Here is a 98,456-nt window from a genome sequence, read left to right as displayed (position 1 = left end):
AGCCTTGCCAGTTGATCACCAGGTCTCACAGGATGTGGGATCTATGTCGCTCTATGGAGAGGCCTTCCATGACCCTGCCCCCACCCAACTGCGAGTTGATGTTCCGGCCAGGGATGAGGTACGGCTGGCCGAACCGGGACCCGGTCGACATCTTCGTGGCGGACGTGGGTGCGGTGAACCTGGCCACCGGCCGACTGGTCGTACGGGACAACGACTGGTGGGTTCCGGACTCCGGACATGACGTGGAGGCGTTCACTGAGGAGATCCCGGCCGGGCGATACCGGATGGTGCTGTCATTGGTCGGCTTCGATGAACGAGGTGTCGGGCTGAGGGGGGCCGCCGCCAAGGTCGTGATCAGGGAAGAACCGGCGGTTTCCTGGGAGATGGCGCTGCGTCCTGGACAGGACCCGTCGAAACTCGGCGAAGGGGAGTTCTTCGGATTTGGCGTCGACAGCGGGCAAGGGCGCTTCCTGGATGTGACAGCTCTGCCTCTGCTGCGCCGGTTCCAAGACGACGCTCGTGACGAGTGGGAAGGCGTCCGCGACGACGTGATGCGGGACGGCTGGGCCGAGGTCACCGATGCCGAGTCCGGGCTGAACGTCATCTTGTTCGACTGCGGGATGGGGGATGGGGCGTACCCGACCTGGATAGGGCGCTCGGCCGACGGTGAAGTCGTGTGCTTCATCAGTGACTTGGAGCTCTTGAGCCACAGCCTGGGCCCCATCGGATAGCGCGCCTCGCGCCCCTCCTTTGCTTGCATGACGCTCCCATCTCAACTGGGCCGATGCTCATAGCCTGCTGACCGTGACCATGGAGTACCTGCAGGAGGATGGAAACTCTACGAATGCTTCGGCATCGGCCGCAGACGAGCTACGGCACCTGTTGCCGCGGCGTCAGGAACTTCGACCTCGGGTCGTACCCCTCCGCGGGCATGACGGGGCCCAGGGCGGCCTTGTCGGGCCTGAGGCGGTTCATGGAGATCGCCAGCGACGCTCCGTACATCATGTGGCCCAGCGCGAGGAGGGCCTGGCGGCCGGGGACCTCGCGGTATGAGGCGGGCAGGCCGCCCATGCGCGGCACCAAGCGCCGGCGACCCGCGTACCAGACGGCAAGGCCGTAGGCCGCGCCCATCACGAGGGGGACGCGCCTGCCGCCGCCGAGCATGCCGAGGGCGGCGCCCGCGGCGCTGCCGTACAGGAACTGGCCGATCGTGGTCAGCACGCTCTCGCCCGATCGGCTCGTACGGCCGGCCGGCGTGATCCGCGTGAACCACCTCGGCGCGACCTCCCGACTGGGGTCGCCCACCAGGCCGGCCCGGTCTCCCGCCATCAGCACGGCGCTGTAGACGGCGGTCGCGAGCGCACCGCCGACGGCGCCGTTCACCAGGTTGCGCGTCATGGATGGGTGTGTTCCCGCACGCATCAGGACTGTTCCCCGTGATCCGTTCCGCTTCGGGTAAACACCTCGCCTCCATGCCCGCCGCCCGGTTTGTGCGATGGGGCGGCGGGGGCACGGACGGGCCATGATGATGTTCGCCGTCCTGGCGGGTCCGGCGAGCCCGGGTGACCTGGTGGCGGCGCGGACCCAGATGGCGCTGTCCCTGGGCTGGCACATCATCCTGGCCTGTTTGGGCGTCGGCATGCCCGCGCTGCTGCTTTTCGCCGAATGGCGGGGACTGCGCACCGGCGATCCGGACTACCTGCGCCTGGCCCGGCGGTGGGCCACCGCGGTGGGTGTGCTGTTCGCGGTGGGCGCGGTCTCCGGCACCATCCTGAGCTTCGAGATGGGCCTGCTGTGGCCCGGACTGATGGGCGTCTACGGCGAGGTGATCGGGCTGCCGTTCGCCCTGGAGGGCATCGCGTTCTTCCTCGAAGCGATCTTCCTCGGCGTCTACCTCTACGCCTGGGACCGGCTGCCGCCGCGCGTCCACCTGCTCAGCGGCGTTCCCGTGATGGTGGCGGGCGTGGCCTCGGCGGTGTTCGTCGTGTCGGCCAACGCGTGGATGAACCAGCCGCGCGGCTTCGACCTCGACCACGGGCGCATCACCCGGGTGGCCCCCTGGCAGGCGATGTTCAACCCGGCGACGGCTCCCCAGGTCGTGCACATGGTCATCGCCGCCTTCATGGTGTCCGGGTTCGTGACCGCCGGGGTGTACGCGGCGGCGCTGCTGCGCGGGCGCCGCGACCGCTACCACCGGCTCGGTTTCCTGGTTCCGTTCACGCTCGCTGCCGTCCTCGCTCCCGTGCAGATCGTCGCGGGCGACTACGCGGCCCGCTTCCTCGCCGGCTACCAGCCCACCAAGCTCGCCGCCGCCGAGGCGGTGTTCCCGACCGGGCCGAACGCGCCCCTGCACATCGGCGGGCTGGTGATCGGCGACGAGATCCACTACGCGCTGGAGATCCCCAGCGGGCTGTCGCTGCTGGTCGGCTTCAACCCCGGCACCGTCGTCCAGGGGCTCGACCGTACGGCTCCCGCCGACCGGCCGCCGGTCGCGCCCGTGCATCTGGCGTTCGACACGATGGTGGGGATCGGCGTGCTGTTGCTGCTGCTGGGCGCGTGGCTCGCCCTGAGCTGGTGGCGCAGGCGCGACATGCCCTCCTCGCCGTGGTTCCTGCGCCTCGCGGCGATCTCCGGCGTGCTCGCCGTGATCGCGGTCGAGATGGGCTGGATCGTGACGGAGGTGGGCAGGCAGCCGTGGATCGTGTACGGCAGGATGCGCACCTTCCAGGCGGTCAACCCCGCGCCCGGCCTGTGGGTCAGCCTGGCCGTCGTGTCGGCCGTCTACGTGGTGCTCACGATCTCCACCCTCTACGTGCTGCGGCACATCTCCCGGACGGGCCGGGTGGCGCCGCAGGAAGCGCCGGCGACGTGATGGACGACTGCTGATGGACAGCGCGCAGGCTCTGCTGGCGGTGATGTGGGTCGCGCTCACCGCCTACGCGCTGCTGGGCGGGGCCGACTTCGGCGCCGGCGTCCTCGACCTGCTCGCCGGGCGCAGCCGTACGGGCATGCCGCAGCGGCGGCTCATCGAGCATGCGATCGGTCCGGTCTGGGAGGCCAACCACGTCTGGCTGATCTTCGTGCTCGTGCTGCTGTGGACCGGCTTCCCCGTGGTGTTCGCCTCGGTGATGTCGACCCTCTACATTCCGCTGACGCTCGCCGCGCTCGGCGTCATCGCCCGCGGAGCCGCCTTCGCCTTCCGCAAGGCCAGCACCGAGCTGTGGCAGCAGCGCCTGTTCGGCGGGGCGTTCGCCCTGTCGTCGGTCTTCACGCCCTTCTTCCTCGGCGTCGTCGCGGGTGGCATCGCCTCGGGTCGCGTGCCGCCGGGCCTGGCCGCGGGTGACCTGGTGACCGGCTGGGTCAACCCGACCTCGCTGCTCGGCGGCGTGCTCGCCGTCGGCGTCTGCGCCTATCTGGCCGCCGCCTTCCTGTGCGACGACGCCGTGCGGGCCGGGCGGGCGGAGCTGGCAGAAGCGTTCCGCCGCAAGGCCCTGGTCGCGGCCGTGGCCGTCGGCGTCGTCGCGCTCGCCGGAATCGCGGTGCTCCACTTGGACGCCCCGAGACTGTTCTCCGGCCTGACCGGGCGGGCGTTTCCGCTCGTCGTGGCCAGTGCCGTACTCGGGGTGGCCTCGATCGCGCTGCTCTGGCTGCGCCGCTACCTGCTCGTGCGGGGCGCCGCCGTGCTCGCCGTCGCCGCCGTCATGTGGGGATGGCCGGTCGCCCAATATCCGCTGATGTTGCCGCCCCGGCTGACCGTCTCCGCGGCGGCCGCGCGGCCCGAGGTCACCACGACGGTGCTGGTCGTGGCCTTGGTGGGCGCGCTGCTCGTGGTGCCGTCGCTGATCTGGCTCTTCCGCCTCCAGCACCGCATGCCGTACGACTCCTCCGGCTGATGTTTCGCGGCTCACGCCTGCGTCCGTGAGGCCATCCCTTGACGGGCGCAGGCTCCGGGCTGTTCTATTGTCCTATTGTCATAGGACAATAGAAGGGAGGTTTTCCCTGTGATCGAGTTCCTACTCGACGGCTACTCCCAGGCGGCGCCGTACATGCAGCTCGTTCAGCAGGTCAAACAAGGCCTGCGGACCGGGTTGATCGAGCCCGGAGACCAGCTGCCCAAAGTGCGCGACGTGGCCGAGTCGCTGGCGATCAACCCCAACACGGTGTTGAAGGCCTACCGCCACCTGGAGGCGGAAGGGCTGGTCGAGGGGCGGCCGGGCGTGGGCACATTCGTCCGGCGCACCCTGGCGGGTCCCACGCTGGCCGGTCAGGCCGAGCTGCGCCGCGAACTGGTCGCCTGGCTGCGTAGGGCCCATAAGGCGGGTCTGGAAGAGGAGGACGTGGTCGCGCTGATCCAGACCACGATGCGCGCCACCTTTCGAAACGACGAGACGAGGGAGGAAATAGCGTGAGCATGGCCTTGGAGGCCCACGGCCTCGGCAAGCGGTACCGGCGGAACTGGGCGCTGCGAGACTGCTCGCTGCATCTGCCCGCCGGGCGGATCGCCGCCCTTGTCGGCCCCAACGGCGCGGGCAAGTCCACCCTGCTGAACATGGCCGTCGGACTGCTGCGCCCGACCGAGGGCACCCTGCGGGTGCTGGGTCAAAGCCCCGGCGGCAACCGCGACCTGATGGACCGCATCGGCTTCGTCGCCCAGGACACTCCGCTCTACCCGGACTTCACCGCTACCGAGCTGATCACCATGGGCGCGAAGCTCAACCGCCGCTGGGACACCTCGCTGGCCCGGGAGCGGGTGGAGCGGCTCGGCATCCCGCTGGACCGCCGGACCGGCGAGTTGTCAGGCGGCCAGCGCGCTCAGGTCGCCCTGGCGCTGGCCCTCGCCAAGCGGCCCGAGTTGCTCCTGCTCGACGAACCGGTGGCGAGCCTGGACCCGCTGGCCCGCCGCGAGTTCATGCAGGTGCTGATGGGCAGCGTGGCGGATGGCGAGACCACCGTGTTGCTCTCCTCCCACCTGCTCGGCGACCTGGAACGGGTCTGCGACTACCTGATCGTGCTGCAGGCCGCGCATGTGCAACTGCTCGGCGGCGTGGACGAGTTGGTGAGCGAGCACAAGACGCTGGTCGGTCCGCGCCGGGAACGAGCGAGCATCGCCGGCGTGTCCGAGATCGTCCGGGAGAGCCACACCGACAAGCAGACCACGTTGCTGGTCCGCACCGACGGGCCGATCCTCGATCCGGCTTGGTCGGTGCACGACGTCACCTTGGAAGACCTCGTCCTGGCCTACCTCGCGTACCCGGCCCCCGGCCGCGCCATATTAGGAGTCGCGCAATGATCTGGCTGGCCTGGCGGCAACACCGCAAGCAGGGGCTGTTCGCCGTGGTAGGGCTCGCGGTGCTCGCCGCCCTGCTGGTCCCGACCGGGATCTCCATGCACCACACCTTCACCGACAGCGGTCTCGCCGAATGCCTGCGCAAGCTCGGCACCGCGGAGTTCCTGAAGCCCGGCGCCGACTGCGACTCGCTGTCGAGCGTGTTCACCAACCAATACGGCACGATGGCCACCCTCGGCATGCTGTCCGTCTTCCTCCCGCTGCTGGTGGGGCTGTTCTGGGGAGCCCCGCTGGTCGCCCGCGAACTGGAGCAGGGCACCCACCGGCTGGTCTGGACCCAGGGAGTGAGCCGGCTGCGCTGGGCGCTGGTCAAATTCGGGCTTGTCCTCGCCGGCACGCTGATCGTCTCCGTCTGCTACGCGCTGCTGCTCTCCTGGTGGCTCGAACCGCTCAGCCAGGCAGGGCAGGGGCGCCTGGCCGAACTCAACTTCGACGTGCAGGGCGTCGCGCCCGTGGCGTACACGCTCTACGCGGTGGCGCTCGGAATCTTCGCCGGCACGGTATGGCGACGGGTGCTGCCGGCCATGGCGGCGGCGCTCATCGGATTCCTGGCGCTGCGCTTCGTCCTGCTCCTCGGAGTGAGGGCGCATTTCCTGCCGATCAGCGAGCGCACCTACCCCGTGATCGGCCAGATCCGGCCCAATTCGACCCTCGGGGACTGGATCTACTCGGTCGGGATCAAGGACGCGTCGGGCAAGGTGGTGGCGGCCAACCAGCAGATCCAGTGCGCCCCCGCCGTGGCCGGCAATCCGAATGGACCGTGCGCGGCCTTCGGCCCCGGCGCCTACAACTTCCAGCTCTACCAGCCGGGTGGCAACTTCTGGCCGATCCAGTTCATCGAGGCCGGCCTGTTCACGGCCCTGGCCGCCGTGCTGCTCTACCTGGCGATCCGGCAGATCCGCACCCGTATCGCGTAGCTGGAGCGCTGATCTCCCCGGCCCGCCAGAGGGGCAGGCCGGGGCGCCTCCATCGCTCCACCGAAACAGTGAGATCAGCCGATTCAGTCGCCGAGGTCACGGGCCATGTTGTCGAAGCACCACGCCAGAGACTCGATCCGCTCCTCGGTCACCGGCCGGCCCGCGCGTATGTCCGGGATGTCCGCCCGGCGGACGATCACCATCGTCCTGCACCTGTCCTCGATCTGGTCGATGGGCAGGATCACGCAACTGCCTCGCTTGAACACCAGGGCGACATTCGGGTCGGCCGACTCGAGGAGCCGCCGGACGCATTCCCGATCGACGAGCACCATCGGACCCTCCCCTCAGTACTGCACGTTGTTCGCGTTCCCCGACGAATGACCAGCAAACAGTCCGCGGTACGGCTCAGCCGGCCCGGTCGAGGGAGACGATGCGTGACGCCCTGTCCACGATCGCCTTCAGGCGGTTCCCGTGCGCTCCGCGCCAGTAGACGTGGCCGCAGGCGAGGCAGCGGGCGAATGCGTCGTAGCTGCGCCTGGTCCCCGGCGGCAGGGCATGTTCGATCTCGGCCTTGCCGACGGGCGACAGGTGGCCGTTGCACGCCGTGCACCTCGTCCAGGGGGCGAGCGGCGGAGCGAAACGAGCGAGCACGTCGCCGAGCTGATCGTCCGGTCGGGAGCCGCGGACGTAGGCGCCGAGCCACAGGCCCCTGCGGCACAGCAGCCGGCGGTCCTTGGTGAGCAGCACCCTCGATTCGTCGTTCGCCTGCCTGATCAGCGCGTCGTCGTCAAGGTCGTTCCGGTAGGCGGTGTCGACGCCGACCAGGCGCAACCGCCGGGCGAGTGTGCCGAGGTGGACGTCGAGGACGAACAGGGGAGCCGGAACCCGCTGCGGACGCGGCATTCCGAGGACGTCGACGACGTCGGCCGGGTCCGGGCAGTACGACGGCGTGACCGGCCTGCCGCAGGCGAGCAGCGAACCGATCTCCGGGAGCGGGACGCCGGCCGACTCGACCACGTGCCCGAGCGACGACGTGCCGTCGTAGGGGAGGCGCAGTTCGGCGCGCCGCAGGCTGGGCGGGAGGAACAACCACAGCTCCTCCGCGACGCGCAGGTCGAGTTCCCGCCGTTCCATGTCTCCATCATGCCGAGTTCAGGCGGGAGACTCGACCGGGGGCTGCCGATGACGCGTAGGAGATTGCCTACGATTGACACGTAGGATATTCCCTACGTATATTTGGCCCCATGACACAGGACGTGGGCACATGACGGCGGAGACCGACGTGTTCGCCGCGCTCGCCAGTCCGGTGCGCCGAGAGCTGACGGCGCTCCTGCTGGGCGGGCCGCGGTCGGTGAACGACCTGGCCTCCCACTTCGCGATGAGCCGCCCGAGCGTCTCGGAGCACCTGAAGGTGCTGCGGGAGGCAGGGCTGGTGAGCGAGCAGCGCAGCGGCAGGCAGAGGCTTTACCGGCTGGAGGCGGAACCACTGATGGAAGTGTCGCGCTGGCTCACGCCGTACGAGAGGTTCTGGCGGGACAGGCTCGCCGGCCTGCGTGAGCTGCTGGACGAGGAGGATGACAGTGACCATGGCACCCGACCGTGAGTCGATCGAGGTCGACGAGTTCCTGCCGCACCCGCCCGCGAAGGTGTGGCGTGCGCTGACCGATCCGGATCTGCTTGCTCGATGGCTGATGCCGAACGACTTCAAGCCCGTCGTCGGGCACCGGTTCACCTTCACCACCCGGCCGATCCCGGAGGTCGGCTTCGACGGCGTCGTCGGCTGCGAGGTGCTGGAGATCGACCAGGAGCGGCTGCTGCGCATCAGCTGGGGCGGCGGAGCGCTCGACACCACGGTCACCTGGAGGCTGGTCGCCGAGGGCCAGGGCACCCGGCTGTTCGTCGAGCACGCGGGCTTCGACCTCGGCGACCCGGCTCAGGAGTTCGCGTTCACGAACATGGGCAAGGGCTGGCGCTCCGACGTCATGCGGTCGCTCCGCAACACGCTCACCGAGATGTGACCGGCCCATCCGGGAGGTACTCGACGGCCGCGTCGAGCAGCCAGGCGGCGAGGTATCCCGCGAACGAGGAGCGCACGAACACGCGGAACTCGTCGCTCTCCCGGGCGGTCAGCACCACCTGGGCGCGGGCGAGCATGGTCTGCGCGCAGCGCCCCGGGCCGAAGACCCGGGGATGCAGATCGAGCGCGCAGCCGTGCGCCAGCAGGTCGCGCGAGCGGCGGCCGTCCACGGCGACGACCGTACGCTGAGCCGACACGTCGGTGACGCCGACGTGCGCGTCCCCGGCCGCCGCCCTGATCACGCCTTCGACGTCGTGGCCCTGCGCCCCGACGACCAGCCACTCGTCGGGGCCCAGCCACAGCACGTCGTAGCCTGTCGCGCTCGCATAGGTGCCCGGCCCGGTCGGCAGCGGCGCCCCAAGGGCGAGCCCGATGTCGGCCGCCGCCCCGCTCTTGGGGTCGACCCGCAGGTTGACCTGCGTGAGGAAGGGCACCTCGGCGATCCGCAGGTCGTCGGTCGTCACCGGCGTGAACCGGGCCAGCGGGCTCAGTCGCTCAGCCATCGCGTCGGGCTCCCTCGGGGTCGTAGAGGACGTGACTCGTGACGGTGACGGGCACCCGCTCGTCGCCCAGCGGGACGTACAGCACCTCGCCGATCCTGTCCCGCCCGCCGCTGACCAGGGCGAGCGCGAAGGTGCTGCCCAGGGCGGCGCTGCGGTAGCTGGAGGTCACGTGGCCGAGCGTGGGCACCGGCGGCTCGGGCAGCGTCGGCGTCTCCACCAGGTGGGCGCCCTCCGGCAGTAGCCGGGCCCCGTCCTGCGGCAACAGGCCCACCAGGTGCTTACGGTCGGGCCTGCTCGTGTCGGCCCGGAGATGCGACCGCCTGCCGATGAAGTCGGCCTTCTTCTTCGACACCACCCAGTCCATGCCGAGGTCGGCCGGGGTGACCGTGCCGTCGGTGTCCTGGCCGACGATCGGGTAGCCCTTCTCGGCGCGCAGCACGTGCATGGTCTCGGTCCCGTACGGTGTGACCACCCCGGTGGCCATGACCGCCTCCCAGAGAGCCAGGCCGTCCCACGCGTTCACGTTGATCTCGTAGGCGAGCTCGCCGGAGAAGCTGATCCGGCATACGCGGGCGGCGAGCCCGGCCACCTCGGCGTCGCGCCATGTCATGAAGGGGAAGCTCGCCGCGTCCACCGCGAGATCCGGGGCGAGGCCGGCGAGCACCTCGCGAGAACGCGGCCCGGCGAGGGCGACCGTCGCCCAGTGCTCGGTGACCGAGGTGCAGAAGACCCGCAGCTCCGGCCACTCGGTCTGCAGCCACTCCTCCATCCAGTCGAGCACCGCCGCCGCGTTGCCCGTGGTCGTGGTCACCAGGAACCGGTCCTCGGCCACCCGGATGACCGTGCCGTCGTCGAAGACCATGCCGTCGGCCCGGCACATCACGCCGTAGCGGATCGCCCCGACCTTGAGGGTGCTCATCATGTTCGTGTAGACGCGGTCCAGGAACACCCCGGCGTCCGGGCCCTGCACGTCGATCTTGCCGAGCGTGGAGGCGTCCATCGCGCCCACAGCCTCCCGTACGGCACGGCACTCGCGCAGGACGGCGGCCTCCATGTCCTCGCCCTCACGCGGGTAGTACCAGGGCCGCTTCCACTGGCCGACGTTCTCGAACGGAGCGTCGTAGGCCGCGTGCCACTCGTGCAGAGAGGTCGTGCGCACCGGGTCGTGCAGCGCGCCCCTGTCCCGCCCGGCCAGTGTGGAGAAGGCGATCGGTGCGTACGGCGCGCGGAACGTGGTGGTGCCGAGCTCCTCGATCGGCACGCCGAGGGCGTGGGCGACGACCGCGCCGGTGAGGAGACCCGACAGTTTTCCCTGGTCGTGGGCGGTCCCCGCGGTGGTGTACCGCTTGACGTGCTCGACCGAGCGCAGGCCCGCCCCGGTCGCCTTCATCACGTCGGCGACCGTGACGTCGCGCTGGAGGTCCACGAAGTGGGTGCCGTAGTCGGCGGCCTCCACGAGCCACAGGTGCTCGGCCGGCGTGACCGGGCCCTCCTCGGGCGTGCGCGGCGTCTGAGGAGATCCCTCGACGTGGAATCCGGCCGCGCGCGCCGCCCGCGCCCCGGCCTGCGCCCCGTCTTCCAGGCAACCGGCGAGCGTGAACACCCCGCGGGCCGCGCCCGCCACCTCGACGGCCTGCCGTACAGGCCCGGGGACGAACGATCCGACGGCCGCGTCGTAGCGCAGCTCCCCGCCCGCCTGGCTGAACAGGTTGACCAGTGGGTTCCAGCCGCCGGAGACCAGCAGCAGGTCGGCCTCGATCTCGCGCCCGCCGGAGAGGATCACCGAGGCGACCTCCCGCTCGCCGCCGACGCCGGTCACGACCTGCCCTGTGATGACCTCGCCTGGGACGACCTCGTGGTCCCAGGCGGCGCCGCCGGCCTGCCGTACGTCGACGATCGCGGCGATCTCGACCCCGGCGGCGGACAGGTCCGCGGCGGCGGCGTAGGCGCCGTCGTTGGTGGTGAACACCACGGCCCGGCTGCCGGGCAGCACGCCGTAGCGGTTGGCGTAGGCGCGGGCGGACCCGGCGAGCATCACACCCGGCCGGTCGTTGCCCGCGAAGGCGATGGGCCGCTCGACGGCTCCGGTGGCCAGCACCACGTGCCTGGCCCGGATGCGCCACACCCGCTCGCGCGACGCGGCCCCCTCGCCCCTGCGCTCGACGGCCATCACGTAGTTGTCGTCGTAGTGGCCGAACACGCTGGTCCGGGTGAGCACCCGCACGTCGGGGCGGCTCTCCAGGGCGGCCAGGGTCTCCGCCGCCCACCGCGCGCCCGGCAGTCCGCCGACGGTCTCGGCGGTGTCGGGGAGGCTGCCGCCCGCGACCGGCCGGTCGTCGGCGACGATCACCCGCGCGCCGGTGGAGGCGGCGGCAGTCGCCGCCGCGAGCCCGGCCGGGCCCGCGCCGACGACCAGCACGTCACAGTGCGCGTGCACGGCGTCGTAGCGGCCCGTGTCGGGCTCGTCGCTCAGGCGCCCCCGGCCCGTCAGGCTCGTCGCGTCCAGCCCGTCGGCGAGTTCGACGACGGTGGCCTGCACCATCGGCTCGACGCCGGTCCGCACCAGGGCGTTGGGCTCCTCCGTCCAGGCCGCGTAGATCCCCCGGGGGCGGTCCAGCGACGGGCTCTGCGCCACCGTGCGCACGCCGCCCGCGAGCAGCGCGGAGGCGAGGGTGTCGCCGCGCAGCCCCTCGTACTCGTGGCCGTCGAAGCGGAACCGCAGCGGCTCGCCCTGCCATCCGGGAATCCTGCGGGCCGTCACGCGGTCACCTCACGGGCCTGGATCTCGTTGGTCGCGGTGTCGCGCACGGCGTTGAACCAGCGGCGGCAGCCCGCCGTGTGGTTCCACCGTTCGGCGAAGCGGCCCTTGGGGTTGTCGCGGAAGAAGAGGTAACGCGCCCATTCCTCGTCGGACAACGCGGAAGGGTCGGCGGGGTAGGCGACGTGCGCCTGCCCGCCGTAATGGAACTCCGACTCGTCGCGCGGCCCGCACCACGGACAGGGGATCAGCAGCATCGGTCTCCTTGAGTGGGCCCTCAGTGTTCCCGTCAGTGGGCCACGGCCGCGGCGCCGTGCTCGTCGACGAGCGCGCCCGTGGTGAACCGTTCGAGCGAGAAGGGGGCGTTGAGCGGGTGCGGCCCGCCGTGCGCGATCGTGTGGGCGTAGCACCACCCGACCCCGGGGGTCGCCTTGAATCCGCCGGTGCCCCAGCCGCAGTTGACGAGCAGCCCGTCGACCGGGGTCAGGCCGACCACGGGAGAGGCGTCAGGGGTGACGTCGACGATCCCCGCCCAGGTGCGCAGCACCCGCGCCCGCGCGAAGATCGGGAAGAGCTCCAGGGCGGCCGACATCTGCCGCTCGATGATGTGGAAGGCCCCGCGCTGCCGGTAGGAGTTGTATGCGTCGATGCCCGCGCCCATGACCAGCTCTCCCTTGTGGGCCTGGCTGACGTAGACGTGCACGGCGTTGGACATGACGACCGTCGGGTGCACCGGCTCCAGCAGCTCCGACACCAGGGCCTGGAGGGGATGGGTCTGCACGGGCAGTCGCACTCCGGCGGTGGCCGCGACCACGGAGGAGTGGCCGGCGGCCGACAGGGCGACCGTGCCGGCCGCGATGCGGCCCCTCGTCGTCTGGACGGCCTGGACCCTGCCGCCCGACACCTCGACCCCGGTGACCTCGCAGTTCTCGATCAGGTGCACGCCCATCGCCGCCGCGGCCCTGGCGAAGCCCCAGGCCACGTAGTCGTGCTTGGCGATGCCCGCGCGCGGCTGGTAGGTCGCGCCCAGCACCGGATAGCGCACGTCGGGGGAGACGTTGACGATCGGGCAGATCTCCTTGACCTGCTCGGGCGTCAGCCATTCGGCGTCGACGCCGTTGAGGCGGTTGGCGTGCACGCGGCGCACGCTGTCCCGCACGTCCTGCAGGCTGTGCGCCAGGTTGAGCACGCCGCGCTGGCTGAACAGGATCGGGTACCCGAGGTCGTCCTCGAGCCCCTCCCACAGCTTGAGGGCGTGCTCGTAGATCCCGGCGCTCTCGTCCCACAGGTAGTTGGAGCGGATGATCGTGGTGTTGCGGGCCATGTTGCCGCCCGCCAGCCAGCCGCGCTCCAGGACCGCGACGTCAGTGATCCCGTGGTTCTTGGCCAGGTAGTAGGCCGTCGCCAGGCCGTGGCCGCCCCCGCCGACGATCACCACGTCGTACGAGCTCTTCGGCTCGGGGCTGTTCCACAACCGGTCGGGTTGCTCCGGGACGTCCTTCATCATGATCCGTTCTCGGCGGCGTAGAGCGGGTGCTTGGCGGCGAGGGCCTCGACGCGTCCGCGCAGGTGGGCGATGGAGGCGTCGCTCCCGTCGCCGGTCAGCGCGGCCGCGATCACGTCGGAGACCTCCGCGAAGTCGGCCGCCTGGAAACCCCGCGTCGCCAGCGCCGGCGTACCGATCCGCAGGCCGGACGTGACCATCGGAGGCCGCGGGTCGAACGGCACCGCGTTGCGGTTGACGGTGATGCCGGCCGCGTGCAGCCGGTCTTCGGCCTGCCTGCCGTCCAGTTCGGACTCCCGGAGGTCGACGAGCACGAGGTGGACGTCCGTACCGCCGGACAGCACCCGCACGCCCGCGGCGGCGGTGTCCGGCTCCAGCAGGCGGTCGGCCAGGATGCGCGCCCCTTCGAGGGTGCGCCGCTGCCGGTCGGCGAACCAGTCGCTCGCTGCGATCTTGAAGGCCACGGCCTTGGCGGCGATGACGTGTTCGAGCGGGCCGCCCTGCTGGCCGGGGAAGACCGAGGAGTTGATCTTCTTGGCGAGGTCGCCGGTGGACAGGATCACCCCGCCGCGCGGCCCGCCGAGCGTCTTGTGGGTGGTCGTGGTCACGATGTGCGCGTGCGGCACCGGGGAGGGGTGCAGGCCCGCCGCGACCAGCCCGGCGAAGTGGGCCATGTCGACCATCAGGTAGGCCCCCACCTCGTCGGCGATGCGCCGGAAGGCCGCGAAGTCGAGGTGGCGGGGATAGGCCGACCAGCCCGCGATGATCATCTTGGGTCGGTGCTCCCTGGCCAGGCGCTCCACCTCGTCCATGTCGACGAGGTTGTCGCTCTCGCGCACGTGGTAGGCGACCACCTTGTAGAGCCGGCCGGAGAAGTTGATCCGCATGCCGTGGGTGAGGTGACCGCCGTGCGCCAGGTCGAGCCCGAGGATCGTGTCGCCCGGCTCCAGCAGCGCCGCCATCGCCGCCGCGTTCGCCTGCGCGCCCGAGTGCGGCTGCACGTTGGCCGCCTCCGCGCCGAACAGCGCCTTCACCCGCTCGATCGCCAGCGTCTCGATGACGTCGACGTTCTCGCAGCCGCCGTAGTAGCGCCTGCCCGGGTAGCCCTCGGCGTACTTGTTGGTCAGGACCGACCCCTGCGCCCGCATGACCGACACCGGGGCGAAGTTCTCCGAGGCGATCATCTCGAGCGTGGACTGCTGGCGGTGCAACTCGGCGCCGATCGCGGCCGCGACCTCCGGGTCGGCCTCGACGAGCGGAACATCGGCCAGGGATTCGGGTGGGTTCAAGGCGGGATCCTCCAGTGTTCTCAGCCCCGGAGCCGTTCCATGGCGGGGTCGAAGAGGGGCTCCTCGGCGACGACCGCAGCGATCTTGCGGTCGAAGTATCCGATGTGCACCGTCTGGCCGGGGGTGGACAGCTCGGCGGGAAGCCAGGCGTAGGCGATGCCCTTGCCGATCGTGTAGCCGTAGGCCGCGCTCGTGACGTACCCGACGCTGGCCTCGCCGTCGTAGACCGGCTCCTTGCCCATGACCACGGCCTGCGGGCCGTCGATCGTCAGGCAGGTCAGGCGCCGCCGTACGGCCTGGCGGCGTTCGAGCAGGGCCTCGCGGCCGACGAAGTCGCCCTTGTCGAGCTTGACGGCGAAGCCGAGGCCGGCCTCGTAGGGGTCGTGCTCGTAGGTCATGTCGGTGCCGAAGGACCGGTAGCCCTTCTCCAGCCGGAGGCTGTTGAAGGCGCCCCGGCCACCTGCGATGACGCCGTGCTCCTGGCCGGCCTCCCACAGGGTGTCCCAGAGCTTGGCGCCCATGTCGGCGGTCGTGTACAGCTCCCAGCCGAGTTCCCCGACGTACGACAGGCGCAGCGCGGTGGCCGGCACGGAGCCGACGTGGGCCCGCTTGCCGCGGAAGTAGCGGAAGCCGCCCGCGGCGAAGTCGGAGCCGGCGAGCGGCGCCACGACCTCACGGGCCTTGGGGCCCCAGATGCCGATGCAGCAGGTGCCCGCCGTGACGTCGCGGACGACCACGCCCGGGTCGGCGTGGCGGTGGAACCAGTCGAGGTCGAGGTTGCCGTTGGCGCCCACCTGGTAGTGGTCGCGGCCCAGCCGGGCGATGGTGACGTCGCTGCGGATGCCGCCGTCCTCGTCGAGCAGCAGGCAGTACGTCACCGAGCCGACCGACTTGTCGACGTCGCCGGTCGAGAGGCGCTGGAGGAACGCCGTCGCTCCCGGCCCGCCGACCTCGATGCGCTTGAGCGCCGACATGTCGTACACGGCGACCGACTCGCGGGTCGCCTGGGCCTCCGCGCCGACGACCGGCGACCAGTGGCGGGCCGCCCAGTCGCCCGGGTGTGGAATGTCCCTGCCGTCGAGGAGGGGGGCGTTCGCCTCGTACCACTGCGGCCGCTCCCAGCCGGTCGCCTCGAGGAAGTAGGCGCCGAGCTCTCTTTGGCGCGTGTAGAAGGGGCTGGTGCGCAGCGGCCGGAGGTTCGCCGGGGGCTCCAGCGGATGGATGATGTCGTAGACCTCGACGTAGTTCTGGCAGTCGCGCGCCAGGACGTATTCAGGGGCGAGCTGGTGGGGCTCGAACCGGTTGACGTCGCACTCGTGCAGGTCGAACGACGAGCAGTGGCCGTCGGCCAGCCACTCGGCCATGGCCCTGCCGACGCCCGCCGAATGCGTCACCCAGACGGCCTCGGCCACCCAGAAGCCCTTGACCTCGGGAGACTCGCCGAGCAGCGGCATGTTGTCGGTCGTGAAGGAGAACAGCCCGTTGATGCCCTCCTCGACCTCGGTCTCCCGGGTGTCCGGCAGCAGCGACCGCGTCTCGGCCAGGGCGGGGGCGAAGTCGTCCTCGGTGAAGGTCAGCACCGAGGGCATGACCTCCGCCTCGCCGAAGGGGAGGATCTCGTCGGAGGTGATCGGCAGCGGGCGGTGGCCGTAGTAGCCGATGCCGAGCCGGTCGAACCGTTCCCGGTAATAGAGGTCGGCGTCCTGGTGGCGCAGGATCGGGCGCACGGCCTCCTGCGTCTCGTCGAGCCCCTTGACGGGCCCCGTCCAGGCGAGCTGGTGGGCCAGCGGCGTGAGGGGGAGATTCATGCCCGCCATGCGGGCCACCTTGGGCCCCCAGATGCCGGCGCAGCAGACCACGATGTCGGCCGGGACCTCACCCTGGTCGGTCAGGACGCCGGTGACCTGGCCGTTCTCGCTCAGGATGTCGAGCACCTCGTGCCGGTCGAGGACGCGGGCGCCGCGCTCGCGCGCCTTCTCCAGTTGCACATCCACCGCGCGGACCGCCTTGGCCAGGCCGTCGGTCGGGACGAAAAGGCCGCCGAGCACCCGGTCCTTCGACAGGAGCGAGTGGCGCTCAATGCACTCCTCGGGGGTCAGCAGGCGGGCGTCCAGGCCCCAGGCCGTCGCCCAGCCGTGGCGGCGGTGCAGTTCGGCCAGCCGTTCGGGGGTGGTCGCCACCTCCAGCCCGCCGACTTGGAGGAAGCAGCCGAGCGCGCTCAGCTTCTCGACCGTGTAGCGCGCCATCTGGGTCATCGTCTTGGACGAGTTCGTCTGGAAAACCAGCCCCGGGGCGTGGGACGAGGATCCGCCCGTCGCGGGTACGAGGCCCTGGTCGACGACCGTGATGTCCGTCCATCCCTTGGCGGTGAGCTCTTCGGCGAGGGCCGCCCCGACGACTCCGGCTCCGATGATGACGACGCGCGGGCCAGCCATACACACCTCCGTCGTTGCGCATTCCGAAACGTCATGCGCGTCCCGCAACAGCGTCCTATTCACCCCATATGCCTGTCAAGAACACGTCCACCCCATTAGGTGGCCCCCGTGGTGGTGATCATGCAGAAGTTCGGTGATGGGCGCGCGACCTGCGCAAACATTGCCCGTGATCATGCAGAAGTTCGAGATCAACCGCTGTGACCTGCACATATGCCGAGCGTGATCATGCACAAGTTCGGAAGGGATCGGCTCTGCCTGTGATATCGCGATTCGTGATCATGCAGTTGTCGCCGATGCCGGCATCCGTCATGTACGGCACCGGCCGTCTCGGGCGTCCCCGGCCGTGCCGTACTGCATGATCACGATTCGGTTCTGCGCAGGTCAGAGGGCCTTAGAGCGAACTTCTGCATGATCACGAAATGAGTTCGCGCAGTTCGGCGGGGCCGTACACGAACTTCTGCATGATCACGGCAAGGCTTTGGGCACGTCAGGCGGGCCGTACGCGAACTTCTGCATGATCACGCACAGGGTTGGGCCAGGTCGGTGGCCGTGATCCCGAACTTCTGCATGATCACGCGGAAGGAGGGATCACGCGGAAGGAGGGGTCACGCGGAAGGGGGGGTGAACCAGTGTTGGGGGGTGGGGGTGATGTTCTGCCAGATGTGCTTGGGCTCGCGGTACTCGTTCAAACCGGTAGGGCCCAGCTCACGCCCGACGCCGGACTGCTTGAACCCGCCCCACTCGGCCTGCGGCACGTACGGGTGGTAGTCGTTGATCCACACAGTGCCGTGGCGCAGCCGGGCGGCCACCCGCTGGGCCTTGCCGGCGTCCCTGGTCCACACGGCGCCCGCCAGGCCGTAGTCGGTGTCGTTGCCCAGCCTGACGGCCTCGTCCTCGTCCCTGAAGCGCTCCACCGTCAGCACCGGCCCGAACGACTCCTCACGCACCACCCGCATGCCCGCGTGGCATTCGTCGAGCACGGTCGGCGGGTAGAAGTTGCCCTTTCCGGCCAACCTTTCGCCTCCGCACCGCAGTACCGCGCCTTCGGCGATCCCGGCGGCGACGTACGCCTCGACCTTGGCCAGATGGGCGGCCGAGATCAGAGGCCCGGTCTCGGCGTCGGCGTCGAACGGCCCGCCCAGCTTGATCCGCGAGGCCCGCCGCACGACCTCGTCGACGAAGGCGTCGTGCAGCGAGTCCTCCACGAGGAGCCGCGCGCCCGCGGAGCACACCTGGCCGGAGTGGAGGAAGACGGCGGTGAGCGCGAAGTCGACGGCGGCCTCGAAGTCGGCGTCGGCGAAGACGATGTTGGGGTTCTTGCCGCCGAGTTCGAGGGCGACCTTCTTCACCGTTGCGGCGGCGGACGCCATGATCGAACGGCCCGTCGCGAGCCCGCCGGTGAACGACACCATGTCGACGTCCCGGTGCTCGGCCAGGAGCGCGCCCGCCGAGGGGCCCGCGCCCAGCACGAGGTTGGCCACGCCCTGCGGCAGCCCGGCCTCCTCCAGCAGCCGCATGAGCATGATCGCCGTGGACGGCGTGAGCTCGCTGGGCTTGAGCACGAACGTGTTGCCGGTCACGAGGGCCGGGGCGACCTTCCACGAGGTCTGCAGCAGCGGATAGTTCCACGGCGTGATGAGGCCGCACACGCCGACAGGCTCGTAGACCACGCGGCTGATCACGTCGTCGCGGCCGGTGTCGATCACGCGCCCGGCGTCGGTCCCGGCGAGGCCGCCGAAGTAGCGGAAGCACTTCACCACGTCGTCGACGTCGTATTCGCTCTCCACCAGCCGCTTGCCCGTGTCACGGGACTCGGCCGTGGCGATGTCCTTGCGGTCGCGCTCCAGCAGGTCGGCGACCCGCAGGAGCAGCGCCCCGCGTTCCCGCTCGGGGGTCCTGGGCCAGGGCCCCTCGTCGAAGGCGGTCCTGGCCGCCGCGATCGCCAGTTCCGTGTCGGCCGCGGTCGCCTCGGAGACGGTCGCCACGACCTCGCCGTCGGCCGGGGAGACGATCTGGCGCGTGCCGCCCTTGACCGGGTCGCGCCACGTTCCGCCGATGTACAGATCCCTCATGTCACTTGACCTTCTGGTGCCGGTAGAACTCGACCGGTTCGGCGGGCAGGGGAGTGTTGCCGAGGATCAGGTCGGCGGACTTCTCCGCCAGCATCATCACCGGGGCGTAGATGTTGCCGTTCGTCACGTACGGCATGGCCGAGGCGTCCACCACGCGCAGGCCGTCCAGGCCGTGGACCCGCATGGTCAGCGGGTCGATCACGGACATGTCGTCGGTGCCCATGCGGGCCGTGCACGAGGGGTGCAGCGCGGTCTCCGCGTCCCTGGCGACCCAGTCGAGGATCTCCTGGTCGGTCTCCACCGAGGGCCCGGGCGAGATCTCCCCGGCGTTGTACGGATCCATCGCGGGCTGGTTGAGGATGTCGCGGGCGACCCGTACGGCCTCGACCCATTCGCGCCGGTCCTGGGCGGTGGACAGATAGTTGAACCGCAGCGCGGGGTGCTCGCGCGGATCGGTGCTCTTGATCTTCACCGAGCCGCGGGCGTCGGAGTACATGGGCCCGATGTGCACCTGGTATCCGTGGCCGCCGGCGGGTGAGCTGCCGTCGTAGCGCACGGCGACGGGCAGGAAGTGGAACATCAGGTTGGGGTAGTCGACGTCCTCGTTGCTCCGGGTGAAGCCGCCGGCCTCGAAGTGGTTGCTCGCCCCCGGCCCCTTGCGCAGGAACAGCCACTGGGCGCCGATCCACGGCCGGTGGCTCAGCTTCATGGCGGGCTGCAGCGAGACGGGCAGCTTGCAGCCGTACTGGATGTAGACCTCCAGATGGTCCTGCAGGTTCTCGCCGACGCCGGGCAGGTCCTGCACGACGTCGACGCCGAGGGCCTTCAGCTCGGAGGCGTTGCCGACGCCGGACAGCTGCAGAAGCTGGGGGGAGTTGATCGAGCCGCCGCAGAGGATGACCTCGCCGGCCTTGACCGTCTTGCCGTTGTACTCGACGCCGACCGCCCGCTTGCCCTCGAACAGGATCTTGGTGACGAACGCCCGGGTCTTGATCTCCAGGTTGGGCCGGTGCTTCACGGGGTGGAGGTAGGCGCGCGCGGCCGACAGGCGGCGGCCTCGCCGCAGGTTCCGGTCGAAGCGGGCGAAACCCTCCTGCCGGTAGCCGTTCACGTCGTCGGTCAGCGGATAGCCCGCCTCCTGCACGGCCCCGAAGAACGCCGAGAACAGCGGGTTGGCGACGGGGCCGCGCTCCAGCACCAGCGGCCCGTCGTGACCGCGCATCGGATCGTCCGCGTCCGCGGCGAGGCAGTTCTCCATGCGCTTGAAGTACGGCAGGCAGTGCGCGAAGTCCCACGTCTCCATGCCGGGGTCGGCGCCCCAGCGCTCGTAGTCCAGGGGGTTACCGCGCTGGAAGATCATCCCGTTGATGCTGCTCGAGCCGCCGAGCACCTTGCCCCGGGCGTGGTAGATCCTGCGCCCGTTCATGTACGGCTCGGGCTCGGATTCGTACTTCCAGTCGTAGAAGCGGCTGCCGATGGGGAAGGTCAGCGCCGCAGGCATGTGGATGAAGACGTCCCAGGGGTAGTCGGGCCTGCCGGCCTCGAGCACGAGCACCCGGTTGGACGGATCCGCCGACAGCCGGTTCGCTAAGGCGCTTCCGGCCGATCCGCCGCCGACGATGACGAAGTCGTACATGTCTGCCTCCCGGGCAGGATGATATTGGTCTGCGCAATGCGGTGCGTAATTCGCAACAGGTGGACCGTGGCGTCCAGGTCGCGCGCTACAGTCCGGCTATGGACGAAGACTCCTCCAGCGCTCGAACCGACGGCGGCGGCGTCCAGTCCGTCGATCGGGCCATCAGCATCCTGGAGATCCTCTCGCGGCGGCGCGAAGCCGGGGTGAGCGAGATCGCCGTGGAGCTCGCCGTGCACAAGTCGACGGCATTCCGGCTGCTGGGCGCGCTGGAGAGCAGGGGATTGGTCGAGCAGGCGGAGGACCGCGGCAAATACCGGCTCAGCTTCGGCATCGTCCGCCTCGCCGGGGGCGTCGCGGGCAGGCTCGACCTCACCCAGCAGAGCCGCCTGGTGTGCCGCCGTCTCGCCGAGGAGATCGGCGAGACGGTCAACCTGGCCGTCGTGCGCTCCCACTACGCGGTCAACCTCGACCAGGTGCGCGGGCCGTCCGCCGTCACCACCCACAACTGGGTCGGGCAGCTCACGCCGCTGCACGCGACGTCGAGCGGCAAGGTGCTGCTCGCCCACCTGGACGAACGGCACCGCGACCGGCTGATCGAGACCGCGGGCCTGGAGAGCTTCACCTCCGGCACCGTCACCTCGCCCGACGTGCTGAGGGCGCAGCTCGGCGAGGCCCGCGAGCGGGGGTACGCCGTGACGGTCGAGGAATACGAGATCGGGCTGAACGCGATCGCGGCGCCCATCCGCTCCCACGACGGCGAGGTGATCGCCGCCGTGAGCGCGTCGGGCCCCGCCTACCGTTTCAGCGAGCAGCGCATGCACGAGCTCGCTCCGGTCCTCATCGCCGGGGCCGACGACATCAGCCACCGCATGGGATACGGCGGCTGAGCCGTACGGGCGCTCCGGTCTGACCCCCCGCACCACGGGGGTGCTACGCGAGGGAGGTGCCGAGGCGGTCGAGCACCCACTCGTGGAACCCGCCGATGTGGTGCTCGCTCGGCACGAGCACGCCGCCCTTGGCGTACGCGCGCGAGCCCATCCCGAGCTGGGTCCGCTCGCAGGCCTCGAAGTCCTGCACGTTGACCCGGTGGAACAGCTCGATGGACGACTCCAGGTCGCGGCCGCTGTCGACCACGTCCTTGCGGAACAGCCAGTCGCACTCGACCACCGTGTGGTCGGCGGCCAGCGGGAAGATCCGGTGCAGGATGACGTGGTCGGGCACGAGGTTGACGAACATCAGCGGCTTGACGGTCAGCCCGTAGTAGCGGCGGTCCTGGTCCTCGCTCACGCCGGGGATGCGCTCGGCGCCGGCCGAGCCGTCCACGGTGAAGCCCTCCACGCCGTCGCCGAACTCCGCGCCGTGGCCCACATACAGCTGGGTGGCCAGGCCCTCGGCGAACTCCGGCAGCACGTCGACGAGCTCCGGGTGGATCGTCGCGCAGTGGTAGCACTCCATGAAGTTCTCGATGATGAGCTTCCAGTTCGCCTTCACGTCGTAGACGGTCCGGCGGGCCAGCCCGAGATCCTCGATGCCGTAGTTGTGGATGGAGTCGAGGTCGCCGAGCCGGCCCACGACCTGGCCCTGCACCTCCTCCTCGAACGGAACGGGCTCGTCGGCCAGGTTGACCCACACGTATCCGAGCCACTCGTGCACGTGCACGTTGATCAGGCCGTACTCGACCCGGTCGATGTCCGGCATCTTGGTGAGGTTGGGCGCGGCGATCAGCTTGCCCTCGAGGTCGTAGGTCCAGGCGTGGTAGGGGCACTGGAAGGCCCGCTTGACCTCGCCGCACTCCTCGGTCTTGATTCGCGCGCCGCGGTGGCGGCACACGTTGAGGAACGCCCGGATGGAGTTGTCGCGCGCCCGGGTCACGAGCACGCTCTCCCGGCCCACCTGCACGGTCTTGAACGCGCCCGGCTTGGCGAGGTCGGCGGACCGCACGACGCACGTCCACATGGACTCGAAGACGCGGGTCTGCTCCAGGGCGAAGACGCTCTCGTCGGTGTAATAGCCGCCCGGCAGGGTGGCGATCAGGCTCTGGGGAAGGCTGCTCGTGGTCACGCCGCCTCCTTCGCGGGCCGCGTTCCGGCAGACGTGGTGGCCGATGGCTGGTTCACTTGCACTCCCTATCCCTCAACCGGTGCTGACGGTGCTCAACGTGCGGCGCCACCGGGTGAACTGGCGGACCTGGTCCACCCCGAGCACCGCCACGGGCCGGTCCTCCCGCCGGTAGACGGCGAGGAAGCTGCGCTCGGCCACGTCCCCCTGCTCGACGGTGACCGTGTCACCCGGGCGGGTGTGTCCCGCGAACTGGATGCGCATGCCGTACTGGTCGGACCACAGGTACGGCGGGGCGGGCGGGGGCGTGGCCGCGGTCCCGCCGGACAGCAGCGTCGCCGCGGCGGCCGTGGGACGCTGCACGGCCCCGGTCCAGTGCTCGACGCGGTGGTGGCGTCCTAGGGACGGGTCGAACCATGCGGCGCAGTCGCCGACCGCGACGACGCCGGGCACATTGGTGGCGCCTCCCGCGTCGCAGAGGACGCCGTCTGCCGGCACCCCGTCGCGGGCCGGCCCTTCGCCGAGCGCGACGCCGCTGCCCTCCAGCCAGCCGACCGCGGGGCGGGCGCCGATGCCGACGAGCACCACGTCCGCGGGCAGGCGCCGCCCGTCACCGAGCAGCACGCCGTCCACCCGGCCACCGTCCGGGCCCGTCCCGATGAGCGCCTGTACGGCGGAGCCGCACAGGACGCGCACGCCGCGGTCCTCGTGCATGGAGCCGAGGACGGCGCCCATCTCCGGGCCGAGAGCGCGCGCGAAGGGCGCGGGGGCCGTCTCGACGATCGTCACGTCCAGGCCCAGCTCACGGGCCGTCGAGGCGACCTCGGCCCCGATGAACCCGGCGCCGATGACGACGAGGCGGCGACCCGGCAGGAGTTCGGCGCGCAGGGCCAGGGCGTCGTCGACCGAGCGCAGCGTGTGGACCCCGGCCGTCCCGCCGGAGGCCGCGTTTCCTGGCAGCGTGGCGGCCGCGGCCCCGGTCGCGATGACGACCCCGTCGGCGGAGACCCGCGTTCCGTCCGCGAGCAGGACGCTGTGCTTGTCCCGGTGCCCGTCCCGGCCGGTGTCGAGGCCGGTCGCGGGCACCCCGAGCAGCCATTCGGCGTCGAGGTCCTCCCCTTCGGGCTCGAGGGCGAGGTCGTCCTGGCCGATCCGGCCGGCGAGGAACTCCTTCGACAGGGGAGGGCGGTCGTAGGGCCGGTGAGGCTCCGCCCCGATGATCGTCAGCGTGCCGCCGAACCCCTGGTCGCGTAGTGCCCTGGCGGCGTGGAGCCCCGCCAGGGACGCCCCGACGACGGCGATCGAGCGCATGCTCACGCCGTCTTCGCGCGGGCGCCAGGAGGCAGGTTGGGCGGCAGGTCGGAGGGCACCACGTAGATCGTGTCGTCCTCCACCACGACGCCGTGGGTCCTGACCGGAAGCTTGGCCGGGAGCGCGTCCACCTTGCCGGTCCGCAGGTCGAAGCGGGAGGCGTGCAGCGGGCACTCCACCTCACATCCCTCCAGCCAGCCGTCGGCGAGGGAGGCGTCCTGGTGGGTGCAGGTGTCGTCGATGGCGTAGAGCTCGCCGTCGTCGGTGTGGAAGATCGCGATCGGCGGCTCGACGGTGTCGAGCCGGAACGCCTCGCCCCGGGGAAGGGCCGCGAGGGGGCACGCAGGGATCATGCGGACAACCCCAGTTTCGTCTGGCGGAACGTGCAGCACTATGCGCAACAGCGTGACCGGGCGTGCCTTCGATGTCAAGGGGCGACATATCAGGCTAAATCGTGATAGCAGCCGCCGATCGAAACGGCATGGCGAACCGCGGAAAGCGCGGCCTGCCGTACGCCGACTTGCCGACTTTATGGCTATATGGGTCTTTCATTACTTTATGACCGTTACCTTCGGAGAAGGGTTGCAGCGGGCTTTTTGCGAGGGGAATACGGTGCGTTGACACGGAGGTCGTTTCTTCCAGGGTCGCTTCGTGTGCGCACCACGCTCTGTCTCGGAGGGCTGGCCCTGCTCTTCCTCGCGGCGGTCGGGGCGAGCATCGACTTCCTGGTACTCGACCGGGTCCAGGCCCAGGTGTTCCGCGAGACGCAGCGGGTCGCCGCCAACTGGCTCGGCTCCCTGGAGCCCGGCAAGGTGCCGCCTCCGGTTGCGAAGTCCGGTGTCTACCTCATCCAGCTCGTCGACTCACGCGGCCGGGTCGTGACGGCCAGCACCGCCGCGGCCGGACGACCGGCCCTGAGCGGCCTGCGGCCTCCGCTCGACGACCGCATGCAGGACCGCAAGGAGTGCCCGGCGCGGGGCTCGTGCCTCATGCTCGCCGCCATCCGGGTGGGCCCGTTGGAGACCCGCGAGATCTGGCACGGGGAGCCGCACTTCGTCTACGCGGGCAGGCCCGAGCCGCCCATCCTCGCCACGCACCGCCTCGAGGTCGTCACCGCCGCCGGGGTCGTGCTGGCCGCCGCCCTCTTCGCGTGGGCGAACTGGTCGGTGGCCGGGCGCAGTCTGAGCCGGGTGGAGGCGATCCGCGCGACCATGGCCGAGATCACCGGGAGCGACCTCAGTCTGCGGGTGCAGGAACCGCCCGGCCATAGCGAATACACACTGCTCGCGCGCACCGCCAACAGGACGCTGGCCCGGCTGGAGGAGGCGGTGAACCAGCAGCGCCGGTTCGCCTCCACCACCTCGCACGAGCTCAGGACGCCGCTCACCGGTCTGCGCACCCGGCTGGAGGAGGCGATGCTCTATCCCGAAGACGTCGATCCCCGCGAGACGATCCGGGACGCCCTGTCGGTCACTCACCGGCTGGAGACGATCGTCGATGACCTGCTGGTGCTGGCCCGCCTACGCGACGGCGACCCGGCCGCGCACGAGCTGATCGACATCGGTGCGCTGGTACGCGAGGAGGGGGCGGCCCTGGGGGGTGCCGTGCCGGTGCACGTGCTCGCCTGCCGCGACGTGTACGTCCTGGGCAACCGCATTCAGTTGATCAGGGTCGTCGACAACCTCCTCGCGAACGCCCGGCGGCACGCCCGCCGCTCGGTGGAGATCACCGCGGCGCGGACGGCGGACCTCGCCGTCGTCACGGTGAGCGACGACGGCGACGGCGTCGCGCCCGAGGACCGCGAGCGGGTCTTCGAGCGGTTCGTGCGCCTGGACGAGGGCCGGCACAAGGAGCCGGGAGGCACCGGGCTCGGTCTGGCCATCTCCCGGGACATCGCCCTCGCCCACAACGGGACCCTGGAGATCGAGGACTCGCCTCGGGGTGCGCGGTTCGTGCTGCGGCTTCCGCTGACGGAGACGAACAAGCGGCCCTCCGGCCCCGGAACACCTCAGCCCGCAACCCGGACACCATCGATCGAGGAGCCCTCATGACGAGTGATGACGAAGAGTTCGCCGACGGCCTGGTCGGCGCGCTCAACGCGCACGACCCCGAGGCCGTGGCCGACCACTTCGCGCCACGCGCCACTTACGTATGCCCCGGCGGGATCGCCGAGGGCCGCGAGGAGATCGCCTCCTATTTCGCGCTGTATTTCGAGGGTTTCCCCGACATCCGGATCACTCCGCACGGCAGGTCGCGGATGGACGACCTCGTGGTGATGGAGTGGACGCTCACCAGCACGCACACGGGCCCGTTCCTGCTGCCCAACGGGCAGATCGCAAAGCCGAGCGGGCGGCGCGTCGCCGTACGGGGCTGCGATTTCCGCACCATGGACGACGGGCGGATCTCCAGCCTGCGCGCCTATTACGACCAGCTTGAGATGCTCTCGCAGATCGGCGTCCCCCTCCTGTGACGCGTACGGCCCCGCCGCGTGAGGCGGCGAGGCCGTGGTCGGCGGTTCACGAGTCGCGGGGCCGGAAGGGCGCCGGCCGGGCGGCTCCGGTCAGGTGCGCGCGGGAGCCGCGCTGCGTGCCTGGAGCGTGGTCAGCAGGCCGATGACGACGGTGACGGCGCCGGCGATCCACGCCGTCCACGCCGCGGCCGAGTCGCCGTCGAAGCCGAACGCCCAGGGCGAGACGAACAGCAGTGCCCCGAAGGCGGCGACGACCCAGGAGCTCGCGCCCCCCGCGCCGAGGACGGCCCACAGGGCCGAGACCACCAGGAGCGTTCCGAGGATGAGCAGTGGCGTGGTCGCTGCGGCGGCGTCGACCCAGAAGAACGGCGCGAGGACCGCTACCAGGCCGGCGAGCAGGGCGACGATGTCGGACAACGATCTCGTGAGATCCATCCGTGCCTCCGAACATGGGAGAGATGACCCTTTGCCTCGACCATGTTCTTGATTGACCGACCGGTCAATGTTCGGATTCGTCAGGATTTCCTCACCATGCGTAGTGATAAGTAGTGAGATGGGTGACGTTTCGGCGCTACCTCACGAGATGCCAGGGCCGCATCATGTCGTTGTCCTCGTGCTCGAGGATGTGGCAGTGGTGGATGTATCCGGCGGGGAAGACGGTCGAGGTCCCGCCGACCTGGGGAACCTCCGGCGCGGGGTCGAACGTGGCGACGATCCTGTTGACCATCCCCGGATAGGCGATGAAGGTGTCCCGCCAGCCCTGCTGGTCGGGCTCGGGCGGGATCGGCGCCCCCACGAGATAGCGGGACAGATCGGGCTTGTCCCCTGAGAGGCGGCCCGACCTCGTCCAGCGGGCGAAGTCCTTCGCGTAGTCACGCGCATTGAACCGCTGCCGGTTGTGGATCAGGAACTGCACGAGGTGGACGTGCATGGGATGGGCGTCCTCCGTCGTGTTGACGTACTCCCAGATCTCCGTCGTGCCCGACGTGACGAAGTCGTCGACCGGTTCGAAGAAGTAACGCTCGTTGATCGTCATGTGCACCGGCTGGCCGCGCCTGTCGAGCCGCTCGGTGAGGACGAACTCGCGGCGCGGCGCCGCCGGGCCTGGCTGGATCGGCTTCAGCGGGGGCAGAGCCAGCTTCTCCGGCGGTGTCGACTTGTCCCTGCCGGTCAGCGGGTCGGACACGTGGAAGCGCATGATCTCGGGGATGGGCTGGCCGCCCCCTCCTCCCGGGTACGGCACTGCCGCGTCGTTCATGAGCGTCACGGCCGCTCCCATCGGCAGGCGCCCGAAGTCGACGATGATGTCGGCCCGCTCCGACGGCGCCAGCAGCATCCGGTCGACGCGCAGGGGGAAGTCGCGCAGGGCGCCGGACGAGCCGATGAGCCAGAAGGGCAGCCGGGTCTCGTCGCGGGCCAGCCACAGGTGGTAGAAGCGCGCGTTCGACGCGTTGAGCACGCGGAGCCGGTAGCGCCGGGGCTCCACCGCGAGGAACGGGTACGCCTTGCCGTTCACCACGGGGACCTCGCCGAAGAACTCCGGCATCCAGATCGGGTGGTAGGGGGTCACCCCCTTGCCGGGATAGAAGAGCGAGCCGTCCCGCTCGAACGTGCGGTCCTGGATGATCAGCGGCACCTCGAAACGCCCCCGCGGCAGCCCGAGCGCGTCCTCGACGACGTCGCGGATGATGTACAGGCCGGACAGGCCCGCGTAGTTGTTGAGCCGCGTGAGCTCCATCGCGTGGTCGTGGTACCACAACATGGCCGCCCGCTGCGCGTTGCCGTAGGCGTAGATCGCCTCGTCGGGGGCGGCCCCGGGCAGCGAGCCATACATCGGGCCGTGCGCGCCGCGCGGGGTGAACCAGGCCGCCGGGTTGCCGTCGGACTGTGTCGGGTTCCACCCGCCGTGCAGGTGGACGACGTTCCACACGGTGACGTCCGCCGGCATGTCCATGTGCCGCCCGCCGGGCGGGTCCGCAGGCACGTCGGGCAGGTTCCGCCACAAGGTGGAGTCGATGCGGTCGCTGAACAGGTGGCTGGTGGGCAGCCCGTTGCGATACCTGACGATGACGGGCCGGTTCCTGCGCGCCACCAGCGTCGGCCCGAGGCAACCGAGGCCGAGCGGGCGGGCCGGATCGCCGGGGTCGGCCGCCCAGTAGCCCCACGCCTGCGCCACGCCGAGGTCGCGGTGGAAACGCCACGTGCTCTGCCGCATGGTCAGCTCGTAGTAGTCGATGCCCGGATGAGACGAGGTGTCCGGGACGGCGACCGGCGGGATCGGCAGGGGATCGGTGAACTTGCGCATGCCTCCGCGCCGCCTGGCTCCCCAGGCCACGCCGATTCCCGTCACCGCCGCGACGCGCGCGAATTCCCGTCTCGTGAGCCGCATCGCCGTGCCTCCGCTCGCCGTTCAGGCAGAGTTCGTGCAGGTCACGCGGGCGGCCGCCGGGCGCCCCCGTGGCGTACAGCCGCTGGTCTCTTTCGATCGAGGTTAGCCGTCAACTCGTCAACAACGCCTCAAACCGCCTCGAACTGCGCGTTTGCACTTTCCGGCAAGGGCTCGCCGCGGAGTCACGTCATGTGGTAGTCATGTAACGCACAGTGATCGCAAAAGCTGAGGCGCCTATGGCGCGACTCGTCTACGGGGTGGTCAATGCTGATCTGCGCTCTCGCCGTGGCGTCGGCGATCGGCCTGGTGGCCCTGGCCGCCTTCCTCTTCCGGAAGCTGACCCGCGGAAAGAGCGACGGAGACGAGACGTCCTCCGGGCATGCGGGCTCGATGGTGTCCTCACTCTTCCTGCTGGTCTTCGCGATCGCGATCGTCGTGCCGTGGACGACGGTCGACTCGGCGCGGCAGAACACCTACGCCGAGAGCCAGGCGGCGGTGGAGGCCTACTGGTCGGCCGCCGCGCTTCCCGCCCCGGCCGGCTCCGAGGTGCAGGCGGGGTTGCGTGAATACGTGGGGTTCGTGGTCGACCGCGAATGGCCGCTCATGGCGTCCGGCCGGCTAAGCCCCGAGGGCTCCTGGCGCCTCGACTCCCTGCGCACCCAACTCTCCGCGGTGAACGTGGCCGACGAGGACGCCAGGACGGCCAAGGGCACGGCGCTGGAACGGCTGTCGGATCTGTCGGCCGCCCGCAGGCAACGGGCCGCGGACGCCAAAGCCGCGCCTCCTGCCGCCGTCATGGTGCTGACCGTCGTGACCGGCATCATCGTGGTGATCTTCCCGTTCCTCGCGGGGGCCAAGCCGCGCGGCTTCGCGCTCGTGCCGCTCCTGACGATGGCCGTGCTCCTCGGCGTCGGCGTCTACATGGCGTGGGACATCTCCCGCGTCTTCACGGGTGGGCTGGCGGTCACGCCCGACGCCTTCGCCAGCGCCCTCCTCGAGTTCCAGCGAATCCCCGAGAGCCGGTGACGCATGATGTTCCCCCGCATGCTCGTGGTCGCGAGCGGTGCCGTCGTCGGCATCACGCTCGTGGCCGCGGGAATCGCCATGCCTGCCGCGGCCGACCCGCCCGATCCGTCCTCGGGCGCGTCGTCGCGGAGTCCCCTGGTGGTCGTCGGGGCCGAGGCGCGGGCGGGCCTGACCGGCGACGATCCGGGCATCGGGGTCGCGGTCTGCGTCGACCTCGACACGCTGGTGGGGCTCAAGGCGGGGGTCGGCCTCGGCACCTACCCGTGCGCCTCGCCTGAGGTCAGCCCGTCGCCCGATCCGCCGCCTGCTCCCACTCCCAAGCCCGCTCCCACCCGGCGGGCCAAGCCCCGCCCCGCCCCCACCCGGCCGCAACCGGTGCGGCTCGTGCCGCCGGCACCTGCCGTACGGGCCCCGTCTCCATCCCCGTCGCCGGCGCCTTCGTCACGCCGGCCGAAACCCCCGACGCTGACCGCCGATCTCCCGCTGCGTGCACCGATGGCCGCACCCGTACGGCGGCGGGAGAACCCGCTCGGCTCGATCATGGTGCTGGTCATCTTCTCCACGATGATCGCGACCGCCGCCGGGGTGGCGTTCAAAGCATTCCGCTAGATGATTCGTTCGAAGTTGATTCGCGCCAAGGCGGACGAGTGGCGGGGAGATCGTGGCGCTTGAGGTGATGCCCGACCACGTGCACGTGTTCGTCAAGCCGCACCCGAACAACTCACCGTCGTACATGGCCAACCAGTTCAAGGGTTTCACCTCCCACCACCTGCGCGGCGAGTTCGGCCACCTGCGTTTCCAGCTCCCCACGTTGTGGTCGCGGTCGTACTTCGTGGCCATGGTTGGCGCGGTGTCCGCCGAAACAGTGCGGCGTTACCTCGACACGCAGGACGAGCGGCCGTCCAAGGGGAGCGGGCGTGCGTAGGTCTTACAAGTTCCTGCTGCGCCCGACTCGCCGCCAGCAGATCGCGCTGGCCGCGTGCCTGGAGGATCACCGGGAGCTGTACAACGCGGCGTTGGAGCACCGTCGCACGGCTTACCGCAAGGCGGGCGTGAGTGTCCGGTACGGCGACCAGTCGGGGGAGTTGAAGCACATCCGCTCCGACGACCCAGACGGACAGGGCCGGTGGTCGTTCTCCTCCCAGCAGGCCACCTTGCGCCGCCTGGACAAGGCGTTCGCGGCGTTCTTCGCCCGAGTGAAGGCTGGCCGTACCCCGGGGTTCCCTCGTTTCAAGGGTCGCGGCTGGTTCGACACGGTGGAGTGGCCGAAGGACGGCGATGGCTGCCGGTGGGACTCCCAGCCCGAGCATCCGACCGCGACGTATATGCGGTTGCAGGGGATCGGGCACGTCCGGGTTCACCGGCATCGGCCGGTGCTGGGCCGGGTGAAGACGATCAGCGTAAAGCGGGAAGGCACCCGCTGGTATGTGATCTTGTCCTGCGACGAGGTTCCCGCCCGGCCGCTTCCTGAGACGGGTGCGGTCATCGGCCTGGACATGGGTGTGGCCTCGCTGGTCACAACCAGCGACGGTGAGCACTTGGCCAACCCGCGTCACCTCGCTGGCTCGGCTGGGCGTCTTGCGGTGGCTCAGCAGGCGCTGGCCCGCAAGAAACGCGGGTCGAAGCGGAGGCGTAAGGCTGTGGCCCGGGTGGCCGCCCTGCACAGCAAGGTGCGGCGTCAGCGCCTGGACGGTGCGCACAAGGCCGCCCTCACGCTGGTCGCCGCGTATGACGTGATCGTGCACGAGGACCTGCGAATCGCGAACATGACGCGCAGCGCGTCCGGCACCCTCGAAGCATACGGGCGGAACGTCGCGCAGAAGTCTGGGCTCAACCGAAGCATCTTGGACGCGGGTTGGGGGGTGTTCCTGACGGTCCTCGCGCACAAGGCTGAAAGCGCCGGTCGAGAGCTGATCGCAGTGAACCCTGCCAACACCTCCCGAACCTGCTCGCGTTGCGGGCACGTCGCGAAGGAGAACCGCCTTACCCAAGCCGAGTTCCGATGCCAGGCGTGCGGGCACGAGGCACATGCGGATGTGAACGCGGCTGTCAACATTCTCAGGGCAGGGCTTGCCCTTCGTGACGCTGCGGAAGCGGCGTAGCGAGAAGCCGCTCCCTTCAGGGGGCGGAGGAGTCACGCCGTTCTTCGACCCGCTCGGCTGGGACCCGCACATCGGGATCGACGTCGCACTCGGCCTGCTCGGCTGGACCTGTGAGAAGGCCGCCGGAGGCACCGCCGCCGAGGCGCTCGCCCGTCTGGAAGCCGCCTCCGTGACGGGCCCGGTCGTCGTCGGCCCCGTCGAGATGGGCCTGCTCCTCCACCAGCCCGGCTCGGGAAAGGCCATGGACGCCGACCACTGGGTCGTGGTCAACGGCGTCTCCGACGGTGTCGTACGGTTCCACGACCCCCACGGGCATCCGTTCGCCACGCTGCCCGCCCACGACTTCCTGGCGGCCTGGAACTGGCAGTCACCGACCTATCCGGCCGAGCCGTACGTCATGCGGTGGAACTTCACCCGGGCCGGGGACGTGGACCCGGTCACCGCCGTGCGCGGCTCGCTGCCTGCCGCCGCCCGATGGCTCGGCGGGCCACAGGACGACGGACAGGCTTCCTTGAGTGAGGCAGGGGCGTCCTTGGGCGGGGCCGCGGCGGCGGAACGGCTGGCCGACGTGACCGAGGCCGGCCTGGCTCGCTGGCAGGTCGACCACCTGGTGTGGTTCGCGATCCGCGTGGGAGCGCGCAGGTTGTCCGACGCGTCGGCCTGGCTTGGCACGATCGGCCTGCCCGCCGCGGCCGCGATCGCGTGGGAGCAGGCGGAGTTGGTGGGCGGGCTGCAGCACTCCTTCGTGTCGGGTGACAATGCCGCGGCCGCGGCGTCGCTCCGCCGGCTCGCCCCCACCTATGAACGACTGCGCGAGGAGATCGCCGCCCATCTGTGAGTCCATGGCGGGGCCTCCTCCATGGCTGGGGAGGCCCCGGCCGGGGTTCCGTCAGCGGCGGGCCCCCGGCTGACGTTTGGCGCGAGCGCGCATGATCGCCCTCAGGGTGAGCAACGCGACGATCGCGATCGCCTGCCCCCCGATGACGAGGCGGTTGACGTCCAGCGCCGGCTCCCATCGGACGTCGCCTCCCTTGACCACGAATGCACCCACCGGGGTGGCGGACAGCCCGAAGCCTCCGCCGGACCCTTCACTGCCGCCCTTGCCGGCGTCGCCGGTCTCCTCTGCGGGGTGCGCGGTGCCTTGTCCACCACCCCCACCTCCCGCGATCCGGACGACCGGGATGATCGTGACGTCGTCCACTGTGATCGGTTCGCCGAAGACCCGCCGCACCGTCACGTCGTCGGGGATCCGTGAGATCAGCTTCATGACGTTCATGCGTGGCCCCTTCCGCTCGGCTGGTCTCCATCGATGGTCGTTCCTGGCGCCTCGACGGGAAAGGCCCACGCGGGTTTGTCGGTGCCGCCGTGCAGGATCGGACACCGGTTTCACATCGAGAAACGGGAGATCGCGGTGGCGCTCACCAACCAGCAGACAGCCGGCCACACGTTCCTCGCGGGCATGTACGCGGACGGATACTTCCCCGATAACGTCGTCGACAAGGGGGCGGCGATCCTGCTGTGGTTGTGCGAGCGGATCGAGGCCGAGCGGCCGTCGGATCTGGCGGCGCTGTATGCGCTCACGCAGTCCGCGACGGAGGAGTTCAACGCCCTGGAGGCGGATTTCGAGGCGGCCGGCAGTGAGATCGAGACCGTCGCCCGAGAAGTGATAGCCGAGGATTTCCAATTCGTGGCCTTGGCGTATGGATTCGCGGAGGCGGATGTGGAACAGCTGATCGCCGTCCGGGATTGGTGAGCCCGGCCGTTCCCGTCATCCTGGCCGGCGAAATTCGCGGCTCGGCGCATCGGCCGTCGAATTCATGGCCGGTCGTGCTACATCGCTGCGACACGACTGCATTGACAACCGTCGTCATCTATACCAAGATCTTTTCCGTTCGGAAAGCTCCGGGTAGAGGCCTATGGAGGGTGTTTTTGCCCGGCATAAGGTCATGACGGTGTGCTCGTCTCCGGTGCTTTCGTGGCTCACGGGCGGCAAGGACCGGATCGATTTCCTCGCATTTCTCCTGCTCATGAATCCTGCCGCGAAAGCTCAAAGGCGATCGTCGTGATGCCCGCCGAGCCGAGTTGTTTGCGCGAAATCAGGATCTCGGGAGAGCGGGCCGCACATGCTGGAAACGAAGGCGATGGCGGCTGGGCCGGCCGGTCGCACGCCAGGGGCGTCTCATCGATCGCGTCTCGACATCGAGGGCCTCCGTGCGATCGCCGTCACCTCAGTAGTCCTGTGCCACAGCGGAGTCACCTTGGCCGCAGGCGGCTACGTCGGTGTTGACGTCTTCTTCGTCATCTCCGGCTTCTTGATCACCTCTGTGATGCGACGCGAGATGGTCAGCACGGGCACGATCTCCGTCCGGGGCTTCTACGCGCGACGTGCGTTGCGGCTTCTTCCGGCCTCGTCCCTGGTGGGAGTGGCGACGCTCATCGGCGCGTGGTTCTTCCTTTCCAAGATCAGGTTCACGGAGTACGCCGGCGACGCCATCGCGAGCTTCCTCTACGCGGTGAACTTCCGACTGGCCGCAGCCGGTACCGACTATCTTGCGCAGACCGCTCCCCCCTCACCGTTCCAGCACTTCTGGTCGCTGGCCGTGGAAGAGCAGTTCTATCTCGTCTGGCCGCTCGTACTCCTCCTGAGTTGGAAGGCGCTCTCGTCGCGGAGGCTGGTCTGGCTTCCTTTGGCCGTGCTGTCCGGATGCTCGCTGGCTCTCAGTGTCGTGGTGACGGGAACCTCCGCGCCGTGGGCCTATTTCGGGCCGCACACCCGGATGTGGGAGTTGGGAATCGGCGCGCTGGTCGCGCTGGGAGCTGCCCGGCTCAAAGATCTGCCGTCGGCGGTCGCGTCGGCCATGACATGGGCGGGACTCTGCGCCATCGGGCTGGCGGTGGTCTCCTTCGACGAGAACACCGCCTTCCCCGGCTACCACGCATTGCTTCCGGTTCTGGGCACGGCGCTGGTGATCGCCGGCGGGTGCGCGCCGGCCAGGTACGATGCCCGGCTGCTGCTCGCGCGCCGCCCCATGACCTGGTTGGGTGGAATCTCGTACGGCTGGTATCTGTGGCACTGGCCGATCCTGAACATTGTTCCGAAGGCGATCGGCCGACCCGCGACGACGTCACTCCACCTGGCGTTGAGCGCAGTGGCCCTCGTCGTTGCGTGGATGACTCTGCGTACGATCGAGAACCCGGTCCGGTTCCACAGCTTCTTCCGCGGTCGTCCCCTGCGAGGGCTCGCGCTCGGACTGGCCCTTTCCCTCGTCTCCACCTGCATTGCGCTCGCGGCGGCGGCACGGCCGCCCGCGATCGACTCCGGTACGCCTGCGGTGGATCTGGCGAATGCGCTGGCCAAGTCTCCCCAGCCGGAGCATCGGCTGGTCGAATTGCTCGCCTCGGCGGACACGCGTCTCCCGAGCAACCTCACGCCCGGGCTTCAGGACGTCCCGTCGGTCCGATCGAAGATCTACCAGCAGAACTGCCATGTCGGCGCCGCTGAGACCCGAGCCGTTTCGTGTGAGTTCGGGGACCCCACGTCGAAAACGGTCGTCGTGTTGTTCGGTGATTCCCACGCCGCGCAGTGGTTCCCCGCGCTCGATCGGATCGCCGTGAAGCACCGGTGGAAGCTGGTCACGATCACCAAGGCCTCTTGCAAGATCGCAGACGTCACGATCACCAAGGACGGCAAGCCGTACACCGCCTGCGACCGCTGGCGTGAGAACGCCCTGGCCAAGATCCAGAAGTTGCGGCCGGCCATGGTGATCGCGTCGTCGTCGGATGCGGGAAGCCCCGCCCGTCCGATGGCGAATCCCCTCGACGATTGGACGTCGGGTTTTCGGAGAACGCTGGATTCGCTTACGGCCTCCACCACCAGAGTGTCCGTCATCCTCGACACACCGTGGCCGAGGGGCGACGCCGTGGACTGCGCAAGCTCCTACCCGTTGCAGTTGGGCCGATGCGCGGGCCGGCTTCCGGAAGCCATCCAGGACCCGATGAAGAGCAAGGCGATCGCCGCCGCCGCCCGCGGGACGCGGGTCGACGTGGTGGATCCCGTTCGCTGGTTCTGCTCGGAGTCTGGCGCTTGTCCACTGGTGGTCGGCAACGTCATCGTCTATCGCGACGAAAGCCACATCGCCGACGCCTACGCGGAGGCCCTGGTGCCGGTGCTCGAGGGGCGGCTGCGGCTGAATAAGAAGCCGCGCACCAAGCACTAGCCGAACGCGCGTACTCAAGATCTGACGGCTCGGCCGGGCATACGGCCGAACGGGGGTGTGGTCAGGGAACGATGCGCAGGGCGGGCCGCTGGTCGGGTAGGCCGAGCAGCTCGCGCACCCGGCCGACCTGCCAGGCGAGCTGCGCCGCCAGTTCCGCCATGGTGAGGCCCGTTTCCGCGACCGCGAGGTCGAAGGCCTGGCGCACGAGCGTCGGCTGCTCCCCGGGGTAGCCGCTGATCGGCTCGGCGGCGAAGCCGGGCTGGTCGCGCAGCTCCCTGAGCCGCTGGTAGGCGCGGCCGGCCGCCGAGTCTGACAGCAGGCCGACCTCGCGGCACCGGTACAGCAGCGAGTCGACCGAGACCCCCCAGGTGTTCCTGAGCTGCGACAGCCGCCGCAGGTCGAGCCTTCGGGGCAGCTCGGGAAGGATGCTGTCGCGTGGCGTCAGCAGCTCGGCGGCGAAGGCGTCCGCCTCACGCTCCTGCTGCGTGTCCCCGGAGGCGATGTCCCCGTGGAGGACGAGGTGCCCCAGCTCGTGTGCCGCGGTGAAGCGGTAGCGGTGGATGTCGTCGAACCGGTTGGCCGTGAGAACCACGATCGGCCGGGGCAACTGCGAGGTGGAGAAGGCGTCCACCGTCGCGGCGTCCTCGTAGGGCGGGGGGAACACGACGACGATGCCGTGCGCCTCCATGTGCCGCACGATGTGCGACAGCGGCCCGGTGCCCAGCCCCCAGAGCCGGCGCAGCGCGCGGGCGGCCTGGGCGGGGTCGCGCGGCAGGTCCACCCCCGAATGCACCTCCCCACCGGAGAAGCCCGGCAGGTCGACGTGCGGGAGCCGTACCCGCTTCTCCAGGGCGTGGGTGAGCTCCCACACCTGCTCGACGAACGCCACGGCCTTGGCCCGCTGGTGTGCGCGGGTGGAGCGCAGGCTGCGGAAATGCGCCATCGACCCGTCGAGCTTGCCGTGCGGGCGGCCGGTGAGGAAGAACGCGGGCGGCACGCCGAGCACGCCGGCCAGATGGGGGATGAGCGGCGGGCGCGGCCGGGTCATGCCCGTCTCGTACTGGCCGACCGCCGCGGGGGTGACCCGGATGCGTTCTGCCAGGTCCTTCTTCGTCATGCCGGCCAGGTGCCTGGCCTGGGTGAGCCTGCTGGAGTCGAAGGCGTCGGCGACGGCCTGCGGACTCGGGTCGTTCTGGTTAGGCATCGCTTGCGCTGACCTGGTCTTCCTGTGGCGCGGTCTCGCTCTGGACGGGGAACAGTGCCGCGTTCGCCCGCTCGATCGCCGGTCGTGCGCTGATGCCGAGTCCGGGGAGCACGCCCTGGCCGAAGGGAGCCTCGGCGTGGACGGCGCCGCCTTCCGCCAGGGGCTGCGCGCCGGTGAGCGGGATCTGCTCGTGGTGCAGCCAGCGGAGCCTGCCGTAGTCGTCGACGAGTTCGGCCTCTCCCCAATACAGGCGCAGCAGCCCCGCGTGGGCGTTGCCCGCGTAGGCGATCGGGACCAGGCGGGTGTCGTCGGGCAGGTGGTCGAGCACCAGCCGGTGAGCGTCCGCGGCGGGCTCGGCGGCGCCGGGCTCGCCGAGGGACAGGTCGAGCTCTTCCTGGCGGTAGGAGGAGGCGGGGCCGAACCTTTCGAACAATTCGCGGACGAGCACGGAGATGCGGCCGTCGCTGATCCGCGATTCCAGGATCGACGTGGTGTCGTCCTCCGCGTAGCGGAAGGGCAGCAGCAGGTTGCCGTCGAGCACCACCAGCTGATGCGGCGACCGGTGCGGCTTGACGATCTGAACACCGGGTTCGTCGCGGAACTCCTCGACGATGGCCTCGTACCTTCTGGTCATCAGGGCCTGGCCGTAGGGGAATCGTTTGTCGCTGCGCGACCACCGCTGGGCGTCCTGGGCGTTGGCGACGGCCTCGATGAGCGACGCCACGACCTTCTGCCGTACGGCGTGCGCGCGGTCGCCGAAGCGCGCGACGGTCCATCCGGAGGCGGGCGCGGCGGCCTCGTGGCCGTTGTGATGAACCGACGGCTGGCCGAGGCGGGGCGAACCTGTGTGCACGCGCTACCTCCGATCCGGCTCCGCCTGTCAGGACGGCACCGCTGGCACTTCATTTCCGCGCATCCTACTCCCTGCGGGGGCTCTAGTTGATGTTGTATTTCATCGTCTCTGCCTGATCGGGAGAGCTGCCCTGAATGTTTGACCGGACATTGATCGTCTGGTCATAGATCACCTGTTCTGTGGTGCTTAGCGTTGATCTAGTTGATTTCGTATGTCTCGGGGGAGCACATGTTCATCTGCACAGCCATCGTCACCGGTGTCATGCTTGCCGCGGGGGCGGCCATGACCGCCGACCCGGCCCCCACGGCGCTCGTGCCCGCGCCCCCGCAGGGTGCGCTCGCGCAACTCTCCTGGATCGACGATCCCTTGGCCCTCCCCCCGGGAGCCATGGCGTTTCAGCGGCCGGCGCCGCGTGACGTCGTGATCGTGTGGCCTCCGGCGGACGGCTCGGTGCCGGGCAGTCAGACCTACATCCTTCCTGACCTGCGAGGGCACCAGCACGCGGAGTCGTGGTCGTCCGGCGAGGAGTGGTCCGGGCGTGGGGACGGCGGCGCGGGCGGTGGCAACGAGGGGTCCTGGCCGTAGGCCGTCCCGCCCAAAACCAAGCGACGGGGCGCCAGTGATCGATTTTGTCCCGTGTCATCGACGTGGTGGCGTTCCGCTGTGTAGTGTTATGAACGTACGTTCATGAACACTCGTTCATAACCTGGAGAGGTGTCATGCGGGGCATCGTCAACGTCGAGCAGGCCGAGGCCTGGAACGGGTACGAGGGCAACCACTGGGCCGGCAACCACGACCGCTATGACGCGGTCAACAGCGGATTCAACGACCACCTCCTCAGCGCCGCCGCCGTGGGCGACGGCGACCGCGTCCTCGACATCGGGTGCGGAAACGGCCAGGTGACGCGCCTGGCCGCGCGGCAGGCAGGCCGCGGGCACGCCACCGGGCTCGACCTGTCGGCGCCGATGTTGCGCCGGGCCCGCGAGCTCGCGGCCGCGGAAGGCGTCGCCAACGCGACCTTCATCGAGGGGGACGCCCAGGTCCACCCGTTGCCCGCAGCCGGCTTCGACGTGGCGGTCAGCCGGTTCGGAATCATGTTCTTCTCCGATCCGGTCGCGGCGTTCGCCAACATCGCTCGCGCACTGCGTCCGGGCGGACGTGTGGCCCTTCTCAGCCTGCGGGCAGGCGACGGCAGCGAGCTCGAACCCGTCTTCGCCGCGGTGCGCCGAGACCTGCCCGGCCTGGTGGGCGGCGCCCGCGAATCCGGCGCCCGCGAACCCGTAGCCCGCGAACCCGTAGCCCCAGGCCCCGACTCGATGTCCGACCCGGATCGCGTCCGCCAGGTGCTCACCGGCGCGGGTTTCACCGACGTCGGCACGAGCCCTGTCGACGCGCCTCAGGTCTGGGGCCGGGACGCCGAGGACGCCGCCGCCTTCCTCGGTGCCTGGGGGCCGGTTCAGCACATCATGCGGCAGGTGGAACCGGACGCCGCCGCACGGGCCCGCCACACGCTGACCGAGGCGCTGCGCCCCTTCGAGCAACCGGACGCCGTGCGGTTGCGCGGCACCGCCTGGTTGATCACCGCCATCCGCCCCTGACCGCCGAAGGCGGCCGGCCGGGCGACGGCGGGCGTCTCACTAGCATGTGACGTGATGTCTCCGAGAAAAGCGGCGGTTCTGCAGGCCGACGGTGGCGATCGGACCCTGCGCGAGCATCTGATCGCCACCGCAGAACGCCTCATCGCCGAGCACGGCACCGCCGGGCTGACGGTGCGCGCGATCGCCCGCGAGGCGCGGGTGGCCGACGGCGTGCTCTACAACCACTTCGCCGACAAGGAAGAACTGCTGGCGCTCGCGCTGCACGCGCACGTGCGAAGCGTCGAGCGCTCGCTGGCCGAGCCGCCCCGGCGGGCCGGGGAGGGCGACCTCGACGCGAACCTGCGGGCCTACATCGCCTACGGCGTCGCGCTGCATCTGGCGATCCTGCCTGCCTTCGCGGGCCTGCTCCATCAGCCCACGGTGCTCGCCAGGTTCGCCGGCCTGCCGAACCCCATGGCAGGCGGGCGCGGCCTGCTCGACGAGCTGGCGGAGTACCTGCGGGCGGAGCGGCGGCTCGGCCGGCTGGCGCCGGACGCCGGCGTGGAGGCCGCCGCCACGCTGATCGTCGGGGCGTGTCACCAGCTCGTGCTGCCGCGCCTGCTCACCGGTGCCCCGGCGAGCTTCGAACCGATCCCGGACGACGTCATCGACGACCTGACGCAGACGGTGCTCAACGGCATCGCCCTGCCGCCCGGCTCGGACACTTCAGGCGCAGGACCTGCTCAGCCCCACGCCAGCGAGCTGCGGCGTGACCAATAAGGCTCGGGATCCTCGGCCAGGCCGGCCAGCTCGTCTTCCAGTGCGTCGTCCCAGGTGACGGCCGCCGCCTCCAGGTTGTCGCGCAGCTGACCCGTGGTGGCGGCGCCGCTCAGCACGACGGTGACCCACGGCCGGGCGAGCGCGGCGGCCAGCGCGAGCGCGTCCGGGCCGACGCCCCGCTCGCGCGCGGCGGCCGCGAGCGGCTCGGGCGCGGCCCTGCTCGCCAGCAGGCCGTTCGCGACGCCCTCCTTGACGATCACCCCGAGACCGGCGTCGTGTGCCCGCGCCAGGGCGGGGCCCGCCGAGCGCTCCAGGAGGTTCCAGGTCGACTGCACCGTGTCGAAGACGCCGGTGGCGACCGCCTTGTCGATCGTGGCGGCCTGCCGTGGCCCGGTGGTCGACAACCCGACGGCCACGCCGTCCGCGCGCAGCGCCCGCAACTCGCCGAGCACGTCGTCGTCGTCCAGCACCCCGCTCTCCACGGTCGCGGAGTGGATCTGGTATAGCGACAGGTGGTCGCCGAGCAACGCACGCGTCTCGCCGAGCTGGCGGCGCAGCCGTTCGGCCGACAGGTCCTTGACCTCATGCCGCTCCGCGTCCATCCGCCAGCCGCCGACGTATTCGTATCCCCATTTCGAGCCGATCGTGGCCGCGCCGGGGGAGACCTCCCGGTCGCGCAGCCAGCCGGCCAGGAACTCCTCGGCCCTGCCGTAGGAGCGGGCGGCGTCGAAGTAGCGCACGCCGGCCTCCCAGGCGGCGTCGAGCACGTCCCAGCTGCGCGCCCGCATCGCCTCGATGCCGCGGTCGTCGCCGAGATCCTCGTCCCTGCCCAGGTTGATGTAGGCGGGGCGGCCGACCGCGGCGAGGCCGAGCCCGAGCGGGGTCACCGCCAGGTTCGTACGGCCGAGCGGGCGTTCAGGAAGATGCATGGTCATTCCTCGTGCGACGGCTTGATCCAGTCGAAGGTGCGCTCGACGGCCCTCTGCCAGTTGTCGTATTCCTCCGCCCGGAGCCGGGGATCCATCGCGGGGAGCCACTGGGCGGCGCGGTGCCAGTTGCGGCGCAGCCCCTCCAGGTCGGGCCAGTAGCCGACGGCGAGACCGGCGGCGTAGGCGGCGCCGAGCGAGACGGTCTCGGCGACCATGGGGCGCACCACGGGCACGTTCAGCACGTCGGCGATGAACTGCATGAGCAGGTTGTTGGCCGTCATGCCGCCGTCGACCTTGAGCTTCCTCAGGTCCAGGCCGGAGTCGGCGTTCATCGCGTCGACGACCTCGCGGGTCTGCCAGCCGGTGGCCTCCAGCACGGCACGGGCCAGATGGCCCTTGGTGATGTAGGAGGTCAGGCCGACGATGATGCCGCGCGCCTCGCTGCGCCAGTGCGGGGCGAACAGCCCGGAGAAGGCGGGCACGATGTAGCAGCCGCCGTTGTCGTCGACGGAGCGGGCCAGCGTCTCGATCTCCGGGGCGGTGCCGATCAGCCCGAGACCGTCGCGGATCCACTGTACGAGCGCGCCGGTGATCGCGATCGAGCCTTCCAGGGCGTAGACGGCCGGCTGGTCGTCGATCTGGTATCCGACGGTGGTGAGCAGGCCGTGGGTGGACCTGACCGGTTCGGTTCCGGTGTTGAGCAGGAGGAAGCTGCCGGTGCCGTACGTGCATTTGGCCTCGCCGACGGCGAAGCAGGTCTGCCCGAACAGCGCGGCCTGCTGGTCGCCGAGGGCGGCCGCGATGCGCACGCCGGGCACGACGCGTGTGGCGACGCCGTACGTCTGGATCGAGGGGCGGATCTCCGGCAACATGGCGCGGGGCACGCCGAAGAAGTCCAGCAACGTGTCGTCCCAGCTCAGGGTGTTGATGTTCATCAGGAGCGTGCGGCTCGCGTTGGTCACGTCGGTGACGTGCACACCCCCGTCGGGGCCGCCGGTGAGCTTCCAGATGAGCCAGCTCTCCATGGTGCCGAACAAAACGTCGCCCCGTTCGGCGCGCTCTCGCAGGCCGGGGGTGTGGTCGAGCAGCCAGCGGATGGTCGGGGCCGAGAAGTAGGTGGCGACGTGGAGGCCGCAGAGTTCCTCGACGATGTACGCGTCGGGGCGGCGGGCCAGTTCCTCCACCAGCATGTCGGTGCGGGTGTCCTGCCAGACGACGGCCCGGGTGACGGGGATCCCGGTGTGTCGGTCCCATAACACCGTCGTCTCCCGCTGGTTGGCGATGCCGACGGCGGCCACCTGGCCGGGGCCGACCCTGGCCTGCGCGAGCGCCTTCGGACCGATCTGCTCCAGGTTGCGCCAGATCTCGGTGGCGTCGTGCTCCACCCAGCCCGGCCGCGGGAAGTGCTGTTTGTGCTCGCGCTGCGTCACCGACACCAGGCGGCCGCCGTGGTCGAAGAGGATGCAGCGGGTCGAGGTCGTTCCTTGGTCGATGGACATCACATAACGCTCAGCCACGGTGTCCTACCTCTGTGTCAGGCGGGCAGCGGATTTCACCGGGTTCTCCGAGCGAGATCACCAGCGAGGGGCTCCTAGATCGCGCGACACGGCCCGCGCGGCGTCGCGCACGAAGGTCACGAGATCGAGCCGAGGACGGTTGTGCGGATCGCAGATCCGCTCGACGGGCCCGGAGATCCCCATGGCGCCGACGACCAGGCCGCCGTATCCGCGGATCGGGGCGGCCACGCTCGCCTCTCCCACGGTGGTCTCCTCGACGTCGGCGGCCCAGCCGACCTCGCGGATGCCGGACAGGGCGCGCGTGAGCTCCCTGGTCGTACGGATCGTGCGGCGGCTGAACTGCTCGAGGTCGCCGTCGGGCACGGCCGCGGCGGCGTTGGCGTCGTAGGCGAGCAGCACCTTGCCCATGGCCGTCGCGTGCATGGGCAGCAGCATGCCGACGTCCAGCGTCTGGAGGGTGTCGTCGGGCCGGAAGACGTGGTGGACCACCAGCAGCTTGCCCTGCAGATGCGTTCCGATCCGCACGGCCTCGCCACTGCGGGCCGCGAGTGCGTCGGCCCAGTTGATCGCCCGGGATCGCAGCTCGTTGACGTCGAGGTAGCTGGTGCCGAGGTGCAGCAACGCGGCACCGAGCTGGTATTTGCCGGTCGCCTCGTCCTGCTCGACGAATCCGACGAGCTGGAGGGTCCGCAGGATGCCGTGTGCGGTGCCCCGGGCGAGGCCCAGCGAGTTGGCGATCTCACTGAGGCCGAGCCGTCCCGACCCCTGGGCGAGCAGGCGCAGGATGGCGGCGGCTCGCTCGATGGACTGAACTGGACCAGGCATGGGGCGGATCGCATCTCCGACAACAAGTGTTCGACAGTGCCGACGCGGGATCATGGCGTGAGGTTTTACCTCACCGGGTTTCCTTCGATGAACGACCGGCCGGGGCGTTATAGACGGAAATGAAGTGGCCCGCGTCACGCGACGAGCCTAATACGGACCAGTGGGCCTGACCAGTGTTCGACATTGTCGACAGTCATTCGTTGACCTGTCTCACAACGAAGCTTAACGTCCCGTGCATCCCCCTGTAGGGGACCACCACCGCCCGCCCGCGCCCTTGACCAACGCGGGCATGGTCTTAGGAGGAGACATGGCGGAACGGTTCGCAAACCGAGGGCTGCTGGGTGAACTGGCGGCCGAATTCGCGGGCACGCTGATCCTGATCCTGTTCGGGACAGGCGTCGTCGCCCAGGTCGTCGGCGGAGGCATCGGCGACCACGACAGCATCGCATGGGCCTGGGGACTGGCGGTCGTCCTCGGCGTCTACACGGCCTCCCGTATCAGCGGCGCCCACCTCAACCCCGCCGTCACCGTGGCCCTGGCCGTGTTCAAGGGCTTCTCCTGGCGCAAGGTCCTGCCGTACACGCTGGCGCAGACGCTGGGCGCGTTCATCGCGGCCCTGGTCGTGCGCTGGAACTACAGCGAGGTCCTGGCCAAGGTCGACCCCGGGCACACCATCAAGACGCAGGGGGTCTTCTCGACCCTGCCGGGCAACGGCACGCTGCCCGTTCACATGTGGGGCGGCTTCCGCGACCAGATCATCGGCACCGCGATCCTCCTGTTCCTGATCCTCGCGGTCACCGACACCCGCAACTCCGCCCCGCTCGCCAACCTCGCCCCCTTCATCGTCGGCCTCATCGTCGTCGCGATCGGCATGGCCTGGGGCACCAACGCCGGATACGCGATCAACCCCGCCCGTGACTTCGGCCCCCGTCTTGCCTCCTTCCTGACCGGGTACGGCACAGCCTGGCGGGACCAGTGGGGAGACCTCTACTTCTGGGTGCCGATCGTCGCGCCCGTCATCGGTGGGATCATCGGTGCCGGCCTCTACCAGACGCTGGTCGGGCGATTCCTGCCGAGCGAGGGCGAGCCTGAGCCCGGGCGCACCCCGCCGCCGGTCGACTACCAGGCCGCCGCCGGCGCCAACTGAATTCCCCATCCGGCTCGAGCCGGAATCAGAACGGTGTGACCCCCAACGACACGAGAGGCAGACGCGCGATGGCCGACTTCGTCGGAGCGATCGACCAGGGCACCACGAGCACCCGCTTCATGATCTTCGACCACGGCGGGAACGAGGTGGCCCGCCACCAGCTGGAGCACGAGCAGATCCTCCCCCAGGCGGGCTGGGTCGAGCACAACCCCACCGAGATCTGGGAGCGCACACGCGCCGTCGCCGACACCGCGATGCGCGTGGCCAACCTGCACTCCTCCGACCTCGCCGCGCTCGGCATCACCAACCAGCGGGAGACCGCGGTCGTGTGGAATCGCCGCACCGGCCGGCCGTACTACAACGCGATCGTCTGGCAGGACACCAGGACCGACCGCATCGCCTCCGCGCTGGAGCGCGAGGGCAAGGGCGACGTCATCAGGCGCAAGGCCGGCCTGCCCCCGGCCACGTATTTCTCCGCCGGCAAGATCCAGTGGATTCTGGAGAACGTCGACGGCGTGCGTGAGGCGGCCGAGCGCGGCGACGCGATCTTCGGCAACACCGACACCTGGCTGTTGTGGAACCTCACCGGAGGCGTCGACGGCGGCGTGCACGTCACCGACCCGACCAACGCCAGCCGCACGATGCTGATGGACCTGGAGACCCTCCAGTGGGACGACGAGCTGCTGTCGTTCTTCGGCATCCCCCGCCAGATGCTTCCGGAGATCAAGCCGTCGTCCAACCCGGACCTGTACGGCGTCACCCGCCTGCTGGGCGGAGAGGTCGCGCTCGCCGGCGACCTCGGCGACCAGCAGGCGGCGACCGTCGGCCAGGTCTGCTTCGAGCCGGGCACGGCCAAGAACACCTACGGCACCGGCAACTTCCTGCTGCTCAACACCGGAACCGAGCCCGTGCGCTCGCGCAACGGCCTGCTGACGACCGTCTGCTACCAGTTCGGCGACGCCAAGCCCGTCTACGCGCTGGAAGGGTCGATCGCGGTCACGGGCTCGGCCGTACAGTGGCTGCGCGACCAGCTGGGCATCATCTCGGGCGCCGCCCAGAGTGAGGCGCTGGCCCGGCAGGTCGAGGACAACGGCGGGGTGTACTTCGTGCCGGCGTTCTCCGGCCTGTTCGCCCCCTACTGGAGGTCCGACGCCCGCGGCGCCATCGTCGGCCTGTCCCGCTTCAACACCAACGCGCACCTGGCGCGGGCGACCCTGGAGTCGATCTGCTACCAGACGCGCGACGTCGTCGAGGCCATGCAGCAGGACTCCGGGGTCGTCCTGGACGTGCTGCGCGTAGACGGCGGCGTGACCGCCAACGAGCTGTGCATGCAGCTGCAGGCCGACATCCTCGGCGTGCCCGTGTCCCGGCCGGTCGTGGCCGAGACCACCGCGCTCGGCGCGGCCTACGCCGCCGGCCTGGCCGTCGGCTTCTGGAACTCCACCGAGGACCTCAAGCGCAACTGGAACGAGGCCAGGCGCTGGCAGCCCGAGTGGAACGACGAGCAGCGCGAGCGGGGGTACGCGGGCTGGACGAAGGCCGTGACCCGCACGCTCGACTGGGTCGACGTGGACTGACACCTTCCCTCGAACATTGAGGAGCTTTGAACGCGATGTCTGAAACTTCGGGGCCATCTCGGGGGACCGCCCTGGGGCCGCGGTACCGGTCGGCCGCATTGCGCGCCCTCGGCGAGCAGGAGTTCGACCTGCTCGTCGTCGGCGGCGGTGTGGTGGGAGCCGGTGCCGCGCTCGACGCGGTCTCGCGCGGCCTGTCGGTCGCGCTGGTGGAGGCCCGCGACCTCGCGGCCGGCACCTCCAGCCGGTCGAGCAAGCTGATCCACGGCGGCCTGCGCTACCTGGAGCAGTTCGACTTCCGGCTGGTCCGCGAGGCGCTCAAGGAGCGCGGGCTGCTGGTCTCCCGGCTGGCACCCCACCTCGTCCGGCCGGTCTCCTTCCTGTACCCGCTGCGCCACCGGGTCTGGGAGCGGTTCTACATCGGCGCCGGCATCACCCTGTACGACACGCTCGCCGGGAAGTACGGACTGCGCAGGCACCGCCAGCTCACCCTGCGGCGCACGCTGGAGAAGGCTCCCGCACTGCGCAGGGACGCGCTCGTCGGCTCCATCGAGTACTACGACGCGCAGGTCGACGACGCCCGGTTCACCATGATGGTCGCCAAGACCGCCGCGCAGTACGGCGCCGTGGTCACCACCAGGACACCGGTGATCGGCTTCCTGCGCGACGGCGACCGGGTGGCGGGCGCCCGCGTGCGCGACCTGGAAAGCGGTGAGGAGATCGAGGTCAGGGCACGGGCGGTGGTCAACGCCACCGGTGTCTGGACCGAGGAGCTCCAGCGCATGGCCGGCGTGGCCGTCGCGAGGACGCCCGCCGAGCAGGTCTCCGTGCGCGCCTCCAAGGGCGTGCACCTCGTCGTGCCGCGCGAGCGGATCAGGCTCGACACCGGCTTGATCCTGCGCACGGAGAAGAGCGTGCTCTTCGTCATCCCGTGGGGCCCGCACTGGATCGTCGGCACCACCGACACCGCGTGGGACCTGGACAAGGCCGAACCCGCGGCCACCCACGCCGACGTCGACTACATCCTCGACCACGTCAACGCGGTGCTGAACACGCCCCTGACCCGCGACGACATCGAAGGCGTCTACGTGGGCCTGCGCCCGCTGATCGGCCAGTCGGGCGCCAACACCGTCAAGCTGTCCCGCGAGCACGCGGTCACCCGGCCGGTCCCCGGCCTCGTGATCGTGGCGGGCGGCAAGTACACGACGTACCGGGTCATGGCCCAGGACGCGGTCGACGCCGCCGTCGAGGAGCTGGGCCACCCCGTACCGGCCTCGGTCACCGAGCGGGTGCCGATCATCGGCGCCGACGGATTCGAGGCCGTGCGCAACAACAGGAGGCGGCTCGCCGAGCGGGCGGGCATTCCCGTCAGCCGCGTGGAGCACCTCCTGGGGCGGTACGGCTCACGCGTCGAGGAGCTGATCCAGATTCTCGAGGCGGCGCCGGGCCTGGGTGATCCGATCCCGGGCGCGGAGGGATATCTGAAGGTCGAGGCCGTCTACGCGGCCACGCACGAGGGAGCGCTGCATCTGGAAGACGTCATGGTGCGCCGGACCCGCATCTTCATCGAAGAGCGGGATCACGGGCTCGCCGCGTCTCAGGAGATCGCCGAACTCCTGACCCCGGTGCTCGGCTGGGACGCCGACACCGTGAAACGGGAGATCGCCGACTACCGGCAGCACGTCCAGGCCGACGAGGCGGCACAGAGAGAGGAGGACGACGCCGCGGCCAACGCCGTACGGCTGCGCGGGCTCACGTCATCGGAAGCGATGAGCTGACCCGCGGCCGGGATGCGAAACGCCCGGCGATCATGCGAGAGGGCGTGATCGCCGGGCGTTTGGTATGCGCGGTGGCTCAGCTCGCGTCGAGCCTGCTCAGTTCGTCGGCCGACAGCTTGAGGTCGGCGGCCTTGACCGAGTCCTGGATCGTCTCCGGCCGCGAGGAGCCCGGGATCGGGATCACCACCGGGGCCTTGGCCAGCATCCACGCGAGGCACACCTGCTGCGGGCTCACGCCGTGCGCCTGCGCGACCTCGGAGAACGCGGAGAACCGCGAACCCAGCTCACCGGCTCTGGAGATGCCGCCGAAGGGGCTCCACGGCAGGAAGGCGATGCCCATTTCGGCGCACAGCTCCAGCTCGGGCTCGCTCGACCGGAAGGCCGGCGAGAACTGGTTCTGCACGCTGACCAGGCGGCCGCCGAGGATCTCGTTCGCCTGCCGGATCTGGTCCGGGTCGGCGTTCGAGATGCCCGCCATACGGATCTTGCCCTCGTCCAGCAGGTCGCGGATGGCGCCGACCGAGTCCGCGTACGGCACCCGCGGGTCGGGGCGGTGGAACTGATAGAGCCCGATGGCGTCCACGCCCAGCCGCTTGAGCGAGGCGTCCGCGGCCTGCTTGATGTACTGGGGCGAGCCGTCGACGGTCCAGGAGCCGTCGCCGGGGCGGAGGTGCCCGCCCTTGGTGGCGACGAGCACGTCGGAGGTGTCGCCGCCGTAGCTCGCCAGCGCCCGTGCGATCAGCGACTCGTTGTGGCCGACCTCGTCGGCGTAAAGGTGATAGGCGTCGGCGGTGTCGATCAGCGTGACGCCCGCGTCGAGGGCGGCGTGGATCGCCGCGACCGAGCGCGCCTCGTCCGGCCGTCCTTCGATCGACATGGCCATGCCGCCCAGGCCGATCTCACCGACTTGAACGTCACCGATGTGGCGGGTCTGCATAAGGAATCCCCCCAAGCTTGACGCGGTTCCGTGGTCCTCCTGTCGGCGGATAGTCCGCGCGGCAGAAATCCGCTCGACAGAGGATTTGTTTACCCGATCGACCTTAGCGATGTCTCAGGCCAGGATTCGCAGGGGGTTGTCCAACAGAGAGAGCAACGTGCGCATCCATTCCGCCGCCACCACCCCGTCGACCGGCCGGTGGTCGACCGACAACGTCACCCGCATCACGGTGCCCACCTGGAGCCTGCCGTGCTTGACCACCGGCTCCTCCCGGGCGGCCCCGACGGCCAGGATCGCCGAATGCGGCGGGTTGACGATGGCCGCGAACTCCTCCGTGCCGTACATGCCGAGGTTGGTGACGCTGATCGTCCCGCCCTCCAGCTCGTCCTGGCGCAGCCTCCCGGCCTTCGCCCGCTCGGCGAAGTCTCTGACCGCCGCGGAGACGGCCGTGACGGTCATGTGTTCGACGCCCCTGAGTACGGGAGTGACGAGGCCGCGATCGGTCGCGATCGCGACCGCGACGTCGGCCGTGGAGAACGACCGGACCGCGTCGGGCGTCCAGATCACGTTCATCTCCGGCACGAGGAGGTGCGTGGCCGCCACCGCCTTGACCACGAGGTCGTTGACCGACACGCGGACCCGGGCGCCGTCGTTGAGCCGTTCGCGTAGGCGCAGCAGCCTGCCCGCCTCGGCCGTGCCCCGCAGGTAGAAGTGCGGGATCGTCTGCTTGCTCTCGCTCAGCCGGGTGGCCACGGCCCTGCGGATCCGCGAGTGGGGGATATCGGTGTATCCGGCCGGGCCGGCCGTACGGGGTGCGGGGGCCGTCACCGGAGAGGAAGGCGCTGGCGGAGCCGCCTGGGCGCGGCTCGCGATCGCGGCCTCCACATCCCTGCGAATGATCCGGCCGTTCGGCCCGGTGCCGGTGATCTGCTCGTACGGCAGGCCGGCGTCCCTGGCCATCCGGCGGGCGAGGGGGCTGGCGAAGACGCGCCCGCCCGTGCCGTTCGCCGCGGGAACCTCCGTACCGGCCGTAGGGAAAGGCGTGGCTATGGGCGCGGCGGCGGGGGCCGGGGCGGCGGCGGGTGCGGGGGGCATCGCGGGGGTCGCCACGCCGAGTTCGGCGAGCAGTGCGGTCAGGTCGGCGATCTGCTCCCCGGGCTCGCCGATGACCGCGATGGGCGCGCCGACCTCGACCCCGGCGCCTTCGGGGACGAGGGTCTTGAGGATCACGCCGGGCGTCTCGGCCTCGATGTCGGCCACCGCCTTCTCGGTCTCGACCGTGGCGATGACGTCGGCGGCCGCGAACGGGGTGTTCTCGGCGATCGGCCATCCCTGAAGGACGGCCTCGACCGCGTTCGCGGCGAGTTCGGGCATGCGCAGGAGCTTGGCCATGTCCAGGACCTCTCAGTACGCCGTGATCTCGGTCAGCTTGGCGGCCACTTCCTCGTGCCTCGCGATGGCCGCGCGTTCGAGGACCTTGCTGATGCTGGGAGAGGCCTCGCCGCCGGTCACCCGCTGCACCGGCTGGTCCAGCCAGTCGAAGAACCTGCGCTGGATCTCATCGGCCAGCCAGCCGCCGTACGACGTGCCGAGCGCCCCCTGCTCGGCGATGAGCACGTTGTTGGTCTTCCTGATGCTCGCGCCGATCGTGTCCCAGTCGATGCTCGCCCGGTCGAGCCAGCGCAGGTCGATCACCTCGGCGTCGACGTCACCGAGGGAGTCGACCGCCTCGAGCACGTAGGCCGTCATCGCGAGGTAGGAGATCACGGTGAGCTGCGATCCCGTTCTGCGCACGGCGGCCTTGCCGACGGGGATGCAGTAGTCGAAGTCGTCGGCCGGCCCTTCGCCCGTCGAGGTGTACAGGTCGACGTGCTCCAGGACGACCACCGGGTCCTTGCAGCGCAGGGCGCTGTTCATGAGCCCGACGTAGTCGAACGGGGTCGAGGGGGCGACGATGCGCCAGCCCGGCGCGGTCGCGAAGATCCCGGCGGGGTCCATCGAGTGCTGCGAGCCGTATCCCGTGCCCATGGCGACCTTGCTGCGCAGCACGAACGGCACGTCGCCGTCGCCGCCGAACATGTGCCTGGCCTTGCCGATCTGGTTGAACAGCTGGTCGGCGGCCACCCACATGAAATCGGCGTACATGAACTCGACGACGGGGGTGAAGCGGCCGTCGAGCGCGATGCCGCCGCCGAGCCCGGTGAAGGCGTTCTCGCTGATGGGGGTGCCGAGCACCCGGTCGGGGTGGGCCTGCTTGAGCCCTTTGGTGGCGCCGTTGGTGCCGCCGCCGAGCCGGTGCACGTCCTCGCCCATCACGACGATCGACGCGTCGGTCTCCATCCGCCGCGCCATCACCCGGGCGACGGCGTCGATGAACTTCACCTCGGCGATCTCGCCGGTGAACCAGTCGCGGTCGGCCATGCGGGCCCCGGCGAACTCGGACAGATCACCGCGCACCCCCACGTCGGCGAAGGCGGGGTCGGGCCACTCCTGCGGCCTGATCCTGCGCTGCCCGGGCTTGCCGCCGGGAAGGGGTTCGAGGAGGGTGCCGCCGATGTCGTCCATCAGCGCCCTGGCCCGCGCCGTCGTCGCGTCGATCTCCTCCCGGGTGAGGATGCCCCGCCGGACGAGGTGGGCGGTCAGCTGCGTGATCGGGTCGCGGTCGCGCCACGCCCGCTCCTCCTCCTTGGTCCGGTAGCCGAACGCGCTGCCGGGGAAGGGGCCGTTCTGGTGGAAGTAGCGGTAGACGTCGGCCTCGATCAGCGCGGGGCCGTCGCCGCCGCGCATGTGGGCCAGGGCCTGCCGCATGGCGAGGTGGACGGCCAGGGGGTTCATGCCGTCGACCTTCCAGCTGGCGATCCCGAAACCCGGGCCGCGCGCCGAGAGCCGCGGCTCGCCGGTGACCTCCTCGACGTTGGTCGACACGGCGTAGCGGTTGTTCTCGATGAAGAAGCACAGGGGCAGGCGCCAGGCGGAGGCCAGGTTGAGCGTCTCCAGCGTGGATCCGATGTTGATCGCGCCGTCGCCGAAATAGGTGACCGCGACGGCGTCGGTGCCGGCCTGGCGGTGCGCCCACGCGGACCCGGCGGCGAGGGGGACGCCGCCGCCGACGATGGCGTTGGTGCCGATGGCGCCGGCCTCCTTCCACTGCAGGTGCATGGATCCGCCGCGGCCGTGGCTGAAGCCGCGGTCGAGGCCGCAGATCTCCGCGAGGCTGCGCAGCAGCACCGCCCTGACTTCGGCGGAGAAGTCCTTGGTGGGGTCGATCCCCTTCGGCTCCACGTGGCCGAGCGCCTTGGCCACGAACTGGTGGTGGCCCCGATGGGAGCCGTTCACGGTGTCCTGGCTGGTGAGCGGCAGGATAGAGCCGACCGCGCCGCCCTCCTGCCCGATGCTGGAGTGGGCGGGGCCGTGGACCAGGCCCTCGCGGGCTAGGTCGAGGACGTATTCCTCGAAGGTCCGGATCAGCACGAGCTGGCTCAGCATCGACGTGAGCAGGCCGGGCTCGGCTGCGTCCCAGTCGGAATCGGTGGCGACGACCTCGACCCATGGCGCCGACGGCTCGAGTCGGTGGTGCTCGGTCATGGTTCTCCCATGCAATCGTTCGCAGAGAACCAAGGGTGACACAAAGTGGATCCAATATCCAGGCGTGCGCGCCGTCTGGACGGCTTTGCGGAGGAGCTCTTATGCTAATTTGGATCCAATGTTCCCCTCGTGGAGAGTTGCAGGATGGACGCCGGACTTCCCGGGCTGACCCGCCTGGACCACATCGGTTTCACCGTGCCGGATCTCGAGGAGGCGAGCAGATTCCTGGTCGACGTCCTCGGCTGCGAGTACATGTACACCCTGGGCCCCTACCGTCATGACGACGGCGACTGGATGGCGGAGCACCTCAACGTGCATCCCCGCGCGGTGATGCGTGAGCTGCATTTCTTCCGCTGTGGTGGGCAGGCGGTCTTTGAGGTGTTCGAGTATTCGGCGCCCGACCAGCGGACGGAGATCCCCAGGAACAGCGACGTCGGCGGCCACCATGTCGCCCTGTACGTCGAGGACCTGGACGTGGCGATCGCGTACCTGAAGGAACGGGGGGTGACCATGATCGGCGAACCGACGGCCAGCAAGGGGCCGAGCGAGGGCCAGCGCTGGGTCTACTTCCTCGCGCCCTGGGGCATGCAGTTCGAGCTCGTGTCCTACCCGGGCGGCAAGGCGTTCGACCGGACGGCGTAGGGGAGGCACACATGCGGCACGAGGACGGGCAGACCCCGAGCGGCGACGCGGCGAGCCAGCGCATCGCCGGTCACCTGCGCGCGGCCATCCTCGACGGTGAGATCGCCCCGGGGGAGCGCATCAGGCAGGAGGAGGTGGCCGAGCGTTTCGGCGCGAGCCGGCTGCCGGTGCGCGAGGCCCTGCGGATCCTCGAGGCCGAGGGGCTGACCGAGAACGTGCCGCACAAAGGGGCCAGGGTCCCCAAGCTCGGCATGCACGAGGTGAGCGTCATCTACCAGATCCGCGAGCGGCTCGAACCGCTGGCGCTGACCGAGAGCATCCCCAACCTGTCCGAGGACGACCTGAAACAATTGGAGCGGTTGCAGGAGAAGATCGAGGCGGACACCGGTCTCGGCGAGTTCCTCGCCCTCGACCGCGAGTTCCACCTGATGACCTACACCGGATGCCGGATCGACCATCTGTCCACGATGGTCGTCCGCCTGTGGAACTCCAGCCAGCACTACCGGCGGCTCTTCATGAAGGTCAGCGGGCAGGAGCGGCGCTGGGTCATCAACGCGGAGCACCGCCTGCTGCTCGACGCCATCCAGCGGCGGGACGCCGTCGACGCGGAACGCCACCTCGCCGGCCACATCAGGCGCACGCGTATCGAGCTGTCCCTGCATCCCGAGGTATTCGAAGGACCGAACCCATGACGCAGGCATTCGAGCTCACGGTGAACGGCAGGCCCGTGCGGGTCGAGACGCACCCGGACACGTCGCTGCTCCACGTCCTCCGCAACGAGCTGGACCTCAAGGGCACCCGGTTCGGCTGCGGACTGGGCCTGTGCGGCGCCTGCTTCGTTCGCATGGACGGCGACGTCGTGCCCTCGTGCGACGTGCCGATGTGGTCGGCGGCCGGACGTGACGTGGTGACCGTCGAGGGCCTCGCGCCCGGCGACGAGCTGCACCCCGTGCAGGAGGCGCTGCTGGAGGAGCAGGCCGCGCAGTGCGGGTTCTGCATCTCCGGCATCGCCGTCAGCGCGGCGACGCTCCTGGAGTCGACGCCCGCGCCCGACGAGAAGACCGTCGTGCGGGCGCTCGACCGCAACCTGTGCCGGTGCGGCGTCCAGCAGCGGGTGGTGCGGGCCGTGCTCAAGGCCGCGTCCAGTCCCGGCGTCCCGGGGGAGTCGCGCGGCCGCCGTCCCTCGGCGCAGGAGGAGCCGCCCGGTGACGAGACCGGTGACGAGACCGCAGACAGCGGTGAGCGTGTGAACGCGGAGGCCTCCTCATGACCGTCGAACGCGCCCTGCCGTCCACCCTGCCGGCCGCCCCGCCGCGCGCGCTGCCGCCCGACCTGGCGGCCAACCCCGTGCTGTCCCGCTGGGTGACCGTCCACCCGGACGGCACGGTCGACGTGCGCGTCGGCAAGGTCGAGCTCGGCCAGGGCATCCTCACCGCGCTCGCCCAGGTCGCCGCCGACGAGCTCGGCGTCGACCTCGCGCAGGTCAGGATGCCTCCGGCGAACACCGCCCGCGGGCCCGACGAGGGTTTCACGGCCGGCAGCATGTCGATCGTGCGCTCGGCTCCCGCCGTACGCGCGGCCTGCGCCCAGGTGCGGGCGGCGTTCGTGCGCGAGGCGGCGCGGCGCTGGGGCGTGGAGCCCGGCCAGGTGACCGTACGGCACGGCAGGCTCGTGTGCGCCGAGCACGTCACGACGTACGGCGAGCTGGCCGGCGTGGTCGGCCTCGACGTGCCGGCCGACCCCGGTGCGCCGGTGACCGGCGGCGACCGGCCGGCACTGGTCGGCACGAGCGCGCCACGGCTCGACCTGCCCGACAAGATCGCCGGCCGTCCGCGGTACATCCACGACCTGGCTCTTCCCGGGATGCTGTACGGCAGGGTGCTGCGCCCGCCGTCGCCGGGGGCTCGGCTGCTGACGCTGGGAGATTCCGCCGGCATCGCCGTACAGGTGGTCAGGGACGGCTCGTTCGCCGGAGTGGTCGGAGCCGACGAGGCCGAGGTCATGCGGGCCGTACAGGTGTTGCGCGACGCGGCCTCGTGGGAGGAGCACGACTCGCTGCCCGACGAGGACGACCTGCCCGCTTTCCTGCGCTCGGGCCCACACGAGACCATCGAGGTGCTGACCGCCGACGGGCCGGCGCCTGAGGGCCGCACGGTCGGAGCGACCTACAACCGGCCCTTCCTCGCGCACGGGTCCATCGCGCCGAGCTGCGGCGTGGCCCGGTGGAACGACGACGACACCCTGTCGGTCTGGAGCCACAGCCAGGGCATCCACCAGCTGCGCGCCGCGATAGCGAAGGCGCTGGACCTCGACGTGGAGCGGGTCGAGGTCGAGCACGCGGAGAACGCCGGGTGTTACGGCCACAACGGCGCCGACGACGCCGCGTTCGACGCCGTGCTGCTGGCCCGCCAGGTGCCGGGGAGGCCCGTCCAGGTGCAGTGGAGCCGCAACGACGAGCTCACCTGGTCGCCACTCGCCTCTGCCATGTCCGCCGACGTGAGCGCGGTGGTCGACGATTCGGGCGCGGTGCTGTCCTGGCGGTACGACGTGTGGAGCCAGGGCCACACCAGCCGCCCCGGCTACCAGGGCGTGCCCGGTCTGCTCGCGGGCGCCTACCTCGAACGGCCGCTGCACTATCCGGCGGCGTCCGATCCGCCGGCGGCGAGCGGCTGGGGCACGGTGCGCAGTGCGGTGCCGATCTACGACTTCGCCGACCGCCGGGTCACCGGCCACCGGCTGCTTGAGACGCCGATCCGCTCGTCGGCCATGCGGGCACTCGGGGCGTACATGAACGTGTTCGCCATCGAGTCGTTCATGGACGAGCTCGCGCTCGCCGCGGGCGCCGACCCCCTCGAATACCGGCTCAGGCACCTGCGCGACCCGCGTGGACGTGTGGTGCTCGAACGCGCCGCCGCGGCGGCCGGCTGGGGCAGACCCATGGCGGAGGGCACGGGCCTCGGCATCGGATTCGCCCGCTACAAGGACAAGGGCGCCTATTGCGCGATCATCGCCGAGGTGGAGGCGGAAACCGACATCCGGGTCCGGCGGCTGACGATCGCCGTCGACGTCGGCCTGGTCGTCACGCCCGACGGGGTGCGCAACCAGATCGAGGGCGGCGCCACCCAGTCGGCCAGCTGGACGTTGAAGGAGCGCGTACGGTTCGACCGGCGCCGGATCACCAGCGGCGACTGGGAGAGCTATCCGATCCTGCGCTTCAGCGAGGCGCCGGAGGTCACGGTGGAGATCGTGGAGACGCCGGGCGCGCCGTCCGTCGGCGCGGGTGAGGCGGCCCAGGGGCCGACGGCGGCGGCCATCGCCAACGCGGTCACCGCGGCCGTCGGCGTGCGCGTCAGGGATCTGCCGATCACGACCGACGCCGTCGTCGCCGCCATCGAGGCGTCCGGCGACTAGGCGGCGCCGGCCTCACTTCAGCAGCGGAATGACCTCGGCGAACGCCCTCATGTGAGGCTCCAGGACACTGATGTAACTGATGCCGAACTCCTCGCGGTAACGCAGCAGGGTGTCGGCGATCTGCCGCGGCGAGCCGACAAGGACGCCGGGCAGTTCGGCCAGCTGCTCAGCCGACATGCCCGTGGCCGCGGTGATCACCGAGAGATCGATGTCGGCGAGCTGGTGGCCGACGCCTGCCACGAAGAGGTTCAGCTCGATCTCGCCGATGCGCTCGCCGGCCGCGTCCCGGACGTGCTGGACGCGGTTGCCCAGAGCCTGCTCAGGGGTGCCCTCGCCGAAGCCGACCGAGATCGGGAAACTGATGATGTCGGCGCTGCGGGCCGCCAGCGTGAGAATGCGGTCGCCCACGCCGGCCACCATGATCGGCGGTTGCGGCGTGTCGGGCCGGGCCGCCAGCAGCTCCCGCAGCCCCGTGAGGACCTCTTCGAGCTTGCGCAGACGCGACCCCGGCGTGCCGAACGGCAAGCCCACCGCGGCGAACTCCTCCGGCACGTAACCGGCGCCCAGACCGAGCTCGAGCCGGCCGTCGGTGAGCCGCTGTGTGTCGATTACGTCCCGGGCGAGGTAGGCCGGGCTCAATACGCCGGCGTTGAGCACGTACGTCCCCAGCCGCATGCTGGTCACATCGGCCGAGGCCACCAGCGCCGGGAACGGCGCCACCGTGGTGAGGTGGTCGGGCACCTGCAGGACGTCGTACCCCAGATCCTCGGCTTCCCTGGCTCGCGCAAGCCAGTCTGATCGGGAAGAACCGGCATTAAGGAGACTGACCCCGAAACGGAACGATCGAGCGTTCATGACAACCTTCCGAAAGACGACACGACCCTACGTGTATACACGTCCTACCTGCGGGTTCTGTCGCGGCCGTCCTTCGCCTGATGCCGAGAGCGGCACCCGGCACAGGTGTGGCGGTCCAGGCATCGAATGGTCGGACCGCGGCTGATTAGCGCGTGTGCCGTCCATCGTCTTACGGGACGGGCACGCCTTGTGAATCCGGCTGGACGACGTCGACGCCTTCCCCGCCGCGCATCAAGACCCGACGAGCGCTGTGCCGATCGCTGTCGACCGCGGTGGAGATCTGGACGAACTCGTCGGTTCCGGTACTGCCGCGAAGGTCGGCTCGGAGTGTAACGAATGTCACTGATACCTGTTCACAGCCCATCGACGCCGGAGACCGCCTGAAGGGGTTGACGCGGTCTCACGGGCATCCGAGAGGCCGCCGCACGGCGCCGTGCCGTGGGCGGCCTCACCCGCGAGGGGACCGGTCAGCAGCCGCCGAGCATGCTGCTCAATGCGGACTTCTCGCTGCTCTGCAGGGTCAGCCCGTAGTAGTACTTCACGCCGATCCACGCCCGGGCGTACGTGCACCGGAACGAGGTCACCGAAGGCTTCCAGGTGGAGGGGTCCTGGTCGCCCTTGGACTGGTTGACGTTGTCGGTGACGGCCCACAGCTGAGGCCGGGACAGGTCGTTGGCGAACGCCTGCCGCTTCGCGGTGGTCCAGGCCCAGGCGCCGGACCGCCAGGCCTCCGCGAGCGGCACCATGTGGTCGATGTCGACGTCGGACGCGGCGGTCCAAGTCGCCCCGTCGTACGGCGAGCGCCAGGTGCCGGAGGTGGCGGAGCAGCTGGAGTTGGTGACGACGTTGGTGCCGTCCCGCTTGAGGACCTGCTCGCGGGTGTCACAGGTGCCGGACTGAATGATCCAGTGCGGGAACAGGTCGCGGCTGTAGGTGGAGGCGTGGGATTCGGCGGCGACGGTCAGCGAGGCGAGCTCCGAAGCCGCGGTGGCGGCGGAGGGGATTCCGGGAGGAGCGGCGCTGGCTGGACCCGCAGGCAGGGTCAGGGTGACGGCGAGCGCGACGAGGACGGTCACGCCGGCGGTAATGACTCGACGCACGAGTCTTCTCCTTCTGTCTCCAGACCTGAGCCGGGGTTTGCTCGGGTCTCGGGGGATGAGCCAGAAGGACAGTTGCAAGACATCAGTTATGACGAAATGTCATGTTTTACTGACAGAAAACGGGCGAGATCGTCGAAACGTGCCGCTTACATCGGGCGCCGGTCCGGAGGCCAGGTTCGACGCCGTCGGTGCGTCAGAGCGCCCTGGTAGGGCGCGGGAAACGCCATATGAAGATCTTGTTACAGGCGGGAAATAGCGGTCTTCAGGCGGATGCCATGCGCGTCGTGGGAGCCCATGCCGTAATGCCGCCGGTCGGCCCCGGACGATTGTCCGGGGCCGTTCACGTGGGAATGCGTTCAGGCGGACGAGTCGTAAGGTCCGATCAGCTCGTCCTCGGGGTCGTAGGGAAGGAACGAGGTTCCGAGCTTGGCCTGCCAGCCGAGTGTCAGCAGCCTGCCGTCTTGCCCGTCGGGAGCCTTCGGGAGGAAGCCGATGTCGATCGGCGTGCCGTACGCGACGGTCAGGAACCGCGCCGGAGTGTCGAGGCTCATCCCAGCGCCGCCTTCACTTCGGCCTCGCCGATGAGGGGGTCATTGCTCGGGCCGTCGTCCACGAAGGACGGCACCGCCCGCGCGCTCGGGAGCGGGGTCGCCGGCACCGTGGGGTCCGGCGGAGCCGCGCTGTGATATTCGGGGAAATTGGCCTGGTAGTCGATCATCGCCTGGGTGATGTCGGCTTCCGCGAAGCGGGGACCCCAGAACTGGGCCGACGCCGCCAGCCCCTGCACGTATCCGATCGGGAAGCTGACCATCGGCCAGCCGAGCGCGTTCGGCACCTGGTAGTAGGCGCGGTAGACGGGAAAGCCCGCTCCGCCGGACCGCTGCCCGACGACGTCGCCGATCGACATGACGAGCATGAAGTCGACGCCGTGGTCGCGCAGCGCCTTGGTGTAGTTGGAGATCAGCCGGCGGCGGCGCTGCTCGCCCTCGTACCGCACGGCACCGGGGATCCCGCCGTTGAACCGGTCCGCGGCGGCGAAACTCGCGGCGGACTCGCCGGGAGCCCGGCGGCCGTACTGAGAGGTCAGGGTGGTCACCGCGGCGGCCGACGGGATGCCACTGGCACAGAAGTCGGCGACGGCCGCGGCGAAGCGCACCTCGTACCGGTTGGAGTTGACGACCGCGGCGGACGGGGACACCGCCGAGCCGTCCACGGTGGCCAGCACGTCGGACGACGCGAAATAGGGGTTCTGTGAGGGGTCGGTCATGTCCAGGCCGGGGAACTGGATGACCCGGGCCCCGAGGCTCTGCAGCTGGCCGACCAGGCGGTTGAAGGCCGCGAGGTGGCCCGCGCCGTACGTCGACTGCGGGCTCACACCGACCTTGATCGATCCGCTGACGTTCATCCAGTCGGTCTGCGGGATGCCGATCGTCATGCCCTGCAGGGGCTTACGGCCCCGGCGCGGGCTGAGCGGGATCTTCGGGAACGGGTACGGCGCCGACAGCGTCTGCGGGTCGTTCACCGGGTCGGGGCCGAGGATGGTGGCGAGGATCAGCGCCGAGTCGCGGGCGCTGCGGCTCAGCGGGCCGAGCACGTCGTATCCCGGCGACAGGGGCATCACCCCCGCGATCGAGACGGTGCCGAGCGAGGGTTTGATGCCCGAGGCTCCGTTGGCTGCCGAGGGCATGATGATGCTGCCGCCGGTCTCCTCGCCGATGGCGGCCGCCGCCAGCCGGGCCACCGGTGCGACGCCGGAGCCCTGGCTCGACCCGCCGGGGACGTACGCGGTGTTCCAGGCGTTGCCGGCGAACGTGCCGGTGATGGATCCGGAGAACGCCGAGCAGATCGTGCTCCCGAGCAGAACCACGCCGGCCGCGCGCAGCCGGGCCACCACGGTGGCGTCCTGGAGCGCGAGGTTGCCCGCGAAGGCAGAGGAGCCGTTCTGCGCGTTGAGACCCTTGACGCCGACGGAGTCCTTGATCCCCATGGGGATGCCGCACAACCACGGCACCGGGTCGCCGCTGCGGCGCCACGCCGCGATGCGCCTGTCGGCGGCGCGCGCGGCGGCGAGCGCGCCGGCCTCGTCCACGCGGACGAACGCGTTGTAGAGCCCGTTGTTGCCGTAGGTCTCGAAGGGGCCGTTGAACTTGTCGATCCGGTCCAGGTAAGCCTGGGTCAGCTCGACGCTGGACACCCTGCCCGCCCGCAGCAGCGCCGCGAGCTCCACGATCTCGTAGTCGACCAGCCGCGACCGGCGCGGGATGTCCTTCACCGACGGCAGTGACGCCGCGTCCCCGTTGCTCGATTTCTTCGCTGTGTGCTTCGTCGTGGCCGACGCGTTCGCCACCCCGCCGCCCAGCGTCACGGCCAGCGCCGTGCCCGCAGCCGCGGTTCCCGCCCCGCCGATCAGGGCCCGCCGGCTCAGCGTGCCCCTGCCGATTCGCTCGCCTGCCTGCTCGACCTCGCCTGCGCCTTCGTGTTGTCCCACGTCCGTACCTCGTCTCTTCCGTGGTTCTCACACGCGAACGGGGCACCCCGGCACCGGCCGGTTAACGCCCCGCAACGCCAGGCGCGACGATAAGAAGAGATCGTTTCAAACGTATGCATAGATCATGTCATCGATATTTCTGTGCATGTTTGGCAAATCGGACTCGCCCCTGTGCGCGGGTCATCCCCTGAAGCTGGCTAAGCCGTGTGCACGCGGCATTCGCATCGCTAGGCCGTCGAAGACGATGTCCAGGCCGTAGGCGAACTTGGTGTCGCGAATCTCGGCGGGATGGGCGCGCTGATCTCCCTACGGTTCCCGCCTATCAGAATGTGTTCTGACTTATGGTGGTGGGGTGAGCACTAGCAATGCCGACGCCGTCACTTTCTCGGACCTGTCGAGAAATCCCCGGGCTGTCGCCGAACGCGCTGCGCGCCTCGGCCGAGTACGTGTCACTCACCGCGATGCCCCGGATTTCTACCTGACCGCCGCCGACCGTGAGGACCGGCGTGAGCAGACGCTGGCTACGGCATCCAGACTGTTCCTCGCCCTCATCAAGCACGATCCGACCGCCCGCGCGCTGGTGATCGCCATGCCCGAGGTCTTCCCCTGGGTCCGCCACCTCACCTCCGATGAACTGCGTGCCTTCACTCTTGAACTGGTGGAGGCTCTGTCCGACGCCGCGGAACTGGATGTCGATGTCACCACGCAGGAAGTGATAGTGGGCTGGCGGGCGACCGCTCGGATCAAGGCCGACCCCGGAAACTATGCTCAGGCTCGCACGGCTACGGGCGGCGACTTCGGGCCGGTAGGGGTCTCAGCGTGAGTCCGAAGCGTGGAGATCGGGTCACGGTCCCACCTTCCGACAGTGATCGATGATGACACCCACACTGTCTGGGTCGTCTACGCCTCGCCTCGTCATCCGAAAGACACCGACGCTTGAGACCGAGAGCGGGAATCCGGTCGTGTGATTTGCCTCGGATCGGTCCTGTTGCGGCCAAGGCGCTCATGAATCGCCTTCCCCTGTTCGGACTGCCGGACCCGCGCCGGAATCGGGGGTATGGATGTCTCATCGGTCAGATCTGATCCATGCGGGATGGATCTGGGAGGAGAACGCGAGGGTTCTCTGTGAGATCCTCGCGTCCCTGGTGGGCTATACGTTTGATGATCTTGACTGGCAGGCGGTTGGTTCCGCGCTGCCGGATACGGATGACGATGGGGAAGGACGCTGGTACAGCTACTTCTTGGTGGGAGCCGAGGCCGCACTCGAACTGAGGCTGGCACGGGCGGTGGGCGGTTCGGAGTTGTCCTTCGAGGTGTTCGGATCCGCTGACGGAGTTCTCTACGCGCAGATCAAGCTTGCGGGAGACATGGCAACTCGCTACGCGATCAGCAACCGGTAGGCCGGGTCCGCGGCAGATCTGCGGAGTCATCCTGACTACTGCGGCATCGTTGGCACCAGCGTCAAGCCATCCGCTCAAAGTCCCGCTAGCCCTGCGTTCATGACGCTGTCCCTCGACTGGCGGTCCCAGCGCTCAGACCAGCGCGGCGAGGCGGCGGGCAGCCGCGGCCTGCAAAGGAAAGTGATCGCAAAGGCCGATCCCGTGACGCGGGCTCGTCGCTAATCTCCCGGTGACCCCGCCGTTCACCGCGGTCACCGCGCGCCAAGCGTTGCTCCGGATTGCGGTGATACGGCTGGTCGTCTTGATCAATGGTCTGCGGGGGAGAAGGCGGGGCGCGTCGGAGAGTTCCGCCGCTACCTGCTCTTCCCCATTCGCTGAGGATGGTTCGAGGGGTGGCGTGAGAGGTCACGTGCGGATGGCCGCCGGGCGGGCGGCGGTGCTGGGAGTGCTCTTGCTCTCCCTCGCCAACTGCTCAGGCCAGGGCGCCGGCGGCGGGGCGGGCCCGGCCGCCCAGGTGAACACGGTGACCGAGGGGAACACGGGCTCGGCGCGGGCGCCTGATCCTTCGCCGGCCGCGTCGTCAACCCCGACCGTGGGAGAGCAAGGCGCGCTGGACCTGTACGCGGCCACCAGGCCGGGCCTCATCAGCCCGGTCGCCAAGGGATTCCTCCCCCTCGTATACGTGCCGAACAGCGAGAGCGGCACGGTTGACGTGATCGATCCGAGCACCTACCGGATCGTGCGGCACTTCCGCGTGGGCCTCCTGCCGCAGCACGTGGTGCCGTCGTGGGATCTGAAGACGCTGTGGGTGAACAACAACATCGGGAACTCCCTCACGCCGATCGACCCGCGCACCGGGAAGCCGGGCGAGCCCGTCCCGGTCGAGGATCCGTACAACCTCTACTTCTCGCCCGACGGGCGGTACGCGTTGGTGATGGCCGAGCGCAACAACGAATTCGACCTGCGCGACCCACACACCATGCGGCTGGTGCACTCACTGCCGGTGCCGTGCCGGGGCATCAACCACGGCGACTTCACGGCCGACGGCTCGCTCTTTCTCGCGAGCTGTGAGTTCTCCGGCCACCTGGTGGTGGTGGACTGGCGAGTCCCGAAGGTGCGGCACGTCATCACCCTCACCCCCGGCAGCATGCCCCAGGACGTGAAGCTGAGCCCGGACGGCACGACCTTCTACGTGGCCGACATGACTCGCGGCGGTGTGTGGCTCGTCGACGCCACCACCTTCACCGTCGACCGCTTCGTCAGGACGGGCCGGGGCGCCCACGGCCTCTACGTCAGCCGCGACTCCCGCGAACTGTACGTCTCCAACCGTGGGGAGGGCTCGGTCTCACTGGTGTCGTTCGCCGGCCAGAAGGTCGTCGACACCTGGCGGATCCCCGGAGGCGGCTCGCCGGACATGGGCGGGGTCTCGGCCGACGGGTCGGAGCTGTGGCTCAGCGGCCGCTACGACGGCGTCGTCTACGTGTTCTCCACGCGGACCGGCGAGGTGACCCACAAGATCCGCGTCGGAGCCGGTCCGCACGGCCTGTGCATCTACCCTCAGCCCGGCCGCTACTCCCTCGGCCATACCGGCGTGTTCCGATGACGGCAACACAGGTGCCGTCGAGTCCGGCTACGCATACGGCGGCACCAGCGTCAAGCTAGGTGACCCGTCAGAGGGCGGCGAATGCTACTAGGGAAGCAGTTGGAAAGCGGTGACGTGGAGAGGGCGCACGACACTGAAGTGGCGACGATCCAGAGTCGCGACCGCGGGGAGCCCGAGCCGCTCAGCGATTGCGATCACGGATGCGTCGACTGCGCCCAAGGGGAGATCCTTATACAGCCGCACGAGTTCTGTGATACGCGTGATGTCCTTCGGCTCGACAGCGATCAACTCCAGTTCGCCGTTGTCGATAGAGCCGAGGAATGCGGCCTCCGCGAGAGCGCCTCGGTACTTCTCGATGAGCCAGCACACTTCCACCATCACGGTCACGGGAACCAGCAGCGGTCCTGAAGCGGTTTGCAGGAGCTCAGAACAACGCACATGGTCCTTGTCGTCGCCGTCCAGAGCCGCGACCAGCGGGCCTGTATCGAGAAGGATCGTCACACCGGACGATTCAACCCCTCGCGGAGGATCTCTTCATGGCGTTCGGCCAGATCGCCGACACCGGAGTTCATGGTGCCAATGAATGACAACCGCCGTCGGCCGCTTCGCTCGGTGTCCGGGTGGTCCAGGCCCTCATTGGCCTCCACCAGCCGGAGAGCGACGGCACGTAGATCGCGCGCCTGGTCAGGGCTCAGCCTGTCCACCAAGGCGTGTAGATCCTCGTAATCGTGCGCCGCGGTCATGCTCACAGTGTACGTCGCCGCGGTTTCCGAACCAGGGGATCTTGTCTCCTCATGGCATGATCGCCCCCTACCTTGATTGGTCGTTGCGTCCTCGGTGGGATGGGCGTCGCGTGTGCTTGCCCACTCGTGCTTGCGACTGCGCGAGGTCTTCCTCCGGATCCAGCACCTCACCTCTGATGAGGTGCGGACCTGGTCATCCTTCGGCAGAGATGCCCCGGCTGCGGCACGGGTCAGGACATCTCCGCCGAGAGGATGTCTCCATGGCGTCCCAGGGTCAGACGCCGGGGCGCACGGCGGCGACGAAGCTGCTGCTCCAGTAACCGTTGAGGCTGTCGACCTTGACCACCGCGCCGGTATGGGGGGCGACGATCACCTTGTCGTGCCCCATGTACATGCCCACGTGGCCGCCGCCGTCGGTGAAGATGAGGTCGCCGGGTTTGAGATTCGCCAGGGAGACCTTCTTCTTGACGGCGCTGAGCATCGACCACGTCGTACGGGGGAGTTCGATGCCGGCCTTGCGCCAGGCGAATTGGACCAGGCCCGAGCAGTCGAACGCCCGTGGGCCCGTGGCGCCCCACACATAGGGATCGCCGAGGTGCGTTCTCGCCACTTGAATGGCGCGCTTGGCCTTCTCCTGCTGGAGAGCGGACTTGGTGAGCTTCTTGTTCGCGAAGGCCGACACCATGGACGCCACGGGGGGCACGTCGGTGGATGGGGCGGCCGCCCTAATGAGTGGTGGGACGGGCTCATGTGGGATGACCGTCGATGCTGGGAGTGTGGCTGTCACTGTCCCCGAATCGGCGGCCGCAGGCAGTGCGCTGAAGGCTCCTACCGAGGCAGTGAGCGCGACGCTACTGAGAGTGATACAGGCAATGCGGAACAGTGGGGTGGAGTTGGTAGACAGGGGGCTCTCCTAAAGTCTTCCGCTTGCGCCTACCGGGTTAGCTGACGGATTCGGGCAGGGAAGTTGCCCTACGGCGCTTGGCGCGCCGATTCACCCCAGACCTTCATCGAAGGTCGACTGGTTCCCCGGCTCCATGCCTCCTTGTTGCATGGATTCGGCAGATCACCGACGCCCAGGGGGGCGGAGAGGACGTGGCGGCGGTGACAGTGGATGTTTTGTTTCGAACACGGCTGGCTGGCCGGATTCGCGATGGCGGCGCCACGGGGGCGCCGCTGTAGGGCAAGGAAAGTACCAAATTTACGCATATGGCCGCAAAGGGTACAAAAAGGTAAGGATCACATAAAAAGGATCAAAAATTGCGAAACCGCAGGTCAGAGCATCTGTCCGTGGCAAATGTGATGCTCGTCACACATCCTCGGAGAGTCTCTTCCTGGCCTCGAAGACCCCAGCCCCATGACCACATGGGCCCCCGGCCGTAGACGTTCAAGTAGTGGTCGTGCGTCGCGACATCGTCTCGATGTCGACCACCTTCACCGTCGGCGCGATCGGCGTCCTCGCCGCCGCCCTCCTGTCCGCCCTGGTCATGCGCGGCACCAAGCCCGAGCCTGCCGCGGCTCCGGGGGAGGAGCCCACACTCGTCGCCTGACCTTGCCACGAAGGCCGGTGCCCGAAACAGGGCGCCGGCCTTCTCCTATGTAGTGGCCCGGCGCGGCCCGGGATGATCACTCTGGAGAGTGAGGACGGTGGGCTGCTGAATCCTGATAATGGGCGGATGTTCGCAGCGGGCCGGGTCGGCAGGGCGGTTGACGGGGCGCTTGCTGTGTGCGTGGTCCTCGCCACGGTCGGCCCGCTTGTCCTGCCCGATCCCAAACCGTGGTGGATCATCGGGCTGGGGTTGCTGGCGTCGGTGCCGGTGTGGTGGCGCAGGCGGGCGCCGATGGTGGTGGCGGTGGTGGTCGGCGCGGCGATGTCCGTGATGGTGACATGGGAGAAGCCGTTCCTGCCCTTTGGGCCGCTGCTGGCCGTCTACACGATCGCCGATTTGAGTCCCACGTGGAAGAGGCTGGCGGCGATTCCGGCGATCGTGGTGGCGGTGGGCACCTCACTGGTGCTGCCGGGGGAGAACGACGAGACCTTCCGGCTGATGGGGACCGCCTTCGTGGCCACCTACGCGCTGGGCACCAGTGCCAGGGCGAGCCGTTCGCGAGCCGCCGAGCTGGCCGAGCGGGCGCGGCGGCGGGAGCAGGAGCACATCGCCGCGGTGGCCGAGGAGCGCACCCGGATCGCGCGCGACATGCATGACATCGTCACCCATTCCGTTGGGCTGATGGTGGTTCAGGCGGAAGCCGGGCCGGTGGTGGTGCGCAGCGATCCGGACAAGGCCGAGGCGGTCTTCGATGCGATCGCCGGCACGGGAAGAAGCGCGCTGACCGAGCTTCGGGGGGCGCTCGCCGCACTGCGGACCCCGGGCGAAGACGGCGGACAGGCGTGGGGTCGTGCCGCCGATTCGCTGTTTCAGCCCCGCCTGGCCAACCTTCCCGCGCTGCTCGAGCACAGCGGCCTCGATGTGGTGAGCACGACCGCCGGCACCCCGCGCCCTGTCGCGGAAAGCGTCGAGGCCGCCGTCTACCGCGTCGTTCAGGAGGCGCTGACCAACGTGCGCAAGCACGCCGGTACGCGTGCCGTACGACTCACTCTGACCTGGGGGGAGAGCCTGACGGTGGAGATAGCCGACGACGGGCGGGGGCCGGGTGAGGGCGGCGGGTACGGGTTGGCCGGGATGCGGGAACGTGCGGCGGCATGCGGCGGCACGCTCAGGGCCGGAGCGGGATTGAACGGGGGGTTCGTGGTGAACGCCGAATTTCCGCTTGAATAACCCGCATGTTGCGGGTGATCGTCGCCGACGACCAGGACCTCTTCCGCGCGGGGTTCGGGCTGATCCTGAACGCGCAGCCGGACATGGAGGTGGTCGGCGAGGCCGCCGACGGGGAGCAGGCGATCGCCGAGGCCAGGCGGCTCCAGCCGGACGTGGTCGTGATGGACGTGCGCATGCCGGGCAAGAACGGCATCGAGGCGACCAGGGAGATCTGCGCCACGACCGCCGCCAAGGTGCTCGTGCTGACCATGTTCGACCTCGACGAGTACGTCTACGACGCGGTCCGGGCGGGAGCGAGCGGTTTCCTGCTGAAAGACATCCGGCGCGACGAGCTCGCCCACGCCGTTCGTACCGTCGCCGCCGGTGATGCCCTGCTCGCCCCGGCGGCCACCAGGAGACTGCTCGAGGACCTGGTGCGCAGGCCCACCCACGGCGTCGCCCCCCGGCTGGCGGCCAGGCTGGACGCACTGACCGAACGCGAGCGCGAGACGCTGAAGCTGGTCGCGCGCGGCCTGTCGAACGCGGAGATCGCCGGCACGCTCGTGGTCACCGAGCACACGGTCAAGACACACGTCAGCCGCGTGCTCACCAAGCTGGACCTGCGGGACCGGGTCCAGGCCGTGGTGCTGGCCTACGAGTCCGGGCTGGTGGTCGCCGGTGAGAGTGACAGCGGAGATCGCACCCGAGACTGACGCGCCGGCGGGGCGGGGAAAAGCACGATCGTCGGCATGGAACGCCTCCTCCTCACCCTCGCCTCCGCCGTCCTGATGCACTTCGGCACCGGTCTCCACCCCGTCTGGTGGCTCACCTGGCTCGCGCCGCTGCCCGTCCTGTTCCTGGCTCGCCGGGCGAGCAGGGGTACGGCCTTCGCCGCCGGGACGCTCGTCTGGGTCGCCGGCCAGGCGCAGATGTGGCCGTACTTCACCCGGACCCTCGAGATGCCGCCCGCACTGGTCGCCGCCCTCATCGCCGGCCCCGCGCTCTGCTACGGCCTGGGCATGCTGCTCTTCCGCACCCTGCTCGTGCGCGGCAGGCCGCTCCTGGCGGCGGCAGCCGTACCGGCCGTCTGGGTCACCACTGAGTACGTCATGAACCTCGCCGGACCGCACGGGGCCTGGTGGAGCCTGGCGTACACGCAGGCCGACTTCCTGCCCGTGCTGCAGACCGCCTCTGTCACCGGGGTCTGGGGCATCACCTTCCTCCTGCTGTTCGTGCCCGCGTCGATCGCGGTCCTGCGGCCACGCGCGACGATGGTCTCGGGCGTGCTGGTCGCGCTCACGCTCGGCCATGGCTTCGTACGGCTCGCGACGCCCGCCGACACCGGAGGACGGAAGGTCGCGCTGGTCGCGACGGACGACTCCGAGGGTCCCGTCCGCCGGTACGGCGAGGCCATTGACGCCGCGGCGGCCCGCGGCGCGGAGATCGTGGTGCTGCCCGAGAAGGTGTTCACGACCGCCGACCTGCCGTTCGCCCGTCCGGGCGTGGAGGTGGTCGCGGGGATCGCCATGGAGACCAACAGCGCGGTGAGTTACCCCTCCGGCGTGCGCTACGACAAGCACCACATGATCCCCGGGGTGGAGCGCGATTTCCGGCCCGGCACGGGCTTGGCCTTCCTCGACAGTGACCGGCTCGGCCTGATCATCTGCAAGGACCTCGACTTTCCGGGCCTGGTCAGGGAGTACGGCAAGGCCGGCGTCGCCGCCCTGCTCGCGCCCGCCTGGGACTTCGGCGACGACGCGTGGCTGCACAGCCGCATGGCGGTGGTGCGCGGCGTGGAGAACGGTCTGGCAGTGGCTCGTGTTGCACGCGAGGGATGGCTGACGGTCAGCGACAACCGCGGCCGGATCGTGACCGAGCGCCACAGCGACAGAACGGGCATGACCACGGTCACGGCCACCCTGCCTCGGGAGGGCTCGGCCACCCTCTATACGGCCCTGGGCGACTGGGCCGCGTGGGCCTCGGCCGGGTTGCTGTTGCTCGCGCTCGGTGCGCTCGCCCGTACGAAGTCTTCCGGCTCGGCGAGCCAGGTGACCCGTCTGGGGTAGTGGCCAGTGCTGGTTGCTCTACTCGGGTTCGCCGTCGAGTCGCAGGACGTCGGCGTTTCGCGCGCACCAGTCGGCGAAGGTGTGAGGGCGTCGGCCGAGCAGGCGTTGCACGGCGTCGGTGCGGACTCCGACCGTGTCCGCCCGCATGATCGCGGCGGCTTCGAGGATTGCGTCGGCAAGGGGCTTCGGCGCGCCGTTGGGATAGCGGGACCGGACGATCTCTTCGGGGGAGACTGCCGCGCGGACCTCGATGTCGCGGCCGACGGTGTCAGCGATGATCTCAACTTGTTCGGCGATGGTGAGCGCCTCATCGCCGGTGAGGGTATAGGTCTGGCCGTCATGGCCGTCCTCGGTCAGTACGAGGCCGGCGACGGCGGCGATGTCGGCCGGATCGATCGGTGCGGACCGGCCCGGTCCGATCGCGTCGAGGACGAATCCCTCCTTGTGGATGGTCGGTACCCATTCCAGGGCGTTGGTCGTGAAGCCGCCGGGACGCAGGATCGTGGCCGGTATGCCTGACATGCGCAGGAGTTGCTCGCGTTGGTGGTGCCAGCGGCCCATGGCGGGCACCGGATCTCCGAAGGCCCAGATGGACGACAGCAGCACGATGTGGCGCACTCCGGCGGTGCGGGCGGCGGTGATGGCGTTGGCGGCCTGGTCGATGCCGATGCCCGGGGTGAGCAGGAACAGCCGGTCGATACCGTCGAAGGCGGGGGTAAGCGTCGCGGGTTCGTCCAGGTCGCCGATCACGCGCTCGGCGCATGCGGGGAGGCCGGCCGTGCGGGTCGGGTCGCGCACGAGGATGCGGAACTCCGCGTTCCTCGCATCGAGCTCCCTGACCAGCTCACGGCCGATTCTGCCAGTGGCTCCGGTCACCAGTATCATCGACACTCCTAGTCGTTTGCCGTCTAACGATTGCCTGGGAACGTTAGCCGGTTAATGATTAGCCGTCAATCGACCTGCTGTCCGGAGGTGGCGGTGCCCGAGTTCCTCGACCTGCACAGCAAAACGACGAAGGTGCTGCGTGCGCTGGTTGAGACCGCCATGCGCCGCCATGGCCTGCACCAGGGGCAGGATCATCTGCTGGCGGCGTTGTGGGAGCGCGATGGCAGCACGCCGGGCGAAATCGCTGCCGTCCTGCATGTCACCACGCCCACGGTCGTCAAAATGGCTACCCGGATGAGCGCCGTCGGCCTGCTCACCCGTCGCCGCGACGAACACGACAACAGGCTGGTCAGACTCTGGCTGACCGACGCGGGCCGGGCGCTTCGGGAGCCGGTCGAGGCCGAACGCCGCAGCCTGGAAGAGAAGATCACCGCCGACCTCACCGAGACCGAGCGCCGCCATCTGATGATCGCGCTGACCAAGGTCTACAAGTCGGGCAGCGACCTGCTGTGACCAGGTCCGCTGACTGAACGGCTCCGAGCGCGCCCCCGGGGCCGCATGCGGCCGGGAACTAGCGTGAGACCGACCGCGTCACGCCTCGACTGGATCTCGGCTCATTTCACAGCCGTCCGTGATCGTCCAGGCTCGTAGTCGGCATCCGCGTTTGGCAGTCCGACGCTCAGGGAGCCTCGAGCTTCGAGAGGCAACCCGACCTTTGCCGCTGGGGGATCATGTCCCTGGCCTGGGCATTCGTGGTGGAGCGGGTGACGGGAATCGGACCCGCGCCGGCAGAGCTTTGGTGACGTCCCCTCGGGTGGTGTAACTCCAGGCTGCTGACGCAAGCCCCGGACATGGGGCGAGCCATCGTGTGACGGTCAGCGAGTTCCCGACCAAAGGTTCTCGCGGAGGACACCACACGATGGCTCTGGATCAGTCTGCCCTGCTCGACCTGTTGGAGTCTTTGAAAGCCGCCGACGCCGACGACGTCATCCGTCACGCCCTGCAAGCGGTGCTGCAAGCACTCATCGAGGCCGAAGCGACCATATGCAGTGTCGATGTCTACCGATCTGTGCTGGACGACGGCGTCCGCACGCCGGAGCAGTTCACTCGGTAGTTGTCGGCGCGATGCCGCCGTTCCTGATCGGGCAGGCGGGCGTCACTCCCGGATAAGGCCCGCTTCGTGCGCGAGGACGGCCGCGAGGACGCAGGCCCGGTAATGTCGTCACGAATCAGTGATCATCCTGTCCCTGGCGGCCGCGCAAGGCCCAGTTCCTGCTGCTTGAACTGAGCCCGGGTGGACTGGATGTCAGGTGATGTCAGCGGGATGCCAACCTCACCACGGCGGCGTTGCCGTCGGCGTCGATCTTGACTACGGCCGCCATGCGGTTGCCCGCCAGTTGGTTCTGCACCAGCGCGGCCTCGTCCTGTGGGAGGAACAGGCTGTCGATACCGCACGACAGCCACCCGTAGCCGGCGGACTCGCAGGCGATGTAGGGGCCGCTCGCCGGTCGCTGCCGCACGATGCTCGATCCGCTCCACAGGCCGTCGTCGCGCGCCAGCGGTACGTACACCCGGCCCTGGCTCTGGCCGTCCGCTCTGGGCAGGCCGGGGTAGTCGAGGTGAGCGTACGCGCCGCGCAATGGGTCGATCGGGTCGACCAGGCCGACTGCCAACTGGTACTCCGTGCCGGTCATCCGCGCCGACAGGCGTGGGGCCACGGCTGCCACCAGCAGCACGGCCTGGAGGATGAGGGCCGCGGCAACCAGCACCGGGCGGGACAGGAACACCGGTCGGCTGGTCATGGAAGCCTCTTCCTGGACGCCTTGGGGGCATCCTCCGTATCGAGGGCTCCTCCCGGATGCCCCTGTGTCCGCAACCGTCCAGCGCGCTCGGCGTCCGGGCCGGTCATCGGGTGGCCTCCATCAGGCGGCGGCGGCCGTAGTTCACCAGGAAGCCCGAGCCGATGAACACCACGCCGAGTGTCAGGAACAGTGCCGCCCCGGTGAGCAGGGGCTGGAAGACGGCGAAACTCTGGAAGGTGACAAACAACACCAGCGCGGCGGTCACCAGGTAGACGAGGTAGGACAGCTCGCGCCGGGCTGCGACGACGGCGAACCAGGTGGCCGCAAGCACGTAGGCCAACATGCCGACTACGCCTCGCGCCGTCTGCTCGGCGCTGAATGCGCCCGTGTACCAGTGGGTGCCCAGCGGGGTCCACATCACCAGCAGCAGCGCGATCCCGATCATGCTCGCGACGGCGAGGGCCTCTCGCCTTCCATCCCTGCCGGTCAGGACGACGGCGGCGGTGATGGCGATTCCCGCGGCCGTGAGCCCCGCCCACACCGTCGGCGACCAGAACGCGCGGTCCGCGCTCACGCCGGGAGAGGCGGCGACGAACAGCCCGGACAGTGTCAGCACCACCCCGGCCAGCCGCCACGGGCCGGCGAACCGTGCCAGGCGTCCGCCGTCGTGGAGGACCGCGACTGCGGACGACACTCCGCCGGCGCCGAGCAGGCCGAGGGCGAGCGCGGCGGCGCCGCCGCCCTGTTCCCCGAGGACCTGGCCGTACCACGCTGATGCGATCACCGTGGCCATGACGAGCGGGCCCTTGGCCACCGTGGCATACGCGTACGCCACAGCGCCGGCCGCCCACACGCCGAGCAGGCTGGAGGTGTAAGCCGGAACCTGGAGGCTCTGCGCCGCCTGAAAGATCATCGCGCCTCCGGCGAGCACGGTGATCAGCCGGGCCGCCTGCCGGCCGCCCTCGTGCCGGAGGAACTCGCCTGCGACGGCCGCGGAGACCCAGATCACCGTTATGCCCGTGAAACGGAGCAGCGGCGATAATCGGTCGAGGTTCGCCGAGACCAGCCAGATCAGTCCGACACCGAGGAAACCGCCGCCGACCAGCAGTGCCAGCCTCTCCAGGCTGAGCGTCCGGTCAGCGACATATCCGGCCTCGATGCGTCGTGCCGTGCCATCGTCGATGAGGCCCTCGGCCTGCCATCGGGCCAGTTCGCCCCGCAGCCAGGCCAGGCGCCGATGAGGAACATGCCGCGTGGATTCCATGCCGGTTCCTCTCGTGCTCCCACGCCTCGCCACCCCGGCGTTGTCGTCTGTTCGAGTCTCGCCCGGTGAGGGGAACCGGCAATGAGTACAGGTACTCATGTGAAGCCGTATTTCGTGCTCTACCCATACGACTTACGTGAAATGGAGACGCGGTCGGGCCACGTCGAAGAGGGCTGCCGCGTGTAGGGGGCGGCCGGAACCTGGTCCGCGGCAGGCCGCGAATCTTGGAAGTATGTTGCGAAGAGTGGTTTGTGATGCAAACCTAATGCCATGACAGACGAATCGGCTCTCTCCGCGGACATCGCCCGGCAGGTCTTCTCGACCACGGAGCACCTCACCCGACGTGTGCGCCAGGCACAGCGCGGCACCTGGTTCCCGCTCGTGCTGCTCGGCCTGGTGGTCGTCGCAGCCGCGCCCTTCTACCGCCTGGGGCGGCAGGTCGTGACGTGCGACCCGGCCCTGGGCGCTCGCGGCGGCGTGGAGATCATCTATAAGGGCACCTGCGTCCAGGTCGTCGGCTGGCCGGCCGGCGTCTACTGGATCTCCGCCTTCGTCCTGGCATACGCGGCGATCGCCGCCTTCTATGTCCACCGGGCCCGTACCCGTGGGGTGGGCGCCCGCATCCTGCCGTATGTCGGCGCCGGAGTCGCGGTCGGGCTGGTGTTCGGTGTCTTGTCGGGATGGGCGCAGCAACTGAACCTGCAGGGCATGTCACCGACCGGCCCGGTCGCCGTCGGACTGGTGCCGCTGATCTCCATCAGCCTGGCCCTGTTCGTCCTGGCCCGCGTGGAACGCAGCTGGGCCGTACTCACCTTCGCCGTGGGCTATCTGGTGGTGACGCTCCTGGTCTGTGGCATCGGCGCGCGCGGCCTGGGCCTGCACATCGACCTGAACCTCACACCGACGTGGAGCTTCCTCCCCGCGCTCGCGGTGACCGGTGGTGTGCTCCTCCTGGGCGGAGCGGGCTTCGCGCTCGCCGAGCGGCGCAACGCATGACCCACCCCGCGACCGGGCTCGACGACGTCGTCCACCAGCGCGTACGGCTGGGCATCCTGACCATCGCCCACGAAGCACGGCGAGTGGAGTTCGGCTTCCTGCGTACGACGCTGGACCTGACGGTCGGCAACCTCTCCCAGCACCTGACCGTCCTGGAGAAGGCCGGCCTGATCAACATCGAGAAAGGCTACGAGGGCAGACGCGGCCGCACGTGGATTCACCTCACGCCAGCAGGCAAGAAAGCCCTGCGCGACGAGATCTCCCGGCTGAAAGAGCTCATCCGACAGGTCGAGGAGACCCAAGAGGGCGACCAGACCTGAGGCCTGGGCCGGCGGGTCATGCCCTTGGCCTGCGGCCTTCGTTGTGGAGCGACCTGTCGTCCGCCTCAGGCTTCCTGGACGCCGGTGGTGGCGCGGTGGTGGCGCGGAGCCTCGATCTCGTCGAGCAGCGCGATCGCGAAGTCGGCGTACGAGATCCGGCTGGCCGGGTCACCGTGCTCGGCGATCCGGTATCGGCCGGTGCGCGTGCCTTCATGGTCGAAGTCGCCCGCGGGGGCGACGTACGCCCAGTCCAGATCGCCGGCCACCAGCTCGGCGAGCCCCGCCGCGTGGCCGAGGTAGAAGGCGCGGTACTCGTTCGGGTAACCGGGCTCGTCCATCAGGGGAGCACCGGACGCCCCGGGCAGGATCGAAGCGAGGCCGACCACCACCAGGCGGCGCACGCCCGCCTTCGTCAGACCGACGGTCAGGGCGCGGGCCGAACCGGTGAAGAAGTCATGCGATGGCACGGACAGGTCCACGGCGGCGCTGACGGCGGCGTCATGCCCGGCCGCCGCGTGCTCGACGCTCAGTTCGTCCGTGACGTCTCCCGCCACCAACTTCACGTCGGTCAGGTCGCTGTGGCGTGCGGGGTCGCGCACCACGGCGGTGACCTGGTGGCCGCGCCGGCACGCCTCCGCGACCGCCTGCCGACCGGCTCGGCCACCCGCGCCGAAGATCACGATGTTCATGGGGAACCGCCTCTCATCGGGGCCGGAGCGCCTGCCCCCGGCCGGTTCCCGGACGTTATCGAGGGCCGCGGTTACCACCGGGGTACCGGCTATCGTGAGGCCATGAGGGAACCCCTCCCCGCCGACATGTTCGACGAGTTGTGCCCGTCGGCCCTCAATCCGATCCGATTCGGCGACAAGTGGGCGCCGCTCGTCATCCGGTGCCTCCAGCATGGGCCGCGCCGATTCTCCGAGCTGCGCGTGCCGCTGAACCGCGTCACTCCCAAGGTCCTCACCCAGTCGCTGCGTTCCCTCGAACGGGACGGGCTGGTCAAGCGCACCGTCTACGACGAGGCCACCCCGCATGTCGAGTACGAGCTGACTCCGCTCGGCCGCAGCATGCTCGAACCGATGGCGGTCGCCTGCGCCTGGGCGGAGGAGCACTGGGACGAACTGCTCGACGCCCGCGAGTCGTACGACAACGCCGCTCGTTTCGACCGCGCTGGATAACGCGGCCGGCCGTACCGCTGATCACGGACCGCGATGCGGCGGCCGGTTGAGGCTCGCTGCCCGACCCTGCTGTCATGAAAAAGCGGGAACCCGTAGGCGGGGTTCTGTCGAGTACGGGATGAAGCCCTCTCGGAAAGGACCCCCCATGAACGGATGTGGTCGGTGTTGATCGCACCTCCCGATGCGGGACTGTACGCATTTGCGGAAGGCGTGACCGACGCAGTGTTGTTTGAACAGTCCTTGAAACAGCCGGAGTGGTTCGCCGCCGTCTTCGACCGGCACAACGATGAGATCTATCGCTATGCCGTCCGGCGACTCGGGCCGGAGATGGCCGAGGACGTCGTGGCCGACACCTTCCTGACGGCCTTCCGCAAGCGTGGGAAGTACGACAGAGAGCGCCCGGACGCCCGCCCATGGCTGTACGGCATCGCCACCCAGGCCATACGCGAGCACCGGCGGGCAGAGATCCGGCGCAACAGGCTGCTGGCCCGCGGCGAGGCCCATGATGCGGTCGAGTCGTTCGACGAACGCAGCGCGTCCAGGGTGACGGCCGAGCGGCTGCAGCCCAGGCTCGCCGCGGTGCTGGCCCGCCTGTCGGCGGCCGACCGCGACCTGCTGCTGCTCATCGCGTGGGCGGACCTCACGTACGAGGAGTCGGCCCAGGCGCTCGGGGTGCCCATCGGGACGGTTCGGTCCCGGCTCCACCGAATCCGTACGAAGGTGCGCCGTGCGCTCGGCGGCACCGATCCCATGGCGACGAACGAGGAGTCTGCAGTATGAGCGCCGACGAGATCACCACCTTCCGCGATGGCCGGCCTGAGGCGACGCCGTACGACCCAGGAGCGAGGGCCCGCCTGCGCGCCCGGCTGATCAACGAGGCCACGCTTGCGCCGCGGGCGCATTCGCGGGCGCGTCGTCGCATCGCGACCGTCGGGGTGGCGACCGCCGCACTCGTGGCCGGCATCACGGTCGTCCAGAACGTCGAGTTCGGCGGCCGTCCCACTGCGGACCACACCGCGGCGGGCGAGTCGCGAAAGCCTCTTCTGCTGCGTCCGGTCGCCAACGCGGAGGACCTGGCGAACGCGGCGGCGCTGCAGGCGGCCACCGAACCCGCCACACGACCCCGCCCCGACCAGTGGTCGTATGCGAAGTCCGTCTTCGCCGACTCTTCGAACGGGTCGGGCGGCTCACTTTTCGGTCCGCCCGACAAGCGTGTCACGGTTGAACGCTGGAGTCGCGTGGACGGCAAGCAGTCGGCGATCATCGATAAGGGGAGACTCCAGATACGCGATCTCAGCGCGATGGAGCAGGGCGGCTCGCCGCGCAGCGATTACCCGTATCTGCTGTCACTGCCGGACAACCCCAGTGCGCTGCTCGCCCATGTGTACAAGGTGGTCGACGAAGAAAACGGTGGGAGGCCGGACGACGAAGCGCGAGCGGGCAGGGCGTTCGAGATCATCGAGGTCTTCATGCGGGACAGCGCTCTGCCGCCCAAGCTCAGGGCCGCGATGTACGGGGCACTCGCGAAGATCCCTGGAGTGCGTTACGAGGCGAAGGCCGCGGACATCCTGGGACGGCCAGGCGTAACCCTCTACCGCATCGAAGAGGGTTACCTCCGCAGCGAGATCATGGTCAATCCGAAGACCTATGAGTACATGGGGTTCCGCTTCATCGCCATCAAAGACCACGTCAGCCGGGGCACCGATGGGGACCTGCACACCGAAAAGGGGCAGATTCTCGGTTGGGGCGGCCTGCTCAAGGCGGCCATCGTCGACGAACCCGGCCAGCGCGCCTAACGATCTTCGGTCTCAGCGCATGCGTCGTCTCAGACCGTGATGACGACCTTTCCCGAGGCGTGCCCCCGTTCCTGGTATTCGACGGCCGCTGGGATCTGCTCGAACGGATAACAGCTGTCGATGACCGGGGTGACCTTGCCGCCCTCGATGAGCTCGGTCAGCGTCATCAGGTTCCGCCTGTTCTCCGTGCAGGCGACCACGTCCGCCACGGCCATCCGCTGAGACACGAACGGGGACATCGCGACCGCCGAGAACACGCGGACGGCGGGCTGGAACCATCGGGTCGCGGGTCCGCCGACGGCGACGTAGGTCCCCTTCGGCTTCAGCACCCGCCGGCATGCGGACGCCGGGCGGCTTCCCGCGTTGTCGAGCAGCACGTCGTACCCCCGCCTGTCCCGTGTGAAGTCCTCCTTGGTGTAGTCGATGACCTCGTCCGCGCCTATCGACCGGACCATGCCGACGTTCCGCGGCCCGCAGACGCCGGTGACCTCCGCGCCGAACGCCTTGGCGATCTGAACGGCGAACGTGCCTACCCCGCCGGAGGCCCCGTTGACGAGGACCTTCTGGCCCGGCTGGAGCCGCCCCACGTCACGCAGGCCGATGAGGGCGGTGTTGGCCGCGAGCGGCACCGCCGCCGCCTGCTCGAACGACAGGTTCCTCGGCTTGTGTGCCAGTTCGCCCGCCTGCACGCAGATGTACTCGGCGAAGCCTCCCTGCTTGACCTGCGCGTACACCTCGTCGCCCTGGCGGAATCCCGTCACGCGATCGCCGACGGCCTCCACCTGCCCTGCCACGTCGGCGCCGAGGATTTCCAGCTTCGGCCGGCGCGGCCCGAGGCTGCCGCCCATCAGGCGCGCGATGTACGGCTCGCCTCTCATGTGGTGCCAGTCGTAGGGCTGGACGGAGGTGGCGCGCACCCGGACGAGCACCTCGTCCTCGCCGGGGACGGGCCGGTCGATCTCGGTCAGGTCCAGGACGTCGGGGGAGCCGTACGAGCGTAGAACGAATGCCTTCATCACTTCTCCTCATCCACCGCGGGTGGGGACGGCGCCGAGCGGGATCTCGAGCCGGAAACTCACCGTAAAAGTCCAGGAGAAAGGGTTCATCGGCCGAAAGTACGCCCGTTTGGCGGACGATCGGCCGACCCGGATCAGGCCCATCGCCCGATGAGCCGCCGCCGCCCGCCGATCACGATCGGGGCATGACCGACGAGAACACGGTGGAACGCCCGACATCGCCGCGAGCCGGCACTCCGGCGGATGCCTCCGACAAGGCGGGGACGTCCGCCACGGCCTCCTGGCTCGCCCCCGCGGCGCTGATCATGCTCAGCGCCGTTCCCGTGATCGCCGGAGCGGCCCGCCTGACTCAGCTGGGCGGGGGCGCGGCGATCACGCCGGAGAACGCGCGCTTCTTCGCCACACCCCTTCCCGTGGTGCTGCACATAATCGGCGCCAGTCTCTACAGCGTCCTCGGCGCCTTCCAGTTCGCCCGAGGTCTCCGCCGCCGACGGCCACGATGGCATCGAGTCGCCGGACGGCTGCTCGTCCCCTGTGGAATCGCCGCGGGGCTCACGGGCCTGTGGATGACCCTGTTCTATCCGCGCCCCGAAGGCGACGGCGATCTCCTCGCGGGCTTCCGGCTCGTGTTCGGCACCGCGATGGTCGTGTCCATCGCTCTGGGGCTGGCCGCCATCCGGCGGAGGGACGTCGCCCGGCACCGCGCCTGGATGACCCGGGGTTATGCGGTCGGGGTCGCCGCGGGGACGCAGGCGCTGATCCACCTGCCCTGGGTTCCGGTCTTCGGCATGCCCAGCGGGACGTCCAGAGCGCTGCTAGTGGGCGCCGGATGGCTGATCAATCTCGCCGTGGCCGAATGGATCATCCGCAGGCGGCCCGCGTCCTTCTAGACGCGGTTGGTCTCGTAGGCCCACATGGCGATCTCGACGCGGTTACGGGCGCCGAGCTTGGCCATCAGGCTGGCGATGTGGGACTTGACGGTGCTGAGGGAGATGTGGAGCTCCTCGGAGATCTCACTGTTGGTCCGCCCGCGCGCCACGGTGGCGAGGATCTGCTCCTCCCGCTCCGTGAGCGCCTCGACGGGCCGCACCGGGGCTGCGCCGGTCACGGGCCGGGCGAAGGTCCTGAGCAGCCGCGCGGTGACGCTCGGGGCGATGAGCGCCTCGCCGTCGGCGGCCGCGTGGACGGCCTGCGAGAGGAGTTCCGTGCCCGCGTCCTTGAGCAGGAAGCCCCGGGCGCCGGCTCTCAGCGCGGCGTAGACGTACTCGTCGAGGTCGAACGTGGTGATGACGACGACGGCGAGAGGGTCGGCGACGCCGGGCCCGGCGAGGGAGCGGGTGGCCTGGATGCCGTCGACGCCCGGCATGCGGATGTCGAACAGGCACACGTCGGGGCGCAGGCGCCGCGCCAGCTCGACGGCCCGCCGTCCGTCGGCGGCCTCGCCGACGACGTCGATGTCCGGTTGCGCGTTGAGGATCATGGTGAGCCCCGTGCGCACGATCTCCTGGTCGTCGGCGACGAGCACCCGGATGCTCATGTCGCCGGCCCCGTCCGGGGCAGCACGGCGGTCACGGTCCAGCCTCCGCCGGGGTCCGGGCCGGCCACGCAGGTGCCGCCGAGCAGGTCGGCGCGCTCGATCATGCCGAGGATGCCGTATCCCGCCGACGCGGCCGGGCGGATGTGGCCGCTGTCGCCGTCGTCGCTCACGCGCAGGTGCACCGACGTCTCGTCGGCGGCGACGCGTATCTCGACGCGAGTGGCGTGCCGCGCGTGCCGAAGGGCGTTGGTGACGGACTCCTGGGCGAGCCGGTAGACCGCGGAGCCCACCGCCGGGGAGAGATCGCCGACGTCGCCCGAGACCTCCACGTCGACGGACGGGCCGGAGCCGCCCTGCCGCGTGAGCTCCTCGAGGTCGCCGATTCCCCGGCCGGGCGTCAGGTCCGCGGGCTGTCCGCGACGCAGGACGCGGACCATGGCGCGCATCTCGGCGAGCGCGCGTGACGCCTCGGCCTCGATCACGCGGAGCGCGTCGGTGGCGGCCTCCGGTCCCGACGCCGACGTGGCGAGGCCCGCCTGAGCCCGGATCGCCATGGCCGACACGTGATGCGCGACGGTGTCGTGCAGGTCGCGGGCCAGCTGTTCGCGTTCGAGCAGCTTCACCTGGTCCAGCTCGCGCATCCTCGCCCTGGCCCGGTACCGGAACGCGCCGCCCAGGGCGATGGTCGCGAACATGACGGCCAGCGCGCCGACCAGGTCGCCGGGCTCGGAGATCGTCGAGACGCCGACCGAGACGAGCATGACGGCGAACCCGATCACGACGTCGCGGCCGGATCCCCATCGGAACAACGCGTACGGAAGGATCAGCAGATACGCCGCCGTGTACGGGTCGGAGGACGGTCCGCCCAGCAACGCGGGGATCAGACTCGTGGCGACGAAGCAGATCGTGAGCATCGACAGGGGCCTGGTCCTGCGCCACAACAAGGTGGGCACCAGCCCGATGGTGACGGCCACCGAATAGGCCCGCCACGGAAGATCCGGCCGCAGCACCCCTTCGAGCGCCACCGCCGGCATGAGCAGCGCCACGAGCACCCAGTCCCGCCAGACGCGGGCCGGCACCGGAGCGGGGCGTGGCTCGTCCCACACCGAGCGAAGAAGGGCGAGCACGTCAACATCGTAGGAAAGCCTCGCCCGTCCGAACAGATGCAGCTCCAGCCGGAAACTAGACCGCCAGGAGCCTCGCCGCGGAAGATGGGGATTCCACGAGGCCAGCGCTTCGCATGCGCCGAACATGTCTTCGGGAAAATCGAATCGTCAGCCGTTAGTTTTCGTCTGACCCCATCAGCCGGACGGCCCGGCCCGGGAGCTACCCGGGCCGGGCCGTCACATGCGCCGGTTCACCACTGGACGGCGATGTACTTGGCCTCCACGTAGTCGAGCATGCCCTCGTGGCCGCCCTCCCTGCCGATGCCACTCTGCTTGACCCCGCCGAACGGCGCGGCCGGGTCGCTCACCAGACCCCGGTTGAGCCCGACCATGCCCGACTCGAGCCGCTCGGTCACCCGCAGGCCCCGGGCGAGGTCGCCGGTGTAGACGTAGGCGACGAGCCCGAACTCGGTGTCGTTGGCCAGGCGGATCGCCTCGTCCTCGTCATTGAAGGTGACGATGGGCGCGACCGGGCCGAAGATCTCCTCCCGCAGGATCGGCGAGCCGGGGTGCACGTTCACCAGCACGGTGGGGTCGTAGTAGAAGCCGGGCCGGTCGGGGCGGGATCCGCCGACGACGGCCTGCGCGCCCTCGCCGATCGCGCCGCGCACGAGCCCGTTGACCTTGTCCACCGCGTCCTGGTTGACCAGGGGGCCGACCTGCACACCCTCTTCGGTGCCGGGGCCGACGGTCAGGGCGGACATGCGCTCGGCCAGGCGCCGGGCGAACTCGCCGGCGATCGGCGACTCGACGTAGAACCGGTTCGCGGCGGTGCACGCCTCGCCCGCGTTGCGCATCTTGGCGACCATCGCGCCCTCGATCGCCGCGTCGAGGTCGGCGTCGGCGAAGACGACGAACGGCGCGTTGCCGCCGAGCTCCATCGACGTGTTGATCACCTGGTCTGCGGCCTCCTTGAGCAGCACGCGCCCCACCTCGGTCGAGCCGGTGAACGACAGCTTGCGGACCCGGGGGTCGTGCAGCATCGCCGACACCACAGGCCCCGACCTGCGGGCGGGAAGCACGTTGACGACACCGGCGGGCACGCCCGCCTCCTCCAGGATCTCGGCCATCGCCAGAGCGGTGAGAGGAGTGTCGCTGGCGGGCTTGAGTATGACCGTGCATCCGGCGGCCAGGGCCGGGCCGATCTTCCTGGTCGCCATCGCCGCGGGAAAGTTCCACGGCGTGACGAGCACGCACACGCCCACCGGCTGGTGCAGCACAAGGATGCGGTTGGCCCCCGAGGGGGCCGTGGTGACCGCGCCGATGTCCCGCACGGCCTCCTCGGCGTACCACCGGAAGAACTCCGCGGCGTAGGCGACCTCTCCCCGGGCGTCGGGGAGCGCCTTGCCGTTCTCCAGCGAGATGAGCCGGGCGAGGTCCTCGCTTCGCGCGGTCATCACCTCGAACGCCTTGCGCAGGATCTCGGCCCGCTGCCGCGGCGGCGTGGCCGCCCACGACGCGGCGGCCTGGTCGGCCGCGTCGACCGCGGCGATCGCGTCGTCGACCGTGCCGTCCGCGACCGACGCGACGACGTCGCCCGTCGCGGGATCGAGCACGTCGAAACGGCCGCCGTCGGAGGCGGGCACGGCCTTGCCTCCGATGTAGAGCTCGGTGAGCAACCGGCTGTCAGCTCTCATGGGAAACGCCTTTCGATCAGGAGAAGCTCAATACGCGTTGGCGACGATCAGGTCCTGCGCCGGGAACAGGGTGAGCACGCGCCCGCCCTCGGGCGTGACGACGACCTCCTCCTCGATCCTGGCGGCGGAGAAGCCGTCGCTGGCCGGGCAGTACGTCTCCAGGGCGAAGACCATCCCGACCTGCAGTTCGATCGGCTCACGCATGCTGTTGAGCCGCGAGATGATCGGCCGCTCGTGCAGGCCGAGGCCCAGGCCGTGCCCGAACTGGAGGCCGAAGGCCGCCATCTCGTTCTCGAATCCGAACTCGGTGGCCGCCGGCCAGACGGCGGCCACCTGGTCGGTGCCCACACCCGGCTTGATCATGCGGATCGACGCGTCCATCCATTCGCGCGCCTTGATGTACGCGTCGCGCTGGCTCGGGGTCGCGCTGCCCACGCTGAAGGTGCGGTAGTAGCACGTCCGGTAGCCGTTGAAGGAATGGATGATGTCGAAGAACGCCTGGTCGCCGGGTCGGATCAGCCGGTCGGAGAAGTTGTGCGGGTGCGGGTTGCACCGTTCGCCGCTCACCGCGTTGATCGCCTCGACCTGGTCGGAGCCCATCTCGTAGAGCCGCTTGTTGGCCAGGGCGACGATCTCGTTCTCCCGGATCCCGGGCTTGAGCACCTCCACGATGTCCTGGTAGACGCCGTCGACCATGGCGGCCGCCTGGGTGAGGAGCATGATCTCGTCGGGGGACTTGATCTGGCGGGCGTCCAGCATGAGCTGCTGGCAGTCGACGACGGTCAGCCCCTGCCGCTGCATCTCGAACAGGAACGCCGGCTCGACGATGTCGACCCCGACCGGCGCGCCGGCGACGCCCGCATCCTCCAGGAGGCCCTTGATCTGCCGTACGGCGTCCTCCATCAGCCCGGCGGTGGGCGCGATGGCGCCGCGCAGGCCCAGCATGCCGGCGTGGCAGTTGGCCGGGTCGAGCCAGGGGCTGTAGAGCCGGTGGTGCCGCGCGGCGGATCCGAAGTCCCACAACATCGGCTCGCCGCCCCGCGTGAGCAGGGCGTACCGCGTCATCTTGTCGCCCAGAGCCCCTCCGATCCAGGTCTGGGTGACGTAGCGGATGTTGTAGAAGTCGAACAGGAGGAAGGCGCCGCATTCGCTCGCGTCCAGCGAGGCGCGGGCGCGGGCCAGCCGGTAGTCGCGGAGCCGGCCGAAGTCGACCCGCTGCTCGTAGTCGACTCCCATGTGCCCCGGAGCGGGCATCGGCATCGCGGTGGTCATGAGCGGCCGCCCTCCTGCTCCTCGTTGTCCTTGCGCGGGGTGCCGAGACCATCGTCGACGTGCACGTTCTCCGGCTTGAGCTGGATGCCGGAGGCGGCGGCCTGCAGGTCGAGCAGGATCGAGAAGTCCTCGTCCACCCGCCCGCTGCCGACGCTCGCCTGCACCGCCTGGGCGGTGGCGGCGGTCACCGGCATCGGCACGTCGAGCGCGCGGGCGGCCGCGAGGCCGAGGTCGAAGTCCTTGCGCAGCAGGATCGGGGTGAACGTCGGCGTGTAGTCGAGGTTCACGAACGCGGGCGACTTGTAGCGGGTGAACGCCGAACCCATGACGCTGTTGTTGAGGAACTCCAGGAAGGCGTGCCGGGAGACGCCGCCCTTCTCGACCAGCACGGTGATCTCGGCCATCGTCTGGGTGACCACGCCGAGCATCAGGTTGTGCGCGATCTTCACGAGGCGGGCGACGTCACCCTCGCCCACGTACGTCACCGCCCTGCCGATGTGCCTCAGCAGGGGCGCCACCTCGTCGTAGGTGCTCTCCGGGCCTGAGACCACCAGGCTGAGGGCGCCCGCCTTGACGACCTTGCCGTTTCCGCTGACCGGCGCGGCGAGGAAGCCGACGCCGCGCTCCGCGCACGCCTCCCGCATCGCGGCCGACGCCTCGGCCGACACGGTGGAGCAGTCGACCACCACGCGGGGAACCCGCTCGCCGGTGAGCAGCCCGTCCGCACCGGCGAGCACCTCCTCGAGATCGGCCGAGGTGGAGACCATCGTGAAGACGACGTCCCTGTCCCTGAGCTCGGCGATCGTCGCGCACACCGCGGCGCCGTGCTCCTTGAGGGGCTCCGCCTTGGCGAGCGTCCGGTTCCAGGCGGTGAGGTCAACGCCGGCCTTGGCCAGCCGCTCCGCCATCGCGACGCCCATGCGGCCGGTCCCGATCCAGCCGACCCGAAGGCCGGATGCGTCCGTAGTCGAATCAGTCATCTGGTCCGCCTCTGCAATCGTTTGCTATCCACGCTAAGAGGTGATCATTTCCCTGTCAACATGACGTCTCTCACGACGACAGGGCAGGTCAGCGGAGTCGTTCCGCGACCCAGTCGGCCGTGTAGGGGCGGTGCCACGGGGCGAGGTCGGCGCAGCCGTGGTTGCCCTCCTCGAGCATCAGCAGCTCGGTGTCGCCGCCCGCGGTCGCCGCGAGCCGTTCGGCGTGCTGCCACGGGATCAGGCGGTCCCTGCGCCCGAAGACGATCAGGAGCGGCGACGTGATCGCCTCGGCGGAGCCGTCGAGGTCGAGTGTGGAGGCGATGCGCCGCGCCTCCTCCTCCGATCCCGCGCCCGACCTGGTCTGGAACGTCTCCCGGGTGAGGAGCGGCAGCCCGTCCCAGCAGTCCCCGAAGTTGTACGGCCCGGCCAGCGCGACGCACGCCTTGACCCGGTCTCCGGCCGCCGCCGCGACCCTGGGGGCGTAGTAGCCGCCGAGGCTGACACCCCAGACCGCGATGCGGGAGGCGTCGATCTCCGGCTCGGCCGACAGGGCGTCGAGCATCGCCTTGCCCGGCAGCGACCAGTCGCCGCGGATGGGCAGGTCGTATTCGGCCTCGCCCTGGCCGGGGCCGTCCACGCTGAACGTCGCGAGCCCGCGCTGCAGGAAGGTCTCCTCGGTGGAGCGCAACTCTTCCTTGGTCGAGTCGAGTCCCGACAACATCAGCACCGCGGGATGCGGCCCCGGGCCCGCGGGCAGCCGCAGCACCCCGGCCAGCGTGGCGCCCTCGAAGGGGATCTCGATCCGCCGGCCCTCCGGCGACAGGTACGGCAGGGCGTCGGTGAGGCAGGCCACGGCGTGACGGTGCGCCTCCCGCATCTGGTCGAGATCCTCGACGAAGACGAACTTCGCGAAGTGGTAGTAGACGGCCGCGCGAGACAGGTGCTGGCCTGCGGAGAGGAACCGTTCCCGGGCGAGGGCGTCGCGGCCCAGCGCCTCATGTTCGGCGGCCACCGCCGACCAGGCGCCGCACCAGTCGGCCCAGTGCTCGAGGTCTCTGGTCACGCGCTGGAAATCGGAGACGGTGACGCCGTTCGTGGTGAAGCGGGGCGCCCAGTTGGCGATGGCCGAGGCGACTCGATCGTCCATGTGAACTACCTGCTTTCTGCTTGCAAACGACTGCAAGCTCGCTCATTGTGAGTGCACTGTCAAGAGATCGACCAGTCGATACCCGGAGGCCGAGGGACGTGACGGAAGAGACCAGGGCCGGGGACCTGCCCGAATCAGTGGACGCGATCGTCGTCGGAGCGGGCCACAACGGTCTGGTGTGCGCCGGATATCTCGCCGCAGCCGGTCTGGAGGTGCTCGTCCTGGAGGCCAGGGACGTCCCGGGCGGCGACACCGTCACCGAGGAGCTGACGCTGCCGGGGTTCGCCCACGACTCGTGCTCGAGCGCACACGTGCTGATCCAGTCGAACCCGCTGATCAGGGATGACGAGCTCGGCCTGATCGGGGTGCACGGGCTCGAATACGCGATGACCGACCCCGCGGTCGTGCTTCCCCAGCCGGGCGGCGAAACCCTGGTCATGCATCGCGACCTCGGGCGTACCGCCGACGAGATCGCCCGCTGGTCCCGCACCGACGCGGAGGCATTCAGGCGCCTGATGGGGGAGTGGTCGGACGGCCTGGCGGCGGAGCACGCCAGGTGGAGCTCCCATATGGCTCCCGGTGACGCGGGCGGGCGATACCAGGCGCTCCGCCGCAGGAGCGCGTGGGACGTCGTCCACGAACGCTTCGAGCACCCGGTCATCCGCTCGTTCCTGCTGTGGCTGTCGTTGGCGACCATCCAGGACCCCCGCAGGCCGGGCACCGGGGTCTTACCCCCCTCGATCACGGCAGGGCGAGTCGCCTTCGGCTGGACCACCCCCGTCGGCGGGTCGAGCGCGCTGCCCGCCGCGTTGATCCGGCAGATCCAGGCCCACGGCGGCCGGGTCGCCTGCTCGGCGCCGGTCTCCTCCGTCGACGTCGAGGGCGGCAGGGCCGTCGCGGTGCGCACAAGTGACGGCCGCAGGGTGAGGGCCCGCGAGGCGGTGGTGTCGAGTGCCCACCTGGCGCGTCTCGCCGACATGATCAGCGGAGCCGACGCGCCCGCCGACCTCGCCGAAGCCCGGCGCACCTGGCGGCCGGGGCTCAGCGTCTTCGCCGTCCACGCAGCGCTGCGGCGCGACATCGCCTTTCCGGGCAGCGGCGGGCCGATCGCGAGTGCGGCGGCGGGGTTCGGAACCGCCGACGGCATCGCCCGCCAGATGGAGGCGTTCCACCGGGGGGAGCCCGACGCCGCCGATCCCTGGCTGCTCGTGGTCGACCAGACCGTGGTCGATCCCGGACGGGCGCCCGGCGGGGGTGCGACATTCAAGATCCTCACGGTCGCGCCGTACGAGCGCGCGGACGGCCGCTCATGGGAGGAGACGAAGGACGAGCATGCCGAGGCGCTCATCGGCCTGGTCCGCTCGCGCGCCGTCGGGCTGGCACCCGACGACATCCTCGCGCTGCGCGCGGAGTCTCCCGTGGACGTCGCCGCCCACAACATGCACAACCTCGGCGGCTCCTGCCACGGTGGTGAGTTCCTCCTGCCGTCCGGCGAGGTGATCCCCGGCTGGCTGTCGTATCGATCGTCCATTCCCGGCCTTTTCCTCACGGGCGCCACGACCCATCCCGGGGGGTCGGTTTCCGGCAGGCCCGGACGCAATGCCGCCCGCACCGTGCTGACCGACCTCGGGATCGATCCCGCGAAGGTGATGGGCCCGCTCTAGCGGGCCCCTCGCCCCCGTCAGACTCCTGTCGTCTCCGTCTTCGGCCCCTCCGCCTTCGACCTCGCCGTCGGCCGAGGCGCCGTCGGCGACCCGCTCGTGCCGCCGAGATACAGCGACGCGATCTCCGGGTCGTCCTTGATCGCGGCAGCCGTACCGGTGAGCCGGACCTTGCCGCCCTCCATCACGACGCCGTGGGTGGCCAGGCCCAGGCCGAGCCGTACGTTCTGCTCGACCAGCAGCACCGTCGTGCCTGCCGCGTTGAGCTCGTGGATGAGCCCGGCGACGCCGGACAGGCTGCGCGGGTCGAGCCCCAGCGACGGCTCGTCGAGCAGGATCAGCTTGGGGTCGAGCATCAGGCAGCGCGCGATCTCCACCATCCGGCGCTGGCCGCCGCTCAGGTTGCCGGCGTTGTCGTGGGCGCGGGCGGCCACGACGGGCACCCGCTCCATCACCATGTCGAGCCGCTCCCGCAGGAGTGCCCGGTTCCTGCGGATGAGGTAGCCGCCCATCAAAACGTTCTCCCTGACCGACATGGCGGGGAACAACGCGTGCGACTGGGGCACCTGGGTGATGCCCCTGCGGAGGATCTCGTCGGGGGATCGGTCGGCGATCGCCTCCCCGTCCATGGAGATCTGGCCCTCGCTGGGCCGCAGCAGCCCGCTGATCACCCTGAGCACGGTCGACTTCCCCGCGCCGTTGGGCCCGACGATGCAGGTGATCGTCTGCTTGGCGCATTCCAGGTCGACGCCCTGGAGCACGCTGCCGCCGCCGTATCCCGCGACGATTCCCTTCAGGGACAGCACGTCACTGCACCGCCTCTCGCGCCGCCGCCGTCGTGCCGTGGCCGTTGTCGCCCGGGCCGTCCTCGCCGTGGTCGGCCCAGTCGTCGCCGAGGTAGGCGTCGAGGACGACCGGGTCGGTCCTGATCCGGCTCGGCGGACCCTCGGCGATCGGCGCGCCGTGGGAGAACACCACGACCGGGTCGCACAGGTCGAGTACCAGCGGGATGTTGTGCTCCACCACGAGGAAGGTCACGCCGCTCCTGTTCAGCTCGCGGATGACCTCGGTCAACCGGCCGAGCAGGCTGGGGTTGACCCCGCCGGCGGGCTCGTCGAGCAGGATCAGCTTGGGTTCGAGCATCAGCACCTGGGCAAGCTCGACCAGTTTCTGCTGGCCGTACGACAGGGCCCCGGCGGGCTGGTCGGCGAAGCGCCCGAGCCCGACGGTGTCGAGCAGTTCACGCGCGCGGGCCGCCTCGTGGCCGTGCACCGCGTCGGAGAGCATGGTCCGCCACCGCGAGTCGGGCAGGGGCGCCACCACGTTCTCCTGCACGGTCATCTCCTTGAACAGCCGGGTGACCTGGAAGGTCCGGCCGAGACCGAGGTGGCCCCGCGTCCACGGCCGCAGGCCGTCGATGCGCCTCCCGTCGAACCAGATCTCGCCGGAGTCGGCCTGCATCCCACCGCTGATCAGGTTGAACAGGGTCGTCTTGCCCGAGCCGTTCGGCCCGATGAGCGCCGTGATCGTGCCCTGCCGTACGGTCAGGTCGGCGTTGTCGACGGCGGTGAGGCCGCCGAACCTCTTTGACACGCCGCGCACGTCGAGCAGCACCTCGCCCTGCGCGGGCGCCGGTGACGGCTCAGTGCGCTCGCGTACGGCGACCCGCGTGCGGCTGAGGGCGCCGGCCTGGTCGGTGTACTCGACCTTCTCCGGATGCCTCGCCCGCCACCACGCCTGGACGGTCGGCAGGATGCCCTTGGGCAGGAACAGCACCACGACCATGAGGGCCAGGCCGAACACCAGCACGCGGGCGTTGCCGCCCCCGCCGTAGACGGTGGCCGCCTCGCTGACGACCTGCACGATGAAGGCGCCGATGACCGGGCCGTACAAGGTGCCCCGGCCGCCGACCAGCGCGGCCAGCACGATGGTCACGCTGCCGAGGATCGCGAACGAGCCGACCGGGTTGATGAAGGTGAGGTAGTAGGCGTAGACGCCGCCCGCGACGCCGATGAAGAACGAGCTCGCGGCATAGCCCACGATCTTGAAGCGGGTGGTGTCGACGCCGATCGAGGCGGCCTTGCCCTCGTCCTCGCGGATCGCCACGAGCCCGGTGCCGAGCTTGGTGCGCCGGATCCATGCGCTGAACAGGACCGTCAGCACCATCAAGATCAAAAAGGCGTAGTAGAAGGGGATGTTCTGGAAGTCGCGGTCCCAGAACGGCAGGTCGAGGGTGATCCCGTCCGATCCCTTGGTGAAGCTCTTGAAGTTGACCGCGAGGATCTGCGCGGCCAGCAACATCGCGATCGTGATGATCACGAACGCGTGGCCGCGGGTGCGCAGCACGACCGAGCCGATCAGGACCGCGACGACGACCGCGGTCACCCCGCCGAGCGGCGCGATCCACAGCGGGTTGACGCCCCACCGTGCGGCGACGATGCCGACCGTGTAGGAGCCGAGCCCGAGGAACATGCTGTGCCCGAGCGAGATGTAACCGGCGTATCCCGAGATGATGTTCCAGCTCGACGCCTGTACGGCCAGCAGGAACGCCAGCAGCATGACGGCCTGGGGATAGGGCTGCCACGGGTTGATCACCGGGTAGACGAGGAGCGCGACGAGGCACAACCCGGCGATGAGATGGGCGCGGGGGATCGCTTTCAGCCTGGTCATACGGTGTCCTCGCGTAACTTCGCGCCGAAGAGCCCCTGCGGGCGGATCAGCAGGACCACCATGATCACGATGTAGAAGACGAGGGTCGACCAGTTCAGCGACCCGTATGTCGCGGTCAGCGTCTCGGCCAGCCCGAGGATCCCGGCCCCCGCCAGGGCGCCGGGCAGGCTCCCCATGCCGCCGAGCACGACGATGCCGAGCAGCCGTGAGATCCAGTCGTAGTGGGAGGCAGGGAAAAAGGGATAAAGCACCGACAGGATCGAGCCGCCGACGCCAGTCGTGGCGCTGCCGATCGCGAACGCGAGGGCCGCGGTGCCGGCGGCGCCGACCCCGACGAGGGCCGCTCCGGACGGGTTCTGGGTGGCGGCGCGGATCGCCCGGCCCGTCCACGTGCGGGTCAGCACGTAGTAGAGCGCGGCGAGCACGACCATGGCGGCGACGAAGCCGAAGACCTGCGCCTTGGGCAGCGAGATCGCCCCCACCCGGAAGGACTCCTCGAAGTACGACGGTGTCGCCGACTTGAACTTGTTGCCCGCGGTGACGTTGAGGACGCCCTCGATCACGAGCGCGAATCCGAAGGTCAGCAGGACCGACATCGAGGGCGACGCCCCGCGGATCCGCGACAGCAGGAGGCGGTAGGCCACCCATCCGAAGCCGAACATGAGGGGCGTGGTGATCACCGAGGCGAGGATCGGGTCGATCCCGGTCACCCGCCACAACCACCACGTGATCATGGCCACGAGGATCAGGAAGGCGCCCTGCGCGACGTTGATGATCCGCATGACCCCGAAGATCAGGGTGAGGCCGGAGGCCATCAGCGCGTAGACGCCGCCGATCAGCAGGCCGAGCACGATCGCCTGGACGAGTTGTGTCATAGGGGGAGCTCCTCGGCCGTCACTTCCAGGCGGGCTTGGGGTTGACGACGGTCTTCGACGTCGCGACGTCGGCGGGGGCGACCACCTCGACCTTGCCCGACTGCCACTGGGCCAGCAGGAACTGCCCCTTCGGCTCGCCGGTCGCCTCCCACGACAGGGGGCCGAGGATCGTCTGCACCTCGTTGGCGTGCAGCCAGTCCCTGATCTTGTCCTGGTTGATCGCGCCCACCTTCTCGGTGGCGGTCTGCAGCACCTGTGCGGCGGCGAAGGCGTCGGCTGCGTCCTCAGCGGGGTCGGCGTTGTAGGCCTTCTTGTACGCGGAGACGAAATCGCTGTTGAGCGGGGTCGTCGCCTTCTCGTTCCAGCTGACCGTGTAGAAGACGCCTTCGGTGTTGGGCAGGCCGACGGCGTCGCTGTACTGCCCGGCGTTGCTGGGAGCGGAGGTCTGGAAGAGGATCTTCGGGGAGTAGTTGAGCTGCTTGAGGCCGCGGACCAGGCCGACGCCGTCTTCGAAGACTGCGCCCTGGGCGATGAGATCGGGCTTCTCGCTGGCCATCGTGCTGGCGATGGTCTGGAAGTTGGTCGTGTCGGCGGGGTAGAGCTGGCTGTAGACCGTCTTCACGCCGAGGGCCTCGAGCTGCTTCTGCATCGAGTCGATCACCGGCTGGGCGAACGGGTCGTCCTGGCTCGGGTAGGCCGCCGTCTTCGGGCGCTCGGACTCCGGCAGCGTCTTGACCCAGTTCACGAACACGTCGGCCTGGTGGGGCGCCGTCGCCGGCTGGGCGAAGAAGAGGTACTTGAAGTTGCGTGTGAACATATTGGGCGCGCCGCCGGCGGGCTCGACGAAGACCATGCCGTTCTTCTCGGCAACGGCCGAGGCGGGATAGTTGAGCAGGGAGGAGAACGTGCCGAGCAGCAGGTCCACCTTGTCCTGGGTGATCAGCTTGGTGTAGTCGGCGACCACGGTGTCCTGGTTGCTCGCGTCGTCGGCGATCTTGAGCTCGACCTTCCTGCCCAGGATGCCGCCCTTGGCGTTGACCATGTCGCGCCAGACCTCGTAGCCGCGCTTGGCCTCGCTGCCCGGCTGGGCGAAGTCGCCGGTCAGGGGAAGGGAGATGCCGACGACGATCGGTTTGTCGGTCTTGGCCGCCGCGACCTCCGACGGCCGCGTGCCGCAGGCCGCCAAGGTCAGGGCGCCCGCGACGCCGAGCGCCACCGCCGACATCGCCGCACGCATGCCATGTGTACGCCGGGGGCCGGCTTCGCGGTGACGGCGGGGCCCGCCGTCTCGGTCGCGGGTCGCGCTGGGCCGGGCGCCGGTTTCGCGGTCGCTGGTCGCGCTGAGCCGGGGGCCGGTTTCGCGGTCGCCGGTCACGCTGGGCCGGGCGCCGGTTTCGCGGTCGTGCCCGGGACGGCTGTCTGGACCGCGTCGGCGCGAAACCGGGAGGTCTCCGGGGATCTCCGGGTCGCTGGGGGGTGAAGCGGTCATGAGCCCTCCTCTGTGAGCCATTTGCCGCATAGATTTAACGCAAACGATTGCGCTGGCCAGCAGCATGCGGTTTGATCCTGGCAGTGTCAAGAGGTGCACGGGGGTTCACAAGAGCCCCTGCAAACGAGTGCTACTAGCATGTGAAGAGTCGGTCCAGACCGGCACGAGCTGAACGGGAGTTGCGAAATCGTGACACGGCGTCTCGTGGTCGGGGCCTTCAGCCCCTCCGTCCTGCTGCGCGTCGGCAGGCGGGCCGGACTGCTCGGTGACCTTGACGTGACGGAGAAGCCGGTGCCCTCCTCGCCCGGCCAGTTCCGCGCCCTGCTCGACGGCGAGCTCGACGCGGCGCTCACCAGCCCGGACAACGTGATCGCCTACCGGTTCGACCCCCGCAACCCGTTGGGCGGGACGGCCGACGTGCGCATCGTCGCGGCGATCGACCGGGGGCTCGGCCTCGGCGTCTACGCCCGTCCCACGCACGCCACCGCGGCTGTGCTGAAGGGCGCGACCATCGGCGTCGACGTGCCGGGCTCCGGCTTCGCCTTCGGCCTGTACGCCCTGCTCGAGTCCATCGGCCTCAGCCGGGACGACTACCAGGTGGTCGCCCTCGGCTCCACCCCCAAACGCCTTGACGCGCTCCTCGCGGGCGACTGCGACGCGACCATGCTCAACGCCGGCAACGAGTTGCGGGCCGAGGCCGCCGGCGCCGTACGGCTCGGCAGCCTCGCCGACGTCTGCCGGCCGTACCTCGGGACGGTCCTCAGCGTGGCGGGCGACCGCACGAGGCCGCAGGTCGAGGCGCTGGCGGCTGCCCTGCGCGAGACGGCTGCCCGCGTCCTCGCCGGAAGCCTCGACGAGCTGGTCGTCGAGGAGGCCGCGCAGGCCCTGCGGCTGCCCGAGGCGCTGGCCGCGCGGTATCTCGACCGGCTGAAGGACCCCGACGAGGGGCTCGTCGCGGACGGCGAGGTGGACCTCGCCTCGATGGAGACCGTGGTGGGGCTGCGGCGCAGATATCTGCCCGCGATCGTCGACGGAGCCGACGTGCTCGCCACCGCACTCGACCCTGCCCGCGGCCTTATCTCTCCGGCCCGTGGCTCTGCTGTTTCTGTCCGTGGTGCCGCCGGCCCTGCCCGTGGCTTCACCGACCCTGCCCGTGGCTTCACCGACCCGGCCGCGAGGCGATGACGGCGCCGGCTTCGCGGGCGCCCTCGCGGCAGGGCTCGCCGCGGCTGCTGCGGCTGGTGGCGTTCGTCAGCACGCTCGACAGGTTCCTGATGCCGCCGATGCTGATAGCGATGGCGCACGACCTCGGCGCCCCGCTGTCCGCGGTGGTCACCGCGGCGGGTGCGTACTTCCTCGCATACGGGCTGATGCAGCCGTTCTGGGGCATGGTCTCCGACCACCTCGGGCTGGTCAGGACCATGCGGATCGCGATGTCGCTGTCGGCGATCGGGTCGGCCGCGGCGGCGTTCTCAACCAGCGCGTTCGAGCTCGGCGTGGCCAGGGGATTCGCGGGCGCGTGTTTCAGCGCGGCGGTGCCGGCCAGCCTGATCTACATCGGCGACACCGTGCCCGCCGTACGCCGGCAGCGCGACGTGACCGGGCTGATGGCCGGAGTCGCGCTCGGAACGGCCGTCGCCTCCGCCGGGGGAGGCGTGCTCGTGCAGTTCACCAGCTGGCGGCTCGCCTTCGTGGTGACCGGTGCGGCGGCGCTGATCCTGGCGATCGCCCTCGGCCGGCTTCCCCGCCCGCCGCTCGTGCGCGCCGACGCCGGGATCCTCGCGCCGCTGCTGACCGTCGCCCGGTCGGGGCCGGCCAGGCTCGTGCTGGCCCTGGCGTTCGTCGAGGGCGCCGTGCTGCTCGGGTCGCTCACGCTGCTGCCCTCCGCCGTCGAGGCCGCCGGGGCGAGCCCGTTCGTCGCCGGTGCCGTCACCGCCGTGTACGGTGTTGCCGTGCTTGGGTTCGCCCCCCTGGCGGGCGCGCTTTCGCACCGCATGCACGTGTCGCGGCTCATCGCGCTCGGCGCCGCCGCAGCCACGATCGCGTGTGGACTGACCGCCGTGTCCCGGTCGCCGGGCATGGCGCTGGTGACCGCGGGTCTCCTCGGCCTCGCCTGGGCCTCGATGCACTCGTCGCTGCAGACATGGGCGACCGAGGTGCTGCCGGAGGCGCGAGCCATGGTCGTGTCGGCTTTTGCCGGGGCCCTGTTCCTCGGCAGCGCCGTCTACGCCGTGCTGGTCGGAGGTCTCGCGGAGAGCCACAGGTACGCCGAGGTCTTCGGCTGGACGGTCGCCGTCGCGGTGCCGTTCGGCCTGATCGCCACCTTGGGACGCATGCGTTGGACCCGACCCGAAGGAGAGCCCGGCCGATGAGCCCCAACCAGCCCTCACCTCCGGCGGGGGAGGTCAGGCGAGGCCAGCCGCCGACCCTCCGGGACGTCGCCGAGGCGGCCGGGGTGCACGCGGCCACCGCCTCGCGTGCCCTGAACCCGAGCACGCGCCGCCTCGTCAGCGCCGAGACGGCCAGACGGGTGATGAAGGCCGCCAAGACGCTCGGCTACCAGCCGAACCCGATCGCGCGCAGCCTCAAGACCGCCAAGTCGAGCACGATCGGCCTGGTCATCCCCGACCTGACCAACCCGCTCTTCCCGCCGATCGTGCGGGGCATCGAGAACGTCCTCGAAGCGGAGGGATACAGCGCCTGGATCGTCAACACCGACAACGACCCCGAGCGCGAACGCTCCCGGATCGACTCGTTGCGCTCCCGGCAGGTCGAGGGCCTCATCGTCGCCACCGCTCGCCTGGATCACCCCTTCCTCGAGAAGCTTCACGAGCAGGGCGTGAAGATGGTGCTGGTCAACCGGCGTACCGAGAACCTGGCGATCCCGTGCGTCACGGCCGACGACGCCACCGGCATCGCCCTGGCCGTACGGCACCTCGTGGATCTGGGCCACACGAGGATCGCGCATCTGGCGGGGCCGCACAGCACCTCGACGGGCGTCGTGCGAGCGCGGGCCTTCCGGCATGCCGTACGGGATCACGGGCTGGAGGACGACTCCCGCCTGATCGTCGAGTGCGCGCACTGGAACGAGGCGGACGGCGCCGCCGCGACCCGCGAACTGCTCGACCGGGCCACGCCGTTCACCGCCATCGTCGCGGGCAACGACCTCATCGCGCTCGGCAGCTACGACGTCTTCGCCGAGCGGGGCATCTCCTGCCCGGAGGAGATCAGCGTGGTGGGCTTCAACGACATGCCCTACCTGGACAAGCTGCGCCCGCCGCTGACGACCGTGCGGGTTCCCCACCACGACATCGGGGCCGAGGCCGCCCGGATGCTGCTCGACTGCATCGACGACCCGACCCGCCATCCCCGGTCGCTCCTCCTCCCCGTCACCATGGTCGTCCGCGCCTCCACCGCCCCCTTGAGATGACCCCCCTTTCTTGGGCGTGATCATGTTTGTGTTTGGGGCGTGATCATGTTCCCTTGTTGGAAGTGATCACGTTTCTTTGTTTGGGCGTGATCATGCAGAAGTTCGCGCAAACGCCCCCTGGCCTGCCCCAACCCTTGCCGTGATCATGCAGAAGTTCGGCGGCATGACCGCTGACCTGGTAAAACGCATTTCGTGATCATGCAATAGTTCGCCGGAAACCGCGTCTGCCTGGCCGTACATGGTGCGTGATCATGCACGGAGGCGCCGGCGCGAGTCCTGTGCGGAGAAGCCGCACGAGCGCGGACTCTCGGAGATATCCCGTTTTTCGGCTCTGCTACCTTTATCGGCCTGTTTGGCGATAATTCGTGGGGATGTGTGGCCCAATGGGTGATCTGGAACTCGAGATCTCAGTCGACGAGGTGACGAGGGCGCTCCTGCTCACCTTCGAGGAACTGGTTGCGGCGTGGCCGGAGGCCCGGGGCGTGCGTGGAAGGCACGGCACTCGCCTGATCGTCTCCGGCCTGCCGTTGCCGCACCTGAACGGCGTCTTCACCGACACCCGCGAGCCGGATGCGGACGAGGTGGCGGAATTCGCCCGCACGCTGGCGGAGAGCTCTGTTCCGTGGTGCATCCAGGTCCGAGGAGAGCCGACTCCGGAGCTTACGGAGGTGGCGGCGCATTTCGGACTGAACGGTCGCATGCAGCTTCCGCTGATGGCGACCACGGCCACTGACGTGGAGCCCGCCTCAGGGCCCTACTCGGTGCGGAGGATCGACGCGAAGGACCACGAGGCCTACGGCGTCGCTCTGGCCGCCGGATTCGAGGCGCCCATCGAGATCATGTCGCGGCTGGCCCAGCCGGAGATTCTCGACATGCCGGGCGCCGCGGGCTATCTCGTCGAGGTCGACGGAGAGCCGGTCGCCACGGGCTTCGGGCTGCGCGTCGGGGACTATCTCGGCATCTACAACATCGCGACCCCGCCGGCCCACCGGCGGCGCGGATATGGCAGGGCCGCCACTGAGGCGGTCATGCGCGACGGGTTCGCCGACGGCGTCCGAGTGGCGTTCCTGCAGGCCAGCACGGACGGCCTTCCGCTTTACGAGCTCCTCGGCTTCCGGACCGTCGAGACCTGGACCTACCTCGTGCGGGGCTGATCCGGTTCCGTGCCCGGCCGGGCCTGCGCCGTACGGTCTGACAGTGCATGATCACGTCAGCCGTACGGCCAGGTGAACGGCCCTTTCCGCGAACTTCTGCATGATCACGATGTGGGTTTGCCCAGGTGGGCGGCCATGTTCGCGAACTTCTGCATGATCACGGGAAGGGGATGGGCAGGTGAGCGGGCGTGTCGTCGAACTTCTGCATGATCACGGCCAAGGGGTGTGTGATCACGGCCAAGGGGTGCATGATCACGGCCAAGGGGTGTGTGATCACGGCCAAGGGGTGCATGATCA

General features: G+C 69.8%; 95 protein-coding genes and 1 riboswitch. Of the genes, 48 read left to right on the top strand and 47 right to left on the bottom strand.

Annotated elements, in window-relative coordinates; all coding sequences use genetic code 11:
- A partial coding sequence (locus tag Pth03_RS26275) for a DUF4241 domain-containing protein (RefSeq protein ID WP_203947064.1) occupies window positions 1-731 on the top strand: 731 nt, incomplete at its 5' end.
- Window positions 732-870: 139 nt separating this feature from the next.
- Here the strand turns inward: Pth03_RS26275 and Pth03_RS26270 are convergent.
- Window positions 871-1,398 carry a hypothetical protein gene (locus Pth03_RS26270; protein ID WP_203947063.1) on the bottom strand — a complete coding sequence of 176 codons (528 nt, stop codon included), beginning with the start codon at window positions 1,396-1,398 and terminating at the stop codon, window positions 871-873.
- A gap of 124 nt (window positions 1,399-1,522) precedes the next feature.
- Here Pth03_RS26270 and Pth03_RS26265 point away from each other — a divergent pair, with 124 nt between their 5' ends.
- The 5 genes from Pth03_RS26265 to Pth03_RS26245 all read left to right on the top strand — a co-directional run bounded on the left by Pth03_RS26265 (window position 1,523) and on the right by Pth03_RS26245 (window position 6,264).
- Window positions 1,523-2,872, top strand: a complete 1,350-nt coding sequence (locus Pth03_RS26265) for a cytochrome ubiquinol oxidase subunit I (protein WP_239119372.1) — start codon at window positions 1,523-1,525, stop codon at window positions 2,870-2,872.
- Between the two features lie 13 nt (window positions 2,873-2,885).
- A complete protein-coding gene (locus tag Pth03_RS26260; protein WP_203947061.1) occupies window positions 2,886-3,893 on the top strand; it encodes a cytochrome d ubiquinol oxidase subunit II in 1,008 nt (335 codons plus the stop codon).
- 108 nt (window positions 3,894-4,001) lie between these two features.
- Window positions 4,002-4,409 (top strand): GntR family transcriptional regulator, encoded by a 408-nt coding sequence (locus Pth03_RS26255; RefSeq protein ID WP_203947060.1) that lies wholly within the window; start codon window positions 4,002-4,004, stop codon window positions 4,407-4,409.
- 2 nt (window positions 4,410-4,411) lie between these two features.
- The gene (locus Pth03_RS26250) at window positions 4,412-5,290 is read left to right on the top strand and encodes an ABC transporter ATP-binding protein (RefSeq protein WP_308442380.1); all 879 of its coding nucleotides are present in this window, start codon (window positions 4,412-4,414) and stop codon (window positions 5,288-5,290) included.
- A complete protein-coding gene (locus Pth03_RS26245) occupies window positions 5,287-6,264 on the top strand; it encodes an ABC transporter permease (protein WP_203947058.1) in 978 nt (325 codons plus the stop codon). The genes Pth03_RS26250 and Pth03_RS26245 overlap by 4 nt, the downstream gene beginning before the upstream one ends.
- An 83-nt stretch (window positions 6,265-6,347) precedes the next feature.
- Here Pth03_RS26245 and Pth03_RS26240 read toward each other — a convergent pair whose 3' ends face one another.
- Together Pth03_RS26240 and Pth03_RS26235 are read right to left on the bottom strand one after the other, a co-directional pair.
- On the bottom strand, window positions 6,348-6,596 hold the full coding sequence (locus Pth03_RS26240) for a hypothetical protein (protein WP_203947057.1): 249 nt from the start codon (window positions 6,594-6,596) through the stop codon (window positions 6,348-6,350).
- A gap of 73 nt (window positions 6,597-6,669) precedes the next feature.
- On the bottom strand, window positions 6,670-7,398 hold the full coding sequence (locus tag Pth03_RS26235; protein WP_203947056.1) for a Mut7-C RNAse domain-containing protein: 729 nt from the start codon (window positions 7,396-7,398) through the stop codon (window positions 6,670-6,672).
- Between the two features lie 130 nt (window positions 7,399-7,528).
- On the opposite strand from Pth03_RS26235, the gene Pth03_RS26230 reads away from it, so the two are divergent.
- Both Pth03_RS26230 and Pth03_RS26225 read left to right on the top strand, forming a co-directional pair.
- Window positions 7,529-7,867 (top strand): ArsR/SmtB family transcription factor, encoded by a 339-nt coding sequence (locus Pth03_RS26230; RefSeq protein ID WP_203947055.1) that lies wholly within the window; start codon window positions 7,529-7,531, stop codon window positions 7,865-7,867.
- Window positions 7,851-8,282, top strand: coding sequence for an SRPBCC family protein (locus Pth03_RS26225; RefSeq protein ID WP_203947054.1), 432 nt, complete (start codon window positions 7,851-7,853; stop codon window positions 8,280-8,282). Before Pth03_RS26230 ends, Pth03_RS26225 begins: the two co-directional genes overlap by 17 nt.
- Here Pth03_RS26225 and Pth03_RS26220 read toward each other — a convergent pair.
- From Pth03_RS26220 to betA, 8 genes are all read right to left on the bottom strand, one after another.
- On the bottom strand, window positions 8,269-8,844 hold the full coding sequence (locus Pth03_RS26220; RefSeq protein WP_203947053.1) for a sarcosine oxidase subunit gamma: 576 nt from the start codon (window positions 8,842-8,844) through the stop codon (window positions 8,269-8,271). The two genes, Pth03_RS26225 and Pth03_RS26220, sit on opposite strands and share 14 nt — an antisense overlap.
- On the bottom strand, window positions 8,837-11,605 hold the full coding sequence (locus tag Pth03_RS26215) for a 2Fe-2S iron-sulfur cluster-binding protein (protein ID WP_239119371.1): 2,769 nt from the start codon (window positions 11,603-11,605) through the stop codon (window positions 8,837-8,839). Before Pth03_RS26215 ends, Pth03_RS26220 begins: the two co-directional genes overlap by 8 nt.
- Window positions 11,602-11,859 carry a sarcosine oxidase subunit delta gene (locus Pth03_RS26210; RefSeq protein WP_203947052.1) on the bottom strand — a complete coding sequence of 86 codons (258 nt, stop codon included), beginning with the start codon at window positions 11,857-11,859 and terminating at the stop codon, window positions 11,602-11,604. The genes Pth03_RS26215 and Pth03_RS26210 overlap by 4 nt, the downstream gene beginning before the upstream one ends.
- A gap of 32 nt (window positions 11,860-11,891) precedes the next feature.
- A complete protein-coding gene (locus Pth03_RS26205) occupies window positions 11,892-13,109 on the bottom strand; it encodes a sarcosine oxidase subunit beta family protein (RefSeq protein WP_203947051.1) in 1,218 nt (405 codons plus the stop codon).
- Window positions 13,106-14,395, bottom strand: coding sequence for a serine hydroxymethyltransferase (glyA, locus tag Pth03_RS26200; RefSeq protein WP_203947050.1), 1,290 nt, complete (start codon window positions 14,393-14,395; stop codon window positions 13,106-13,108). The genes Pth03_RS26205 and glyA overlap by 4 nt, the downstream gene beginning before the upstream one ends.
- A gap of 20 nt (window positions 14,396-14,415) precedes the next feature.
- Complete coding sequence (locus Pth03_RS26195; protein WP_203947049.1) at window positions 14,416-16,830, bottom strand: GcvT family protein; 2,415 nt, start codon at window positions 16,828-16,830, stop codon at window positions 14,416-14,418.
- A gap of 605 nt (window positions 16,831-17,435) precedes the next feature.
- Window positions 17,436-18,902 (bottom strand): aldehyde dehydrogenase family protein, encoded by a 1,467-nt coding sequence (locus tag Pth03_RS26190; RefSeq protein WP_203947048.1) that lies wholly within the window; start codon window positions 18,900-18,902, stop codon window positions 17,436-17,438.
- A 1-nt stretch (window position 18,903) separates the two neighbouring features.
- Complete coding sequence (betA, locus tag Pth03_RS26185; protein WP_203947047.1) at window positions 18,904-20,538, bottom strand: choline dehydrogenase; 1,635 nt, start codon at window positions 20,536-20,538, stop codon at window positions 18,904-18,906.
- 98 nt (window positions 20,539-20,636) lie between these two features.
- On the opposite strand from betA, the gene Pth03_RS26180 reads away from it, so the two are divergent.
- Window positions 20,637-21,425 carry an IclR family transcriptional regulator gene (locus Pth03_RS26180; protein ID WP_203947046.1) on the top strand — a complete coding sequence of 263 codons (789 nt, stop codon included), beginning with the start codon at window positions 20,637-20,639 and terminating at the stop codon, window positions 21,423-21,425.
- Between the two features lie 43 nt (window positions 21,426-21,468).
- On the opposite strand, the gene Pth03_RS26175 is transcribed toward Pth03_RS26180, so the two are convergent.
- From Pth03_RS26175 to Pth03_RS26165, 3 genes are all read right to left on the bottom strand, one after another.
- On the bottom strand, window positions 21,469-22,599 hold the full coding sequence (locus Pth03_RS26175; RefSeq protein WP_203947045.1) for an aromatic ring-hydroxylating oxygenase subunit alpha: 1,131 nt from the start codon (window positions 22,597-22,599) through the stop codon (window positions 21,469-21,471).
- 72 nt (window positions 22,600-22,671) lie between these two features.
- Window positions 22,672-23,907, bottom strand: coding sequence for an NAD(P)/FAD-dependent oxidoreductase (locus tag Pth03_RS26170; protein WP_203947044.1), 1,236 nt, complete (start codon window positions 23,905-23,907; stop codon window positions 22,672-22,674).
- 2 nt (window positions 23,908-23,909) lie between these two features.
- A complete protein-coding gene (locus Pth03_RS26165) occupies window positions 23,910-24,260 on the bottom strand; it encodes a bifunctional 3-phenylpropionate/cinnamic acid dioxygenase ferredoxin subunit (protein ID WP_203947043.1) in 351 nt (116 codons plus the stop codon).
- A 300-nt stretch (window positions 24,261-24,560) separates the two neighbouring features.
- Here Pth03_RS26165 and Pth03_RS26160 point away from each other — a divergent pair, with 300 nt between their 5' ends.
- The gene (locus Pth03_RS26160) at window positions 24,561-25,958 is read left to right on the top strand and encodes a sensor histidine kinase (protein WP_203947042.1); all 1,398 of its coding nucleotides are present in this window, start codon (window positions 24,561-24,563) and stop codon (window positions 25,956-25,958) included.
- Window positions 25,955-26,377 (top strand): ester cyclase, encoded by a 423-nt coding sequence (locus Pth03_RS26155; protein ID WP_203947041.1) that lies wholly within the window; start codon window positions 25,955-25,957, stop codon window positions 26,375-26,377. The genes Pth03_RS26160 and Pth03_RS26155 overlap by 4 nt, the downstream gene beginning before the upstream one ends.
- A 90-nt stretch (window positions 26,378-26,467) precedes the next feature.
- On the opposite strand, the gene Pth03_RS26150 is transcribed toward Pth03_RS26155, so the two are convergent.
- Complete coding sequence (locus tag Pth03_RS26150; RefSeq protein ID WP_203947040.1) at window positions 26,468-26,812, bottom strand: SPW repeat protein; 345 nt, start codon at window positions 26,810-26,812, stop codon at window positions 26,468-26,470.
- A gap of 136 nt (window positions 26,813-26,948) precedes the next feature.
- Entirely contained in the window at window positions 26,949-28,766 is a 1,818-nt protein-coding gene (locus Pth03_RS26145) for a multicopper oxidase family protein (RefSeq protein ID WP_203947039.1), read from the bottom strand.
- 264 nt (window positions 28,767-29,030) lie between these two features.
- On the opposite strand from Pth03_RS26145, the gene Pth03_RS26140 reads away from it, so the two are divergent.
- From Pth03_RS26140 to Pth03_RS26120, 5 genes are read left to right on the top strand one after another with little or no spacing between them, the layout of a single operon-like run.
- Window positions 29,031-29,792 carry a bestrophin-like domain gene (locus Pth03_RS26140; RefSeq protein WP_203947038.1) on the top strand — a complete coding sequence of 254 codons (762 nt, stop codon included), beginning with the start codon at window positions 29,031-29,033 and terminating at the stop codon, window positions 29,790-29,792.
- A gap of 18 nt (window positions 29,793-29,810) precedes the next feature.
- A complete protein-coding gene (locus Pth03_RS42215; RefSeq protein WP_275413206.1) occupies window positions 29,811-30,401 on the top strand; it encodes a hypothetical protein in 591 nt (196 codons plus the stop codon).
- Window positions 30,402-30,453: 52 nt separating this feature from the next.
- Window positions 30,454-30,717 (top strand): IS200/IS605 family transposase, encoded by a 264-nt coding sequence (tnpA, locus tag Pth03_RS26130; protein WP_239119370.1) that lies wholly within the window; start codon window positions 30,454-30,456, stop codon window positions 30,715-30,717.
- Entirely contained in the window at window positions 30,710-31,894 is a 1,185-nt protein-coding gene (locus tag Pth03_RS26125) for an RNA-guided endonuclease InsQ/TnpB family protein (RefSeq protein ID WP_203947037.1), read from the top strand. Before tnpA ends, Pth03_RS26125 begins: the two co-directional genes overlap by 8 nt.
- Window positions 31,872-32,732, top strand: coding sequence for a YobF C-terminal domain-containing protein (locus Pth03_RS26120; protein WP_203947036.1), 861 nt, complete (start codon window positions 31,872-31,874; stop codon window positions 32,730-32,732). Before Pth03_RS26125 ends, Pth03_RS26120 begins: the two co-directional genes overlap by 23 nt.
- A 51-nt stretch (window positions 32,733-32,783) precedes the next feature.
- Here Pth03_RS26120 and Pth03_RS26115 read toward each other — a convergent pair whose 3' ends face one another.
- On the bottom strand, window positions 32,784-33,170 hold the full coding sequence (locus Pth03_RS26115; RefSeq protein ID WP_203947035.1) for a spore germination protein GerW family protein: 387 nt from the start codon (window positions 33,168-33,170) through the stop codon (window positions 32,784-32,786).
- 135 nt (window positions 33,171-33,305) lie between these two features.
- Between Pth03_RS26115 and Pth03_RS26110 the strand changes: the two genes are divergently transcribed.
- Complete coding sequence (locus Pth03_RS26110; protein ID WP_239119369.1) at window positions 33,306-33,647, top strand: DUF5713 family protein; 342 nt, start codon at window positions 33,306-33,308, stop codon at window positions 33,645-33,647.
- A gap of 370 nt (window positions 33,648-34,017) precedes the next feature.
- A complete protein-coding gene (locus Pth03_RS26105) occupies window positions 34,018-36,111 on the top strand; it encodes an acyltransferase family protein (RefSeq protein WP_203947034.1) in 2,094 nt (697 codons plus the stop codon).
- A 61-nt stretch (window positions 36,112-36,172) separates the two neighbouring features.
- Here the strand turns inward: Pth03_RS26105 and Pth03_RS26100 are convergent, their stop codons facing one another.
- Both Pth03_RS26100 and Pth03_RS26095 read right to left on the bottom strand, forming a co-directional pair.
- Window positions 36,173-37,315 (bottom strand): helix-turn-helix domain-containing protein, encoded by a 1,143-nt coding sequence (locus Pth03_RS26100; protein WP_203947033.1) that lies wholly within the window; start codon window positions 37,313-37,315, stop codon window positions 36,173-36,175.
- The gene (locus Pth03_RS26095) at window positions 37,308-38,168 is read right to left on the bottom strand and encodes a hypothetical protein (protein WP_203947032.1); all 861 of its coding nucleotides are present in this window, start codon (window positions 38,166-38,168) and stop codon (window positions 37,308-37,310) included. Before Pth03_RS26095 ends, Pth03_RS26100 begins: the two co-directional genes overlap by 8 nt.
- A 201-nt stretch (window positions 38,169-38,369) precedes the next feature.
- On the opposite strand from Pth03_RS26095, the gene Pth03_RS26090 reads away from it, so the two are divergent.
- From Pth03_RS26090 to Pth03_RS26080, 3 genes are all read left to right on the top strand, one after another.
- Window positions 38,370-38,753 carry a hypothetical protein gene (locus Pth03_RS26090; RefSeq protein WP_203947031.1) on the top strand — a complete coding sequence of 128 codons (384 nt, stop codon included), beginning with the start codon at window positions 38,370-38,372 and terminating at the stop codon, window positions 38,751-38,753.
- A gap of 134 nt (window positions 38,754-38,887) precedes the next feature.
- Window positions 38,888-39,766 (top strand): class I SAM-dependent methyltransferase, encoded by an 879-nt coding sequence (locus tag Pth03_RS26085; protein WP_203947030.1) that lies wholly within the window; start codon window positions 38,888-38,890, stop codon window positions 39,764-39,766.
- 54 nt (window positions 39,767-39,820) lie between these two features.
- Window positions 39,821-40,525, top strand: a complete 705-nt coding sequence (locus Pth03_RS26080) for a TetR/AcrR family transcriptional regulator (protein WP_203947029.1) — start codon at window positions 39,821-39,823, stop codon at window positions 40,523-40,525.
- Here the strand turns inward: Pth03_RS26080 and Pth03_RS26075 are convergent.
- From Pth03_RS26075 to Pth03_RS26065, 3 genes are read right to left on the bottom strand one after another with little or no spacing between them, the layout of a single operon-like run.
- Entirely contained in the window at window positions 40,489-41,454 is a 966-nt protein-coding gene (locus Pth03_RS26075) for an aldo/keto reductase (RefSeq protein WP_239119368.1), read from the bottom strand. The genes Pth03_RS26080 and Pth03_RS26075 overlap by 37 nt on opposite strands.
- A 2-nt stretch (window positions 41,455-41,456) precedes the next feature.
- Window positions 41,457-42,971: a glycerol kinase GlpK gene (gene glpK / locus Pth03_RS26070; protein WP_203947027.1), complete on the bottom strand. Its 1,515-nt coding sequence runs from the start codon at window positions 42,969-42,971 to the stop codon at window positions 41,457-41,459.
- Window positions 42,972-43,028: 57 nt separating this feature from the next.
- Window positions 43,029-43,796, bottom strand: a complete 768-nt coding sequence (locus tag Pth03_RS26065; protein ID WP_203947026.1) for an IclR family transcriptional regulator — start codon at window positions 43,794-43,796, stop codon at window positions 43,029-43,031.
- A 307-nt stretch (window positions 43,797-44,103) separates the two neighbouring features.
- On the opposite strand from Pth03_RS26065, the gene Pth03_RS26060 reads away from it, so the two are divergent.
- The 3 genes from Pth03_RS26060 (at window position 44,104) to Pth03_RS26050 (ending at window position 48,295) form a co-directional block, all read left to right on the top strand.
- Entirely contained in the window at window positions 44,104-44,943 is an 840-nt protein-coding gene (locus tag Pth03_RS26060; RefSeq protein ID WP_203947025.1) for an MIP/aquaporin family protein, read from the top strand.
- 68 nt (window positions 44,944-45,011) lie between these two features.
- Window positions 45,012-46,520 carry a glycerol kinase GlpK gene (gene glpK, locus Pth03_RS26055; RefSeq protein ID WP_203947024.1) on the top strand — a complete coding sequence of 503 codons (1,509 nt, stop codon included), beginning with the start codon at window positions 45,012-45,014 and terminating at the stop codon, window positions 46,518-46,520.
- A 35-nt stretch (window positions 46,521-46,555) separates the two neighbouring features.
- Window positions 46,556-48,295, top strand: a complete 1,740-nt coding sequence (locus Pth03_RS26050; protein ID WP_203947023.1) for a glycerol-3-phosphate dehydrogenase/oxidase — start codon at window positions 46,556-46,558, stop codon at window positions 48,293-48,295.
- 76 nt (window positions 48,296-48,371) lie between these two features.
- Here Pth03_RS26050 and Pth03_RS26045 read toward each other — a convergent pair whose 3' ends face one another.
- The 3 genes from Pth03_RS26045 to Pth03_RS26035 all read right to left on the bottom strand — a co-directional run bounded on the left by Pth03_RS26045 (window position 48,372) and on the right by Pth03_RS26035 (window position 52,817).
- A complete protein-coding gene (locus Pth03_RS26045; protein ID WP_203947022.1) occupies window positions 48,372-49,232 on the bottom strand; it encodes an aldo/keto reductase in 861 nt (286 codons plus the stop codon).
- Window positions 49,233-49,346: 114 nt separating this feature from the next.
- Window positions 49,347-50,624, bottom strand: coding sequence for a 2-oxo acid dehydrogenase subunit E2 (locus tag Pth03_RS26040; protein WP_203947021.1), 1,278 nt, complete (start codon window positions 50,622-50,624; stop codon window positions 49,347-49,349).
- Window positions 50,625-50,636: 12 nt separating this feature from the next.
- Entirely contained in the window at window positions 50,637-52,817 is a 2,181-nt protein-coding gene (locus tag Pth03_RS26035) for a dehydrogenase E1 component subunit alpha/beta (RefSeq protein WP_203947020.1), read from the bottom strand.
- 144 nt (window positions 52,818-52,961) lie between these two features.
- On the opposite strand from Pth03_RS26035, the gene Pth03_RS26030 reads away from it, so the two are divergent.
- The 4 genes from Pth03_RS26030 to Pth03_RS26015 are packed head-to-tail and all read left to right on the top strand — an operon-like array spanning window position 52,962 to window position 56,870.
- Window positions 52,962-53,459, top strand: a complete 498-nt coding sequence (locus Pth03_RS26030; RefSeq protein WP_203947019.1) for a VOC family protein — start codon at window positions 52,962-52,964, stop codon at window positions 53,457-53,459.
- Between the two features lie 11 nt (window positions 53,460-53,470).
- The gene (locus Pth03_RS26025; protein WP_203947018.1) at window positions 53,471-54,151 is read left to right on the top strand and encodes a GntR family transcriptional regulator; all 681 of its coding nucleotides are present in this window, start codon (window positions 53,471-53,473) and stop codon (window positions 54,149-54,151) included.
- Window positions 54,148-54,729, top strand: coding sequence for a (2Fe-2S)-binding protein (locus tag Pth03_RS26020; protein ID WP_203947017.1), 582 nt, complete (start codon window positions 54,148-54,150; stop codon window positions 54,727-54,729). The genes Pth03_RS26025 and Pth03_RS26020 overlap by 4 nt, the downstream gene beginning before the upstream one ends.
- On the top strand, window positions 54,726-56,870 hold the full coding sequence (locus Pth03_RS26015) for a xanthine dehydrogenase family protein molybdopterin-binding subunit (protein WP_203947016.1): 2,145 nt from the start codon (window positions 54,726-54,728) through the stop codon (window positions 56,868-56,870). Before Pth03_RS26020 ends, Pth03_RS26015 begins: the two co-directional genes overlap by 4 nt.
- 12 nt (window positions 56,871-56,882) lie before the next feature.
- Here the strand turns inward: Pth03_RS26015 and Pth03_RS26010 are convergent, their stop codons facing one another.
- The 4 genes from Pth03_RS26010 to Pth03_RS25995 all read right to left on the bottom strand — a co-directional run bounded on the left by Pth03_RS26010 (window position 56,883) and on the right by Pth03_RS25995 (window position 61,313).
- Window positions 56,883-57,725, bottom strand: coding sequence for a TIGR03621 family F420-dependent LLM class oxidoreductase (locus tag Pth03_RS26010; protein ID WP_203947015.1), 843 nt, complete (start codon window positions 57,723-57,725; stop codon window positions 56,883-56,885).
- Between the two features lie 467 nt (window positions 57,726-58,192).
- Window positions 58,193-58,825, bottom strand: coding sequence for a GmrSD restriction endonuclease domain-containing protein (locus Pth03_RS26005; protein WP_203947014.1), 633 nt, complete (start codon window positions 58,823-58,825; stop codon window positions 58,193-58,195).
- A 356-nt stretch (window positions 58,826-59,181) separates the two neighbouring features.
- Window positions 59,182-59,376, bottom strand: a complete 195-nt coding sequence (locus Pth03_RS26000) for a hypothetical protein (RefSeq protein ID WP_203947013.1) — start codon at window positions 59,374-59,376, stop codon at window positions 59,182-59,184.
- On the bottom strand, window positions 59,373-61,313 hold the full coding sequence (locus tag Pth03_RS25995) for an amidase (RefSeq protein ID WP_203947012.1): 1,941 nt from the start codon (window positions 61,311-61,313) through the stop codon (window positions 59,373-59,375). The genes Pth03_RS26000 and Pth03_RS25995 overlap by 4 nt, the downstream gene beginning before the upstream one ends.
- Before the next feature lie 352 nt (window positions 61,314-61,665).
- On the opposite strand from Pth03_RS25995, the gene Pth03_RS25990 reads away from it, so the two are divergent.
- The 3 genes from Pth03_RS25990 to Pth03_RS25980 all read left to right on the top strand — a co-directional run bounded on the left by Pth03_RS25990 (window position 61,666) and on the right by Pth03_RS25980 (window position 64,316).
- Window positions 61,666-62,136 (top strand): hypothetical protein, encoded by a 471-nt coding sequence (locus tag Pth03_RS25990; RefSeq protein WP_203947011.1) that lies wholly within the window; start codon window positions 61,666-61,668, stop codon window positions 62,134-62,136.
- 238 nt (window positions 62,137-62,374) lie between these two features.
- Window positions 62,375-62,713, top strand: coding sequence for a hypothetical protein (locus Pth03_RS25985; protein WP_203947010.1), 339 nt, complete (start codon window positions 62,375-62,377; stop codon window positions 62,711-62,713).
- Window positions 62,714-63,110: 397 nt separating this feature from the next.
- Window positions 63,111-64,316: a YVTN family beta-propeller repeat protein gene (locus Pth03_RS25980; protein WP_203947009.1), complete on the top strand. Its 1,206-nt coding sequence runs from the start codon at window positions 63,111-63,113 to the stop codon at window positions 64,314-64,316.
- 87 nt (window positions 64,317-64,403) lie between these two features.
- Here the strand turns inward: Pth03_RS25980 and Pth03_RS25975 are convergent, their stop codons facing one another.
- The 3 genes from Pth03_RS25975 to Pth03_RS25965 all read right to left on the bottom strand — a co-directional run bounded on the left by Pth03_RS25975 (window position 64,404) and on the right by Pth03_RS25965 (window position 65,744).
- Window positions 64,404-64,817: a type II toxin-antitoxin system VapC family toxin gene (locus tag Pth03_RS25975; RefSeq protein WP_239119367.1), complete on the bottom strand. Its 414-nt coding sequence runs from the start codon at window positions 64,815-64,817 to the stop codon at window positions 64,404-64,406.
- Window positions 64,814-65,059: a hypothetical protein gene (locus tag Pth03_RS25970; protein WP_203947008.1), complete on the bottom strand. Its 246-nt coding sequence runs from the start codon at window positions 65,057-65,059 to the stop codon at window positions 64,814-64,816. The genes Pth03_RS25975 and Pth03_RS25970 overlap by 4 nt, the downstream gene beginning before the upstream one ends.
- Before the next feature lie 274 nt (window positions 65,060-65,333).
- On the bottom strand, window positions 65,334-65,744 hold the full coding sequence (locus Pth03_RS25965) for a C40 family peptidase (protein ID WP_239119373.1): 411 nt from the start codon (window positions 65,742-65,744) through the stop codon (window positions 65,334-65,336).
- A gap of 230 nt (window positions 65,745-65,974) precedes the next feature.
- Window positions 65,975-66,133, bottom strand: a riboswitch (cyclic di-AMP (ydaO/yuaA leader).
- 326 nt (window positions 66,134-66,459) lie between these two features.
- Here Pth03_RS25965 and Pth03_RS25960 point away from each other — a divergent pair.
- From Pth03_RS25960 to Pth03_RS25945, 4 genes are all read left to right on the top strand, one after another.
- Entirely contained in the window at window positions 66,460-66,609 is a 150-nt protein-coding gene (locus tag Pth03_RS25960) for a hypothetical protein (RefSeq protein WP_203947006.1), read from the top strand.
- A gap of 126 nt (window positions 66,610-66,735) precedes the next feature.
- On the top strand, window positions 66,736-67,839 hold the full coding sequence (locus Pth03_RS25955) for a sensor histidine kinase (protein WP_203947005.1): 1,104 nt from the start codon (window positions 66,736-66,738) through the stop codon (window positions 67,837-67,839).
- A 5-nt stretch (window positions 67,840-67,844) separates the two neighbouring features.
- Window positions 67,845-68,531, top strand: coding sequence for a response regulator (locus Pth03_RS25950; RefSeq protein WP_203947004.1), 687 nt, complete (start codon window positions 67,845-67,847; stop codon window positions 68,529-68,531).
- A gap of 36 nt (window positions 68,532-68,567) precedes the next feature.
- Window positions 68,568-69,884, top strand: coding sequence for a hypothetical protein (locus Pth03_RS25945; protein WP_203947003.1), 1,317 nt, complete (start codon window positions 68,568-68,570; stop codon window positions 69,882-69,884).
- Between the two features lie 18 nt (window positions 69,885-69,902).
- Here the strand turns inward: Pth03_RS25945 and Pth03_RS25940 are convergent, their stop codons facing one another.
- Complete coding sequence (locus tag Pth03_RS25940; RefSeq protein ID WP_203947002.1) at window positions 69,903-70,769, bottom strand: SDR family oxidoreductase; 867 nt, start codon at window positions 70,767-70,769, stop codon at window positions 69,903-69,905.
- A gap of 93 nt (window positions 70,770-70,862) precedes the next feature.
- On the opposite strand from Pth03_RS25940, the gene Pth03_RS25935 reads away from it, so the two are divergent.
- Window positions 70,863-71,282 (top strand): MarR family winged helix-turn-helix transcriptional regulator, encoded by a 420-nt coding sequence (locus tag Pth03_RS25935; RefSeq protein ID WP_203947001.1) that lies wholly within the window; start codon window positions 70,863-70,865, stop codon window positions 71,280-71,282.
- Window positions 71,283-71,688: 406 nt separating this feature from the next.
- On the top strand, window positions 71,689-71,883 hold the full coding sequence (locus Pth03_RS25930; RefSeq protein WP_203947000.1) for a hypothetical protein: 195 nt from the start codon (window positions 71,689-71,691) through the stop codon (window positions 71,881-71,883).
- A 202-nt stretch (window positions 71,884-72,085) separates the two neighbouring features.
- On the opposite strand, the gene Pth03_RS25925 is transcribed toward Pth03_RS25930, so the two are convergent.
- A complete protein-coding gene (locus tag Pth03_RS25925) occupies window positions 72,086-72,571 on the bottom strand; it encodes a GDYXXLXY domain-containing protein (protein ID WP_203946999.1) in 486 nt (161 codons plus the stop codon).
- A gap of 103 nt (window positions 72,572-72,674) precedes the next feature.
- The gene (locus tag Pth03_RS25920; RefSeq protein WP_203946998.1) at window positions 72,675-73,835 is read right to left on the bottom strand and encodes a DUF2157 domain-containing protein; all 1,161 of its coding nucleotides are present in this window, start codon (window positions 73,833-73,835) and stop codon (window positions 72,675-72,677) included.
- Between the two features lie 270 nt (window positions 73,836-74,105).
- Here Pth03_RS25920 and Pth03_RS25915 point away from each other — a divergent pair, with 270 nt between their 5' ends.
- Window positions 74,106-74,831 (top strand): hypothetical protein, encoded by a 726-nt coding sequence (locus Pth03_RS25915; protein ID WP_203946997.1) that lies wholly within the window; start codon window positions 74,106-74,108, stop codon window positions 74,829-74,831.
- Window positions 74,828-75,151 carry a transcriptional regulator gene (locus tag Pth03_RS25910; RefSeq protein ID WP_203946996.1) on the top strand — a complete coding sequence of 108 codons (324 nt, stop codon included), beginning with the start codon at window positions 74,828-74,830 and terminating at the stop codon, window positions 75,149-75,151. Before Pth03_RS25915 ends, Pth03_RS25910 begins: the two co-directional genes overlap by 4 nt.
- A 65-nt stretch (window positions 75,152-75,216) precedes the next feature.
- Here the strand turns inward: Pth03_RS25910 and Pth03_RS25905 are convergent, their stop codons facing one another.
- Window positions 75,217-75,840 carry an NAD(P)-dependent oxidoreductase gene (locus tag Pth03_RS25905; protein WP_203946995.1) on the bottom strand — a complete coding sequence of 208 codons (624 nt, stop codon included), beginning with the start codon at window positions 75,838-75,840 and terminating at the stop codon, window positions 75,217-75,219.
- A 102-nt stretch (window positions 75,841-75,942) separates the two neighbouring features.
- Here Pth03_RS25905 and Pth03_RS25900 point away from each other — a divergent pair, with 102 nt between their 5' ends.
- The 3 genes from Pth03_RS25900 (at window position 75,943) to Pth03_RS25890 (ending at window position 78,125) form a co-directional block, all read left to right on the top strand.
- Window positions 75,943-76,329, top strand: a complete 387-nt coding sequence (locus Pth03_RS25900; protein WP_203946994.1) for a winged helix-turn-helix transcriptional regulator — start codon at window positions 75,943-75,945, stop codon at window positions 76,327-76,329.
- Window positions 76,330-76,569: 240 nt separating this feature from the next.
- Complete coding sequence (locus tag Pth03_RS25895) at window positions 76,570-77,109, top strand: RNA polymerase sigma factor (RefSeq protein ID WP_308442379.1); 540 nt, start codon at window positions 76,570-76,572, stop codon at window positions 77,107-77,109.
- Window positions 77,106-78,125 (top strand): CU044_5270 family protein, encoded by a 1,020-nt coding sequence (locus Pth03_RS25890; RefSeq protein ID WP_203946992.1) that lies wholly within the window; start codon window positions 77,106-77,108, stop codon window positions 78,123-78,125. The genes Pth03_RS25895 and Pth03_RS25890 overlap by 4 nt, the downstream gene beginning before the upstream one ends.
- Before the next feature lie 29 nt (window positions 78,126-78,154).
- Here the strand turns inward: Pth03_RS25890 and Pth03_RS25885 are convergent, their stop codons facing one another.
- Window positions 78,155-79,141 carry an NAD(P)-dependent alcohol dehydrogenase gene (locus tag Pth03_RS25885; protein ID WP_203946991.1) on the bottom strand — a complete coding sequence of 329 codons (987 nt, stop codon included), beginning with the start codon at window positions 79,139-79,141 and terminating at the stop codon, window positions 78,155-78,157.
- A gap of 185 nt (window positions 79,142-79,326) precedes the next feature.
- Between Pth03_RS25885 and Pth03_RS25880 the strand changes: the two genes are divergently transcribed.
- Entirely contained in the window at window positions 79,327-80,031 is a 705-nt protein-coding gene (locus Pth03_RS25880; protein WP_203946990.1) for a DUF2306 domain-containing protein, read from the top strand.
- Here the strand turns inward: Pth03_RS25880 and Pth03_RS25875 are convergent.
- The 6 genes from Pth03_RS25875 to Pth03_RS25850 all read right to left on the bottom strand — a co-directional run bounded on the left by Pth03_RS25875 (window position 80,028) and on the right by Pth03_RS25850 (window position 86,880).
- Window positions 80,028-80,678 (bottom strand): response regulator, encoded by a 651-nt coding sequence (locus tag Pth03_RS25875; RefSeq protein WP_203946989.1) that lies wholly within the window; start codon window positions 80,676-80,678, stop codon window positions 80,028-80,030. The genes Pth03_RS25880 and Pth03_RS25875 overlap by 4 nt on opposite strands.
- Window positions 80,675-81,805, bottom strand: a complete 1,131-nt coding sequence (locus Pth03_RS25870; protein ID WP_239119366.1) for a sensor histidine kinase — start codon at window positions 81,803-81,805, stop codon at window positions 80,675-80,677. The genes Pth03_RS25875 and Pth03_RS25870 overlap by 4 nt, the downstream gene beginning before the upstream one ends.
- A gap of 230 nt (window positions 81,806-82,035) precedes the next feature.
- Window positions 82,036-83,481: an NAD-dependent succinate-semialdehyde dehydrogenase gene (locus tag Pth03_RS25865; protein WP_203946987.1), complete on the bottom strand. Its 1,446-nt coding sequence runs from the start codon at window positions 83,479-83,481 to the stop codon at window positions 82,036-82,038.
- 27 nt (window positions 83,482-83,508) lie between these two features.
- The gene (locus tag Pth03_RS25860; protein WP_203946986.1) at window positions 83,509-84,753 is read right to left on the bottom strand and encodes a M24 family metallopeptidase; all 1,245 of its coding nucleotides are present in this window, start codon (window positions 84,751-84,753) and stop codon (window positions 83,509-83,511) included.
- A complete protein-coding gene (locus Pth03_RS25855; protein WP_203946985.1) occupies window positions 84,750-85,733 on the bottom strand; it encodes an NAD(P)-dependent oxidoreductase in 984 nt (327 codons plus the stop codon). Before Pth03_RS25855 ends, Pth03_RS25860 begins: the two co-directional genes overlap by 4 nt.
- Window positions 85,734-85,821: 88 nt before the next feature.
- Window positions 85,822-86,880: an alpha/beta hydrolase family protein gene (locus Pth03_RS25850; protein WP_203946984.1), complete on the bottom strand. Its 1,059-nt coding sequence runs from the start codon at window positions 86,878-86,880 to the stop codon at window positions 85,822-85,824.
- A 98-nt stretch (window positions 86,881-86,978) separates the two neighbouring features.
- On the opposite strand from Pth03_RS25850, the gene Pth03_RS25845 reads away from it, so the two are divergent.
- Entirely contained in the window at window positions 86,979-88,544 is a 1,566-nt protein-coding gene (locus Pth03_RS25845) for a phytoene desaturase family protein (protein ID WP_203946983.1), read from the top strand.
- Between the two features lie 17 nt (window positions 88,545-88,561).
- Here the strand turns inward: Pth03_RS25845 and Pth03_RS25840 are convergent, their stop codons facing one another.
- The 4 genes from Pth03_RS25840 to Pth03_RS25825 are packed head-to-tail and all read right to left on the bottom strand — an operon-like array spanning window position 88,562 to window position 93,575.
- On the bottom strand, window positions 88,562-89,347 hold the full coding sequence (locus Pth03_RS25840; RefSeq protein WP_203946982.1) for an ABC transporter ATP-binding protein: 786 nt from the start codon (window positions 89,345-89,347) through the stop codon (window positions 88,562-88,564).
- Between the two features lies 1 nt (window position 89,348).
- Window positions 89,349-91,211 (bottom strand): branched-chain amino acid ABC transporter ATP-binding protein/permease, encoded by a 1,863-nt coding sequence (locus Pth03_RS25835; protein WP_203946981.1) that lies wholly within the window; start codon window positions 91,209-91,211, stop codon window positions 89,349-89,351.
- A complete protein-coding gene (locus tag Pth03_RS25830; RefSeq protein WP_203946980.1) occupies window positions 91,208-92,086 on the bottom strand; it encodes a branched-chain amino acid ABC transporter permease in 879 nt (292 codons plus the stop codon). Before Pth03_RS25830 ends, Pth03_RS25835 begins: the two co-directional genes overlap by 4 nt.
- 19 nt (window positions 92,087-92,105) lie before the next feature.
- On the bottom strand, window positions 92,106-93,575 hold the full coding sequence (locus tag Pth03_RS25825; protein WP_203946979.1) for an ABC transporter substrate-binding protein: 1,470 nt from the start codon (window positions 93,573-93,575) through the stop codon (window positions 92,106-92,108).
- 189 nt (window positions 93,576-93,764) lie between these two features.
- Between Pth03_RS25825 and Pth03_RS25820 the strand changes: the two genes are divergently transcribed.
- The 4 genes from Pth03_RS25820 (at window position 93,765) to Pth03_RS25805 (ending at window position 98,159) form a co-directional block, all read left to right on the top strand.
- The gene (locus Pth03_RS25820; protein ID WP_203946978.1) at window positions 93,765-94,760 is read left to right on the top strand and encodes an ABC transporter substrate-binding protein; all 996 of its coding nucleotides are present in this window, start codon (window positions 93,765-93,767) and stop codon (window positions 94,758-94,760) included.
- Window positions 94,757-95,947: an MFS transporter gene (locus Pth03_RS25815; protein WP_203946977.1), complete on the top strand. Its 1,191-nt coding sequence runs from the start codon at window positions 94,757-94,759 to the stop codon at window positions 95,945-95,947. Before Pth03_RS25820 ends, Pth03_RS25815 begins: the two co-directional genes overlap by 4 nt.
- Window positions 95,944-97,005: a LacI family DNA-binding transcriptional regulator gene (locus tag Pth03_RS25810; RefSeq protein ID WP_203946976.1), complete on the top strand. Its 1,062-nt coding sequence runs from the start codon at window positions 95,944-95,946 to the stop codon at window positions 97,003-97,005. The genes Pth03_RS25815 and Pth03_RS25810 overlap by 4 nt, the downstream gene beginning before the upstream one ends.
- Window positions 97,006-97,388: 383 nt before the next feature.
- Entirely contained in the window at window positions 97,389-98,159 is a 771-nt protein-coding gene (locus tag Pth03_RS25805; RefSeq protein WP_203946975.1) for a GNAT family N-acetyltransferase, read from the top strand.
- Window positions 98,160-98,456 lie beyond the last annotated feature (297 nt).

Origin of the sequence: Planotetraspora thailandica, from assembly GCF_016863335.1 — a bacterium.
Taxonomy (GTDB): domain Bacteria; phylum Actinomycetota; class Actinomycetes; order Streptosporangiales; family Streptosporangiaceae; genus Planotetraspora; species Planotetraspora thailandica.
Note: the sequence above shows the minus strand (reverse complement) of the source record. Positions and strands in the feature narration are given on the sequence as shown.

Bases quoted from the DNA above. Each gene is read 5' to 3' on its own strand.
- Pth03_RS26270 (WP_203947063.1), bottom strand. From the start codon at position 1,398: ATGACGCGCAACCTGGTGAACGGCGCCGTCGGCGGTGCGCTCGCGACC.
- Pth03_RS26265 (WP_239119372.1), top strand. From the start codon at position 1,523: ATGATGATGTTCGCCGTCCTGGCGGGTCCGGCGAGCCCGGGTGACCTG.
- Pth03_RS26260 (WP_203947061.1), top strand. From the start codon at position 2,886: ATGGACAGCGCGCAGGCTCTGCTGGCGGTGATGTGGGTCGCGCTCACC.
- Pth03_RS26250 (WP_308442380.1), top strand. From the start codon at position 4,412: ATGGCCTTGGAGGCCCACGGCCTCGGCAAGCGGTACCGGCGGAACTGG.
- Pth03_RS26245 (WP_203947058.1), top strand. From the start codon at position 5,287: ATGATCTGGCTGGCCTGGCGGCAACACCGCAAGCAGGGGCTGTTCGCC.
- Pth03_RS26240 (WP_203947057.1), bottom strand. From the start codon at position 6,596: ATGGTGCTCGTCGATCGGGAATGCGTCCGGCGGCTCCTCGAGTCGGCC.
- Pth03_RS26235 (WP_203947056.1), bottom strand. From the start codon at position 7,398: ATGGAACGGCGGGAACTCGACCTGCGCGTCGCGGAGGAGCTGTGGTTG.
- Pth03_RS26230 (WP_203947055.1), top strand. From the start codon at position 7,529: ATGACGGCGGAGACCGACGTGTTCGCCGCGCTCGCCAGTCCGGTGCGC.
- Pth03_RS26225 (WP_203947054.1), top strand. From the start codon at position 7,851: ATGGCACCCGACCGTGAGTCGATCGAGGTCGACGAGTTCCTGCCGCAC.
- Pth03_RS26220 (WP_203947053.1), bottom strand. From the start codon at position 8,844: ATGGCTGAGCGACTGAGCCCGCTGGCCCGGTTCACGCCGGTGACGACC.
- Pth03_RS26210 (WP_203947052.1), bottom strand. From the start codon at position 11,859: ATGCTGCTGATCCCCTGTCCGTGGTGCGGGCCGCGCGACGAGTCGGAG.
- Pth03_RS26205 (WP_203947051.1), bottom strand. From the start codon at position 13,109: ATGATGAAGGACGTCCCGGAGCAACCCGACCGGTTGTGGAACAGCCCC.
- Pth03_RS26195 (WP_203947049.1), bottom strand. From the start codon at position 16,830: ATGGCTGGCCCGCGCGTCGTCATCATCGGAGCCGGAGTCGTCGGGGCG.
- Pth03_RS26190 (WP_203947048.1), bottom strand. From the start codon at position 18,902: ATGAGGGATCTGTACATCGGCGGAACGTGGCGCGACCCGGTCAAGGGC.
- betA (WP_203947047.1), bottom strand. From the start codon at position 20,538: ATGTACGACTTCGTCATCGTCGGCGGCGGATCGGCCGGAAGCGCCTTA.
- Pth03_RS26180 (WP_203947046.1), top strand. From the start codon at position 20,637: ATGGACGAAGACTCCTCCAGCGCTCGAACCGACGGCGGCGGCGTCCAG.
- Pth03_RS26170 (WP_203947044.1), bottom strand. From the start codon at position 23,907: ATGCGCTCGATCGCCGTCGTCGGGGCGTCCCTGGCGGGGCTCCACGCC.
- Pth03_RS26165 (WP_203947043.1), bottom strand. From the start codon at position 24,260: ATGATCCCTGCGTGCCCCCTCGCGGCCCTTCCCCGGGGCGAGGCGTTC.
- Pth03_RS26155 (WP_203947041.1), top strand. From the start codon at position 25,955: ATGACGAGTGATGACGAAGAGTTCGCCGACGGCCTGGTCGGCGCGCTC.
- Pth03_RS26150 (WP_203947040.1), bottom strand. From the start codon at position 26,812: ATGGATCTCACGAGATCGTTGTCCGACATCGTCGCCCTGCTCGCCGGC.
- Pth03_RS26145 (WP_203947039.1), bottom strand. From the start codon at position 28,766: ATGCGGCTCACGAGACGGGAATTCGCGCGCGTCGCGGCGGTGACGGGA.
- Pth03_RS26140 (WP_203947038.1), top strand. From the start codon at position 29,031: ATGCTGATCTGCGCTCTCGCCGTGGCGTCGGCGATCGGCCTGGTGGCC.
- Pth03_RS42215 (WP_275413206.1), top strand. From the start codon at position 29,811: ATGCTCGTGGTCGCGAGCGGTGCCGTCGTCGGCATCACGCTCGTGGCC.
- Pth03_RS26115 (WP_203947035.1), bottom strand. From the start codon at position 33,170: ATGAACGTCATGAAGCTGATCTCACGGATCCCCGACGACGTGACGGTG.
- Pth03_RS26105 (WP_203947034.1), top strand. From the start codon at position 34,018: ATGCTGGAAACGAAGGCGATGGCGGCTGGGCCGGCCGGTCGCACGCCA.
- Pth03_RS26100 (WP_203947033.1), bottom strand. From the start codon at position 37,315: ATGCCTAACCAGAACGACCCGAGTCCGCAGGCCGTCGCCGACGCCTTC.
- Pth03_RS26085 (WP_203947030.1), top strand. From the start codon at position 38,888: ATGCGGGGCATCGTCAACGTCGAGCAGGCCGAGGCCTGGAACGGGTAC.
- Pth03_RS26080 (WP_203947029.1), top strand. From the start codon at position 39,821: ATGTCTCCGAGAAAAGCGGCGGTTCTGCAGGCCGACGGTGGCGATCGG.
- Pth03_RS26075 (WP_239119368.1), bottom strand. From the start codon at position 41,454: ATGCATCTTCCTGAACGCCCGCTCGGCCGTACGAACCTGGCGGTGACC.
- Pth03_RS26065 (WP_203947026.1), bottom strand. From the start codon at position 43,796: ATGCCTGGTCCAGTTCAGTCCATCGAGCGAGCCGCCGCCATCCTGCGC.
- Pth03_RS26060 (WP_203947025.1), top strand. From the start codon at position 44,104: ATGGCGGAACGGTTCGCAAACCGAGGGCTGCTGGGTGAACTGGCGGCC.
- glpK (WP_203947024.1), top strand. From the start codon at position 45,012: ATGGCCGACTTCGTCGGAGCGATCGACCAGGGCACCACGAGCACCCGC.
- Pth03_RS26050 (WP_203947023.1), top strand. From the start codon at position 46,556: ATGTCTGAAACTTCGGGGCCATCTCGGGGGACCGCCCTGGGGCCGCGG.
- Pth03_RS26045 (WP_203947022.1), bottom strand. From the start codon at position 49,232: ATGCAGACCCGCCACATCGGTGACGTTCAAGTCGGTGAGATCGGCCTG.
- Pth03_RS26040 (WP_203947021.1), bottom strand. From the start codon at position 50,624: ATGGCCAAGCTCCTGCGCATGCCCGAACTCGCCGCGAACGCGGTCGAG.
- Pth03_RS26035 (WP_203947020.1), bottom strand. From the start codon at position 52,817: ATGACCGAGCACCACCGACTCGAGCCGTCGGCGCCATGGGTCGAGGTC.
- Pth03_RS26030 (WP_203947019.1), top strand. From the start codon at position 52,962: ATGGACGCCGGACTTCCCGGGCTGACCCGCCTGGACCACATCGGTTTC.
- Pth03_RS26025 (WP_203947018.1), top strand. From the start codon at position 53,471: ATGCGGCACGAGGACGGGCAGACCCCGAGCGGCGACGCGGCGAGCCAG.
- Pth03_RS26020 (WP_203947017.1), top strand. From the start codon at position 54,148: ATGACGCAGGCATTCGAGCTCACGGTGAACGGCAGGCCCGTGCGGGTC.
- Pth03_RS26015 (WP_203947016.1), top strand. From the start codon at position 54,726: ATGACCGTCGAACGCGCCCTGCCGTCCACCCTGCCGGCCGCCCCGCCG.
- Pth03_RS26010 (WP_203947015.1), bottom strand. From the start codon at position 57,725: ATGAACGCTCGATCGTTCCGTTTCGGGGTCAGTCTCCTTAATGCCGGT.
- Pth03_RS26000 (WP_203947013.1), bottom strand. From the start codon at position 59,376: ATGAGCCTCGACACTCCGGCGCGGTTCCTGACCGTCGCGTACGGCACG.
- Pth03_RS25985 (WP_203947010.1), top strand. From the start codon at position 62,375: ATGTCTCATCGGTCAGATCTGATCCATGCGGGATGGATCTGGGAGGAG.
- Pth03_RS25970 (WP_203947008.1), bottom strand. From the start codon at position 65,059: ATGACCGCGGCGCACGATTACGAGGATCTACACGCCTTGGTGGACAGG.
- Pth03_RS25965 (WP_239119373.1), bottom strand. From the start codon at position 65,744: ATGGTGTCGGCCTTCGCGAACAAGAAGCTCACCAAGTCCGCTCTCCAG.
- Pth03_RS25955 (WP_203947005.1), top strand. From the start codon at position 66,736: ATGTTCGCAGCGGGCCGGGTCGGCAGGGCGGTTGACGGGGCGCTTGCT.
- Pth03_RS25950 (WP_203947004.1), top strand. From the start codon at position 67,845: ATGTTGCGGGTGATCGTCGCCGACGACCAGGACCTCTTCCGCGCGGGG.
- Pth03_RS25945 (WP_203947003.1), top strand. From the start codon at position 68,568: ATGGAACGCCTCCTCCTCACCCTCGCCTCCGCCGTCCTGATGCACTTC.
- Pth03_RS25940 (WP_203947002.1), bottom strand. From the start codon at position 70,769: ATGATACTGGTGACCGGAGCCACTGGCAGAATCGGCCGTGAGCTGGTC.
- Pth03_RS25930 (WP_203947000.1), top strand. From the start codon at position 71,689: ATGGCTCTGGATCAGTCTGCCCTGCTCGACCTGTTGGAGTCTTTGAAA.
- Pth03_RS25925 (WP_203946999.1), bottom strand. From the start codon at position 72,571: ATGACCAGCCGACCGGTGTTCCTGTCCCGCCCGGTGCTGGTTGCCGCG.
- Pth03_RS25920 (WP_203946998.1), bottom strand. From the start codon at position 73,835: ATGGAATCCACGCGGCATGTTCCTCATCGGCGCCTGGCCTGGCTGCGG.
- Pth03_RS25915 (WP_203946997.1), top strand. From the start codon at position 74,106: ATGACAGACGAATCGGCTCTCTCCGCGGACATCGCCCGGCAGGTCTTC.
- Pth03_RS25910 (WP_203946996.1), top strand. From the start codon at position 74,828: ATGACCCACCCCGCGACCGGGCTCGACGACGTCGTCCACCAGCGCGTA.
- Pth03_RS25905 (WP_203946995.1), bottom strand. From the start codon at position 75,840: ATGAACATCGTGATCTTCGGCGCGGGTGGCCGAGCCGGTCGGCAGGCG.
- Pth03_RS25900 (WP_203946994.1), top strand. From the start codon at position 75,943: ATGAGGGAACCCCTCCCCGCCGACATGTTCGACGAGTTGTGCCCGTCG.
- Pth03_RS25890 (WP_203946992.1), top strand. From the start codon at position 77,106: ATGAGCGCCGACGAGATCACCACCTTCCGCGATGGCCGGCCTGAGGCG.
- Pth03_RS25885 (WP_203946991.1), bottom strand. From the start codon at position 79,141: ATGAAGGCATTCGTTCTACGCTCGTACGGCTCCCCCGACGTCCTGGAC.
- Pth03_RS25880 (WP_203946990.1), top strand. From the start codon at position 79,327: ATGACCGACGAGAACACGGTGGAACGCCCGACATCGCCGCGAGCCGGC.
- Pth03_RS25875 (WP_203946989.1), bottom strand. From the start codon at position 80,678: ATGAGCATCCGGGTGCTCGTCGCCGACGACCAGGAGATCGTGCGCACG.
- Pth03_RS25865 (WP_203946987.1), bottom strand. From the start codon at position 83,481: ATGAGAGCTGACAGCCGGTTGCTCACCGAGCTCTACATCGGAGGCAAG.
- Pth03_RS25860 (WP_203946986.1), bottom strand. From the start codon at position 84,753: ATGACCACCGCGATGCCGATGCCCGCTCCGGGGCACATGGGAGTCGAC.
- Pth03_RS25855 (WP_203946985.1), bottom strand. From the start codon at position 85,733: ATGACTGATTCGACTACGGACGCATCCGGCCTTCGGGTCGGCTGGATC.
- Pth03_RS25850 (WP_203946984.1), bottom strand. From the start codon at position 86,880: ATGGACGATCGAGTCGCCTCGGCCATCGCCAACTGGGCGCCCCGCTTC.
- Pth03_RS25835 (WP_203946981.1), bottom strand. From the start codon at position 91,211: ATGACCAGGCTGAAAGCGATCCCCCGCGCCCATCTCATCGCCGGGTTG.
- Pth03_RS25830 (WP_203946980.1), bottom strand. From the start codon at position 92,086: ATGACACAACTCGTCCAGGCGATCGTGCTCGGCCTGCTGATCGGCGGC.
- Pth03_RS25825 (WP_203946979.1), bottom strand. From the start codon at position 93,575: ATGACCGCTTCACCCCCCAGCGACCCGGAGATCCCCGGAGACCTCCCG.
- Pth03_RS25815 (WP_203946977.1), top strand. From the start codon at position 94,757: ATGACGGCGCCGGCTTCGCGGGCGCCCTCGCGGCAGGGCTCGCCGCGG.
- Pth03_RS25810 (WP_203946976.1), top strand. From the start codon at position 95,944: ATGAGCCCCAACCAGCCCTCACCTCCGGCGGGGGAGGTCAGGCGAGGC.
- Pth03_RS25805 (WP_203946975.1), top strand. From the start codon at position 97,389: ATGGGTGATCTGGAACTCGAGATCTCAGTCGACGAGGTGACGAGGGCG.